The organism is Pseudomonas sp. ARP3 (assembly GCF_001029595.1).
GTDB lineage: Bacteria > Pseudomonadota > Gammaproteobacteria > Pseudomonadales > Pseudomonadaceae > Aquipseudomonas > Aquipseudomonas rhodesiae.
In genome coordinates, this window is sequence record NZ_LEKF01000012.1 from 1 (window position 1) to 113733 (window position 113733).

A 113733-nucleotide genomic window follows, 5' to 3' on the forward strand; every position below is an offset into this window, starting at 1 on the left:
TCTTTTCGGTCACTTGTTTGACCGCCTGGATTTTGAATTCTTCGGGATATCGCTGGTTGCTCATGGCACCTCCTAATGGGCCTCATTTTAAGGCTTGGAGGTGTCTACGAAACTAGGGGCGATTCAGATATGCTGGTGCGGTTGCCGCGCGGAAAATAAGAGAAATCGGTGGATTGCTCCCATATGTGGACTAATTGCGTAACCCCATACCCACTCGCTTTCGTCGAGGGCAGCGCGAGTCTCAGAGCAAACATCGGACAAAGACGCTGCACCTAAAAACCAAAAGTGATTCAGGACCGCATCCTGCTGGCCTATTCCAAGCGATAGGACAGGCTAAATGCAAACGGGTAGTCAAGTCGATACAGGTATCCGTGTACCGCGCTGAAGCCGCTGCTGAATCCTCAACAAGAATCCGGCTTCAAAAGCATCCTGGCAGTCACCGACAGGAAAGGTCTTGCGTGTTTGGGCCAGCTCCCACCACAGGGGAATCTCGCCGGGCGTATCGAGCCAAGCCTGGGCGCATTGCACGCCACGCTCGATCATTGGGGCAAATTCGTTGCCCCAAGGTGTCAGAAGACTTGGGCAACCATCCGCCGCAGGAATTGAAACGTAATTTTCGGTCATAGACACCTTAGCTTTCGATTATTTATTAACGCTGGGTCTGTTCAAGCAGCATAGAAACAAAATTGACACTCGGCTTAAGCATAAAAAAAGCCCGAATCAAAGCCAATGTAGACTATATCCCGTGGATTGAGAGTCCCTCAAGGCGCAGTTTGCGCGCATGACTCAAGACTTCGAACAGCTCCGTCTGCAACTTGCGGAAAACATCCGCTCGATGCGACGCGTGAAGAACCTTACCCAGGAGCAATTGGCGCTCATGGCCGAGGTGGATCGTACGTACGTGAGTCAAATCGAGCGAGGGGTAGGCAACCCGTCGCTATTGGTTCTCTGCAAACTCGCCAACATTTTCGAGATCAAAACGGATCAGTTGCTCATCGAATCTGACGCGCTTGCTCGTACACAGAACGCTTAATGACCATCTGCCGATTTAGAAGGTCGCTGTAAACCGACGATCCCGCGCTCGGCTTTCTCACTGACACCCCTCTCTCGATTGTTGAACCTGTCCAGGCCATACACCCAGAGCCTGGATCATGTCTGCTGCCTGCCCGCACATTTCGCCCCAGAAATTACATCCGTTGGTGCTGAGCATTCTGCTGGCATCCGGGTCAAGCGTAGCGCTGGATACCGGCAACATTACCGCCTCCGTACTTTCTCCAGACTGCCTCGAGTACAGAGTCGTCGGCATCTGCTTTTGGTTGCTCTGCACCCCCTTCGGCTGCACGGTTAAAACCTCAACCAAGGTTCGTCACTTCATTCCTGAGCTGGTGGTCTCGAGCTATGCCACCACCGGTGCCAATCCTTGGACCGAGATGGCCGCCCTATCCTCTCCTATCAGTGGTGCGGAAGGAGGCGGTAACCTGATCACGCCGAACACTCAGCGCGATAACCTGCCTCGTTTCAAAAATGTTGATGGCATTGGCCATCCCGGCGGCTGGGCCGCCACGCAACTTGCCTCGCAATCCGGCTACGCCTGCGCCAGCGGCGCCACTGCGTTCATGCCCTACTACCTGAGCACTTTGGACTCACTGGCCTGGCGTCATGGCATCCCGGAAAGCCTTTACCCCGAGTCGCTCCTGCCGGGAGTCCGTGAGATCGGACGTCAGCTCACGGGAAACATGTGGGGCAATGTCTATCCCCGGCAAGGATTTTTGGTGCAACCCGACGATTTCAAAGCCGCTGCGGTGATGGCGCAGCGAGCGGGTGACGTCATTACCCGCAACTGGCAACCGCACGTGTATGTCCCGCTCACACCCGTACCACGCGATGGTTATTGGCCGCCTGGCCCAATCGTTGAAAACGACGCTTCGACCCACAAATGGCAATTGCTCTCCCCCGGGGTTCAACCCAAATGTGCCATCTTCCCCAGTGAACCGGTGCAGAGCGTGGATGGCGGCTACTCCTGGTCGCTGTGGCGTCCCTATAGCTGCTGCAAGCGTGAGGGACAGACCTTCCTGTTCAGCATCGACTTCGAAGGTGGTACGTCATGAGTCGACTTCTCGCAGGATCATGGTTGGGCCCGATGAGTTTTTTGTTCTGCGGGCTGCTCGCCGTGGTCACGCATACCCATGCCGCCGAGGACGATTACCGTCTAGGCACTCAAGGCGAAGTGCTCGACGACCGGGTGATGTACACCATCGGTGGCGGCTCGGCAGCGGGCTCGCCGAGCTCGCTCTATCGCCCCAACGGGCTCGGCGTCGGCGGCTCATGGCAAGCCAACATGATGTGCGGAAACATGAGCCTCACCAACACCCTGCAAAACCAGCTAAACGGCGTTACCGAAGGTTTCCAGCAGATTATGGGCAGCATTGTGCAGAACGCGACCCAAGCCGTGATGTCGCTGCCAGCATTGATCATCCAGCGCGCCAATCCCGGTCTCTACGAGTTGTTGAGTAACGGGGTGATGCAAGGACGTATTGACTTCGACCGCTCCAAACTGACCTGCCAGGCCATGGCCGAGAAGATGGCTGACAAGGTCGGCCAAGCCGGCTGGGGCGCATTGGCCAAGAACCAGGAGATGCAGGGCAACCTCGAACAAACCGGCGGTGATGCGGTGGCCGCGGTGAAAAACACCGAGGCCCGTAACGGCAATAATGGGGTGTCATGGGTCGGCGGGCAGAAGGCTGGAGGTAACGGACAAACACCCATCCGGGCAACCTCCGATGTGGTGCGCGCGGGCTACAACCTGCTGCATAACCGGTCCGTGGATGACAGCGCCTCGATCAGTAGCAGTGATTGCCTGGGCGGCGCTATTTGCCAGGCATGGACCTCACCCCAAGAGGAATCCGAATGGGCTGTTCGCGTGTTGGGCGAGACCGAAGTCGCAACCTGCGACACCTGCGAGACTCTGCGGGCTACCGCTGGCAGCGGACTGACGTCGCTGATCCAGGAGGCGTACAGCGAACGTCTCAAGGCCCTGCAAGGATTGCTGTCCGGCTCTCTGCCGCCTACCCCTGACAATCTGAGCAAAGCCTCCAGCCCGATGCTGCCAGTGACCCGTGGTGTGATCGAAGCCCTGCGCGACGATCCTGATCAGGAACTCCTAGCGCGGCGCCTGGCTAGTGAGACGGCCCTGTCCAGCGTGCTCGACAAAGCGCTCCTGCTATTGCGCACGCTGCTGGCAGGCAGCCACGAACCTAACGTCGCTTCCGCCGAACCGGCCCAAACGGCCTTGACGAAAAACATCGACACACTGGAGCGCGAGATACGCCTGCTGCAGACCGAGTTGCAGGTCCGGCAGATGCTCACCACCAATACCGCCAGCCTCGTGCTCGATCGACATGCCGGAGGTGCCGATGCGTCGCGCACCGTCGAGCAAGGCGACCCTGAACCTGGCCGACTCAACGACGCTGACGCCAGGCGCAAGTGAGCCATGAAACGCTCACTGCTATTCACTTTGCTTTCAAGTCTCTGGATTGCAGCAGTGATGATCCTGACCGCCGCACTGGTCGCCTGGATCGGCCGCACTGCGCTGGGCAGTTTCGAGGTCTGGCAGCAAACCTTGGAATCGATACGGCCTTATCTGCGGTGGTGGCGCGCCCTGCTCTACTGCGTCCTCTTTGCGCTCTGGTGGGACCTGCAAAGGCGCTACCGACATCGACCGCAGGACCGACTGCGCGTGAAACGCGCCGGGACATTAGGGCTCTTACTCTTTACCTGCGTCGAGCTCACTCGATTGTGAGGTCACCACCATGCTCATGAGCACCAACAGCTACCTGGAGTTTTACCTCTCCCTGCTGGCATGGATCATCAACAACGGTATCTGGAACGTCCTATCCGATACTGGGCTGTTCGCCGCGCCCTTTGGTGCAATCATCTTGCAAGAATGGTTGTCGGCCCGTCAGCAAGGCGCGGATGAAGGCAACAAAGGATTGCTCTCTGTACCGCGGATAGAGAACCGGCTGTGGCTGGCCTACATCGTCGTCTTGTTCGGCTGCGCGCCGGTCTTTCCATTGAGCCTCACGTCAATGACGTTCGATGATGCAGCGAGCCAGCGCTGCGGTATCAGTGTGGCTAAGCCAGCAGAAACCGCCTGGGGGATCACCTTCAATACCATCGGCGAACGCTCCGCCAACGTGCCAATTTGGTGGTTTCTGGTGCACGCCTTGAGCAAAGGGGTGACGGCGGCGGCAACCGCCTCCATTCCCTGCGCACCGGATATCCGGCAGATGCGCATGGAGATCGACAGTTCGCGCATCGATAACCAGGTATTGCTGCAGGAAGTCGCCGACTTCACTCGTGACTGCTACGGCTATTCCCGCTCTCGGCTGTTCACCAATCGTCCGCAGCTGGATAAGGCGCAAAGTCATGATGCGTCCTGGATCGGCTCAAGCTATTTTCTCGACACTCCCGGCTACTACGACACCGATCGCTCACGGACACCGCGAGTCAGCTGGCCCTATGATGAAACCCGCGATATATCCTTGCCACGGCTGGAGAGTGGTGCAGGCTATCCCACCTGCAAACAGTGGTGGAGCGACAGTGGTGTCGGGTTGCGCGAGCGCTTGATCAAGCAGGTCGATCCTTCGCTGCTGACTCAGCTAAAAGATTGGTTGACTGGCCGTTCGAGTAACGAGATTGAGGATGCCACCCTGCGCGAACTGGTCAGCCCGCGCCAACAATCGATGTCTATGTCGCCCGGACAGGTGTACCAGGACTATGGCTCCAGTGCTCGCGGTGGGTCGATCAATCAGGGGCTTAATAACCTGGCCACCAACACTGGGCTGGCTCTCGGCTCCTTCAGCAATTTCCCAGCGATGAACGCGCTACGCGCCGCTCTGCCGATGGTGCAGGCTTTCCTGATCATGGGCGTCATCATCAGCTTGCCGCTGATCCTGCTGGTCAGTACCTACCAATTGAAAACCGTCATGACGGTGACGTTCGCGCTGTTCACGCTGCACATGCTGACCTTCTGGTGGGAGTTAGCCCGCTGGGTCGACTCTAGCATGCTCGATACCTTGTACAACCAAGTGTCTGCGTCCAATCAGGTGCTGCTGTCGCTGCCAACATCCGGTTTTATGGACGGAACCGTCACGGCACAGGTGATTGAGTATGTGATGGGGGCGATGTTCATCGTACTGCCGATGGTCTTTCTAGCCGCTATGAGCTGGGCTGGGTATAGCGTAGGTTCAGGTGTAGAAGGAATGCTCAGCCGTGGAACCCAGGCTGCGCAGACAGCGAGTTCTAACGGGACCTCTCAGTTGATGAGCGGAGCAAGAATGGTTTCAGGTAAATCGGGCTCAAAGTAACCAGGGAGGTTACTTCAGTGAACCCCATTTATCGTACCGCTCAGGCCAAGACGCTCTGTGAATTGGATCATCGAGATCATCAATATCTGGAGTGTCTGGACCTTGAACTGGGATAGCTGCTAATGCGACGAATGTGCACACCAGCAGAAACAACCAAAAGCTAACAAAAAGAAGTGCACCGAACAGGGCCACCTGGGCAAGCAGAAAGATCCCGCGAACAAGTAAATTCCCCGCAGGCAAACCTGCCGTCACTGCACGCTTGGCCACACGAGACTCAAACCCTTTCAACCTGCGATAACCACGTTTGGCGAACATACCGCATGCATATGCCCAGCGGTGTGCGCGGGAGATTTGAAGTGGCTGCTGAGCCGGCATGATTGCGCCCTCTTCTGAGCGTATTCCTGTAGAAATCGAGATTACAGCCTACTACTGAAAACCGCCCATGCTTAACCGTTTATCAGCTTGTTCGGTCGAAAACTCTTCACTGGAAGGCAAAAGACGCACCTCGTACAACAGCGCTTCTCTGGCCGTTGACCCATCCAAATCATCCAGCTACATAGAGGATACGGATCGCTGTTATCGACAGCACCTTCCCAGGTAGCCAGAGCCTTTGAGGCTACGTCACTCCAGTGATGGTTCCCCCCAAGTGCGATTAGCGTTCGGTAGCTCGCACGATCACCGTTTCTACGGTGGTGAACGCCTACTGCTCTTTCCGAGCGCCGTTCGAGCTCAGCTCGTCCCAAACCCTCTTGTTTTTCTTCAACCCACTGCGGGGAAACACTTTCCCCAATGGGACAGGTTTCTTCGCGCTATCAACGGAGGCACACCATGTCCGACTCACTTACAAGCGAAGCACTGAACACTCTGCGCTTGTCCGTTGTGTTCACTCCAGAGGCGTGGCAACACGCAGTACTGCTCGATGGTTCAAATCATCCTGAAAAACTGCAGCTCGACAGGCTGAGCAACATCGTACGCGCAGCCTTCAAAGCTCACCTGGCCGATCCAAACGCACCCTACGTGGTGTTTGAAGTAGCCAAGTTCGTCTCAGCGAGTGATGCAGATCATGAACCATTGCTGCGACTGAGCCTCAGCCTACTTCAGGCATCAGACCAACCTAACGCGTTACTGATAGCGCTTGCGGAAGAACAGCAACGCTAAACGCAAACGGCCATACCCGGCCACTGATCCAACTCAGGCTATACGCAGTCCTGCACCAATCCAACCAATACCCACCGGGGAACCCTCCCCGACGGGCAAGGCGTTCCTCCGGTTTTTCGAGGAAAATGCCATGCGCAATATCTACCAAGACGTGACTGACAAGATCGTTACCGCGTTAGACCAAGGCGTAGCGCCCTGGATCAAACCCTGGTCCTCAAATGGCTCAACTGACGTCGCTCATCACCAACCCTACCCGATCAACGCCATCACGCAGCGTCCCTATTCAGGCATCAATTTACCGTTGCTCTGGGCCGAGGCCAGGTTGCAGGGGTTCACTCAAGATTGTTGGCTGACCTTCAACCAAGCCAAAAAAGCCGGCGGGCACATCCGTAAGGGTGAGCACAGCACCCTGGCGGTGCTCTACAAACCGATGGAGCGCGAGGAACAGAACGAATCAGGCCAACCCGTACTCGATGAAAACGGCCAGCCCAAGGTCGCTCACTTTGGCATCCTCAGGACGCACTTTCTGTTCAACATCGAGCAAACGGAGGGGCTCGAAACGCTCAACGAAAACTCACTCGAGACGGAACCGAGCGATCCCTTCTTCCCCAACAGCGCGGCGGAAAATCTATTGTTAAGTTCGGGCGCAAACATCATTCATCGAATTGCCGACGAAGCTTTTTACCACCCGATCAGGGATCTCATCCAACTGCCAACAAAAGCGCAATTCCACGATCAAGGTGGATACTACGCCACCGCACTTCACGAGCTGACGCACTGGACCGGGCACCACTCTCGATTGCAGCGCGAAGGCGTGACCTCTCCGTGTCCATTTGGCTCGCCAGGCTATGCATTTGAAGAGTTGATCGCCGAAATGGGCGCCGCTTTTTTATGTGCCTACGCCGGTATACGGGGAGAGCTTCGGCACGAAGGCTATATCGACTCCTGGCTCGGCCTGCTCAAGGCTGACAACCGCGCGATTTTCCGCGCCAGTGGCCAGGCCCGATGCGCTTCGGAGTATGTGCTCAACCTGGAGCAGCAACGGAAGCAGACGGTAATGGATGACTCGCGATGCATGAACGATGGAGCTTGATCGTTACCTCACTGCTGCAAGCGCTTCACAGGGTCCAACACGAGTTGGACCCTTTTTCTATACCCAGGACAATCCCCACACTGCGGAGCTCTGACGCAAAGAACATGAGGTAATCCCGTAACCGCAGTACGCCGTTACGTATCCAGATTCTCAGCCAGGTAATCCACCAGCTCGAGTGGACTTCGGCTGTCGATCACCTTGTAGATCAGATCGCGTTTGCTGCGCGGCAACTTCTTGACCACGCTCTTCGCCGAGGCCCTGACGGCTTCGTCTGTTCCATGGATACGTGCCGCGAGCAGCAGTATGAGCGTGGCGTCAGTGAGGTTCATGGCAAGACCCAATAAAATTCGCACCGCAGTGTACCGACACTTTCCTTTTTCGTACCAGCATGCGCATCCAACAAAACGGCGCCAGGACAAATCGATATTCCGATTGCCGCACAAAGGGAAACGCGTCAAAAGGACCGGTAAGGGTTGGAAGGGAATGGGGAGTCAAGGGTAAGAGCCCTATCCGAAAAGGCTAAAAGGTCACTGACTCTGCCAGTTCCCGGGAGGACGATGATGCTCAGTCTGTTTCGGCACAAAAGGCAAAAGCCTCCTCCGCCACCAACCGTAAACGTCGCCGATGGGTACCTGCCCATCGAATCGTCCCAGAGCTTGTTAGCAGCCGAGCATCGCCGCCAGTTGCTTGATCGCATTTGGCAGTACACCGCCCTCTCCCATCCGCAATTCAGCCAGCTCTATTTAAATCCGATCCATCGATACGCCGAGCTGGTCCAGCAGCTTCCAGCCAGCGAGACGCACCACCATGCTTATCTTGGCGGCATGCTCGACCATGGCCTCGAGCTGGTTGCTTGCAGTTTGAAATTGCGTCAGTCGTATCTGCTTCCCACCGGCGCCGCACCCGAAGACCAAGCAGCCCAGACCGACGCTTGGTCCGCTGGCATCGCCTATGGTGCATTGCTGCATGACATCGGCAAGATCGCCGTGGACCTGCTGGTCGAACGCCAGGATGGCCGTGTCTGGCATCCCTGGCAGGGCCCCCTGGATCAGCCTTACCGTTTTCGCTACTTCAAGGATCGTGACTACCACCTGCACGGCGCAGCCGCGGGCTTGCTCTACACCCAGATTCTCGACCGCTCAATCCTCGACTGGCTCAGTGGATTTCCATCGCTCTGGGCCAACCTACTGTATGTCCTAGCAGGTCAGTATGAACGTGCCGGCGTGCTCGGTGAGCTGGTAATGCAGGCAGACCGTGTTTCCACCGCGCAGAACATCGGTGGTAACCCGAGCAAGGCACTGCAAGCACCGATTCATTCGCTGCAACATCACTTGATCAGCGGACTGCGTCATCTGGTTCAGCACGAGCTCAAACTTAACCAGCCGGGGGCCGCGGGATGGCTGACCCCGGACGCGCTCTGGCTGGTCAGCAAGACGGTCACGGACAAGCTGCGGGCCTATCTGCTGTCGCAATCGATTGAAGGCATTCCCTCGTCCAATCTCGCGGTGTTTGACGAGCTGCAGTCACATGGATTGGTTGAGTCCACGCCGGAAGGCAAAGCCATCTGGACTGCGCTTGTCGCGCAAGGCAACTGGCAGCAAAGTTTCACTTTTCTGCGCCTTCAACCGGCGTTGATTTGGAGGAACGAAAACCGGCCCGAGGTTTTCAGCGGAACGGTGAGCTTTACAGCCCATGAGCACTCAACTGACATCCCGGCACCGACACCAGCGCCCGAGACAGTCAGTGCAGGATCAGGTCAAAGCCAACCGCAGCCGGATACCTTGACAGCAGAGGATGCCGATTACCTCGGCACGCTGCTGGACATGTTCGAGTTGGACGAGCCTGAGGCCAACGATGCACTGTCAGAAAATGCTGACGATACTTCAACGCTTCAATCGGATAACCCAGGCCTGGCGTTCCTGAGTTGGGTCAAGGAAGGCATTCTGAGTCACAAGCTGATCATCAATGACAGCAGGGCCAAAATCCATACGGTGGGCGGTACTGTGTTCCTGGTCACGCCTGGCCTTTTTCAGCGCTACGTTCAGGAGTTTCCGGGCATCTCACTGGGGGCCGATTCCGCAGGTGAGGAATGGCGCTGGGTGCAGAAGCAGTTTGAAAAATTGAAGGTTCACAAAAAGCGTGATAATGGTCTAAACATATGGACTTGCCAGATCCAAGGCCCCCGCAAGAGGGCAAAACTCAAAGGTTATCTACTCGAAGATCCCGAACTAATCTTAAAATCACTCCCCCCGGACAACCCCTACCTCATGCTAGAGATAAGGTAATGGTACAAAGAAAATCGTTCCCTAGTGTTCCGTCACCCTGGAATGGCGGTTGCAGTCGTAACGATAATGATCGTCTTGACTCCACGAGTCAGAGCGACATGGAGCTCTTTGTACGACAAAGACTCCGCTTCTAATATGATCGCGTGATGATACTCAATGAATCGCCCCTAGTTCCGTGGACGTATCCCATTGACTTTGGCCGTTTTCTGCCTCTCGCGATACGCAGAAAACCGCTCGAACTAGCGCCTGTACGAGGAACGTTGGCTGGCTCACCATGACATTCACTGAATGACCCAGCCTCATCTCAGTATTTTCGATCCCTGTCAGAGTACGGAGATAATTGCAGAAGCCAGCGTGGCGATGCTTGCTAGGTTGGGCAACGCTTTCAACAAGGAGGATACGACAGCCTTACTGGGTTTCGGCGAGGCAAGCTGAACCTCAACTGCATTAACAATTTCCAGCGCATCCTGCTTTTGCTGGGCGTCAGTCAGACTCTGTATGACTTGACGTAAACCTTCGATGTACTCCCCCAGGTCAGCGCCCATATTCACTGTGTTCGTCGATTGGTCGACCGAGTGATTATTGATACGGGCGTTATGACCGCTTATGTTGTAAGTAATACTTTCAACACGTTGCTTGGCCTCCGGAAGACCTAATTTACGCACCGACATCTGATAGTGCGCCTGAAACCCCTGAAAGGCTTCGAAAAAGCCAGGGTCAATTACTTCGAAAGTTTCAACGGCGCCATTGGACATACGCCGCTCGATCAAATCCCTGGGCTCAATGAGTACATCCGAACGCTCTAGGAAAATTTTGTCGCTCTGTACGCTAGCTTTTAACCCTTCGAGCAGGTCACCGTTCTGTTTTCGAACGATGATGTTATCCGTCATAAAGTCATCAAAAGACATGCTTGCTCCTTACAGCGATGAAAGAAAGTCCGAAGTTTAGCAACCTCTCTTGAGTTCAAGATTGCACTTTTTTCCCAGTGACTCGGAAGCAGCCCTGCGAGCAGCAACTTTTAGCCGGAAGCGGTGTTTGATGGATCGCTCAATGTTCCCGTCGGAATGCCCTTTGCTCAGACAGAAGCGGCCAATCAAGGGCGTCCGACGGTAATTTTAGCTTTGAGCTACGGCCCGCTCTGCTTGCTGGATTTCGGGGTTGGGCAACGCCATTCGAAGGCTTTCGCGATACTGCTCAGCCGGCGCCTCGTGGCTAACCTCGACAGCAGCATCGTAGTTTTCTCGAATAACCGACTCGATCTCAGCAATGTCCGCACGGAAGAACTCCTTGCGACCGTTGACCTTGTTCAGGCGACCGGCCGCAAAGCGTTCATGCAATTTCGCCTCCAATGCCGGGGCATTGTTTGAGAAGACCATCGCATGGACGTCAAACCAAAACGGCACCGATGCGTCTCCCAACTCATCGACGCGGTCCATGGGTTCCAGGCGGCGTGTCATGCCAATCTTGAAGACCCCTTCCCCAAACGCACCGACGTTGGAGATCACGTACACATAGCCGGCTTTGGCATTCTGTTCGCGATAGTCAATCAGCTTTTCTTCGCTTTCCAGCTCGGCCCGGCCCGCTTCAACCTCTGCCAGTTTCGCCAAGAGGGTAGCCCGCTCTTCTTCGGACTCGGTTTTGTCCAAGCGCGCTTGAAGGTCACGCATTGCCGCTGTGAAGTGTTTGCGCTCCTTGGCGATTTTTTCCCGCGCTGCGCGAATTTCCTGCTCAAGCTTCTGTTGTTCCCGCAGCTCTTCTCGGGCGCGCTTTGCCTCTTCCTTCTCCTCCTGCTTCTTGATCTGAAACTCGTGGGCTAGGTGCAGTTCATCAAGTTTGAGGTTCATGTATCGGCGTGATATTTCCACGCTCATCACCTTGCCGAGGCGGTTGCAGGCTTCGAATGATTTGAGAATTCGTTTCTCGCCCAATTCGACGTTGTCGAACTTTACGTTGTCTACGCAGCTGTCGGCTTCGTTATTGAACGAGCGAATCACCAGCTTGATCATATCGTTGACCAGCTTGCGCCCTTGCGCCTCACTGTTGTTAACCGTCCAACCCATATTCCCGGTCGCAGCCTCTGCGCTCTTGATCATCGCCTTCTGGCGCTCTCGAACACTGTCGAGGCGGGATTTGTATTCATGGCTGGTGGTCAGCTTGAACTTGGGCTGATACAGCGCAAAGCTTTCCAGAAGCAGCACTTCTTCCCAGACAAGAATCTCACCCTTCAATTCAGAGGAACGTTGCGCGAGCGCCGCCACGTCCCGCTCAGCACTGTGAGCCTCCTGGCGCACAGCTGAAAGCTTCGCTTTCTCTTGTTCGATCAACCCTCGGACTTCCACAACTTCCATGGCGCCGAGCGCCTTGGAGAGCGCCTCCAGTTCCGCATAACGCACCTGTAAGGCTGCAAGCTGCCTTGCCAGATCATCCGCCCGCTGCCGATGCGCTGGGCCCTTCCAATAGTCACTTATAGGCATAGATTCCTTCCATATTCCCGAGTTAAGGGCTGCTAAGTGTGAATCAAACTGGATGTCTTTATAACGTAATCCGACGCAAATATGGATCCGATCCAGCACGTTGTCCTTGGCCAGAACCAGCAGGCTGGCCGTCATGCACTTGCTGGTTTCATCGAAACTGCAACCTTGCTTGGCATCCAGCTCTCACATACTCGCGGATCTGCTGGCAGAGCGCATGGTCATCGGCGTCCCTTCCAGTTAGTGGGGCGCCGTGTCCATCGACCTGCTGATGGGCGAGCCCTCCGCCCGAAACCTGATCCGCTCAGGCGGCCTGCGGCCCACCGGTACTGATGCAATCGTGACGGCCCGGCGCACTGTCACACCGTCGGGAGGGGGCACCACCACCGCCGCGCGATTAGAGGTGAAACACGCCATTGCCCGCAGCGGGGGCGGATAGTTGGTGGTTCCTCCACCGCGATGGTGTTGGGCGGCGAGAGGTAACTGCCTGCGCCACGTTGACCGCGTCCCAGGCAATCTTCTGTCGATGCTGACCTCCAGCAACCTCAGCGCCGCAGCCTGCCGCTAGAGGTCATTATCGACCCCAACGACACGCATCCGACCATGAATATCGAAAAGACCAAGCACCCCGGACATGTGGTGTTATATGTGCTTGGACGCGATACCCGACCGGGCGGTGGCCTCAGCCATCGTACTGACGCGGGTCGACCTCGCCACTGGTCGAGCTGTTCAACAAGGGTGCGAAGGGCGACATCTACTGGCATCTGCTGTTGATGCCGCAGCTGCCACTAGGGTGGGGTTTTGGGGCAGTCGGCCGTAAGGGCATCATCGGCGGGCGTAGGGCCTCCCTGAGTCATTGTTTGACGAAAGTAGGGCTGGTAAAAAAAACCGCTAATGGCATAGTGGCAAGATGCCTTTCGAAGACTAAGAATATCACCTGCAAGGAGCGCCAGCGTTGTATATAGCCAAAGTTAATATTGAGAATTTTCGTCTTTTTGGGTCCGGCGACAAAAAATTCGAGCTTTCTCTAAACCCCGGGCTAACAGCACTTGTGGGTGAGAACGATGCAGGAAAAACAGCATTTATCGATGCACTCAGATTCGTGCTGGGCACCCGGGATCAAGAGTCATTACGCCTCGAGTTCACCGACTTCCACAACTGCGCAGTCAAAGGCCATTCACGTGAAATAAAAATACAACTGACGTTTTCTGGGCTGACGAAAAGTGACCGCAGCGCCTTTGCCGAGTACCTCACTTATGAAGATGGCCCCCATACGTCACTGATCATCACTTGGATTGCACGGCGCAGCGAGTTGGGCACCTCGACGCGAAGGTACATACCGATCGAGTGGCGGACTGGCAGGGACAGCGACGGCCCACTAATGGACTCAGGGGCGCGTTTTATGCTGCAAGCCACCTACCTGAGGCCATTACGCGATGCCGAGCGCGCAATGGCTGCAGGTCGCGGCTCACGCCTCTCCCAGATACTTCAGCACACCAAGGACATAAAGGATCACGGTGACAAATTTGATGCAAACACCAACCCCACTCCGGTTCCCGAAGATCTCAGCGTACTTGGTATCGGTGACTATTCCAGCCACTTAATCGCGAATGCACATGGGGTGAAAACAACACGCGAAAAACTAAACCAGGACTATTTGCAGCCTCTCTCATTCAAAGACGATGACCTGATCGCCAGAGTACAGATCAGCGGGCACAGTGATGACAGCGTTCGGCTTAGACAGCTTCTGGAAAAGCTAGAGGTCAACCTCAGCAATGATCAGGAAGAGTCCTATCTACGCGGCCTTGGCTCAAACAACATTCTCTTTATGGCCTGTGAGTTACTGTTGATGGGAACCGAAGCAGACGGCTTCCCCCTGCTTCTTATTGAGGAACCTGAGGCGCATCTTCATCCACAGCGCCAATTACGGCTAATTTCATTCCTACAAGCACAGACTGAAAAGAAAAGAATCGACGACCAACAGATACAAATCATCGTCACAACGCACAGCCCAAATCTTGGCGCAGACGTCAAACTCAACAACCTCGTGCTCATCCGAGAGGGGCGCGCCTACCCTCTGACGGAAGGCCATACGAAGCTCACTTCATCGGACTACCGTTTTCTCCAACGCTTTCTTGACGTCACAAAAGCAAATCTATTTTTCGCACGCGGCGTAGTTATTGTAGAAGGCGATGCCGAGAACATCCTACTGCCTGTAATCGCCAAACTTATTGGTAGAGACTTTGAACATTACGGCGTCTCGGTTGTAAATGTCGGGGGCGTGGGGCTCGGGCGTTATGGGCGCATTTTTATGCGCAAAGAACCCGAATTGACGGGAGAACTTCGAATTCCTGTTTCGTGCATTACAGACCTTGATGTCATGCCAGATTGCGCCCCGCAGATCATCGGAAAAGTAGAAAAAGGCGCGCCCACACCTCCCCTGACTACTTCAACCCGCCGCTGGCGGGTAAAGTCTGACTTTACAGCTGTCGAGCTTGAAGCGAAAAAACTCACCATACGCGACAAGGCGAACGAGCAATGGGTCCGAACGTTTGTGGCAGATGAGTGGACGCTTGAGTATGACCTGGCATTCTCGGGGCTTGCACAACAATTATATCTTGCAGGACAACTCGCGAAGAATGATGACAAGCTAAACGATGCATCCACCACAAAAGCGGACGTAATCAAGACTGCAAACTTAGGATACAACGCACTGAAAGCACTTGATCTACCAAAGGATGCCCACTGCTCCAATATCTACGGACCATTCACCGGCTCAAGTGTATCAAAAGCAATCGCCGCACAATATTTGTGTGAAATACTTGAAGACTCAATCTCTGAAGGTTCTTTGACTGCAGAAGTGTTAATCGTGTCTCTGCCTGAATATGTTAAACAAGCAATCGCTCATGTTACCGAACCCCTGCCAACGGTACCTCAATCGGAAAGTAGCGCGCCACCGTCACCAAGTGCAGATGTAAACGCGGCGGCGTTAGCTTAGCCTGCCCACAAAACCTTATAGCGTAGCACTTATACATTATCGAAATGGATGACCGAAAGTGGCATATGGAATAGAACGTATAGGGACGATCTCCCAGGCTGACGTTGAGCGGGCATGTCTTAGTATGGGCCTGCCATCTGACGCATTTTCCGGACCCGACGGAGATGATCCCCGCCTGGAAGTCATCCGCTCCTTAGATACACTTGATGTCGAAGCTTGCCCAGGCAGCGGGAAGACCACTCTGCTCGTCGCGAAGCTTGGAATCCTTGCCGATCGTTGGCAGCAAAAAGGGCAGGGAATTTGCGTAATCTCCCACACTAATGCTGCTCGTGCAGAAATTGGCGCACGCCTCAGCACCAATAGCACATCTTATAGCCTCCTTCAGCACCCACACTTTATAGGCACGATTCATTCGTTCGTGAACGAATTCTTGGCGCTTCCCTGGCTTCGCTCAAACGGCAAGAACGTCAAGATCATCGATACAGAGCTTGCCGAGAAGGATCGTCGGTGGCGGCTACCGTATGGCACAAGGACGTACCTTGAGAATCAATATGAATACACACCATTAATCTATACAAAACCCGATTTTTCGGGGAATAGGCATCCACCCCATACAGCAACAGCAAAATCAATCCAGAAAGCCTGCCGGGAGTCCACAGCAGCAGGCTTCTATTGCTTTGACGAAATGTTTGTCTGGGCTTATGAGTTGATTAACAAACACCCCGAAGTGATCACTACAATCCGACAGCGATTTCCACTCGTGCTTGTAGACGAAGTGCAAGATAACAGCAGACTCCAATCTGAGTTCATCCACAAACTCTTTTGCGATGGAGACGCGCCCTCCATCTGGCAACGTTATGGCGACTCAAATCAGGCGATCTACGGTGGCACCTCGACTGATACCGGTGGTACAACACATCCATTTCCGGGCACAAACAAAATAGATCTGCCGAACAGTTTCCGATTTGGTCAGTCAATAGCCTCCATTGCAGCACCACTCGGATTAAGGCCGCAACCACTGATTGGCAGAGGTCCGACGACGAGCAAAATTAATCACCCAAGCTGTCAAAACGCCATTTTTCTTTTCGATGATCAATCCATTCTGCAAGTACTTCCCACATATGCCCAGTACCTCATAGACGCATTCACTCCAGAAGCACTGGTGCATGGCGATTTCACAGCCGTAGCAGCCGTTCACCGATCAGATAAGACCGATAAGCTTCCGCGATTCATGGGTCACTACGCACCCGACTATACTTCGCAATTGGCTGGACAACAGCCCAAGCCAAGCACACTTGGCATGTACCTCGCTTGCGCCAGAATGGAACTATCCACCGCTGGCAGCACCAGCCCCGTAGTAAATAGATTTGCTGAGGGCATTCTTCACGCGATCCACCTGAGCACGAGCGACTTTGCCACTCAGACGAGAAAATCCCCGCACAGACATGTTCTCGAGTTGCTATCCGAACATGATGCAGCCCGTCATCAGTACCAAGACGCTCTTGAATATCTGATCGCCTGCAAATCCGCACCCAAGAAATCGGAATGGCCAGAATTCACATCCGCCATAAAAGCCATCGCCGGAACCATTGCACGTGTCGAAATCGCAGAGCACGACAATTATTTTGAATGGACAGACTCAGAAGCCTTCACAGATGCAATCGCAGTCGGCCCGTTAGGCAGGGAGAATAGGTTTCTATACCCTGGAATCGATCCGAAAGTAACCATACGCCTAGGATCAATCCACGGTGTAAAGGGTGAAACTCACACGGCAACACTGGTGCTAGAAAGCTTTCAAAAGGCTCACCAATTAAAAACTCTAATTCCATGGCTAACAGGTAAAAAACCCAAGATCTCCACCGATAACACAGGCGAGAACTCAGCTTTAATGGAGCGCCTCAAACTGCACTACGTTGCAATGACGCGCCCGTCTCACTTACTGTGTCTTGCCCTGCGAAAGGATGCCCTGAAAGATAGAGAACTCGACCTCATTCGCAAGACGGGCTGGACCATCATCGATTGCACTTCATCATAGGCTCTGTTTTTTCGACATTTGCTGACGCAATCTCCCACCGGGTAATTTCAGGAGGATAACTCCAGTGCTGCGCATCGATAACCTTCCCTCAAGCACCCGCTGGATTATCCGCCAGGCGATGCCCGACGATGTTCACGCATATTGATCGAACTGGATACCTACGCAACTTCCCTCTGCACTCGTCACGTCTTTATCTATGAAGCCGTCTTTCGTCAGCAGTGCCTGATAGCAATCGATGCCGGACATTGCGTAGGCTATATGGTACTCACTCACGACTTCTTCAACCACGCTTTTGTGGCGCTGATGATCGTGTCACCGGCTCATCAGCGTCTGGGTGTGACGTCTACGGTCTGCAGCCGAAGCCATGAGCAAAACACCCAAGCTGTTTATTTCAACCAATGCCTCCAACAGCACTTCACAAGCGCTGATTGCAAAGGCCGTTTTTATGCCGAGCGGACGAATCGAAAATCTTGACGAACATGATCCTGAACCCGTGTGCGTCAAGTTCCTTCGGGATGAAGAGCTGACAAGAGAGGGCGGGAGCAAGATGCCAAAAGGATGTATTCCTGCGTAATAGACGCCTCTTGCCGACCATCTCCGCCGCACCTCAGGCAACGCGTGAAGTCCACGCATTTAGGGCAGCCCGAGCTAGATGGACCCAAGCAAGCAGCGACATCCGTTATCACAGCACGAAAACAGCACCTCAGCTTGAACCCAGCGCACTGCAAACGATTCGCACAGTCACGTCGAAATTCTCCAGAGTGAGCGCATCGATTGGCGAACGACCCTTAAATCGCTCATGAGGCTCACAGACCGTCCGATAAAGCCGCCACGCATCGACATCCGGAAACCGCTCTAATGCAGCAAGTACCAACTTGTGCCGCAATGGATCAAGCTGCCAATCGGGAATGCGCTGACCGCGATTCCCCAGGCTCAGCGACAGCAGGCGCCGAGCCTTGATATCGCGGTTGATCTGATCTCTGGATTTGCCTGCCAGTTTGGCGAAGACAAGCAGCGGCAAATTATTCAAAGCTTCATAAGTGGCTAGCATCTCGGCACGTTCGCGCTGGATGTCAGACACGTGAGATTGGTGCGGTTTTTCAGTCGGCACCGAAAGAGGTACGACAGGCGACTGGTGCGACGCGACAAGAGCCGGCTCGTTGTTAATCGACGCCTTGGACGCCGAGACGGTTGTCATTGGAGAGGTGACGTTGAACTGAATGGAATTCGCGCTCGCGTTTTCAAGCGACGGCAACGAAGGGGCCCCTTCCAAACGGATGGTAAGCGGAGAGCTTGCCGCTTTCAGCTGGCCCTGCCCCCACAGATCCAGACGGTTCGCCCAATCCTGCATCATGGTCCGGCGCTGCTCGACATATTCCGCGTGATTGTAGGCCGCACTCACCTTGTCCGGATCGGCATGAGAAAGCTGAGCATCCACCCAAACCTTCGGGTATCCGATCTCGTTCAACGCCGTCGAGATCGTCGCCCTCATCCCATGCCCGGTAAGTTGATCGGCGTACCCCATCCGACGTAACGCGCCATTCAGCGTGTTCTCACTGATACGCTTGCTCAGGTCGCTTCGATGCGCAAACAAGTAGCGCTGTGCGGGGACAACCTGGTCCAGCAAGTGACGCACGATCTCCAGCGCCTGAACTGACAGCGGCACTATATAAGGTGGTACATTTTGAGTCTGCTTACCAGGCTTCCGCATCGCTAGCTGGAGTTGTTTCACCACTTCCGCCGGTATGACCCACAAGCGCTTCTCCAGATCGAACTGGTCGGGTGTCGCCAAGCGCAATTCGCCCGTGCGGACACCGGTCAGCAACAACAACCGAAGGCCAAGCCGAGTTTGGTTGGCGCCACCGTAGTTTCGAAGAGCAGCCATCAATGCCGGAAGCTCATCCATTCGGAGAAATGGATTGTGCGTCACGGGAGGTTTGGGAAGTGCGACCACATCAAGGTCTGAAGCTGGGTTGTGTTCCAGCCCCTCGATCTTCACCAGCGCATAGCGGAACAACTGGTTGAACCAGGTCCGGCATTTTTCGGCGGTCGTTAAGGCCTTGCGCTGCTCAATCCTGCTCAGCAAATCCAACAGATCGTGACGATTGATATCGTAGATGGACCGCCCACCCAGCGTGGGCAGGACGTCTTTATTGAAGATTCTCAAGATTTGCGAGAGCGTGCTCTGGCGGCCTTCCTTCAGGCTCAGTTTGCGAAACTCCACCCACTGATTGAACACGGCCTCGAAGGTATGCTCTGCCGCAAAACGAACAGCACGACGCTGTTGTTTACGGTGCTCATAGGGATTGATGCCTTGGGCGACCAAGGCGCGCGCCTCGTCACGTCGAGTACGGGCTTCTTTGAGACTGATTTGCGGATAACTGCCGAGAGACATGCGCTTCTGCACACCCGCCCAGTAATATCTGAAACGCCAGATTTTCCCGCCGCGTGCGGTCACGTTGAGCGCGAGCCCATCCGTGTCGCCTATCGTGTAGTCATTGCCGGTGATTCGGGCTTGCCGAACGGTGGTATCTGAGAGTGCCATCGCGAGCTCCTGAACAGAGTCAGGGCCAGATGCTCGTCTCGCTATCCAAGCTGCTACAGCAAAAAACCGATTCAGTGCACATCCAAATCCAAGATCCTCATTCGGGACTTAAATCGGGACTTAAAAGCACTGGATGGAGCTGGATTTCAGTGGTTCCCGCTGGAACGAAAAAAGGGCCTAAAGGCCCTGATTTCAATCACTTACAGAATTCAGTGGAACTCTGTAGCGCAATATTTGGAGCGGGAAACGAGACTCGAACTCGCGACCCCGACCTTGGCAAGGTCGTGCTCTACCAACTGAGCTATTCCCGCAAATGGCGTCCCCTAGGGGACTCGAACCCCTGTTACCGCCGTGAAAGGGCGGTGTCCTAGGCCACTAGACGAAGGGGACACGCTACTGAAACACATGGTGTGTATTTCAGTGCCCAGAGGCCTCATCCGAAGACTTGGTCCTGGTTTCACTCAGTGCCGCCCGAGAGCAACACTGCTTAAAAATTGGAGCGGGAAACGAGACTCGAACTCGCGACCCCGACCTTGGCAAGGTCGTGCTCTACCAACTGAGCTATTCCCGCATTGGCGTCCCCTAGGGGACTCGAACCCCTGTTACCGCCGTGAAAGGGCGGTGTCCTAGGCCACTAGACGAAGGGGACACACGTACAACATTCACTCCCTACCGCGTTTCGCTGTGTGCTTTACGCTGTAAGTGGCGCGCATTCTATGGATGGATTGAAAGGTCGTCAACCCCCAAGGATAAATTTATTTAAATCAATGACTTCGCCCCCGTTTTGGGGCCTGCGAGGGCACTTTGCCCGCCCGCACCTTGACGCCTATATTCTGGCGCATGACAAGACGCTATAGTCCACCCTGACGAGTGATGGCAATATGAAGCCAACCATTTCAGCGCTCACCTATATAGATAGCAAGGGAGCCTGAGAAGAAAGAACTACGCGGCATCTGGTCGATCAGACCTATCCGCCTGATGGTCCAGTCACTACACTCTCCTGTAAACCCTATAAAGAGGTCACACCGGTGACACCACTCATGATCACCCTGCTGGTAATAGCCGGGATCGCAATACTGATCGCCATTGGCTACATGAACCATGTGGTGGAAAACAACAAGCTGGAAAAACAGCGCACCGAGATCGAACTCAACGATCGCCTGCGCCGTTGCGGTGAAATCACCGAGACGTTTCCTGGCCAGCTCATGACCCCTGCACTCAAGTTGCTGATGACCCGCCTTGAACTGAACGTCAATCAGCGCCTGTTGAACCTCAATAAGACCAACGCCGCGCTCAAGGACCGTATTACTGAGCTGAATGCACTGGTTGGCCAGGGCGAATCGATACCGGTTAACAACCCGCCCGCACCGATCCAGACCGAAGCCAAGGCCAAGGATGTACGCTTCCTCCTCGAAGCCCTGCACGGCCAGGTTACCCGCGCCGCCCAGGATGGTTTCCTGCCGGCCAACGAAGCCAAGCACTGGATCAGGGAAATTCGCCACATTCTGGTGTTGCTGCACATCGAGTTTTTCAACAATCTCGGCCAGCATGCGCTGCAACAAGGCCAGCCGGGCCAGGCGCGCCTGGCTTTCGAGCGTGGCGTGCAGTACCTGCGTAAGCAGCCGGAGCCGGTGCTCTACAGCGCCCAACTGCAAATGCTCGAATCCCAGCTGGCCCGCGCCAACTCCACCGTGCTGACCAACAGCAAGCCGGCCGAAGACGAGGTCAATGAATTGACCGAAGGCTTGAAAGTGGTGGACGCCGACGCCGAGTGGAAAAAGAAAGTCATTTACGACTGACCCCCTCCTCCGTCTCTGGCGAACCCCGGTTCGCCAGATGCCATCACTTTGCATCTATCCCCCCGCCTACGACTAGCGTAAAAAAGTGCCCCTCACTCCGTGAAGAAAGGGGCCTGCTATGCCTGTCGCCGTGATTGATGGACAACCGCTGCATTACATCGACCAGGGCTGCGGCCCGGCTGTCCTGCTGGGCTCGAGTTACCTGTGGGACCGCACTATGTGGGCGCCGCAGGTCGAGGCGCTGTCGCAAAAGTACCGCGTGATCGTGCCCGAGCTATGGGGCCACGGCGAATCGGGCCCACTGCCCCCGCGCACCCAATCTCTTGACGACCTGGCGCGCCAGTCCCTGGCCCTGCTGGACCAGTTGGCTATCCTCAGCGTAAACCTGGTGGGTCTGTCGGTCGGCGGCATGTGGGGCGCGCGCCTTGCCCTGCTCGCGCCTGAGCGCGTTAACAGCCTAGTACTGATGGACACGTACCTGGGCGCCGAGCCCGAGGCCACGCTTCAGTACTATTTCTCACTGTTCAAGATGATTGAAGAAGCCGGCGCCATCCCTGAGCCGCTGCTGGATGTGATCGCACCGATTTTCTTCCGCGCCGAAATTGACCGCGAGTCGGCGTTGTATCAGAACTTTCGCCAGTCCCTGCGAGACTTCCCCCGGGAACGCCTGCTGGACAGCATTGTGCCTCTGGGCCGGCTGATCTTCAGTCGCAAGGATGTGCTCGCGCAGCTGCCGCGCCTGGACCGCGACACCACCTTGGTAATGTGCGGCCAGCAGGACAAGCCTCGGCCACCGGCAGAATCGGCAGAAATGGCCGAGCTGATCGGTTGCAGCCTGATCCCGATTCCGGACGCGGGGCATATCTCTTCGCGGGAAAACCCGGACTTCGTCAATGAAGCCCTGCTGACGTTTCTGGCCAACCACGCTTAATTGGCCGCGCCTTTGGTCGCCGTCAGCGCGGCGATCAGAGGCGGAAGTGCCCCACCATACCCTTGAGTTCGGCGCCCAACTGCGCCAGCTCGATACTCGACGCGGCGTTCTCCTGCATGCTCAACGCCGACTGATCGGCGCTGGCTCGAATACTGGTGACACTGCGGTTGATCTCTTCGGCCACCGAGCTTTGCTCCTCGGCGGCGGCGGCAATCTGCTGATTCATCTGCTGGATCAGCGACACCGCTGACGCAATGCTGCCCAGAGCACTTTCGGTTTCCAGCGCATCGCTGACCGCCAGCTTCACCAGTTCACCACTCTGTTGAATCTGCTGCACCGACGTTTGTGCGGCGCTGCGCAAGGTGCCGACCAGCCGTTCGATCTCTTCGGTCGATTGTTGCGTACGCTTGGCCAACGCTCGCACTTCATCGGCCACGACGGCAAAGCCGCGGCCCTGTTCGCCCGCCCGTGCGGCTTCAATGGCGGCGTTCAGCGCCAGCAGGTTGGTCTGCTCGGCAACACTTTTGATCACGCTCAACACCGTACCGATATGCTGGATTTCCGCACTCAGGCTTTCGATGCTGGCACTGGCGCCTGTGCTGGACGTGGCCAACAGCTCGATGCGCTGCAAACTCTGACGCACCACCCGCTGGCCGCTGTCGACTTTCTCGTCGGCGGTCTGTGCCGCCTGCGCCGCTTCTTCGGCGTTGCGCGCCACATCGTGCACAGTGGCGGTCATCTGGTTCATGGCGGTGGCCACCTGCTCGGTCTCTTCCTTCTGGCCGCTCACCTCGACATTGGTCTGCTCGGTCACGCTGGACAGCGAATGCGCGGAGCTGGCCAATTGCTCGATACCAGCCTGCAACCCGCTGACCATATGGCTTAAACCATTACCCATCTGCTGCATGGCCTGCATCAACTGGCCGATTTCATCGCGCCGGTTGACCTCCATCCGACCGCTTAAATCACCATCGGCAATCCGCTGAGCCACGGAGATCACACTGCGCAGGGGCGCAACGATCAAGCGGGTAATCACCCAAGATGCAATCAAGCCCACCAGCAGGGCCAGTGCCGACGAGCCGATTATCAGCAACGCGCTTTTCTTCAATTGCGCCTGCATCGACTGATCTTCGGCGTTATAGGCCTGGTTGACCCGACTGACCACCTGCTCCGCTCGATCATGCAATTGTGTGTAAACCAGTTTTTCCTGAGCCAGCAGGTCCGTGTATTCGCCGAGTTTTTCGCCGAAGGCGGCAATATGTCCCGACACCTCGCCAAGTACGGTCTGGTAGCCCGCATCCTTGACTGAGGTTTTCAACTGCTCGACCTGCGCCAGGGCCTGTTCGGCCTGCTCGATCTTGCCTTGCTCGGTATTATCTTCGTCTACCTTACGGCTCTGATTCAGACGCACATGGGCTTCGTTCATGGCTTGCAGCATCAAGCGCGACACCTGGCTAACCTGACCGGCCTGCTCGATAAACTCGGCGCCCTCCTTGCCCTGGCTTTCCTTGAGCCCATAGGCACCGTCGTCCGCCAGACCGGCCTGCAACACATCAAGGTTGTTGGCCACGCTGGACACTGACCAACTGGCCATTTCCAGGGCCAGGTCCTTGGTCTGGGTCAGTTCGACAAACTCATCGAAAGCCTTGCGATAGGCGGCAAGGGCCTGCTCGACATCGGTCATGGCTGGCACATTGGCAGCGGATTGGGTCTTGAGGCTGGCCGCCTCAGCGGCCAGGGCATCGACGGCCTCATGCAGCGCGTCGACCGCCTTGGGGTCGGCTTGCAAAGCGTAGTCCTGTTCGATCAAGCGCACCTTGAGCAAACCGCTGTTGAGCGAGGACATGGCCTTGAGCCCTTCGAACCGTTGCCCGACGGTTTGCAGGGACCATACGCCGATGGCCGCCACTACCGCTGTCAACAGCAGCACCAGGGTGAAACCCAAGCCCAGTTTTTTCGCCATACCCAGGTTGGCGAAACGTCGTTGCACGGCCGAAATCATTGCACTTGATCCTCTTGCAATGGCAGATGCCATCAAGCCCGGTAGACAAGCAGCAGATTGGCAACGACAGGGGCCTCAACACAAGACACTGACGCCGGAATAATGGCAAAAAGCTACACGCCCGTCGTTTTCAGAATGGTCGAGGTCGATCTAGCGGGCCCCACGGCACGCATCAGCGCCAGAGCCCGTTGGTCTGAAGCATAGGCTACATTGATGCGCAGCCACTCACTGTATTCGCCGGTTGGGTTGAAAAGTGAGCCCGGCGAGAGCAAAACACCGAGCCGGCGGGCAAACGCCTGCACCCGCGAGAAGGCATTCGCCCCCGGTCGCGCCCATAGGAACATGCCGCCGGCGGGCACGGTAAACACCTCCCACTCTTCGTCTTCCAGCACCTGTAAGGTAGCGGCCATCTCGGTGCTCAGCCGCTTGCGCAAGCGCTGCACCCATTTGCGATAGGTGCCGTTGGCCAGCAGCGTGCTGACCACCGCTTCGGCAAACCGCGAGGTGCCGAAACCGGTGGAGATCTTGAGGGTGGCCAGCCGGGCGATAAGACTTGCTTCCGCGCAGAGGTAGCCAACGCGCAAAGCACTGCTCAAGGTCTTGGAAAAGCTGGCCACGTAAATCACCCGACCTTCATGGGGCAACGCCGCGAGCCGGGTGCAGGTGGCGTGCTGCAGGTCGCCGTAGACATCCTCCTCAATGATCAGGAAGTCATCGCGACGAGCCAGCTCCAGTAGCCGTTCGGCCACGACACGGCACAGGCTGGAGCCAGTCGGGTTGTGATACAGGCTGTGAGTGAACAAGCATTTTGGACGATGGCGCTGCAACAGCGCTTCGAGCGCCTGGATGTCCGGCCCGCCCGGTGTGCGCGGCACTTCCAGCAGGTGCACACCATGGAACGCCAGTTGCCGGTAAAGATTGCCGTATCCCGGGGTTTCCACCACCACGCAGTCACCGGCGCGCAGTAGCACACGGATCAGCAAATCCACGGCATGACTGGCGCCACCGGTGGTGAGAATGCAATCAAGACGAGTGTCGATATGAAGGTGCGTCAGGCGCTTAAGCAGTTGTTCACGCAACACGGGCAAGCCCAATGGCGTGCTGTAATTGAACAGCCCGGCGGTGTCGGTACGGCTGACTTCGCGAATCGCGTAACTGATGTCATCGCTTTCATGCCAGGCCTCCGGCAGCCAGCCGCAGCCTAGCTTCAACTCGCCCAAGGGGCTATCGGCAAAATCGCCCCAGTCGCGCTCGGCGCCTTCATACCATTGGCACTCATGGGCCACAGGCGGCTCGGCCACCATAAAGCCGGCGCCGTGCCTGTGGGCCAGCAATCCTTGGGCGACCATGCGCTCTAAAGCTTCGATCACGCTGGACTGACTGAGCAGATTATCGAGGGCCAACCGCCGCACCGACGGCAAGCGAGTGCCGGGGCTCACCTCGTTCTTGCGAATCCATTGCGTCACTGCACTGACGATTTGCTGCACCACCGGTACAAGGGCTTGTCGATCGATCCCTAAATCCATGCGCCACTCACTTCAACTGTTTGTTTTCAACCCAACGAGTTAAGCACAGAAGCGCGTGATGACCGTTCGCCAAGATTTATTAAAGTATTGATTTTATTGAGTTATTTACCTTGTGATACATATTCGATCGCGGCGTTTAGCCAGCTCCGGAAACGCCCCACATCCCTCCCAGACCTTTTCGAATGGGGCGTCACACCGCGTCCTAAATCGCTGTTGCGCCACCGTCCACCGCTAATGCCTGGCCGGTGGTGAACGCCGCGCCATCGCTGCACAGGTACAGCACCGCGCTGGCGATTTCCTCGACCTTGCCGATACGCCCCACCGGGTGCATGGCGGCGGCGAAATCGGCCTTGCGCGGGTCGGCTTCATAGGCGCGCCGAAACATATCGGTGTCAATCACCGCCGGGCATACGGCATTGACGCGGATTTTCTTTTTCGCATATTCGATGGCCGCCGACTTGGTGAGGCCGATCACCGCATGCTTGGACGCGGCATATATGCTCATCTTCGGCGCCGCCCCCAGGCCCGCCACCGAAGCGGTGTTGACGATGGCACCGCCGCCCTGGGCCAGCAGCAGCGGCAACTGGTGCTTCATGCACAGCCACACGCCTTTGACGTTGACGCCCATGATGGCATCGAACTCGTCCAGGCTGCCGTCGGCAAGTTTGCCCTTTTCGATCTCGATACCGGCGTTATTGAAGGCGTAGTCCAGACGCCCATACGCCGCCAGGGTCTGCGCCATCAATTGCTGCACCTCGGCTTCCTGAGTCACGTCGCAGCGCACGAACAACGCCTCGCCACCGGCCTGACGGATCAGCGTCACCGTCCCTTCGCCGCCGGCCACATCCAGGTCGGCCACCACCACTTTCAAACCTTCGGCGGCGAACGCCAGGGCAGTAGCGCGGCCGATACCCGCAGCGGCGCCGGTGACCAGGGCGACCTGGCCGGAAAACGTCATGCTCATGGAGGGATGTCCTATGGAGGAAATATACGTGGCGGGAGTCTAGCCAAGGTCATGATGCACACGTCAGCACTATCAAAAGGCCGGTTGGCGCTGCATGAGCGGCAGTGATAAGGCGACTGGGCCTACCATCAGCGCGGCCTATCGACGAGCATTCGCACCTCTCGCCGACCTTGCTCCCAGGCCCGCCAGGGTCTATCACTGAGCATTCATTTCTAACGAGTCCCTGCCATGACCGCCCAGACCAATCGCCAATTCCTGCTCGCCAAACGCCCGGTCGGCGCCGCTACGCGGGATACCTTCACGTACCAGGAAGTCCCAGTGGGCACCCCCAAGGACGGTGAAGTACTGGTGCGTAACGAATACCTGTCCCTCGACCCGGCCATGCGCGGATGGATGAATGAGGGCAAGTCCTACATCCCACCGGTCGGCATCGGCGAAGTAATGCGCGCGCTGGGCGTAGGCAAAGTGATTGCGTCCAACAACCCCAAGTTTGCCGTCGGCGATTACGTGAACGGCGCCCTGGGGGTGCAGGATTATTTCCTCGGCGAGCCCCGGGGTTTCTATAAGGTCGACCCAACGTTGGCACCATTGCCGCGCTATCTGTCCGCCCTGGGCATGACCGGCATGACCGCCTACTTCGCCTTGCTGGAGACTGGCGCGCCGAAGGCCGGTGAGACGGTGGTGATCTCCGGTGCCGCCGGCGCCGTGGGCAGCATTGCCGGTCAGATCGCCAAGCTCAAAGGCTGCCGCGTGGTGGGCATTGCCGGCGGAGCCGACAAATGTGCATTCCTGGTGGATGAGCTGGGCTTCGATGCGGCCATCGATTACAAGAACGAAGACGTACCCGCCGCCCTCAAGCGCGAATGCCCCAAAGGTGTGGATGTGTATTTCGATAACGTTGGCGGCGATATTCTCGACGCGGTGCTCAGCCGCCTGGCCCTCAAGGCTCGGGTCGTGATTTGCGGCGCAATCAGCCAGTACAACAACAAGGAAGCGGTCAAAGGCCCGGCCAATTACCTGTCACTGTTGGTCAATCGCGCACGGATGGAAGGCTTCGTGGTCATGGATCATGCCGCGAACTTCGCCGCCGCCGGGCAGGAAATGGCCGGCTGGATGGCGCAAGGCAAGCTCAAGAGCAAGGAAGATATTGTCGAGGGGCTGGAGACGTTCCCGGAAACCCTGATGAAACTGTTCAACGGCGAGAACTTTGGCAAGTTGGTGTTGAAGGTCTAAGCGCACTGGCCAAAAAAAACGCCTGCATCCCGTCTGTTCAGGGTGCAGGCGTTCTCGTCAGTGGCTCGCGCTTGACGTGATCAGGCGATCTCGGCAACCACTGCCGCCAGCGCCTTGGCCGGATCCGCCGCTTGGCTGATCGGACGACCGATCACCAGGTAGTCGGAGCCGGCGTCCAGTGCCTGGCGCGGGGTCAGGATGCGGCGCTGGTCGTCCTGAGCACTGCCCGCCGGGCGAATGCCGGGGGTGACCAGTTGCAGCGACGGGTGCGCGGCCTTCAGCGCCTGGGCCTCCAGGGCCGAGCACACCAGACCGTCGAGGCCGGCTTTCTGCGCCAGGGCCGCCAGGCGCAGTACCTGCTCCTGAGGCTCGATATCCAGGCCGATCGCGGCCAGGTCCTCGCGCTCCATGCTGGTCAGCACGGTCACACCGATCAACAGCGGCTTGGGGCCGCTACGCTGTTCCAGCACTTCACGGCAAGCGCTCATCATGCGCAGGCCGCCGGAGCAATGCACGTTGACCATCCACACGCCCATTTCCGCAGCCGCCTTGACAGCCATGGCGGTGGTGTTGGGGATATCGTGGAATTTCAGGTCGAGGAACACCTCGAAGCCTTTGTCACGCAGGGTGCCGACGATGTCCGCGGCGCAGCTGGTGAACAGTTCCTTGCCGACCTTGACCCGGCAGAGGCTTGGGTCCAACTGGTCAGCCAGCTTCAGTGCGGCGTCACGGGTGGGGTAATCCAGGGCGACGATGATAGGAGTCTGGCAGGCGGACATTGGAATGGGCTCTCAGGCAAGTCGAAATCGGCGCGGATTGTAGCGCAAGCGACGCCGTTGCGGGATCCGATGATCGGTAAATACTGACCAAGCGTGCGCAGGCCGGCATTTCGCGCATATATTTCAAATCCGATACATTCACGACACGCCCCCAACACGCCCCGCCGCTAGCCTCGCTCGCACGACCCACCGACCAGCACTACCAGCCATGGGGCTGGGCGCCTATGCTGACCGCAATCACCTGGCAGATGACCGCACTATGCAAACTCCTTGCGCCCCTGTGAACGACGAGCAAAAAGACCCGGCCAGCGCCGACGATAAGCGCTGGACGACCCGCGCACTGGTGGTCGACGACGATGTGCCGATCCGCGAACTGCTGATCGACTACCTGGCCCGCTTCAGTATTCTGGCCACCGGTGTCAACGATGGCGCCGAGATGCGCCAGGCCATGCACGCCGAGACTTTCGACGTGGTGGTGCTCGACCTGATGTTGCCGGGCGAGGATGGCCTGTCGCTGTGCCGCTGGCTGCGGGCCGAGTCGGATATTCCGATCCTGATGCTCACCGCGCGCTGCGAACCCACCGACCGCATCATCGGCCTGGAACTGGGGGCCGATGACTACATGTCCAAACCCTTCGAGCCCCGCGAGCTGGTGGCGCGCATCCAGACCATCCTGCGCCGCGTGCGCGACGATCGCAGCGAGCAGCGCGCCAATATCCGCTTCGACACCTGGCGCCTGAACAGCGTGCTGCGCCAGCTGGTGGCCGACGACGGCCTGGTGGTGCCGCTGTCCAATGCCGAATTTCGCCTGCTTTGGGTATTTATCGAACGCCCGCGCCGGGTGCTGAGCCGCGAGCAATTGCTGGATGCCGCGCGCGGGCGTTCCATCGAAGCGTTCGATCGCAGCATCGACCTGCTGGTCTCGCGCCTGCGGCAAAAACTCGGGGATGACCCCAAGGCACCGCAGTTGATCAAGACCGTGCGCGGCGAAGGCTACCTGTTCGACGCACGGGACATCGGCTGATGCGCGGCACCTTCAACACGCTGTTTGGGCGGCTGTTCGGCGTGTTGCTGGTGGCCATTGTGCTGGCCCATGGGCTGGCGTTTTTCTGGTTTCACCACTACGGCCCGCCCCCGCCGCCGCCCGAGGAGACCTTTATCGAGCAGTCGGACGGCACGATGAAACCCTTGCCCAAGCATCAGCGACCCTGGTTCGGCGGCCCGGTGGTGCCCCTGACGTTTCAATTTATTTCGCTGATCATTGCCGCCTGGTATGGCGCCAAGCTGCTCAGCCGGCCGATACAGCGTCTGAGCGAAGCCGCCGAACGCTTGAGCCTGGACCTCGACAGCCCGCCGCTCAACGAATCCGGCCCGCTGGAAGCGCAACAGGCCGCATCGACCTTCAACCTGATGCAACGGCGCATCCGCGAGCAGGTCAGCCAACGCGCACGCATGCTTGGCGCGGTGTCCCATGACCTGCGCACGCCGTTGTCGCGCCTCAAGTTGCGCCTGGAGCAGATCGAAGACACCCGACTCCAGGGCCAGATGCGCCAGGACCTGGACGACATGATCGGCATGCTGGACGCGACGTTGAGTTACCTGCACGAACAACGCACCAGCGAGACCCGACACTGGCTGGACGTGCAGGCGCTGGTGGAATCCCTGAGCGAAAACGCCCAGGACCAAGGCTGCGACGTGCAGTTTGCCGGCACCTGCGCACCGCTGCAGGTGCAACCCATGGCCTTGCGTTCGTGCCTGAACAATCTGATCGACAACGCCCTGCGGTACGCCGGCACGGCGCGTATCGAACTGACCGACAGCCGTGAAGCGCTGGTGATCCGGGTAATCGACCACGGCCCCGGGATTGCGGCGGACAAGCGCGAGGCGGTGTTCGAGCCGTTTTTTCGACTGGAGGGCTCACGCAACCGCAACTCTGGCGGTGTCGGCCTGGGCATGACGATTGCCAAGGAAGCCGTGGAACGCCTCGGCGGCCGCCTGTGCCTGGAAGAAACCCCGGGCGGCGGCTTGACCGCGGTGATGCGCTTGCCCAGGGCTTAAAGAGCCTGGTCGTCCCGACGGCCCTGGGCGTGAGTTGCGCTCCAATCCATCAACAGGCTATAGGCCACTGCGAGCAAGGTCGGACCGATAAACAAGCCGATAAAGCCAAAGGCAATCAAGCCGCCGAACACCCCCAGCAGCACGATCACCAGCGGCAGGTTGCCGCCACGGCTGATCAGGTAGGGTTTGAGCACGTTGTCCACGCCGCTGATGATGAAGGTGCCCCACACGCCGAGGAATATCGCGTAGGTGTAATCGCCCTTCCAGGCCAGCCACGCGGTGGCCGGGATCCACACCAGCGGCGGGCCCATGGGAATAAGGCTGAGCATAAAGGTGACGATGCCCAGCACCAGCGCCCCAGGCACGCCGGCAATAATGAACCCCACCAACGCCAGCACGGCCTGGGCCGCAGCCGTGCCGATCACGCCGTTGACCACCCGTTGCACGGTTCCGGCCACCAGTTCGATGTAGTAACCGGCGCGGTCGCCGATCAAGCGTTCCAGCAAACGATGGACGAACATCGCCAAACGCGGCCCGTCGCGGTAGAAAAAGAACACGAAGACCAGGCTCAGGGTGAGTTCCAGAATGCCCCCGCCGATCTGCGCGCTGCGCGCCAGCAGCCAGTTGCCCACCTGCCCCAGGTACGGTTTGAGGCTGACCATCAACGCAGCGCCCTGCTGATCGATGCTGTCCCACATCGCCGCCAATCGCTCGCCTACCAACGGGATCGCGCCCAGCCACGTCGGCGCCTCGGGCAGGCCATCGACCTGAATATCCTTGATCAATGCCACGACATCACGCACATGGTCGGCCAGGTTGAACCCCAGCCATACCAGCGGCACCGCCACCAGCAGCATCCAACCCAAGGTCAGGATCGCGGCAGCCAGGGACTCGCGCCCACCCAGCCAACGCGTGAGCAACACCATCAGCGGCCAACTGGCAAATGCCAGCACCGCGCCCCAGAACAGCGCCGACCAGAACGGCGCCAACACCCAGAAACTGGCACCGAACAGCACCAGCAGCAGGATTTGCACCAGCAGGCGATCGTTATTGAGCATGGGGAATCTCTGAAAAAGGAGGCTTTAGGAAGAAAGATTAGGCGAACGGCGCGGGTCCATTCGCCAGGTGGCGATCAGCGTATCAGATGCAGGTGCAGACCTTGGGTTTCACCGTTGCCGCTCTCCATACGCGCCGCGCGCACGCCCTGCTCGATCAGCGCCTGACGCCAGGCTTCGGCATTCGGACCGCTGAGGCTTACGCGCAGGGTGGTATCCAGGTTAAGGCCACGGGAAATGAGGGTCAGCCACGTGGCGTCCGGTTCACCGTTCAATGCGGGGAAGTCCAGCTCGCCGGTGCTTTTGAGCTCGCGCAACAGTGTGGCCGAGGTGGGCAACAGGTCGCCCAGCGGTGTCGCGGCGTCCAATTGCTCCACATGCAGGTAGGCGCGACGATTACCACGGGTGATGCCGTACAGCGCGACCAGCGAATTGGCCTGGGGCTCGGCCAGGCGCACTAGCAGGTATTCCTGCTGGCTATCGGCGCCCACCAGCTTGGCGTTGCCGAAAACCTCGTTGGCCCACAGGCTGCTTTCGCCGCAGTCCCGGGCCTTGCACCAGAACAGCAGTTGCGCGCCCTGGGCCTGCAACGCCTCGCGTGTGGCGGTGAACGCCGCACTGGAGCTGTGCTCGGGGGGCAGTTCATAGGTAATGGCGGTAGTCTGGCCCCGCGCGAGGGCCTGGCCTTCATAACGCAGTTGGCCGCTGATCTTGCGGATCGCGCCCAGGGGGTAGATGCGTTCTTTTTCTTCGGCGGGGCGATAATCGACAATCTGCGCGTCGACCTGACGGGCCACGGCGGGCAGGTCCTGGCTGCCCGGCACGTCGGCGGCGAACACCAACGGGCTGAATACGCATAACCCCAGAGCACGAATAGATCGGTTGCGCACGCTCATCGGATTGGTGAGCCCTGACCGAGGGTAAGCGTCGCGGTATTAAGATCGGTGTTGAATATGTGCATGGTTGACTCCCGTTCAATCCGCCCAGCCTCGGCAGTTGACCGCGCCAAGTCAAGGCGCGGAGAAGAACCGATTGAAACAGTCTGCAACAAGGACCGCGCCAGGCTCATCATTCAGGTGTAAATGATGGCCACCAGGCAGCGTGGTTACCGTAAAGGGTAGCTGGGAAAGCAATTCGGGATGTTTCGATAGCATGCCGTCGGCAGCGACCACCAATTGCGTAGGGCAGTCAACTCGCCGTATGAAGGCCATCGCCTGCTCATCGGTCAGGCGCATTGGCGAAGCCAGGGTCAAGCGACTGTCCGTGCGCCAGGTGTAACCGCCAGGCACCGGCATCAAACCGCGCTGGGCCAGCAGTTCAGCGGCCTCGCGGCTGACGGCTACCAAGCCTTTCATGCGCGCCTCGACCGCGCGCTCCAGCGTGCCGTACACCGGTTTACGTTTGCCCTGCAGGTTCAATTGCGCCTGCAATGCCATGCCTAGCCTCTCGGCCGCATTTTCGCCCGGCGCAGTGGGTGGGATCACACCGTCAATCAACCCCAGGTGGGTCACACGCTCGGGTAAGGCCCCGGCCAGCACCATGGACACAATGGCGCCGAGGGAATGCCCCAGTAATGCAAAACGTTTCCACCCCAGTTGCTCGGCCACTTGCAGCACGTCGAACACGTAATCCCACAAGGCATAGCCGGCGCCCACAGGGCGGTGCGCCGAGTGCCCGTGGCCGGCCATGTCCAGGGCCACAATGCGCAGCCCGGTCAACTTCGGCGCCAGGCGCGCGAAGCTGTTGGCATTGTCCAGCCAGCCATGCAAGGCGATCACTGGCAAACCGTCCTCGGGCCCAAACAAATGGGCGGCCAACTCGATATGGGGCAGGCTCAGGCGCACTTCTTCGACTGATGTGCTCATGCGCAGCTGCGCTCACGGGCGTCCCAACGGGCGAACAGGTTCTTGATCAAGGTCGCGGTGTCCTGCGGGCGTTCGAGGGGGAACATATGGCCGCCAGGCATGGTGAGCATTTCGCCCATGGGCAAACGCCCGACGCCGCTGGCGTGGTGACGCATTACCACGCGGCTCTGCCGACCGCGCACCACCGCCAGCGGCACCTTCATCTGGCTCACTTGGCCAGGGCTGGTGTGGGGCACGCCGCGGTAGATGCTGATTTCGGTAGCCGGGTCGAAGCGCAGGCGCAGACGATCGCCCACCGTTTGCAGGCCATGTTGCAGGTAGGCGTCGAAGCAATCCGGATCGAAGCCCCGAAACAGGGTCTTGCCGGCGAAGTAGCTGCGCGCGGCATCCAGGTCGGCGAACTCCTCGCGCCGGCCGAGGGTGCGCCCGGCCGGGGTCAGCCGGTCGATAAACCCAAAGCGCTTGGCGGCACGGATCACCCAACGGTCGGCGCGGGTCAGTACCGGGGAATCGAGCATCACCACGCCGCGATACAGCTGCGGGCATCGCAGGGCGGCGTGCAGGTGCAAAACGCCGCCCAGGGAATGACCCACACCCCACACCGGTTGCGGCTGCTGCTCCAGATGGTGGATCAGTTCATCCACCAGGTTCTGCCAGTTATCATCCACCGGAAACCGTGGGTCGTGACCGTGCTGCGGCAGGTGGGCCACCGTATATTCCGGGGCCAGGGCCGCAAAGAGCTTGCCGTAGGTGGCCGATGGGAACCCATTGGCGTGGGCGAAAAACACGTGCTGCGACATACCGGATCCATCTGCAATAACCGAACTCGATTGTCAGCATGCCCGGCAGGCACGGCAATGACTGTAACTGCCAGGAATGATGACACTCACGCCATGCCTATCGGGCCGGCGGGTTCTCGCCCAACGGCACCACGGCCATGGTCAGGCGCGAGATGCAGGTGGGCTTGCCTTCTTCGTTGCTCAAGCGGATATCCCATACCTGCGTGCTGCGGCCGATATGCACGGCCCTGGCCACCGCCGTTACCCGCCCGCTACGCACACCGCGCAGGTGGTTGGCGTTTACTTCCAGGCCCACGCAGTAGTACTTGCTGGTGTCCACGCACAGGTACGCGGCCATCGAGCCGATACTCTCGGCCAGCACCACCGACGCGCCGCCATGCAGCAGGCCAAACGGCTGGTGCGTGCGCGCATCGACCACCATGCTCGCGGTCAGGGACTCGTCGTCGAAGCTTTCGAAGCGGATATCCAGCAATTCACCGATGGTGTTTTTCTGGCTGGCATTGAGGTGTTCGATATTCGGTTGGGTGCGCCACAGGCTCATGCAGGTGTCCTTTGGTGTTTTTATGATGACCCTAATCCTGCCACACAATCGCTTCGGTGCGCTCGCTCCAAGCGTGCAAATGTGCGCCGTAAGTCGCTTCGATCACGTTGCGCTTGATTTTGAGGGTGGGCGTGAGAAAGCCGTTTTCCACGCCCCACACGCCGTTGACCACTACCAATCGGCTCAAGCGCTCATGTTTATCCAGCGTGGCGTTGATCTGTTGCAACCAACGCTCAAGGCTGCCTTGCAAAGTCGCGCGCGCTTCGCTCGGGGCCGCTTGCGACAACACGCACAGGCCCATCGGCGCCGCCAGGCCATCGCCGACCACGCACACCTGCTCGATCCGTGCATGCTCGGCCAGGCGGTTTTCGATGGGCGCTGGCGCGACGTATTTGCCCTTGCTGGTCTTGAAGATTTCCTTGAGCCGTCCGGTCAGGCGCAGGCGCCCCTCGGCATCCTGCTCGCCCTTGTCACCGGTACGCAGGAAACCGTCGGCGGTGAGGGTTTCGCGGGTTTTATCCGGGTCTTTGAAGTAACCGAGCATGGTGGCCTCGCTGCGCACTTGCACTTCACCGGCGGGGTCGATGCGCACCTCGACGTCGGGGCATGGGGTGCCGATCCAGCCGATGGTCTGCTGGCCGGGGCGGCATACGTGGGAATAGCCGCAACTTTCGGTCATCCCGTACACCTCCAGTACATCCAGCCCGAGGCGCCGATACCAGTGCAGCAGAGCTTCGGGCACTGGCGCCGCGCCGGACAGCGCAACGCGCAGCGCGTCCAGCCCCAGGCCGGCAAGGACCTTGCGGCCTATACGCGGCCCGATAAACGGCAGGCGCAATAGCCTATCCAGGCGGCGCGGCGGCACCCTGGAGTAGACACCCAGTTGGAATTTGCTCCAGATCCGCGGTACGCCGAACAAAGCGGTCGGCCTCGCCCGGCGCAGGTCGGTTAGAAATGTGTCGAGGCTCTCGGCGAAAAATACCGTTTGCCCGGTGTAGATCGCCGCCAATTCCACGAACATCCGCTCTGCCACATGGCACAGCGGTAGGTACGACAGCAACCGATCGCCCTCCCCCAGGCCGAACAGTTGCGTGCCACGGGTGGCGGCAAACCCCAAGGCGCCGAAGCTGTGCATCACGCCTTTAGGCAGGCCGGTGGTGCCGGAGGTGTAGATGATGGTTGCAAGCGCCGTGGCATCGGGCGTCGGATCGTCCTCAATCGGTGCGCAGGCTTGTAGATCGGCCCAACTGAAATCGAACACGCCAGGCGGGCACAACGGCAGACTGATGGTCGGCACGCCGTGGGGCACGCCAGGCGCCATGGCGGGCCAGTCGTCGAGCTTGCCGACCAGCACCAGCGCCGCCTCGGAATGGGTCAGCACATGGGCGACGGAATCAGCGGTGAGATTGGGGTACAGCGGCACCGAAACGTGCCCGGCCATCCAGATCGCCAGATCGGCGATGATCCAGTGGGCGCAGTTTTTCGAAATCAGGGCAATGTGCGAGCCGGGGGGCAACGCCCGCTCACGCAGCCATTGGGCGGCGCGGCGGGCCTGCTGGCCCGCGTCCGCCCAGGTAAGGCGCTGCACCTCGCCGCCGCCCAAGGGCTGCACCAGAAACGTCTTGTGTGGGTGACGGGTTTCTCGCTCGAATAACACCGGTAGCGGCAAACGAACAGCGACAGGCATGGAACGCGCTCCTCTGTGGTCCGACTATAACCAACCAAGCACTTGCTCGGCTGACTATAGAGCACCCACAAAGAAGATCCATCCCTTAAGGATTTTTTAAGCTCACCAGGCTCATCAGCCCCGCCAACGCAAATTCGCCCTCCAGCTGCGCCAGGCTGGCGGTGTACATCGGCTGCGGCTGGCGCGAATGGCCGTGTTGCAGAAAGCTGATCAGATTGCCCACCAACGGTTGATGACTGACCAGCAGTACGTTGTCCTCAGCCTCCAGATGCGCCAGCACTTGCTCTGGGCTGCCCTCGGGTGTCAACCACGGCACCGTGCGAATGTCCGGCACAAAACCCAACGCCTCGCGCACCAGTCGGGCGGTCTGCTGTGCCCGCACGTAGGGGCTGGCGATGATCGCGTTAAGGGGCTGACCGATCAGGTGCGCGGCGCTGCGCAATACTTCAGCGCGGCCACGCTCGGTAAGGTTGCGTTCGGCGTCGGTGCGCGCATGGGCCTCGGCCTCGCCGTGGCGCAGAATCCACAGCTTCACAGTTTCGGCTCTTCGTCGCGGACCGGGTGCGGCGCCGGTGGCACGCTGTGAGCCGCTTCGCCTTCGGGTACGCGCGGTGCCGGCCAATCAGCGAACGGCCAAGGCTTTTGCTCGGTATGGAAACTGCCGAAACGACCGATCTGCGCCAGGAACTGGCTGAGGCTGTCGCCGACATTCATCAAGCCGAGGTTCGGCGCGCCGTAGATCAGGCGATAAATCAATTGCACCACCACCAGCACACCGAGGAGGAACTGCGCCACTTGCCAGACCAGGGCAAACACCAGCATCCACAGGATGCGCAGGCCGATGGCTTCATACTTGGGGGCTGCTTTCGGATCGTTCATGGTGCGTTCCTCAGTTGAAACCACTGGTGGAAATAAAGTCGACGTCGGTTTTGGGCTCGGCCCGCATCAGCAGTTCGATGACCTGGTTCAAGGTGCGCCCTTCGAACAGGATCGCGTGCAACCCGGCGACCAGCGGCATATACACACCCGCCTCCTGGGCCTTGGCCTTGAGCACTTTGAGCGTGTTGACCCCTTCGGCCACTTCGCCCAGGCGCGTGACGGCCTCATCCAGGCTCAACCCCTGGCCGAGGGCGAAGCCCACTTGGTAGTTGCGGCTCTTGGGCGACGAGCAGGTGACGATCAAATCGCCCACGCCGGCCAGCCCGAGGAAGGTCATCGGATTGGCCCCCTGATTCACCGCGAAGCGGGTCATCTCCGCCAGGGCGCGGGTGATCAGCATGCTCTTGGTGTTTTCGCCCATGCCCAGTGCCACCGCCATGCCGGCGATGATCGCGTAGACGTTTTTCAACGCGCCGCCCAGCTCCACGCCAAAACGGTCGCTGCTGGCGTAGACCCGGAACGTGCGGCCATGCAACACCGCCTGGACGCGCTCGCACAGCGCTTCGTCGTCACTGGCCACCACGGTGGCGGTCAAGGCGTGCTCGGCCACTTCCCGCGCCAGGTTCGGCCCAGATAGCACGCCGATGCGGGCCTGGGGCGCGATTTCTTCGAGGATTTCGCTCATCAGCTTGAAAGTCTGCGCCTCGATGCCCTTGGTCAGGCTGACCAGCATCTTGCCCGCCAGGCGTTCGGCATGGGGCGATAGCACCGCGCGCAAGGCGCTGGAGGGCAGCGCGACGAAACACAGCTCGCAGTCTGTAAGAGTGGCCAGCAGATCGGTGACCGGCTCGACTGCCGGGTGGATCTTGATGCCTTTAAGGTAGCGCGGGTTTTCCCGGTGTACACGGATGGCCTCGGCCTGCTCGGGATCACGCATCCACTGGCGCACCGGGTGGCCGTTCTCCGCCAGCAGGTTAGCCACGGCGGTACCGAAACTTCCGCCTCCCAGGACCGCAATAGGGCGCTGTTCAGTCATATGCAATCCGTTAATCCATACCAGTGGCGATGGCGGCATTATACGGAGCGACCCGCTTGCGGCCAGCCCCCGTGTCAATTCGCGCGTTTGTCGGAAAATGCCATAGCGGCATGACGTAATTACGGGCGCGACGAATGGCAAATGGCCGCGCCTCAGTTAACATGGGCGGCTATCCGTCATTATCAAGGCCGCACCGTGTATCTGGGCCCTCCTCCGCGCTCCTCTCTCTTGCTGATGCTGTTGTGCAGCAACGCCGTGCTGGCCGACGATCTATTCCTCGACAGCCAGCCGCTGCCGCAGGTATTGACCGCCACGCGCCTCAAGCAATCGGCCGCCGCCGTACCCGGCAGCATGACGGTGATCGACAGCGAGTTGATCAAGGCCAGCGGCGCGCGGGACATCAGCGAACTGCTGCGTCTGGTGCCGGGCATGATGGTCGGCTACACCAGCGGCAATCAGGCGGCGGTCAACTACCACGGCACCAGCGCCAGCGACGCGCGGCGCATGCAGGTGTTGATCGACGGCCGTTCGGTGTATCGCGCGGGTCTGGCCACCGTGGACTGGAGCGACATCCCGGTGGCCATGGAGGATATCGAGCGCATCGAGGTGTTCCGCGGCCCCAACACCGTCAGCTATGGCGCCAATGCACTGATGGCGGTGGTCAATATCCTCACGCGCTCCCCGGCCAACAGCCACGGTTCGCGGGTCAAGGTGATTCGCGGCGAGCGCGGCATCAACGACTTCTATGCCAGCCAGGGCGTGGGTTGGGAGACCGGCGATCTGCGCCTGTCTTTGTCCGGGCAACAGGACGACGGCTTCGACAACGACGCCGCCGGCGCCGACCGCCGTGACGGCCGACGCCTCAACCGCTTCAGCCTGGCGGTCAGCCAGACGCTGAATGCGCAGCAAAGCATCGACTGGCAATTGGATGCCAAGGAAGGCACCAATCAGCGTCCATATACCTACAGCCCGGTGTTCGCCGGCATCACCGAAGGCGGTAATAATTCTGACGTTACCGCCAAGGACTACGCCGCTTCCCTGCGCTGGAATGTCGATTTCAACCCCGAACACAGCCTGTACATCCAAGGGTCGGCCCAGCAATGGGATCGTCGGCAAATCTGGAAAGCCTGCGACGCCAAGGTCTCGTTCAGCCCCGAGCTGACCCAGCTGTGGCAATTGAACCCCAACTACGCGGAAAAACTGGCCCGGCATATGGAGGTCTACAGCCAAGGCAGCGCACCACCGGGCAGTGCCGCCGAACAAGCGCTGGCCAATCAGGTGTTGGATCAATGGCGCAACGGCGCCAACCAGAGCGTCTGCGGCGATATCGACCAAAGCACCCGCGAAAGCCGCTACGACCTGGAGCTGCAGGACACGCTGAGCCTGTCCGACAGCCTGCGCCTGGTCAGCGGCATGAACTACCGCTACGACCGCGCCGACTCCGACACCTACTTCAACGGCACCCTGGACGACACCACCTGGCGCCTGTTCGGCCAATTGGAATGGCGCGCCAGCGAACATTGGCTGCTGCAGGGCGGCGCCATGTATGAAGACACCCACCTGAGCGGCAATTCACTGACACCGCGGGTGGCGGTCAACTATCTGATCAACCCGCGCCATGGCCTGCGCGCCGTGTACTCCGAGGCGATCCGCTCGCCGGACATGTTCGAGAACAACGTCAACTGGAGCTACCGCGTCACCAACCTGAGTTCCCCGGCGTTTGGCCAGACCTCCGCGCAATACTTCGTCAAAACCCGGGGGCCGGGTAACCTCGACAAAGAGCGGATGCGCTCGCGGGAACTGGGCTATAACGGCTTCTTCGCCGACATCGGGTTGAACATGGACGTAAAACTGTTCTATGACGAAATCACCGACATGATCAGTTCGCCGTTGCGCAATAACCAATACATCGCCAGCAACGCCAACAGCTCGCGCTTTACCGGCGCCGAATCTCAGTTCGACTGGCGCGTGAGTAACGCCGACCGCCTGCGGCTGACGTATGCGTATGTCGATGCCAGCGCCAGCAACCGGTTGGACAAAGCGCAAACCGCGCGCAACAGTGGCTCGGCCGGCTGGCTGCGTGAATGGGGGCATGGCTGGTCCAGCGCGCTGTTCTACTACGGCGACGATGCGCTCAACCAATACCGCTTCGAACGGGTCGACTTGCGGGTGGCCAAGCGCATCGCGTTGGGCAAAGCCAATGTGGAGCTGGCCGGCATGTTGCAACAACGCCTCGACGACCAGCCGACCACCTGGGCTGATAACACCTACGACCAGCGCCATGTGCTGTATTTCAGCGCAGAGTTAGAGTTCTAGCATGGCAGGCCCGTCACGGATGACTTCCCTTTCTATCCATAAGCTCTGGCGCCATTGTGCGCTGCTGGCGTGCCTGCTGCTGGCGTCGCCGACGTGGGCGGCCGAGATCCTGCTGACCGCCGCCGAAGACAGTGACGGTGTGCATGCTTTCACCCAGGCCCTGGCCCAGCAACGTCCCGAAGACCACGTAACGTTCACCCCGCTCAAAGACTTACCCGCCCCCGGTCGCGTGCCTGCCAGCACGCGCCTGATCCTGCTGGACTTGGCCAGCCTCGATTGGCGCCTGCAAGACAACATGGGCCCACCGACACTGGTGCTGCGTATCAGCCGGTTGCAGGCTCACCAGCGTCCTGGCGCCGCCCAGCATCCGCGCGTGAGCTTGCTGTGGAGCGATCCGCCTCTGGAACGGCAATTGCGCCTGATTGCCAGCATCCTGCCGCGAGCCCGCCGCATCGGTGTGCTTTACGGCACCGAGAGCGAGTTCCTGCTGCCGGAACTGCGCCAGCATGCGGAGCCCCTGGACATGACCATCGTGCCCCAGCGCTGGGACACCATCAGTGACAGTCGCCCGCTGCAAAACCTGTTCAGGAATAGCGACGTACTGCTCGGCCTGGATGACCCGCAGCTGTACAACCCGAAAACCGCGAAAAACCTGTTACTGAGCAGTTATGCCCAACAATTGCCATTGGTGGGCCCAAATGCAGGATTCGTGCGGGCCGGCAGCTTGGCCAGTACCTACAGCGACCAGGCCGATTGGCTGGCGGTGCTGGACCGCCTGCTCGACCACGCCCCGGCCAACTGGCCGCGCTCGCTGTATCCGGACCACTTCAAAGTCGTGGGCAACCCGCAAGTGGCGCGCTCACTGGGCATCGAACAGTTCGACGAAGCCAACGTCGCCGCCCGCCTGGCCGAAGGAGAAAAACGCCCATGAGCCTGCGCCGTCGTTGGGGCATCAACACCCGCACCCAGCTCATTACCTTGGGGCCGGCGTTGCTACTGACGTTGCTGTTGATCAGCTTCTTTACCTTCGTGCGTATCCAGGACTTGCGCCAGGAGCTGGATCACACCGGCCAATTAATCGCCAACCAACTGGCCCCGGCCACCGAATACGGAGTGATTTCCGGCAACAACGATGTGCTCGAAAGCCTGCTGCGCGCCACCCTGGCAACGCCCCATGTGCGTTTTCTGGAAATCCAGGACAGCGCCGAAAATATCTTGGTATATGTCGAACAGCCCTCGGAAAAACATGACCGCTCGCTGTCGGTGAAAGTGTTCCAGGCGCCGATTCGTCTGCAGCACATTCAGCTGGGCAATGACTTTTTCCAGGACAACCTCACCGAGCCGAAGGCCCCGCGCGCGGATTATCTGGGCCGGGTCATTGTCGGCATGTCCAACGATGCGTTCAGCCAACGCCAGCAGGAAATCCTGTTCAAGGCCGGGATTCTCGCGCTGTTCACGCTGCTGTTTACCTTCTTGCTCGCCCGACGCCTGGCCGCCAGCCTTTCCCAGCCGATCAGCGCCATGGGCAACGCCGTGAAGGCCATTCAGCAAGGCCAGTACAAGACGGCTCTGCCGATTGTGGACGACTCGGAACTGGGTGACTTGTCGCGGCATATCAACAACCTGGCCGAAGGCCTCAACCAGGCCAGCCGCGAACAGCAGCAAGCCATGGCCCAGTTGATCCAGACCCGCGAAGAAGCCGAGCGCGCCAACAATGCCAAGTCGGATTTCCTGGCGATGATGAGCCACGAATTGCGCACGCCGATGAACGGTGTACTGGGCATGCTGCAATTGCTGGAAACCACCGAGATGACTGAGGAGCAGACCGAATACGCGGCGCTAGCCTCCGAATCCACCGAGCATCTGCTCAAGGTGATCAACGATATTCTTGATTTTTCGCGCATCGAACGCGCGGCTCTGGAACTGGAACATATTCCGTTCAACCTCACCGACCTGATCAACAGTTGCGCCCAGGCCTTCCAACATAGCGCCCAGCAACGAGGGCTAGCGCTGCGCTTGCCGATCCCGCCGGGTATGGACGCACTACGGGTGCGGGGCGACCCTACGCGTATCCGCCAGATTCTGGTGAACCTGATCGGCAATGCGCTGAAGTTCACCGAACACGGCAGCGTCAGTGTCGAGCCGCACTGGCAGACCCTCGACCATGAACTGGTGTGGTTCACCTGCACGGTGCGCGACAGCGGCATCGGGATTTCCGCCGAACGCCTGGAATTGATGTTCGACGCGTTCCAGCAAGCCGACAGTTCCATTTCAAGACGTTACGGCGGCACCGGCCTCGGCCTGCCCATCGCCCGCACACTGGCCGAACGCATGGGCGGCACCCTGCGCGCCCAGAGCGAAGAAGGTCGCGGCTCGGTGTTTACCCTGGAAATCCCTCTGGCTATTGATCAGCAGAGCCTGCCGTCCATCGCCCCGGATGCCGAACGTAAAAATAGCGCTGGCGAAGGGCGCCATGTGCTGTTGGTGGAGGACAACCCGGTCAACCGCACGGTGGTCGAGGCCATGCTGCGCAGTCTGGGGTTTGAGGTGAGCCTGGCCACCGACGGCGCCGAGGCGATACGCAGCGCCGAGAGCCTGATTTTCACCGCGATCCTGATGGACTGCCGACTGCCGCTGATCGACGGCTACGAAGCCACCCGACAGATTCGCCAGTTACCCGGCTGCGCCGATTTGCCGATCATTGCGCTCACCGCCAATGCCTTGCAGGGCGACCGTGAAGCCTGTCTGGCGGCCGGAATGAACGATTACCTGGCCAAGCCGTTCAAACGTACGGATTTGCAGCATGTCCTGCAGCGTTGGGTGCAGTAATACGGCCTTATCAGCCAACTGCGACTGGCGTGAAAGGCGAAAGTGCGGCAGTCTTAGGCACCCAAACGGGCCCTTGAACGGGCCCGGTTTAAAATTTCAGTGAACAAGTGTACATTCAGTACCTTGACGCTGTGACTTTCACTACAACGCAATAGTCTATGTGTAGGCTGCCGGCCTGAGTGAGGCATGAACGCTTCAGTCGGTTCGGGAAGATTTGCCCTACCCTGCCGCATGGGATTATTGAGGAGCTCGCATGACCAAACAAAACGCCTTTACCCGGGAAGACCTGCTGCGCTGCAGTCGCGGTGAGCTGTTCGGCCCAGGTAACGCGCAACTGCCCGCCCCTAACATGCTGATGGTGGATCGCATCACCCATATCAGCGAAGAGGGTGGCAAGTACGGCAAAGGTGAATTGGTCGCCGAGCTGGATATCACCCCGGACCTGTGGTTCTTCGCGTGCCATTTCGAAGGCGACCCTGTCATGCCGGGCTGCCTGGGCCTTGACGCCATGTGGCAGCTGGTCGGTTTCTTCCTCGGCTGGCAAGGCCTGCCGGGCCGCGGCCGCGCCCTGGGTTCGGGCGAAGTGAAGTTCTTCGGCCAGGTCCTGCCGACCGCCAAGAAAGTCACCTATAACATTCAAATCAAGCGCGTCCTCAAGGGCAAGCTGAACCTGGCCATCGCCGATGGTTCGGTGAGCGTCGACGGTCGCGAGATCTATACTGCCGAAGGCCTTCGGGTCGGCGTATTCACTTCCACTGACAACTTTTAAGGGTTATCCGCATGCGCCGCGTCGTTATCACTGGTCTGGGCATCGTTTCTTGCCTGGGCAATGACAAAGAGACCGTCACCGCTAACCTGCGTGCAAGTCGCCCTGGCATCCGCTTCAACCCGGAATATGCCGAAATGGGTCTGCGTAGCCAGGTTTCCGGCTCCATCGACCTGCCCCTCGAAGAACTGATCGATCGCAAGATCTACCGCTTCGTCGGCCACGCCGCCGCCTACGCCTATCTGGCCATGAAAGACGCCATCGCCGACTCCGGCCTGAGCGACGACCAGGTTTCGAACGTGCGCACCGGCCTGATCGCCGGCTCGGGCGGTGCATCCACCCTTAACCAGATGGAAGCGCTGGATATCCTGCGCGAAAAAGGCGTGAAGCGCGTCGGCCCGTACCGTGTCACCCGCACAATGGGCAGCACCGTTTCGGCCTGCCTGGCCACGCCGTTCCAGATCAAGGGCGTGAACTACTCGATCTCCTCCGCCTGCGCCACCAGTGCACATTGCATCGGTACCGCGGTCGAGCAGATCCAGCTGGGCAAACAGGACATCGTCTTCGCCGGCGGCGGTGAAGAAGAACATTGGAGCCAGTCGTTCCTGTTCGACGCTATGGGCGCGCTGTCCACCCAGTACAACGAAACTCCGGAAAAAGCCTCCCGAGCCTACGACGCCAAGCGTGACGGTTTCGTCATCGCCGGCGGTGGCGGCATGGTGGTGGTCGAGGAGCTGGAACACGCTCTGGCCCGTGGCGCCAAGATCTACGCGGAAATCGTCGGCTACGGCGCCACTTCCGACGGCTACGACATGGTTGCGCCAAGCGGCGAAGGCGCCATCCGCTGCATGCAGATGGCCATGTCCACCGTGGATACCCCTATCGACTACCTGAACACCCACGGCACTTCGACCCCGGTCGGCGATGCCAAGGAAATGGAAGGCGTGCGTGCGGTATTCGGCGACAAGGCTCCGAAAATCAGCTCCACCAAGAGCCTATCCGGTCACTCCCTGGGCGCCGCCGGCGTTCACGAAGCGATCTACTGCCTGCTGATGATGGAAGGCAACTTCATGGCCGGCTCGGCCAACATCGAAGAGATCGACCCGGTCGTCGCCGATATGCCGATCCTGACCAAGACTGTCGAGAACGCCAAGATCGACACCGTGATGAGCAACAGCTTCGGCTTCGGTGGCACCAACGCCACCCTGGTGCTGAAGCGCTGGCAGGGCAAGTAAGCCCTGTAGGTTGTTCCCATAAAAAAGCCCCGACTGGTTCGGGGCTTTTTTATGGGCTTCGGAAAATCCTGGTGCAGGTACGGGGGCTCAAGGAGCGCCGTCATCTTGATTGCTCTTAGGCAGCACGGCCAGGAAGTTATCCCGCGCCACTTTACGGGCCACCGCTTCAGGCAGCGCGTCAAGAAAGGGGTCGAAGCGGTGCATTTCCTTACCCAGCTTATTGAAGCGTCCGACGACGTCAGAGCCCAGCATAAAGCGCTCCGGGAAACGCTCCACCAGGGCCACCCACTCAGGCCGTGGCTTGCCCGCCTCGTCCAGCAGATAAGGAGTGAGCATGCTCCAAGACAAATCCACATACAGGTTGGGGTACGACTCCAGCAGACGGCTCAAGGTGGGCAATAGAAAGTCCATCTGCACCTGATGCCGGTGAATCTCTTTGCTGGTACCGGCATGCGCCCAGATAAACCGGGTGTGCGGGTGGTTGCGCAGCGGTTCTTCCACTTCGGCCAGGTACAGCGGGTTGCGCTCGCGCTTGGAGGTGATGTTGGAATGCAGCATCACCGGCAGGTCGTTTTCGGCGGCCAGGTGATAAATGCGGGTCATGGCCTCGTTGTTAGCGCGCGGGGTGTCGCCGGACGTCAGGGCCGTCAGATCATCGTGACGTGTGAACACCTCGCCGATGCCCTGCCACAGCCCCGGATTGAGGTCGAGCATGCGCTGGATATGCGCGTCGGAGTTTTTGTCATTGGGGTTGAAGCCAGACAGAAACGGGTGAAAGTGCCGGCGCTGGGCCGGGGTCAGCTTGTTCACCGCGGCCGCCACGATCACATCGGTGGCGCTGTACCAGTAGGCATCAGCATCATCGCCAGCGTAGTAGCGTGGGCGCTTGGGTTCGTCTTCATGCCATTTCTTGGCCACGGGTATGCCAGAAATCATCACATGCTCGATGCGATTTTCCGTCATGGCCTTGAGCAGTTTGTCCATGCCCGCGCTTTCTTGAAAGAAATCCACGTAATGCAGGTGCGCATCGCTGTAGGCATAGTCGCGCGCCTCCAAGGCGGTGCTGCTGCAGGCGACCAACAGGGCAAGACTCAAGCGGGTCCAGGGCACGGTAAGCTCTCGATAGGCGTGGGATACAGGTAGACCCTGCCCTCCCTTGCCGGGTTCATACCAAAAAAAGCAGGAACACCTAAGTGCCAGCATGCTCTATAACTGCATGACCTTCATCCTGCCATCCCTGTGAGGTTTGCCATGTCTGTTATCGTCAATACGCTGAACACCGAAAACTATCGCCACAGCGTCAATATCAATCACCACGAGCTGTTTACCGACCTGCCCAAAGACCTGGGTGGCGACGACTCTGCGCCCTCCCCCCACGATTATTTCGACGCCGCGCTGGCCTCGTGCAAGGCCTTGACGGTCAGGCTCTACGCGCAAAAAAAAGATATCCCGCTGACCGGTGTCACCGTTGAAGTGACCCACGAGGCCGCCCAAGAGCAAAAAGGCCGCTATACGCTCAACGTCAAGCTGACCCTCAAGGGCGTGCTCAGCGACGCTCAGCGTGATGAGCTGCACCACGTGGCCGATCGCTGCCCGGTCCACAAACTGATGACCACCGCCGACATCAACATCGAGACCACCCTCTCCGAAGGCGCCTTCAGCCAATAGCGGCAAGCTCCTGTCGAGCGGGTTATGCTCAGCGCATTCCAACCCGCTCAGACAGGGATGCACCATGACCACCCTCACCGTGATTCGCCCGCGCCAGGAAGATGTCGAGGGCCAGCCGATTCTGCGCCCGCTACCGTCGCGAGACTGCCGCAGCGTCGGGCCATTCGTTTTCTTCGATCATATGCTGCCGACTCGCTATGCCCCCGGCACCGGCATGGATATCCGCCAGCATCCGCACATCGGGCTTTCTACCCTTACCTACCTGTTCGAGGGCGAACTGCAGCACAAAGACAGCCTGGGCTCCGATCAAGTGGTGCAGCCGGGCGATGTCAGTTGGATGACCGCCGGCAGCGCAATTGCCCACGTCGAGCGCACACCCGAGGCGCTCAAGGCCAGCGGTTTTACGCTGCATGGCCTGCAAGTGTGGCTGGCGTCCCCCAGGGACCACGAAACCGGGCCAGGCCATTACAGCCATCACCCGGCGGCGAGTTTGCCAGTCAGCGACGCACTGGGCGTGCAGATCCGCTTGATTGCCGGCACTGGCTTCTGCCTTAAGTCACCGGTGCCCGTACTGTCGCCCACGTTGTATGCCGATGTGCACATGCAAACGGCCACCACGCTGCTGATCCCCGATGAGTATGAGGAACGCGCCGTGTATGTGCTGGCAGGTGACGCGCAGCTCGATGGCGAACCGTTGCAGGCGCATAGCCTAGTGGTATTGCCGAAGGGAGAGACGATGACGTTGTCTGCCGAATCCGACTGTCATCTGGTGGTGTTGGGCGGAGCACCGCTGGATGGACCGAGGCGGATCAATTGGAATTTTGTCGCGAGTGATCCTGCGGTGATCGAGCAAGCCAGGCAGCGTTGGGCGGCTGGGGATTGGCCAACGGTTGCGGGGGAATCGGAAAGGATTGAGTTGCCTGGGAGATAGCCATCGGGGGCGAGCCCCCTCCCACACATGATCGGATTCAGATCGTCAAAGTGTTGGAGGGGGTTCGCCCCCGATAACGCCGGAACAGGCGCTGAAAACTCAGCCTTTGAACACCTCATCCAGCAAATTATGCATCGACTGGAAGGCCCGCGCGGCAGTCTTCGCGTCGTACATCATCTTGCCCGGCACATTGGCGTGCGGGTCGGTGAAGGAATGCACCGCACCGCCGTAGCTGAGCAACTGCCAATCCACACCAGCGGCGTTCATTTCATCATCGAACGCCGGCAACTGCTCCTTGGGCACCAAGGGGTCCGAGGCGCCATGCAGCACCAGGACGGAACCTTGGATGTTCTTGGCATCCGACGGGTTTGGTGTGTCGAGGGTGCCGTGGAACGACACCGCAGCCTTCAACGGCGCGCCGGTACGGGCCAGCTCAAGGGTGCAGCATCCGCCGAAACAGAAGCCGAACGAAGCGAGCTGGGAGGTATCCACTGCCGCCTCGGTCTGGGCCTGCAGTTGGTCGAGAGCAGCCTGCATGCGCTTGTTGAGCAACGGGCGATCATTCTTCAACGGCATCATCGCCGCACCGGCCTCATCGGCATTGGACGGGCGCACGGTTTGCCCATACAGGTCAGCAATCAGCACCACATAGCCCTTGCCGGCAACGGCCTTGGCAATTTCTTCGGCGCCGGCACTGACGCCCATCCAGTTGGGCGCCATCAACAGACCCGGCAGCGGGCCTTTTTGGCTGGCGTCGAACGCCAGGCGGCTTTCATACGGCAGGCCATCGATCTGATAGACCACGGAACGCACGGTGACTTGGCTCATCATTGACTCCGATTAAGGTGCACTGGAACGAAAAAACCCGCCGAAGCGGGTTTTTCCTACAACGTTGTTAAACCGACAGTTCAACCAACAGCTTGTTCAGTCGGCGCACATAGGCGGCCGGGTCTTTCAAGCTGTCGCCGGCGGCCAGGGCTGCCTGGTCGAAGAGGATATGCGACAGGTCGCCAAAACGCTCTTCGTTCTGCTCGCCGTCGAGCTTCTCGATCAACGGATGCGCAGGGTTGAATTCAAAGATCGGCTTGGAGTCCGGCACTTTCTGCCCGCTCGCCTCAAGGATCTGACGCATTTGCATGCCCAGGTCCTGCTCGCCGATGGCCAGGATCGCCGGGGAATCGGTCAGACGGTGGGAAACCCGTACTTCACTGACAGCTTCGCCCAGGGCGGTCTTGATGCGTTCAACCAGGCCTTCTTTGGACTTGGCCACTTCTTCAGCGGCTTTTTTGTCCTCTTCCGAATCCAGGTTACCCAGGTCCAGGTCGCCACGGGCCACGTCGACGAACGACTTACCGTCGAACTCGCTGAGGTAGCTCATCAGCCACTCGTCGATTCGATCGGTCAGCAGCAGCACTTCGATGCCTTTTTTACGGAAGACTTCCAGGTGTGGGCTGTTTTTGACCTGAGCGTAGGTTTCGCCGGTCAGGTAGTAGATCTTGTCCTGCCCTTCCTTGGCGCGTGCCAGGTACTCGGCCAGGGACACCACTTGCTCGCCGTCTTCGCCCTGAGTCGAAGCAAAACGCAGCAGGCCAGCGATTTTTTCCTTGTTGGCAAAATCTTCCGCCGGGCCTTCTTTCATGACCTGGCCGAAGTTTTTCCAGAAGCCTTTGTATTGCTCAGGCTCGTTCTTCGCCAGTTTTTCCAGCATGTCGAGTACGCGCTTGGTCAGCGCCGACTTCATGGAGTCGATGATCGGGTCTTTCTGCAGGATTTCCCGCGACACGTTCAGCGACAAGTCGTTGGAGTCGACCACGCCTTTGATAAAGCGCAGGTACAACGGCAGGAAGGATTCCGCCTGATCCATCACGAATACGCGCTGTACGTAGAGTTTCAGGCCTTTCGGCGCTTCACGCTGGTACAGGTCAAACGGCGCGCGGGCCGGCACGTAGAGCAGCGAGCTGTATTCCAGCTTGCCTTCAACCTTGTTGTGGCTCCAGCTCAGCGGGTTTTCGTAATCATGAGCTATGTGCTTGTAGAACTCCTGGTACTCCTCGTCCTTGATCTCGGTGCGAGGACGGGTCCACAGGGCGCTGGCGCGGTTGACCACTTCCCATTCCGGGGCCGGGGCTTCTTCGCCTTCGGCGGCAGCTTGTTCTTTAGGCAGCTCGATCGGCAGTGCGATATGGTCGGAGTACTTTTTGATGATATTGCGCAGGCGCCAGCCATCGGCGAATTCTTCTTCACCGGACTTGAGGTGCAACACGATGCGAGTACCGCGGTCTGGCTTGTCGATGGTGGCGATTTCAAATTCGCCCTCGCCTTTCGACGCCCAGTGCACGCCTTCGCTGGCGTCGAGGCCGGCACGACGGCTAAACACTTCAACCTTATCGGCGACAATAAAGGCCGAGTAGAAGCCCACGCCGAACTGGCCGATCAGGTGCGAATCCTTCTTTTGGTCACCCGACAGGTTCTTCATGAAATCGGCAGTGCCGGATTTGGCGATGGTCCCCAGGTGGGTGACCGCATCGTCACGGCTCATGCCGATACCGTTGTCTTCGAGGGTGACGGTTTTGGCGTCCTTGTCGAAGCTCACGCGGATTTTCAGTTCGGCGCCACCTTCCAGCAACTCGGGCTTGGACAGGGCTTCGAAACGTAATTTGTCGACAGCGTCAGAGGCGTTCGAGATCAATTCGCGAAGGAAGATTTCCTTGTTGGAATACAGCGAATGGATCATGAGGTGCAGCAGTTGCTTCACCTCGGTCTGGAAGCCCAGGGTTTCCTTTTGAGTTTCCACACTCATGGTCATCAAACTCCAATTGGATGGCAGTGGCCCCGACCTTTAGGGTCGGCGGCGGGTTGTCATCAAAGTTGGGGGCTAAGACCAGGATTTCAAGGGCGACTCGCCTCCTCGATCTTGAAATGCGCACGGGCCGTGGCAATCGGCTCTGCCGCCGTGCTTTGCCACGCGGTGATCGCCACATTCGCCACACGCCGCCCCTGGCGCCACACCTGACACGTGGCGTAGGTGTCGCGGAACTGACCGGCACGCAGGTAATCCAGGGAAAAGTCGATGATTTTCGGCAGCCCCGGCGCCCCGGTAAACACCAGCAAGTGCAACGCTGCGGCCAACTCCATGAACCCGGCGATCACTCCGCCGTGCAGGGCCGGCAAGATGGGGTTACCAATGTTGTCTTTGTTGGCCGGCAGGCGAAACAGCAATTCATCGCCCAACCGTGTGCATTCAATACCGATCAATTGGGCATACGGAATCCCGTCCAGCAGCGCCGTATAGTCACCGCGCGTATGGGCTTGTTCGAGGCGTGTTTTGAATCGATGACTCATGCCTGCGCTCCCTTGATCGTATCGCCCAGCCCCTGCGCGCCCTTGAGGCGCTTGCCCATGCGCATAAACGTGCCCACCACATGGGCGATGGGTTGCTGCGGGTCATCCTGATAGGCGAAGCCACGGGTGAAGATCACGTCGGTCGTGACTCGGTAGCACTGGGCGAAGCCATACACCGGCTTGTGAGGTGCGGCCGGATGCATGTAATCGATGCGTAGATCGAGGGTCGGGCACACCTCGAATTCCTCCAGCACACATAGAGTCGCCATGCCGCAGGCCGTGTCCATCAAGGAGGTCAGCGCACCGCCGTGGATCACGCCGGACTGGGGGTCACCAACAATCGCCGGGCTGTAAGGCAAGACGAGGGTCATGCCGTCCCGATTGGCCTCGTGCACGGTAATGCCCAGTACCTGGCAATGACGTAACGCCGAAACGAAGCGTCGGGCACGTTCTAACAGTGAGTTTTCGGTCATTCGGTCTAGACTCTTATTCGTGTTAATCCGCGGAGTATGTGGTGCGGGCCAAAGTTCCTTGCAGGGTGCGGTTTATATATCTGCGTAATTAAAGGAACTAATGCTGAACCCTCAGGCTCGAAAGGCCAGTAGATATCTTCAATAAGGAGAAACACCCCATGCGCAAGACTTTAGCTATTTCCATGATGCTGGCCGCTGCCCTCGGTCTGGCTGCCTGCGACAAGAAATCCGAAGACAAAGCCCAAGACGCCGCTGCACATTCTGAGCAAGCTCAGAAAGATATGGCGAAGGCTCAGGATAAAGTGAACGACGCTGCGAAAGAAAACGCCGATGCTGCCAAAGCTCAGGCCGAATCCAACGAAGCCGCCGCGAAAGAAGCAGCACCTGCCACCGGTTCTTGAGACCTGGCTTGAATTAGCAGTGCTGCAAAAAGAAAGCCCGCTTATATAGCGGGCTTTACTTTGTCCGGCATTTAACTAGATGGCTAAGACACCGCCTCCTTCGTCGGCTCCGGCAATGGCGTGTCGGTTGGGGTATACACCATCACTTCCAATACGTCGGAATGAAACTCTCGGCGATACAGCACGAACACTACGCCGGCGCTCATCAACATGAACAACCATGGGCTGACAAACCACGCCAGCATGGTCATGCCGAAGTAATAAGAACGCAGGCCGAAGTTGAACTGGTTGGCCGCCATGGAGATCACCCGCGCCGCCCTCAGTGCGAAGGCTTTACGCTCCTGTTCGGACACATGTCGCTCGCCGATCATCGGCGCCGACCCCACCAGCACCGCCGCAAAATTGTATTGGCGCATGCACCAACTGAAGGTGAAAAACGCGTAGACAAACACCAGCGCCAGGCACAGCAATTTGATTTCCGACATGCCCTGGGATGCCTGTTGTACCCAGGGGATATCCGCCAGCAACGACACGGCGCGTTCGGAGGCGCCGAGCACCGTGAGAATACCGGCGAGGATGATCAAGGTACTGGAGGCGAAGAAGGAGGCATTGCGCTCCAGATTGCCGATCACGCTGGCGTCGGCGATACGGTTGTCCCGCAGCAGCATGCGCCGCATCCAGTCTTCGCGATACAAGTGCAACACACTGGCCAGGCACGCGGTGTCTCGCGCCTTCCAAGTGGCATAACGGGTATAGCCGCCCCAACACAGCACGAACCACAGGGCGGCAAGCAAGTGGATCTGATTGGCTTCGACGAATGACATGAGGGTCCTGTTAGAAGGTGAATGGTGGCGCGATGCGCTCCAACGTTGGGAGGGAGCCAGCCCTTCCCACATTGATCCAGTTGCAACTTTAGAAGCTGCGCTCTCATAAAGCATAAAAAATGCCCCGTATCGATTGATACGGGGCATTTCAATAATCCTCAAAGCGGGCGCTTTATGCGATGGCTTCGCTGCGCTTGCCGAGCAGACGGTCAATCACCACCGCCACAACCAGGATCATCACCGACGGCACCAACCAGGCCAGGCCCTGCTCGCTCAGCGGCAGGTTAGCCAACTGCGCCGGCAGCCAATCCGCCAAGCCCGCGCCCTTGAGGGCATCGATGCAGCCGAAGATAAACGACACCAGCATCACCGGCCCAACAATACGCCCTTGCTCCTGCCAGAAGCCTTTGCAGAAGCTAAGAGCCACCAACACGATGCAGGGCGGATAGATGGCGGTGAGTACTGGGATCGAGAAAGCGATCAGCTTGGTCAGGCCCAAGTTCGACACAAACAAGGAGAACAGCGCCAGGATCACCACCAGGGTCTTGTAGGACAGCGGCAGGATGCGGCTGAAGTACTCGGCGCAGGCGCAGGTCAGGCCCACCGCCGTCACCAGGCACGCCAGGGAGATCAGCACGGCCAGGAAACCGCTGCCCAGAGAGCCGAAGGTATGCTGCACGTAAGCATGCAGTACCGCAGCGCCGTTGCTGGCCCCAGCGGCTACCGCATGGCTACCCGAACCGAGGCGGAACAGGCTTACATACACCAACGCCAAGCCCACACCCGCGATCAGGCCGGCGATGATGGCGTAACGGGTGATCAGCTTCGGCGATTCAACACCACGGGAGCGAATCGCATTGACGATGACGATGCCGAACACCAGCGCGCCCAGGGTATCCATGGTCAGGTAACCATTGATAAAACCCTGGGAAAACGGCGCAGCGACATATTCCGGGGTGGCGACACCGACGTCACCGGCCGGCAGCGCAAATGCGGCGATGCCCAGCACGGCCAGCGCTATGATCTTCAGCGGCGCGAGGAAACGCCCCACGGTATCCAGCAGGCGCCCTGGATACAGGGACACAAAGAACACCACCAGAAAGTACACGGAGCTGTAGAGAAACAGCGCTAGAGGGCTTTCGCCAGTCAAGGGCGCAAGGCCCACTTCAAAGGACACGGTCGCCGTACGCGGCGTGGCGAACAGCGGGCCTACCGCCAGATACGCCGCTGCCGCCAGCAGGCCACCGGCGATTTTGCCGATTGGGCTGCTCAGCGCGTCCATGCCGCCACCGACTTTGGCCAGCGCGATTACGGTGACCACCGGAAGGCCGACCGCAGTGATCAGAAAACCCAGTGCCGCCATCCAGACGTTAGGTCCGGACTGCAAGCCAACGATAGGCGGGAAGATGATGTTGCCGGCGCCCACGAACAGGGCAAAGGTCATAAAGCCCAACGCCAGGATATCCTGGCCTTTCAACACTTTCATTTAAGGAAATACCACACTGCTGAATCGGAATTTAGAGAGGGATTCCCTGTGGATGAGGGAAATACCGGCGGCCCTTTTGGGGACCGACCGTTCCAGCGCGAAGCGTCCTTTTGGGATGCGGGCGCATAAAGAGGCGGCCAGAGTACAGAATTAGGGCGACAAACGCACTGTTGCGGGGCGAACTGTCCGATAAGCGACATCACGATGTCGCATTTTCGTACTTAACTTGGCAATACGAACACATGTGGGAGGGGGCCTGCCCCCGACGGCGGTGTGTCAGCCAATGATTGCGTGGCGGCCCCATTGCCATCGGGGGCAAGCCCCCTCCCACATTGGTCGAAGACATCCAAGAAGCACAAAGGCCACCCGAAGGTGGCCTTTGTGGGCGGAGCGTCAGTTAAGCGCGAGGCTTACTTGACAGCCCAACCGGTCAGCTCGGCCAGGGCCTTGCCGATGTCTGCCAGCGAACGCACGGTTTTCACGCCTGCGTCTTGCAGCGCAGCGAATTTCTCGTCTGCAGTGCCTTTGCCGCCAGAGATGATTGCGCCCGCATGGCCCATGCGCTTGCCAGCAGGGGCAGTCACACCAGCGATGTAGGAAACAACTGGCTTGGTCACGTGTGCCTTGATGTAGGCAGCCGCTTCTTCTTCAGCCGAACCGCCGATCTCACCGATCATCACGATCGCTTCGGTCTTCGGGTCTTCCTGGAACAGCTTCAGGATGTCGATGAAGTTGGAGCCTGGGATCGGGTCACCGCCGATGCCGACGCAAGTCGACTGACCGAAACCGGCGTCAGTGGTCTGCTTCACAGCTTCGTAGGTCAGGGTGCCGGAACGGGAAACGATACCGACTTTACCTGGCAAGTGAATGTGACCTGGCATGATGCCGATCTTGCATTCGCCTGGGGTGATCACACCTGGGCAGTTAGGGCCGATCAGGACTACGCCCAGTTCGTCGCACTTAACTTTAGCGTCCAGCATGTCCAGGGTAGGAATGCCTTCGGTGATGCAAACGATCAGCTTGATGCCGCCGAATGCCGCTTCCAGGATCGAGTCCTTGCAGAAAGGAGCCGGAACGTAGATCACGCTGGCGGTGGCGCCAGTGGCAGCTACAGCGTCTTTCACGGTGTTGAACACCGGCAGGCCCAGGTGCTCGGTGCCGCCTTTGCCTGGCGTTACGCCGCCAACCATCTGGGTGCCGTATTCGATGGCTTGCTGGGTGTGGAAGCTACCTTGCGAACCGGTAATACCCTGGCAGATAACTTTGGTGTCTTTATTGATCAGGACGCTCATTATTTGCCCTCCGCAGCTTTGACAACTTGTTGAGCAGCGTCGGTCAGGCTGGTAGCCGCGATGATGTTCAAACCGCTTTCTGCCAGTACTTTAGCGCCCAGTTCAGCGTTGTTACCTTCAAGGCGAACAACAACCGGGATTTTAACGCCGACTTCTTTCACTGCACCGATGATGCCTTCGGCAATCATGTCGCAACGAACGATGCCGCCGAAGATGTTGACCAATACTGCAGCGACGTTGGCGTCGGACAGGATGATCTTGAAAGCTTCGGTCACGCGTTCTTTGGTAGCACCACCGCCCACGTCGAGGAAGTTGGCTGGTTTGCCGCCATGCAGGTTGACGATGTCCATGGTACCCATGGCCAGGCCGGCACCGTTGACCATGCAACCGATGTTGCCTTCCAGGGCCACGTAGTTCAATTCGAACTTGGCAGCGTGCGCTTCGCGCGGATCGTCTTGCGACGGATCGTGGAAAGTCTTCAGCTTAGGCTGACGGTACATGGCGTTGGCGTCGATGTTGATCTTGGCATCGAGGCAGTGCAGATCGCCGTCAGCCTTGATCACCAGCGGGTTCACTTCCAGCAGAGCCAGATCGTGATCCTGGAACAGTTTGGCCAGACCTACGAAGATCTTGGCGAACTGGGCAACTTGCTTGCCTTCCAGGCCCAGCTGGAAAGCCAGCTCGCGACCTTGGAACGGCTGAGCGCCAACCAGTGGATCGATGGTGGCTTTTAGAATTTTTTCTGGGGTTTCGTGAGCGATCTTTTCGATGTCCACGCCACCTTCGGTGGAAGCCATGAACACGATGCGACGGCTCGAACGGTCAACGACAGCGCCCAGGTACAGCTCTTTAGCGATATCAGTGCACGATTCAACCAGGATCTTGGTGACTGGCTGGCCATTGGCATCAGTCTGGTAAGTCACCAGACGCTTGCCCAGCCACTGCTGTGCGAAGGCCTTGGCGTCTTCTTTGTTGCGAACCAGCTTAACGCCGCCCGCTTTACCGCGACCACCCGCGTGGACCTGGGCTTTGACAACCCATTCGGTACCACCGATTTTGTCGCAAGCTTCTGCTGCTGCTTCCGGGGTGTCTACTGCGTAGCCCTTGGATACTGGCAGGCCGTATTCAGCGAACAGCTGCTTACCCTGATACTCGTGAAGATTCATGCTTTTTACCGTCTTCGTTAGGTACTGCGCATTCGGCGCTGCGCTCATTATGAGTGCCGCACCACCTGTGACTGCTGCTTGCGCAACTTGCTGGGCTTATGGCCCGTAAAGCTGCGCAAGGCTGCGTCCAGCGGATATTCCGCGGTGAGTCTTGCGCGCAAGGCTCACGACGGGCAACTCCGCCGTGGTTTCTTATTATCTCGCTTAGCGCTTCTTGCGGTTGGCGATGTGGATGGCGCCGCCATTCACTGCCAACGCGGCTTCGTGCAACGCTTCGGACAGGGTCGGATGGGAGAAGACCATCATGCCCAGGTCCTCGGCACTGGTGCCGAATTCCATACCGATTGCGCCCTGCTGAACCAGTTCTGCTGCGCTTGGGCCAATCACGTGGACGCCCAATACACGGTCAGTCTTGGCATCAGCGATGACTTTGACAAAACCACCGGTGTCGTTGGCTGCCATGGCACGGCCAGAAGCGGCGAACGGGAAGGTGCCGACGTTAACTTCAACGCCTTCAGCTTTCAACTGCTGTTCGTTCTTGCCGACCCATGCAATTTCCGGGTGGGTGTAGATAACCGATGGAATCAGGTCGTAGTTCATCTGGGTTTTGTGGCCCTTGATGCGCTCGACAACCATGATGCCTTCTTCGGAAGCCTTGTGCGCCAGCATCATGCCGCGCACCACGTCACCGATGGCGTACACGCCTGGAACGGTGGTAGCGCAGTGATCGTCAACGTGGATAAAGCCACGCTCGTCGATGTTCACGCCGCTGTCGGCCGCCAGCAGGTCGGTCGTCACTGGACGACGGCCCACGGCCACGATCAGCTTGTCGAAGGTGATGGTTTGTTCGCCATCTTTGTCGGTGTAGGTCACGACCACTTCTTCGCCATTGACCTTCGAGCCGGTCACGCGAGCGCCCAGCTTGATGTCCAGGCCCTGTTTGGTCAGGGTCTTGAACGCTTCCTTGGAGACTGCGGTATCGGCAGCCAGCAGGAACGTGTCCAGAGCTTCCAGAACAGTCACTTCAGCACCCAGACGGGACCATACCGAACCCAGCTCCAGGCCGATCACACCAGCACCGATCACACCCAGGCGCTTAGGCACAGCTTGGAATTCCAGGGCGCCGGTCGAATCAACGATCACGTTGTTGTCGACTGGAGCAGGCGGAATGTCGATTGGGCGCGAACCTGGGGCCAGGATCACGTTTTCAGCTTCGATCACTTCAACCGAACCGTCAGGCTTGGTGATTTCGACTTTCTTGCCGGCCAGCAATTTGCCGTGGCCTTGCAGGGAAGTCACGCCGTTGGCCTTGAACAAGGTGGCAACGCCGGAAGTCAGGCCTTTAACGATGTTGGCTTTACGGCCGACCATTGCTGGCACGTCCATGGTCACGCCGGCGTGGTTGATACCGTGGATCGCGAAGCCGTCTTGGGCTTCGTGGAATTTCCAGGAGCTGTCCAGCAGCGCCTTGGAAGGAATGCAGCCAACGTTCAGGCAAGTACCGCCCAACGCCAGTTTGCCTTCCTTGTCAGTGTATTTTTCGATGCAAGCAGTCGAGAGGCCCAGTTGTGCGGCCTTGATGGCGGCAACATAGCCGCCAGGGCCCGCGCCAATCACTACAACGTCAAATTTCTGCGACATGAAAAAAATTCCTCTATTCAGCGACAAGCTTCAAGCGACAAGCTGCAAGCCAAGCTGCTTTTTCCTACAGCTTGTAGCTTGCAACTTGCAGCTGCGTCTTTAGATATCCAGCAGCAGACGAGCCGGGTCTTCCAGCAGGTTCTTGATGGTCACCAGGAAAGTCACGGCTTCTTTACCATCGATCAGGCGGTGATCGTAGGACAGTGCCAGGTACATCATCGGGCGGATCACGACTTGGCCGTTGATGGCCATCGGACGCTGGATGATGTTGTGCATGCCCAGGATCGCGGCTTGTGGCGGGTTGACGATCGGCGTCGACATCATCGAACCGAAGGTACCACCGTTGGTGATGGTGAAGGTACCACCGGTCATCTCGTCGATGGTCAGCTTGCCGTCACGGGCTTTCTTGCCGAAGGTGGCGATGCCGCCTTCGATTTCAGCCAGGCTCATCAGTTCGGCGTTACGCAGGACCGGAACCACCAGGCCACGGTCGCTGGACACGGCAACGCCGATGTCTGCATAGCCATGGTAGACGATGTCGTTGCCATCGATGGAAGCGTTGACTGCCGGGAAGCGTTTCAGCGCTTCGGTGGCCGCTTTCACGAAGAACGACATGAAGCCCAGGCGCACGCCGTTGTGAGACTTCTCGAACAGGTCTTTGTACTTCGAACGCAGGGCCATGACTTCGGTCATGTCGACTTCGTTGAAGGTGGTCAGCATTGCCATGTTCGACTGGGCTTCAACCAGACGCTTGGCCACGGTGGCACGCACGCGGGTCATCGGTACGCGCTTCTCGGTGCGGTCGCCGGCGGCGAACACAGGAGCAGCGGCAGCCGGGGCAGCAGGCTTGGCAGGTGCGGCAGCTGGAGCGTTTTTCTTGGCTTCAACCGCAGCAACCACGTCTTCCTTGGTCACGCGGCCGTCTTTGCCGGTGCCTTTGATGGAAGCCAGGTTGATACCGTTTTCTTCAGCCAACTGGCGCGCAGCCGGTGCAGCGATCGGGTCTTCAGCACCAGCGGCCGGAGCGGCAGCTGGAGCCGAAGCAGCAGGTGCAGCAGCCGGAGCAGGTGCAGGTGCAGCAGCGCCGCCCTCTTCGATCGAGCCCAACACCTGGTTGGACAGGACGGTAGCGCCCTCCTCGGCAACGATTGCGCCCAGCACGCCGTCAGCTTCGGCCAGCACTTCCAGCACGACTTTGTCGGTCTCGATGTCGACGATCAGGTCGTCTCGCTTGACAGCTTCGCCTGGTTTTTTGTGCCAGGTGGCAACGGTGCCATCGGCAACCGATTCCGGGAATGACGGGGCTTTGATTTCGATAGCCATTATCTGTGGGTCCTTAAAATTCGGTTTCAGTCAGCGCGAAGGCGTTAAACAGTGAAAGCATCTTGCAGCAGTTTTTCCTGCTGTTCGGCGTGCATCGACGCATAACCACACGCAGGTGCGGCGGAAGCATCACGGCCGGCGTATTCCAGGCCCAGGGCCTTGTTATGGTTGCCAATGCTGCGACGCAGGTGATGCTGGCTGCTGTACCACGCGCCCTGGTTCATCGGTTCTTCCTGGCACCAGACCACATTCGTGAGGTTGGTGTAAGGCGCGATGACCTCCATCAGGTCGTCTTCCGGGAACGGGTAAAGCTGCTCGATACGCACGATGGCGATATCTTCGCGGCCTTCGGCACGGCGTTTTTCCAGCAGGTCATAGTAGACCTTGCCGCTGCACAGGATCAGGCGAGTGACCTTGGCCGCGTCCAGCGTGTCGATTTCTGGAATCACGGTCTGGAACGAACCGTCCGCCAGATCTTCCAGGGTCGAGACGGCCAATTTATGACGCAGCAGCGACTTCGGAGTCAGCACAACCAGCGGCTTGCGCAGAGGACGAATCACCTGGCGACGCAGCAAGTGGTAGATCTGAGCCGGGGTGGTCGGTACGCAGACCTGAATATTGTGCTCGGCGCAAAGCTGCAGGTAACGCTCCAGACGGGCCGAGGAGTGCTCCGGACCCTGACCTTCATAACCGTGCGGTAGCAGCATGGTCAGACCGCACAGACGGCCCCATTTATGCTCGCCGCTGGTGATGAACTGGTCGATCACCACCTGGGCACCGTTGGCGAAGTCGCCGAACTGGGCTTCCCAGATCACCAGCGCATTCGGCGTGGTGGTCGAGTAACCGTATTCGAAGGCCAGTACAGCCTCTTCGGACAAGAACGAATCGTACAGGTCGAAACGTGGCTGGCCTTCGTACAGGTTCTGCAACGGCACGTAGGTGCTGGCGTCTTTTTGGTTGTGCAGTACCGCGTGACGGTGCGAGAACGTACCGCGGCCGATGTCCTGGCCGGTCATGCGGATCGGGTGACCTTCGAACGCCAGGGTCGCGTACGCCATGGTTTCGGCGTAACCCCAGTTGATCGGCAGGCCGCCGACTTGCATCTTCTGACGGTCTTCGTAGATCTTCGAGACCTGACGCTGAACCACGAAGCCTTCCGGAATTTCCAGCAGCTTGGCGGACAGTTCCTGCAGGGTCTTGAGGTCGAACGAGGTATCGTGACGCGCGGTCCAGGTGTGGCCCAGGTACGGACGCCAGTCAACGAACAGCTCTTTGTTCGGCTCTTTGACCAGGCTTTTCACTACATGCAGACCGTTGTCCAGAGCGTTGCGGTATTCGTCGACTTTCGCCTGAACACGCGCTTCGTCCACCACACCTGCCTTGGTCAGGCTTTCGGCGTACAGCTCACGGGTAGTGCGCTGCTTGGTGATCTGCTGGTACATCAACGGTTGGGTGCCGCTTGGCTCGTCCGCTTCGTTGTGACCGCGACGGCGGTAGCAAACCAGGTCGATCACCACGTCACGCTTGAATTGCATGCGGTAGTCGACGGCCAGTTGGGTCACGAACAATACGGCTTCCGGATCATCACCATTCACATGGAGGATCGGCGCCTGGATCATCTTGGCAACGTCGGTGGCGTACTCGGTGGAGCGCGAGTCCAACGGGTTGCTGATGGTGAAGCCCACCTGGTTGTTGATGACGATATGAACGGTACCGCCAGTCTTGAAGCCGCGAGTCTGCGACATCTGGAAGGTTTCCAGAACCACGCCCTGACCGGCGAATGCCGCGTCACCGTGGATGGAAATCGGCAGAACCTTTTCACCAGTAGTGTCGTTACGACGGTCCTGGCGAGCACGCACCGACCCCTCGACCACTGGCGAAACGATTTCCAGGTGGGATGGGTTGAATGCCATGGCCAGGTGAACTTCACCGCCGGAGGTCATCACGTTGGACGAGAAGCCCTGGTGGTATTTAACGTCACCGGAACCCAGCTCGACCTTCTTCTTGCCTTCGAACTCGTCGAACAGCTCACGCGGGTTCTTGCCGAAGGTGTTGACCAACACGTTCAAGCGACCACGGTGGGCCATACCGATCACGACTTCCTTGGTGCCGTAGGAACCGGAACGCTGGATCAGCTCGTCGAGCATCGGGATCAGGCTTTCGCCGCCTTCCAGACCGAAACGCTTGGTGCCCGGGTATTTGGTCCCCAGGTATTTTTCCAGGCCTTCGGCAGCGGTCACGCGCTCAAGCAGGTGGCTGCGAACGTCGGCGGACAGCGCCGGACGGCCGCGCACACCTTCCAGGCGATGCTGGAACCACTGGCGCTGCTCGGAATCGGTGATGTGCGTGAACTCAGCGCCGATGGTGCGGCAATATGTCTGCTGCAACGCCTCGTGAATTTCGCGTAGGCTCGCTTCCTCTTTGCCGATGAACAGGTCGCCGGCACGGAAGGTCGTATCAAGATCGGCATTGGTCAAGCCGTAATGATTGATCGACAGGTCAGCCGGTGCAGGACGCTGCCAGAGCCCCAGCGGGTCAAGCTGGGCCGCCTGGTGGCCACGCATCCGGTAGGCCTGGATCAGTCGCAGTACTTCAACTTGCTTCTTCTCATGCTCACTGCTCACGCTGCCGGCGGAAACCGGTTGGGCGCGGCGCTGGTTCTTTGCCAGCAGCACAAACTGATCGCGAATTGTTGCATGCGATACATCGGTGGCAGCGTTGCCGTCTGAAGACAACGTCTGAAATTTGGTGCGCCATTCTTCTGGCACAGCGTTAGGGTCGTGCAGGTAGAGCTCATAAAGCTCTTCCACATAGGCAGCGTTACCACCTGAAAGATAGCCGCTGTTCCACATGCGCTGCATCACGCTTTCTTGCATGCTTGGTCACCCTCGATTTGGGGACACCACCGGCGAAAACACCGAGTTTGCTTGCAAAAGGCCAAGTGCAGCGACCAAAACAAGCCACTTAGGATCACGCTGATAGTTCGGGTACCAACCCGAATGCCCCTGCTTGTCTCATTTCTTCAAAATAAGAGCCGCGGCTTTGTAAGTCGCTGCTCAAGTTAAAACTACGGCGCCGGTTGAAGCCTGCGCCGCAGCATTTACGGGCACAACGGTCCTGCTTTGTTACAACGTCAGTTACACGCCGCTTTGCAGCAGCATGTTACGGATGTGACCAATGGCCTTAGTCGGGTTCAGGCCTTTGGGACATACGTTGACGCAGTTCATGATCCCGCGGCAGCGGAATACGCTGAACGGGTCATCCAGCGAAGCCAAACGCTCGGACGTCTTGGTGTCACGGCTGTCTGCCAGGAAGCGGTACGCTTGCAGCAGGGCAGCTGGACCCAGGAATTTGTCCGGGTTCCACCAGAAGGACGGGCAGGAGGTCGAGCAGCAGGCGCACAGAATGCACTCGTACAGACCGTCGAGCTTGTCGCGCTCTTCCGGGGACTGCAGACGCTCGATGGCCGGGGCCGGCGTGTCGTTCTGCAGGAACGGCTTAACTTTCTCGTATTGCTTGTAGAAGATGCTCATATCGACGACCAGGTCACGGATAACCGGCAAACCTGGCAGTGGACGAACGATCAGCTTGTTGCCTTTCACCACGGCGGACAGCGGCGTGATGCACGCCAGGCCGTTTTTGCCGTTGATGTTCATGCCGTCGGAGCCGCAGACACCTTCACGGCAAGAGCGACGATAGGAGAAACCTTCGTCCTGCTCTTTGATCAGGGCCAGCACGTCCAGCACCATCAGGTCTTTACCACCGGTATCGACCTGGAATTCCTGCATGAACGGCGCAGCGTCCTGATCAGGGTTGTAGCGATAAACACTGACTTTCAACATGGCAGCCACCCTTAGTAAGTCCGAATCTTCGGTTCAAACGTCGGAACCGTTTTCGGCGAGAAGTTCACGGCACGCTTGGCAACGCGCTTTTCACCCGGGAAGTACAGGGTGTGGCACAGCCAGTTCTCGTCGTCGCGGTCTTCGTAGTCTTCACGAGCGTGAGCACCACGGGATTCTTTACGAACCTCGGCGGCAATCGCGGTCGCTTCGGCCACTTCCAGCAGGTTTTGCAGCTCAAGGGCTTCGATACGAGCGGTGTTGAACGCCTGGCTCTTATCGTTGATCTTGACGTTGGCGATGCGCTTGCGCAGGTCGGCCAGCTGGGCAATACCCTTCTGCATGTATTCGCCAGTACGGAATACACCGAAGTAGTTCTGCATGCAGCTTTGCAGCTCGCGACGCAGGGTTGCCACGTCTTCGCCATCGGTACGCTCGTTCAGAGCGGACAGGCGCGCCAGGGCGGCCTCGATGTTGGCGTCGGTGGCGTCGTCGTACTCGATGCCATCGCTCAGGGCTTTTTCCAAGTGCAGGCCAGCGGCGCGACCGAATACCACCAGGTCGAGCAACGAGTTACCGCCCAGGCGGTTGGCACCGTGAACCGATACGCACGCCACTTCACCCACTGCAAACAGACCAGGGATGATCGCGTCGACGCCATCGGCGTCCTGAGTGATCGCTTGACCATGAATGTTGGTCGGCACGCCGCCCATCATATAGTGGCAAGTCGGAACAACCGGGACCGGAGCAACAACCGGGTCAACGTGCGCAAATGTCTTGGACAGTTCGCAGATACCTGGCAGACGGCTGTGCAGCACTTCTTCGCCCAGGTGATCGAGCTTGAGCATTACGTGGTCGCCATTCGGACCGCAACCGTTGCCAGCGATGATCTCTTTAACCATCGAACGGGCAACAACGTCACGACCGGCAAGGTCTTTAGCGTTCGGAGCATAGCGCTCCATGAAACGCTCGCCGTGCTTGTTGATCAAGTAACCACCTTCACCACGGCAACCTTCGGTCACCAAAACGCCGGCGCCGGCAATACCGGTCGGGTGGAACTGCCACATTTCAATATCTTGCACCGGCACGCCGGCACGCAGGGCCATGCCCACGCCGTCGCCGGTGTTGATCAGGGCGTTGGTGGTCGATGCGTAGATACGGCCTGCACCGCCGGTTGCCAGCACGGTAGCCTTGGCGCGAATGTAGGTGGTTTCACCGGTTTCGATGCAGATAGCGATTACACCGACGAACTCGCCTTGGGCGTTCTTGACCAGGTCGACAGCGTAGTACTCGTTCAGGAACGTGGTACCGGCTTTCAGGTTGCCCTGATAAAGCGTGTGCAGCAGCGCGTGACCGGTACGGTCGGAAGCGGCGCAAGTACGGGCAGCCTGCCCGCCTTTACCGTAATCCTTCGACTGGCCGCCGAACGGACGCTGGTAGATACGGCCTTGCTCGGTACGCGAGAACGGCAGACCCATGTGGTCCAGTTCGAACACCGCTGCCGGGCCTTCCTGACACATGTATTCGATAGCGTCCTGGTCACCGATGTAGTCGGAACCCTTGACGGTATCGTACATGTGCCAGCGCCAGTCATCGTTCGGGTCGGCCGAAGCGATGGCGCAGGTGATGCCACCCTGGGCGGACACGGTGTGGGAACGTGTCGGGAATACCTTGGTGATCACGGCAGTCTTGTGACCACCCTGGGCCAGCTGCAGCGCAGCGCGCATGCCGGCACCGCCGCCACCAATAATGATGGCGTCGAAGGAAATAGTTGGAATGTTAGCCATGACTCAGATACCCCAAAGAATCTGCACACCCCAGACGAAGTAAGCGAACATCGCGACGCCGCATACTGCCTGGAAGAGGAAACGTACTGCAGTCGCGGACTTGCCCAGCGCCATCGGCGTGAGGTAGTCGGTCGCGATGGTCCACATGCCGACCCAGGCGTGAGCGCCCAGGGCTACAAGGGCCAGCAGACTGAAGATTCGCATCGCATTGTGGGAAAACAGGCCATGCCATTGCTCATAGCCGATGCCCGGGTTTGCGACGAGGTATCCGATCAGGAAAATGAAATAAGCCGCGAGAACAACCGCAGACACACGCTGCGCCATCCAATCATAGAGGCCCGAACGCGATAGGTTCGTAACGCTGGTTACCATATCCAAACTCCTGCGAGAACGATCAGCACCACGGAAATGGCGATGATGATTTTCGAGCCCAGGCGGCCGCCTTCCAGCGTCTCACCGATGCCCATGTCCATGATCAAGTGGCGCACACCGGCTACCAGGTGATACAGCAGAGCGGACAGGAGGCCCCATGCTACGAACTTGGCCAGCGGGCTGGTCAAGCATGCCTTCACCTCGGCGTAACCTTCCTCGGAACCCAGGGATTTGCTCAATGCATAAAGCATGATGCCCAAGCCCAGGAACAGGATGATGCCGGAAACACGGTGCAGGAACGACGTAACGCCGGTGATGGGGAGTTTGATGGTCCTTAGGTCTAGGTTTACAGGTCGTTGGCTATTCTTCACGGCTTTTTTTCACACTGAAGAGCCCCTAACAATCAGGGCAAAGTTGTAGGGGAGTGCACTGGTCAGGTAAGCACCACCCAGGGAGTGCGACCCCCAATGAAAGCAAGCCCAAAAGCCCTTGGCGGTCGGTGGCCGAGTATAGACAGTTAGGTTACTAATGACAACGCGCGCTCCTCACCCTAATAGCGGATTGCGCTGACGGGATAAAAGGCGTAAATGGCAGGCAATTTCGACGAAAAAGTCCGGTTAAAGCCTTCTGGAGCAAGACTTTAGGCAAATTGACATCTGAATTTATCTCACTATAGTGGTGCGGGCCCTGCGTGGGGGGTCTGTCTGATGATTTGAAGCATAAATAGGAGGCCACATGGCTGACAAAAAAGCGCAGTTGATCATCGAGGGCGCAGCCCCCGTCGAGCTGCCCATTTTAACCGGCACCGTTGGTCCCGATGTTATCGACGTACGGGGCCTGACGGCCACGGGCCGTTTCACTTTCGACCCAGGCTTCATGTCGACCGCCTCTTGCGAGTCGAAGATCACCTATATCGACGGCGACAATGGCATCTTGCTGCACCGGGGCTACCCGATCGAGCAATTGGCAGAAAAGTCGGACTACCTGGAAACCTGCTACCTGCTGCTCAATGGCGAATTGCCAACAGCCGAGCAGAAAGCCCAGTTTGTCAGCACAGTCAAGAACCACACCATGGTTCACGAGCAGTTGAAGACCTTCTTCAACGGCTTCCGTCGCGACGCCCACCCGATGGCCGTCATGTGCGGCGTGGTCGGCGCCCTGTCGGCCTTCTATCACGACTCCCTCGACATCAATAACCCGCAGCATCGCGAAATCTCCGCGATCCGCCTGGTTGCCAAGATGCCGACCCTGGCCGCAATGGTTTACAAGTACTCCATGGGTCAACCCATGATGTACCCGCGCAACGACCTGACGTACGCGGAAAACTTCCTGCACATGATGTTCAACACCCCGTGCGAGATCAAACCGATCAGCCCGGTGCTCGCCAAGGCCATGGACCGGATCTTCATCCTCCACGCCGACCACGAGCAGAACGCCTCCACCTCCACCGTGCGCCTGGCGGGCTCCTCGGGTGCCAACCCGTTCGCCTGTATCGCCGCCGGCATCGCCGCACTGTGGGGCCCTGCCCACGGCGGTGCGAACGAAGCCGTGTTGACCATGCTCGATGAAATCGGCGATGTCTCGAACATCGACACCTTCATCGCCAAGGCCAAGGACAAGAACGATCCGTTCAAGCTGATGGGCTTCGGTCACCGGGTCTACAAGAACCGCGACCCACGCGCCACCGTTATGAAGCAGACCTGCGACGAAGTGTTGAAGGAACTGGGCATCAAGAACGATCCGCAACTCGAACTGGCCATGCGCCTGGAAGAGATCGCCCTGACCGACCCGTACTTCATCGAACGCTCCCTGTACCCGAACGTCGACTTCTACTCGGGGATCATCCTCAAGGCGATCGGCATTCCAACCAGCATGTTTACCGTGATCTTCGCCCTGGCGCGGACCGTGGGCTGGATCTCCCACTGGAAAGAAATGCTCTCCAGCCCGTACAAGATTGGCCGCCCGCGCCAGCTGTACACCGGCTACGAGTCGCGTGATATCACCAAGCTGGAAGATCGCAAGTAAGCATCGCTTAGTTGCACTGAAAACGGCCTCCCCCAGTGGAGGCCGTTTTTGTTTGTGGCGTCTGGTCTACCGCCATCGGGGGCAAGCCTCCTCCCACCTTTGAAAAGTGTTCACAGATCAAGTGTGGGAGGAGGCTTGCCCCCGATGAGGCCATGAGCAGCAACCCATAAACCCCAGGCAAAAAAATGCCCCAGCCTTTCGACCGGGGCACTTCCTGATCCAGTTACAAGCTTAGTGGTTAACCGCCCCACTCGCCCCCAAGCCAGTCTGCGAACGCACAAACTGCGGGAAGTACAGCGCACGCTCTTTCTCTGCCGCCGCCGACTTGTCGGTGATGGAGAAGAACCAGATGCCGATGAACGCAATGATCATCGAGAACAACGCAGGGTACTCGTACGGGAAGATGGCTTTTTCATGGTGCAGGATCGAGACCCAGATGGTCGGGCCCAGTACCATCAGGCCCACGGCGCTCACCAGACCCAGCCAGCCGCCGATCATGGCGCCACGGGTGGTGAGGTTTTTCCAGTACATGGAAAGCAGCAGCACCGGGAAGTTGCAGCTGGCGGCAATGGAGAACGCCAGGCCGACCATGAACGCGATGTTCTGGCTTTCGAACAGGATACCCAGGCCGATCGCCAATACACCCAGGGCCACGGTGGTGATCTTCGACACGCGAATCTCATCCTTCTCGTTGGCCTTGCCTTTCTTGATCACGCTGGCATACAGGTCGTGAGACACCGCCGATGCACCCGCCAGGGTCAAACCGGCCACCACGGCCAGGATGGTGGCAAACGCCACCGCTGAGATAAAGCCCAGGAAGATGCTGCCACCCACCGCATTGGCCAGGTGTACCGCCGCCATGTTGTTACCGCCCAGCAAGGCGCCTGCCGCATCCTTGAACGCCGGGTTGGTGCTGACCAGCAGGATCGCGCCGAAGCCGATAATAAAGGTCAGGATATAGAAGTAGCCGATAAAGCCCGTGGCATACAGCACGCTCTTACGCGCTTCCTTGGCATCGCTCACTGTGAAGAAGCGCATCAGGATATGCGGCAGGCCGGCGGTGCCGAACATCAGCGCCAAGCCCAGGGAGAATGCAGAGATAGGGTCTTTCACCAGGCCGCCTGGGCTCATGATCGCCTCACCTTTAGGGTGAACCTTGATCGCCTCGGAGAACAGCGTGTTGAAATCGAAGTTGACGTGCTTCATCACCATCAGCGCCATGAACGACGCACCCGACAGCAACAGCACCGCCTTGATGATCTGCACCCATGTGGTCGCCAGCATGCCGCCGAACAGCACGTACAGGCACATCAGGATGCCCACCAGAATCACCGCCACATGGTAATCCAGGCCGAACAGCAACTGGATCAGCTTGCCCGCCCCCACCATTTGCGCAATCAGGTAGAACGCCACCACCACCAGCGAACCGCAAGCCGACAGGCTGCGAATCTGGGTCTGGCCCAGGCGGTAGGACGCCACGTCGGCAAAAGTGTATTTACCCAGGTTACGCAGGCGCTCGGCGATCAGGAACAGAATGATCGGCCAGCCCACCAGAAAGCCGATCGAGTAGATCAACCCGTCATAGCCGGACGTAAACACCAGCGCGGAAATCCCCAGGAACGAGGCCGCCGACATATAGTCGCCAGCAATTGCCAGACCGTTCTGGAAACCGGTGATCTTGCCGCCCGCCGCGTAGTAGTCGGCCGCCGATTTATTGCGCTTGGAGGCCCAGTAAGTGATGCAAAGGGTTGCACCGACGAAGACGACAAACATCACGATGGCCGAGACGTTCAGCGGTTGCTTGTGCACTTCACCGGTCAATGCGTCGGCCGCCCACAGGGCGGGAGCAAAAAGCGAAGCGCCGAATACTGCCAGTAGACGACGGATCATTGCGCAGCCTCCTTGAGAATCGCATTGTTCAAATCGTCAAATTCGCCATTGGCCCGACGCACATAAATGCCGGTCAAGACGAACGCGGAGACGATCAACCCGACGCCCAGGGGGATGCCCCAGGTAATCGACGAACCAGGGCTGAGCTTGGCCCCCAGCACTTGTGGCCCGTAGGCGATCAATAGGATGAAACCGGAGTAGAGCCCTAGCATGATGGCCGAGAGAATCCAGGCAAACCGCTCCCTTTTTCTCACCAGCTCCTTGAAGCGCGGGCTGTTTTGAATCGATAGGTAAATGCTGTCGTTCATTGTTTTTATCCTCGCAGCACAGCTTTTTTATTATTGGAACGTAGCCACTGTATGCGGCTGTGGCACAGGTTCCAGACGACCTTAGTAGTAGATCGAGTGTAGCGAGGGATTGACGACGCGAATGAAGATTTGCAGGAAACAGAAATTAATGTGGGAGGGGGCTTGCTCCCGATGGCGATGAGTCAGTCAGATCATTGAAAACTGACACTCCGCTATCGGGGGCAAGCCCCCTCCCACAGGGGTTGTAACAGGATCTCGGGGGTTATTTACCGGTCCACTCGGCTACGCGCTCAGGGTGTTTGGCAACCCAATCCTTGGCTGCGGCGTCAGGCTTGGCGCCCTCTTGGATAGCGAGCATGACTTCGCCGATTTCGTCCTTGGAGGCCCACTGGAATTTTTTCAGGAAGGCCGCAACTTCCGGCGCCTTGGCTTCCAGGCCTTTGCTGCCGATGCTGTTGACGGTCTCAGCAGCGCCATAAACGCCTTTTGGATCTTCGAGGAAGCGCAGTTTCCACTTGGCGAACATCCAGTGCGGCACCCAACCGGTGACGGCGATGGATTCCTGTTTGTCTTCGGCACGGGTCAGCTCGGCAATCATCGCCGCACCCGAGCTGGCTTGCAGCTTGTAATCGAGGCCGTACTGCTTGATGGCTTCGTCGGTCTTGAGCATTACGCCCGAACCGGCGTCGATACCGACGATTTTGTTCTTGAAGGTGGTGTCAGTCTTGAGGTCTTCGATGGACTTGGCCTTGACGTACTCCGGCACGATCAAGCCAATCTTGGCATCCTTGAAGTTAGGACCGTAGTCGACAACCTTGTCTTTGTTCTTGGCCCAGTATTCACCGTGAGTCACGGGCAACCACGCCGAGAGCATGGCATCGAGCTTGCCGGTTGCTACGCCCTGCCACATGATCCCGGTGGCAACCGCCTGCAGTTTCACGTCATACCCGAGCTTTTCCTTGATCACCTCGGCCGCCACATGGGTGGTGGCTACGCTGTCGGACCAACCGTCCACGTAACCGATGCTCAGGGTTTTGCTGTCGGCGCTGGCCAGTGTAGAGCTCATCGCAACTACCAAAGTGGCAGCTGCGCCCAAGAGTCGTCGCATCTTCATCGTACTTCCCCGAAAGTGCTGCGCTCGGCGGATGCCGAGCGACGTCAACCTGTTGTTGTGTAGTGCACCGCGCCCCTTTCACGCGCATCGATCCAGCGGCTGCGACATCAGTGGAGTGCTGACCCTTGGATCATCGGCCTGCGCCGGCCTTCGACCTGCTCTGTCAGCGACCTCTTACAAGCAGGAAACGACATCACATAGCCAGCAGGGCGCTTAGCTGAACGAGCGTTCAAAAACCCGCCCGAACTTTGCATGTCAAAATCGTGCAACCACCCTTGAGCCACACAATTGCGGGTAAGATGCGCGCCTTTGCTTTCCAGATAAGCCGACCATGACCGCGACTGCCCGCTTCCCTGCCCTGCCCTATGTATTCGCCCTGATCCTTGGCCTGCTGGCCCTTGTCGGCTACTGGTACGGCCTCGGCCGACCGGTGGTGCTGCCGGACGTCGCCAGCGCCAGCCACAAGCTGCAATGTGCGTCCTACACGCCTTTCGACAAAGACCAATCCCCCTTCGACCAGCCGTTCACGCTGCGCCCGGCGCGCATGGACGCCGACCTGGCCTTGCTGGCTACCCGCTTCGAATGCATCCGCACCTACTCCATGACCGGCCTGGAAGGCTTGCCGGCCCTGGCGCGCAAGCACGGTTTGAAGCTGATGATCGGCGCGTGGGTCAGCGCCGACCCGGTAGCCACCGAAAAGGAAGTCGATCTGTTGATCGCCGCGGCCAACGCCAACCCGGATGTGGTCAGCGCTGTGATCGTCGGCAACGAGGCGCTGCTGCGCAAGGAAGTCACCGCCGGGCAACTGGTGAAGCTGATCCAGAAAGTCAAAAGCCAGATCCAGCAACCGGTCACCTACGCCGACGTCTGGGAATTCTGGCTGCAACACCCGGAAATCGCCCCAGCGGTGGATTTTCTGACCATTCACCTGCTGCCCTACTGGGAAGACGATCCGTGCGGCATCGACCAGGCGCTCAAACATGTGGGCGATGTACGACAGACCTTCGGCAACAAGTTCGCGCCCAAAGACGTGCTGATCGGCGAAACCGGCTGGCCCAGCGAAGGCCGCCAGCGCGAGACGGCGTTGCCGAGCCGGGTCAACGAAGCCAAGTTCATGCGCGGCTTCGTCGCCATGGCCGAGGCCAATGGCTGGCACTACAACCTGATTGAAGCCTTTGACCAGCCGTGGAAGCGCGCCAGCGAAGGCGCTGTGGGTGGTTATTGGGGCCTGTTTGATGCCGATCGTCAGGACAAAGGCATCCTCGCCGGCCCAGTGAGCAATGTGCCGTACTGGCCGTTGTGGCTGGGCGTCGGCGGCGTGATCCTGCTGGGCACGTTGGTGCTCGGCGGTCGCGTTCGCAGCCCCCGTGCCGCGCTGGCCCTGCCTTTACTGGGCGCTATCGCGGCATGCTCGATCGGCACCTGGGCCGAGCTGACCCGCCTGACTGCGCGCTTCAACGATGAGTGGGTGTGGGCTGGGCTGCTGCTGGCACTGAACCTGCTGGTGTTGGCCCATGCCGCGCTGGCCCTGAGCGCTCGCGAAGGGTGGCGCGGGCGCATGTTCAATTGGTTGGAACAACGCGCGGGCTGGCTGGTGGCATTCGCCGGCTTCGCGGGCGCGGTCATGATGCTGGCGCTGGTGTTCGATCCGCGCTATCGCAGTTTCCCCAGCGCCGCACTGGTATTGCCGGCGCTGGTGTACCTGGCACGCCCGGTAACCGGCCCACGTCGGGAGATTGCGCTGCTGACCTTCATCATCGGCGCCGGCATTGCGCCGCAGCTATTCCGTGAAGGCTTGCTGAACCAACAGGCGTGGGGTTGGGCAGTGGTCAGCGGGTTGATGGTGGTCGCGTTGTGGCGGTGCTTGCGGGTGCGCAGGGCTTAATACTGCCATCGGGGGCAAGCCCCCTCCCACACTTGATTGGGTTTACACATTTCCAATTGTGAATACCGGCGAATGTGGGAGAGGGCTTGCCCCCGATTGACCCGATCAAACGCCCCGAGGCTGTCTGACCAACCGCAACCCCGCAATCACCACCGCAAACACCGCAAAGGTTGTGTTGTACAACGCCAGCGCCGGCAGCCCGAACACCAGCCCCGCTACCGCGAGGCCCCACCCAGTGCGACCCGCTACAAAAAATGCGAGCACCGAGGTCACCAGCGCTGCCCAGCCCAGCACTTTGAAATGGATCATCAAACCCAGGTTCGAGCGCAGCTGGCATTCCCAGCGACTGGCCTCGTCGACGCAAATACCGACCCACCGGCCGTCCTCCATAAAGCCATAACGCGCGGCATAGCTGGCAGCCAGCCAAAGTGGCAAGGCAATAAGCAGCAGAATCAATGGCAAACGACGGGACATGGAGCACTCCGAAAGGCAAAAACGGCGCTCAGCTTAATGCGCCAACGGCCGTTAGCAAGGTGCATACACACAATTAGTGTTCAGCAGGGGCTGGCAAAGTGTATCGTCTGGCTACTATTACCCCGAATCCGACGGTTTTTTACGACTTTTCGCACCGAGTGCTGGCACTTCGGTGGTACGGCGGTGGTCATAGCCTGCGAACTTCATTCAGCACGTTTCCTCTTAGGGATTAAGTCATGCTCCGTTCCTTGCGCTGTGCTGCCTTACTGGGCAGCCTTTTTTTGAGTGCGTCAGCACTGGCCGTCGATATCGACCAAGCCAGCTATGGCTACCCTTTGACCAACCCGTTCGAAGCGACCATCGCCACGACCCCGCCAGATCTTCGGCCTAAGCTGCCGACCGACGACGAAATCAACCAGTCCGACTACACCCTGAATATGCGCCCGGAGCGCGAGTTCAGCCTGCCGGACAATTTCTGGGCGGTGAAGAAACTCACCTACCGTATCGCCAAGCAAGACCGCGCCGCGCCGTTGATCTTCCTGATCGCCGGCACCGGCGCGCGCTATGACAGCAGCCTCAACGAGTACCTGAAAAAGCTGTACTACCAGGCCGGCTACCATGTGGTGCAACTGTCGTCGCCCACCAGCTTCGACTTCATCGCCTCGGCATCGCGCTTCGCCACCCCCGGCATCAGCCAGGAAGACGCCGAGGACATGTACCGCGTAATGCAAGCCGTACGCGCCCAGAACGCCTCGTTGCCGGTCACCGACTTCTACCTCACCGGCTACAGCCTCGGCGCTCTGGATGCGGCGTTCGTGAGCAAACTGGACGAGACCCGTCGCAGCTTCAATTTCAAGAAAGTGCTGCTGCTCAACCCGCCGGTGAACCTCTACACCTCGATCACCAACCTCGACAAATTGGTCCAGACCGAGGTCAAGGGCATCAACAACACCACCACCTTCTATGAACTGGTGTTGAACAAGTTGACCCGCTACTTCCAGCAAAAGGGCTACATCGACCTCAATGACGCCCTGCTCTACGACTTCCAGCAGTCCAAGCAGCACCTGACCAACGAACAGATGGCCATGCTGATCGGCACCTCGTTCCGCTTCTCGGCGGCCGATATCGCCTTCACTTCGGACCTGATCAACCGTCGCGGCCTCATCATCCCACCGAAATACCCGATCACCGAAGGCACCAGCCTGACGCCGTTCCTCAAGCGCGCGCTGCAATGCGACTTCGATTGCTACCTCACCGAACAAGTAATTCCAATGTGGCGCGCCCGCTCCGACGGCGGCAGCCTGTTGCAACTGGTCGACCAGGTCAGCCTGTACGCGCTCAACGACTACCTGCACGCCAGCCCGAAAATCGCCGTCATGCACAACGCCGACGACGTGATCCTGGGCCCGGGCGACCTGGGCTTCCTGCGTAAAACCTTCGGCGATCGCTTGACCGTCTACCCCCTGGGCGGCCACTGCGGCAACCTCAATTACCGCGTCAACGCCGACGCCATGCTGGAGTTCTTCCGTGGCTAAATATCTTCTGCTGCTCGCTGCCCTGATGTGCGCGGGCGTGGCCAATGCCGATAACAGCAAGGCTCACGAGCCGACGCAGCTGGGTGATGACGGCTTCAAGCAACCGCTGACCAAGCTTAAATTCAACCCCGGCCTGGACCAGCGCGAGTTCGAGCGCTCCTCGCTCACCGCCCTCAATGTGTATGACCCGCTGGAGTCATGGAACCGTCGCGTGTACCACTTCAACTACCGTTTCGACCAATGGGTGTTCCTGCCCGTGGTCAACGGTTACACCTACGTGACCCCCAGTTTCCTGCGCACCGGCGTGAGTAATTTCTTCAACAACTTGGGCGACGTACCCAACCTGTTGAACAGCCTGCTGCAACTCAAGGGCCACCGTTCCCTGGAAACCACCGGGCGTCTGCTGCTCAACACCACCGTCGGCATCGCTGGGCTGTGGGACCCGGCTACCGCCATGGGCCTGCCGCGCCAGAGCGAAGACTTCGGCCAGACCCTGGGTTTCTATGGCGTGCCTGGCGGCGCATACGTGGTACTGCCGATCTTCGGCCCGTCGAACCTGCGCGACACCGCTGGCTTGCTGGTGGATTACACCGCCGAGTCGCAGATCAACTTCCTCAACGTCTCCGAAGTCAGCTCCAACCACCCGGAAATCTGGGCCCTGCGCGCGGTGGACAAGCGCTACCAGACCAGCTTCCGCTACGGTCAGATGAATTCGCCGTTTGAGTATGAAAAGGTGCGCTACATCTACACCGAATCGCGCAAGTTGCAGATTGCCGAGTAAGTGACGCGCACAAAAAGGCCATTCGATTGAATGGCCTTTTTTGTGTCCGACCGTGGCTGAAATGACATGGTTTGGAACCTTTCTTACCGATTCGCCACGCAAAGTCCGGTATCACGACCAGACAGGCCTGACAACTATCCGGCCGAGGCTCTATTACCAACCTTGAACTTTGCAGTGGACATTCCCTATGACGTTATCCGTTAACGCCCTCAACACCTTCGCGCCAACCCCCTCCTTCGCACCGGCAACCGCCCCTGAGCCAGCAGCCCACATTGACGTGGGCACCCCACGAGGGGCTTATGGCCGGCCAGCCGGCGATAACCGCAGCGCGCAAGAGATTTTCAAAGACAACCCGATTCTGAAAGATGTGCTCAAACGAGACGGATCTTTCTCAAGCGATTTTCTCAACCAGCTCAAGCAACAGACTGGCGATTGGAGCTCCGCCAACACCAACCCCGAATCACGCGCGAATGCCGCCTATAACCTGGCCGAAGTGGTTAACTACGTCGACGGCCGCGAAGGACTCAAACGGCAGGACGCTTCGCAACAGCACGATCAACACCTGCAGGGGTTTGGCCAATTCGGCAGTGTTTCGGCAGGTTCCGAAGCGCAGCTATTCAAGGCATTCAGCGTAAAGGGTTACGCAGCGTTGAAATAACCTGACTCTGCAGCAAGCGTGTGGTGGGCGCTGAACTCATGCCTTCACGACTCGCCACAGCTTGCTTGCGGTCGACACCAGCGCCAGCACAATCGCCCCGGCAATAATTCCCGCCACCGCATTAAGCAGCGTCGGCATCAACCACGCCACGGCGCCCGTGCTCTGGCTGACCGTCTCGATCCAGTGATGCACCACCGGCACGCCATGGGTCAGGATGCCGCCGCCCACCATGAACATCGCCGCCGTGCCGATCACCGACAGGCTCTTCATCATGTACGGCGCCGCGCGCAGGATGACGCCACCGACGCTGCGGGCCATCTGGCCGGGTTTCTGGCTCAGCCAAAGGCCCAGGTCGTCCAGCTTGACGATGCCCGCCACCAGCCCATAGACGCCGATGGTCATGACAATCGCAATGCCCGACAGCACGACCACCTGCTGCATCAATGGCGCAGCGGCCACGGTGCCCAGGGTGATCGCGATGATCTCGGCCGAAAGAATGAAGTCGGTACGCACCGCGCCTTTGATCTTGTCCTTTTCAAAGGCCACCAGGTCGGTGGCCGGGTCTGCAACGGCCTTCGTCAGTTGTTCGTGCTCGGCCTGGTCTCCGGCCTTGCTGTGCAGAAATTTATGCGCCAGTTTCTCGAAGCCCTCGAAACACAGAAAAGCACCGCCCAGCATCAACAAAGGGGTGACCGCCCAGGGGACGAAGGCGCTGATCAACAGCGCGGTGGGCACCAGGATCAATTTGTTGATAAACGAGCCCTTGGCCACCGCCCACACCACCGGGATTTCCCGCTCGGCGCGCACACCGGACACCTGCTGGGCATTGAGCGCCAGATCGTCGCCGAGCACGCCGGCGGTTTTCTTCGCGGCCATCTTTGTCATCAGAGCGACATCGTCGAGTACCGTGGCGATATCGTCGATCAACACCAGCAAACTGCTTCCTGCCATGAAACGCACTTCCGTAAGAGAAAAGATGACGCGAGCATAGCGCGGCGCAGGGCATTGCGGACACATTGTTGAGGCTCGCGGATAGCCGGTGCTACCATGCCCGACCGCCTGCACTGGCAAGGAAAACCCTGGTTTATGAGCACCATTCGCGAGCGCAACAAAGAAAAAATCCTGCGGGCGGCCAGCGAGGAGTTTGCCGACAAGGGCTTCGCCGCGACCAAAACCAGCGACATCGCCGCCAAGGCCGGGCTGCCCAAGCCCAACGTCTACTACTACTTCAAATCCAAGGACAACCTCTACCGCGAGGTGCTCGAAAGCATTATCGAGCCGATCCTGGCTGCGTCCACGCCGTTCAACCCCGAGGGTGAGCCGGCGGTGGTGCTGAGCAATTACATCCGCTCGAAAATCCGCATCTCCCGCGACCTGCCCTTCGCCTCCAAGGTGTTCGCCAGTGAAATCATGCACGGCGCCCCGCACCTGAGCGCCGAACAGGTCGAGCAGCTCAACGCCCAGGCCAAGCACAATATCGACTGCATCCAGAGCTGGGTTGATCGCGGCCTGATCGCGGCAATCGACCCCAACCACCTGATGTTCAGCATCTGGGCCGCGACGCAGACCTATGCCGATTTCGACTGGCAGATTTCCGCGGTGACCGGAAAAGCCAAGCTGGATGAGGCCGATTATGAAGCGGCGGCGCAGACCATTATCCGGTTGGTGCTCAAGGGCTGTGAGCCCGACTGATACACCGCAGAGCCGGTGCCCATCGTGGGCAAGGCCCCTCCCACAATCAACATTGTGGGAGGGGCCTTGCCCACGATGAGGCCCTGAAAGTCACACACTGTTCAAGCCGACACCCCCGCATCCGCCATTAACCCCACCCCCTCGATCGCCGTGATCGCACACTGCTCGTCAATATCCGACGTATCCCCACTGATCCCGATCGCCCCCAGCACCCCACCGTCTTGATCGCGAATCAACACGCCACCCGGCGCCGGCACCACGCTGCCCTGCCCCAGGCTGTTCAGCGCTGCGATAAACGCCGGACGTTGTTGCGCGTCCAGCGCCAGCAGGCGCGAACCCTTGCCCAGCGCAATCGCGCCCCAAGCCTTGCCGATGGCGATCTGCGGGCGCAGCAGGCTGGCGCCGTCTTCGCGTTGCAGGGTGATCAAATGGCCGCCGCTGTCGAGCACTGCGATGGTCAGGGGCGCGGCGCCAATCATACGGCCCGCTGTAAGGGCCTGGCTGGCGAGTTGAGTGGCGGTTTTCAAGGTTAAAGCGCTCATGGTGCCGTCCTTCTTTTGTTATTGGGAAAGCGATGGAGGTCTGATTGATCAGAAGCTCGATCGCACAAATAGAACACAATGACCTACTTTTTTGTATACAATATTTTCCAACATACCCACCACACGTCGAAAAAAGGCGTTCCGCCGAGCATGATCGGTCACGAATAAAATGCGTTGACCTGCACAGCTCGCCGTGAATACACTTTGGACAGACACCACTTGTATACAATTACAAAACGCAAGAGGCACCAAAATCATGAGCAAAATGAGAGCAATCGAAGCCGCCGTCCTGGTGATGCGCCGTGAAGGTGTGGACACTGCCTTCGGTATCCCCGGCGCCGCGATCAACCCGCTGTATTCGGCTTTGCAGAAAGTGGGCGGCATCGATCACGTCCTTGCTCGCCACGTTGAAGGCGCCTCGCACATGGCCGAGGGTTACACCCGCACCAAGGCCGGCAATATCGGTGTGTGCATCGGCACGTCGGGCCCGGCGGGCACCGACATGGTCACCGGCCTCTACAGCGCCTCGGCCGACTCGATCCCGATCCTGTGCATCACCGGCCAAGCGCCCCGTGCCCGCATGCACAAGGAAGATTTTCAGGCCGTGGACATCACCAGCATCGTCAAGCCGGTGACCAAATGGGCGACCACCGTGCTCGAACCCGGCCAGGTGCCCTACGCGTTCCAGAAAGCTTTTTATGAAATGCGCTCCGGCCGCCCCGGCCCAGTATTGATCGACCTGCCGTTCGACGTGCAAATGGCTGAGATCGAGTTCGACATTGACGCTTATCAGCCACTGCCGCTGGCCAAGCCGCTGGCCACTCGCGTACAGGTGGAGAAAGCCCTGGCCCTGCTCGACCAGGCGGAACGCCCGCTGTTAGTCAGCGGCGGCGGCGTGATCAACGCCGACGCCAGCGAGCTGCTGGTGGAGTTCGCCGAACTGACCGGCATTCCGGTGATCCCGACCCTGATGGGTTGGGGCACGATCCCCGACGATCACCCGCTGATGGTGGGCATGGTGGGTCTGCAAACCTCGCACCGTTACGGCAACGCGACCATGCTCAAGTCCGACGTGGTGCTGGGCATCGGTAACCGCTGGGCTAACCGCCACACAGGCTCGGTCGAGGTGTATACCGAAGGCCGTAAATTCATCCACGTGGACATCGAGCCGACGCAGATTGGCCGCGTTTTCACACCGGACCTGGGCATCGTGTCCGACGCCGGTTCTGCCCTGACGATGTTCATCGAAGTGGCCCGCGAATGGAAAGCCGCCGGCAAGCTCAAGGACCGCAGCGCCTGGCTGCATGATTGCCAGCAACGCAAGGCCACCCTGCAGCGCAAGACTCACTTCGATGCGGTGCCGGTCAAGCCGCAACGGGTGTACGAAGAGATGAACCAGGTGTTCGGCAAAGACACCTGCTACGTCAGCACCATCGGCCTGTCGCAGATTGCCGGCGCGCAGTTCCTGCACGTCTACAAGCCGCGCCATTGGATCAATTGCGGCCAGGCCGGCCCGCTGGGCTGGACGATTCCGGCTGCGCTGGGGGTGGTCAAGGCCGACCCGAGCCGCAAAGTAGTGGCGCTGTCCGGCGACTACGACTTCCAGTTCATGATCGAAGAACTGGCGGTGGGCGCGCAGTTCAAACTGCCGTACATCCATGTGGTGGTGAACAATTCCTACCTGGGTCTGATTCGCCAGGCCCAGCGTGGTTTTGAAATGGACTACTGCGTGCAGCTGTCTTTCGACAACCTCAACGCCCCGGAACTCAATGGCTATGGCGTGGACCACGTGGCCGTCGCCGAAGGCCTGGGTTGCAAGGCCCTGCGCGTGTTCGAACCCAGCCAGATCGCGCCGGCCTTGCGCCAGGCCGAGGCCATGATCGAAGAATTCAAGGTGCCGGTGATCGTTGAGATTATTCTGGAGCGGGTGACCAATATTTCCATGGGCACCGAGATCAACGCCGTCAACGAATTCGAAGACCTGGCCCTGGTCGGCAACGATGCGCCGACTGCCATTTCCCTGCTCGATTAAGGAGAACCCTATGCCGCGCTTTGCCGCCAACCTGTCCATGCTGTTCACCGAACAGGACTTTCTCGCTCGCTTCAAAGCGGCCGCCGATGCCGGCTTCCAGGGGGTGGAGTACCTGTTCCCTTACGAGTTCAGCTCTGCCGAGATCAAGGCGCAACTCGACGCCCATGGCCTGACTCAAGTGTTGTTCAACCTGCCGGCCGGTGACTGGGCCAACGGCGAGCGCGGCCTGGCGTGCCATCCGGACCGGGTCGAGGAATTCCGCGCCGGGGTCACGTTGGCCATCGCCTACGCCCAGGTGCTGGGCAATACGCAAATCAACTGCCTGGCCGGTATTCGCCCCGCCGGTGTCGACGACCAACAGCTGGAAGACACCTTCGTCGCCAACCTCAAGTACGCCGCCGACAAACTGAAAGCGGCGGGCATCAAACTGGTGATGGAAGCGATCAACACCCGCGACATCCCGGGCTTTTACCTGAACAACACCGCTCAGGCCCTAGCGATCCGCGAGCGGGTGGGCAGTGACAATCTGTTCCTGCAATACGACATCTACCACATGCAAATCATGGAAGGTGACCTGGCCCGCACCATGGCCGCGCACCTGGGTGAGATCAATCACATCCAACTGGCGGACAACCCTGGGCGCAACGAGCCGGGGACCGGGGAGATCAACTATCGCTTCCTGTTCGAGCACCTGGACCGGATCGGATACACGGGTTGGGTCGGTTGTGAATACAAGCCGTTGACCACCACCGAAGCGGGTCTTGGCTGGCTCAAAACCCTGTGGGCGGAGGCTTGCACCCGATAGCGGCAGCTCAGTCAACACTGTTTTGCCTGGCACACCGTCATCGGGGGCAAGCCCCCTCCCACATAACAAGAGGATTTCATCATGGCTAAAATCGGCTTTATCGGCACCGGCATCATGGGCCAACCCATGGCCGCCAACCTGCAAAAAGCAGGTCATCAACTGTTCCTCTCCGAGCACCACGGCAAGGCCCCGCAAGCACTGATCGACGCAGGCGCCGTGGCGCTGGCCAGCCCGCAGCAAGTGGCTCAGGAGGCCGAGTTCATCATTGTCATGGTGCCGGACACTCCGCAGGTCGAGGACGTGCTGTTCCGTACCGACGGCGTGGCCGCCGGGCTGTCGCCGAACAAGGTGGTGATCGACATGAGTTCGATCTCGCCCACCGCCACCAAGAGCTTCGCCGCCAAGATCAACGAGCACGGCGCGCAGTACCTCGATGCGCCAGTGTCCGGCGGTGAAGTCGGCGCCAAGGCCGGTACTTTGAGCATCATGATCGGTGGCGAGCCACAGACCTTTGAGCGCGCCCTGCCGCTGTTCCAAGCCATGGGCAAAAACATCACGTTGGTGGGCGGTAATGGCGATGGCCAGACCGCCAAGGTCGCCAATCAGATCATTGTGGCGCTGAACATCCAGGCGGTGGCCGAAGCGTTGCTGTTCGCCGCCAAAAACGGGGCCGACCCAGCCAAGGTGCGCGAAGCGCTGATGGGCGGTTTTGCCTCGTCGAAAATCCTCGAAGTACACGGCGAACGCATGATCAAGGGCACCTTCGATCCGGGCTTCCGCATCAACCTGCACCAGAAGGATTTGAACCTGGCCCTGGCCGGTGCCAAAGAACTGGGGATCAACCTGCCGAACACTGCCGGTACTCAGCAGGTGTTCAGCACCTGTAATGCGCTGGGGGGCGGGAATTGGGACCATTCGGCGCTGATCAAGGGCTTGGAGCATATGGCGAATTTCTCGATTCGCGATCAGTAATGCCTTGATCAAATGTGAGAGGGGGCTTGCTCCCGATAGCATGTCTTCTGTAGCTGATAGACCGCTATCGGGGGCAAGCCCCCTCCCACAGGTGGCTCCATTTCAAAGTAGGCCCCATTTCAAAGTAGGGCCTATTCCAAAGTAGGGCCTATTCCTAGGCCAAGGCTGAAATAGCTGCACGTCTAATAACAAAAATATCCGGGAGCCCGCTTATGTCGGTCGATCCGCAACACCTGCTTCGCGAGCTGTTTGCCACAGCCATCGACGCCGCCCACCCCCGGCAAGTCCTTGAACCCTATCTGCCCGCCGACCGTAGCGGCCGCGTGATCGTGATCGGTGCCGGCAAGGCGGCCGCCGCCATGGCGCTCGTGGTCGAAAACTGCTGGCAAGGCGAAGTCACCGGCCTGGTGGTCACCCGCTATGGCCACGGGGCTCCTTGCAAGAAAATCGAAGTGGTCGAAGCCGCGCACCCGGTGCCCGATGCCGCCGGCCTGGCGGTAGCCCAGCGCGTGCTGGCGTTGATCAGCAACCTCAGCGAAAACGATCGCGTGATCTTCCTGCTCTCCGGCGGCGGCTCAGCCTTGCTGGCTCTGCCCGCCGAAGGCATCAGCCTGGCCGACAAACAGGCCATCAACAAAGCCCTGCTCAAGTCCGGCGCGACCATCGGCGAGATGAACTGCGTGCGCAAGCACCTCTCGGCGATCAAGGGCGGGCGTCTGGCCAAGGCCGCGTGGCCGGCCACGGTGTACACCTACGCGATTTCCGATGTGCCGGGCGACCAGGCCACGGTGATCGCCTCCGGCCCCACCGTCGGCGACCCGAGCACGTCGCAACAGGCGCTGGCGATCCTCAAGCGCTACCGCATCGACGCGCCCGCCTCGGTGCGCAGCTGGTTGCAGAACCCGGCGTCGGAAACCGTCAAGCCCGGCGACCCGGTGCTTGCCCGCAGCCATTTCCAATTGATCGCCCGCCCGCAGCAATCCCTTGAAGCGGTGGCGGTGAAAGTGCGCCAGGCCGGTTTCAGCCCGCTGATCCTCGGCGATCTGGAAGGCGAAGCGCGGGACGTGGCCAAGGTGCATGCCGGTATCGCCCGGCAGATCGTGCAGCATGGCCAGCCGCTGGCGGCGCCGTGCGTGATCCTGTCCGGCGGCGAAACTACCGTGACCATTCGCGGCGAGGGCCGTGGCGGGCGCAACGCAGAGTTCCTGCTGAGCCTCACCGATAGCCTCAAGGGCCTGCCCGGCGTGTACGCACTGGCCGGTGACACCGACGGCATCGACGGCTCCGAAGACAACGCCGGCGCGATCATGACCCCGTGCAGTTACGCGCGCGCCGAAGCCCTCGGCCTGTCGGCCAGCGACGAGTTGGATAACAACAACGGTTACGGCTATTTCGCCGCCCTCGACGGGTTGATCGTCACCGAGCCCACGCGCACCAACGTCAACGACTTCCGCGCCATCCTGATCCTTGAGACTGCCCACCATGACGCCTGACAAAAAGGTCAAAATCCTCGCCACCCTGGGCCCGGCCATCGACGGTATCGATGACATCCGCGAGCTGGTGGAGGCCGGAGTAAATATCTTCCGCCTCAACTTCAGCCACGGCGAGCACGCCGATCACGCCCAGCGCTACCAGTGGATCCGTCAGGTGGAGCGCCAGCTCAATTATCCGTTGGGCATCCTCATGGACCTGCAAGGGCCGAAGCTGCGGGTCGGGCGTTTTGCCGACGGCTGCGTGCAACTGCTGCGCGGCCAGGCGCTGCGCCTGGACTTGGATGAAACCCCGGGGAATGAGCGCCGGGTCAACCTGCCCCACCCGGAAATCATCGCGGCCCTGGAACCGGGCATGGACCTGCTGCTCGACGACGGCAAACTGCGCCTGCGGGTAGTCAGCAAACACAAGGATGCCATCGACACCACGGTGCTGAACGGCGGCGAATTGTCCGATCGCAAAGGTGTGAACGTCCCACAAGCGCTGTTGGAACTGAGCCCCCTCACCGCCAAGGATCGCCGCGACCTGAGCTTCGGCCTGGAGCTGGGTGTGGACTGGGTGGCGCTGTCGTTCGTGCAGCGCCCGGAAGATATCCGTGAGGCCCGCGAGCTGATCGGTGATCGGGCGTTCTTGATGGCCAAGATCGAGAAACCCTCGGCCGTGCAGCACCTGCGGGAAATCGCCCACCTGAGCGATGCGATCATGGTGGCCCGGGGTGACTTGGGGGTGGAGGTGCCGGCCGAGAGCGTGCCGCAAATCCAGAAAACCATCATTCGCACCTGCCGCGAGTTGGGCAAACCGGTGGTGGTGGCCACGCAGATGCTCGAATCCATGCGTTTCTCCCCGGCGCCGACCCGCGCCGAAGTCACCGATGTGGCCAACGCCGTGGCCGAAGGCGCGGATGCGGTGATGCTGTCGGCGGAAACCGCGTCGGGCGACTACCCGTTGGAAGCCGTGCAGATGATGAGCAAGATCATCCGCCAAGTGGAAAACGGCCCGGACTACCAGACGCAACTGGAGGTCAACCGGCCCAAAGCGGAAGCCACGGTATCGGACGCCATCAGCTGCGCGATCCGCCGCATCAGCAACATCCTGCCGGTGGCGGTGCTGGTGAACTACAGCGAGTCCGGCAGCTCCACCCTGCGCGCGGCGCGGGAACGACCGGTGGCGCCGATCCTCAACCTGACGCCGAACCTGTCCACCGCGCGGCGCTTGAGCGTGGCATGGGGCGTGCATTCGGTGGTCAACGATCGGCTGCGTCAGGTCGATGAGGTGTGTTCGACGGCGCTGGAGATTGCCCAGGCCCAGGGTATGGCAGAGCGTGGGGATACGTTGGTGATTACTGCCGGGGTGCCGTTCGGGCAGCCGGGGTCGACCAACTCGCTGCGCATAGAGGTGTTGATCTAGCGTCTGTAGCGGCCCCATCGGGGGCAAGCCCCCTCCCACATTGGACTGCATTCACAGCTATGACTTTGTGAACCCAATCAAGTGTGGGAGGGGGCTGGCCCCCGATGGGTTTCACCCCAGCCCAACTGAATACCCACCATGCACAACCCAACCTGCCCCGACTGGGCCGAAGCGTTGCTCAACGGCTTCAGCCAGATTTTCCTGCAACGCCATCCTCTGTGCGGCCTGCTCTGCCTGCTGGCGATCCTGATCAGTGCCCCGGCGTTGTTCGGCGGTGCGTTACTCGGTGGCGTCGCCGGTTTGCTCACGGCCCAGCGCCGCGGCTATCCCAAAGCCGAGCGCCAGGCCGGTTTGTATAGCTACAACGGCGTGCTGCTGGGGTTGCTGATCAGCCAGCACTTGCCGTGGTCGGCGATGCTGCCGCCATTGATCCTGGCGGGCGGCGGCGTCAGCGCTATGCTCACGCGGCAATGGTTGAAACACGCCAGCCAGACCGATGACCTGCCGGCCTACACCGCGCCTTTTGTCGGTCTAGGTTGGCTGCTGCTGGGCCGCGCGACGCCCGGCGAGGCGGCCACGCTCAGCGCCGACGCCTTCGGCCTGTTCAGCGCGCCTTTCACCGGCCTGGCCCAGGTCATGTTGCTGGATCAGCCATTGGCCGGCGGCCTGATTGCGTTGGGCCTGTGGCTGGCCAATCGGCGCGCCGTGTTGTGGGCGTTCATCGGTGCCGGCAGCGGCGCATTGTTCGCCCTGGGGTTGGGTGAAACCACACACGCCCTGCTCGGCCTGCACAGCTACAACCCAGCGCTGGTGGCCCTGGCGTTAAGTCAGATCAGTCGTCGGGCCTGGCTGCCCCTGGCCGGTATCCTGCTGGCGATCCTGCTGACGCCGGGCTTCGCCGCCCTGCACCTGCCGGTACTGACCGCGCCGTTTATCCTCGCGTGCTGGTTGGTGCTCGCCAGCCGCAGGATGCTTCGGAAACCGCGCATGGACAGCCCCTTCGAATCCCCCTAGGCTTGCTCGAAAATCGACTCGGGCAGGATTTATGGACAGCAACAACGATTGGCGTCAGCGTCTCTACGTCATGGTTTTCCAAAGCGACACCGTGGCGGGGCGGCGGTTTGACGGGATCTTGCTGCTGATCATTCTGGCCAGCCTGGTGATCGTGATGCTCGACAGCATCGACCAGGTGCACCAGAACTACGCCGACGTGCTGGCCTATATCGAATGGGGCTTCACCCTGATCTTCGCCATCGAGTACGGCTTGCGCCTGTACTGCTCGCCCAAGCCGTTGCGCTATGCGTTCAGCTTTTATGGGTTGGTGGATTTGCTGGCCATCGTGCCTGGCATCCTTGCCCTGTATTACAGCGACGCGCAGTACCTGCTGATTATCCGCATCATCCGTATGTTGCGGATATTCCGTGTGCTCAAGCTCAGTCCCTACCTCAAGCAAGCCAATTACCTGATGTCGGCGCTGCGCGGCAGCAAGCAGAAGATCGTGGTGTTCCTGGTCAGCGTGTGCACCCTGGTGACCGTGTTCGGCACCTTGATGTATGTGATCGAAGGCCCGGAACACGGGTTTACCAGCATTCCCAAGGGCATCTACTGGGCCATCGTGACCCTGACCACTGTCGGCTTTGGCGATATCGTGCCCAAAACCCCACTGGGTCAGGTGATTTCGTCGCTGGTGATGATCACCGGTTACTCAATCATCGCCGTGCCCACCGGGATTTTCACCGCCGAACTGGCCAGTGCCATGCGCGGCGAACAGCTGCAGACCGACTGCCCGGTGTGCCAGAAAAACACCCACGAACCCAATGCGGCATTCTGTTCGCGCTGTGGCAGCAATCTGTTTAAGAAAGTGGAATAAGTAAAGTTCTTTTTAATCTTTAAGCGACTATGCGGCCCCGGCTATAGTCGCTGGCATTGTGCCTGTCCCCTCTTCTCGAACAACAAGGAATGAGCAGTGAAAAAACTCCTTAGCGCCTCCCTCCTGGCCGCCGGAATTGCCCTGGCGAGTGCAGTGCAAGCCGCCCCCGTTACGCTGCTTAACGTGTCCTACGATGTGATGCGCGATTTCTACAAGGACTACAACGCGGCGTTCCAGAAACACTGGGACGCCGTGCACCCAGACGACAAGCTGACCTTGCAGATGTCCTTTGGCGGTTCAAGCAAACAGGCACGCTCGGTGATCGACGGCCTACCGGCTGACGTGATCACCATGAACATGGCCACCGACATCAATGCCCTGGCCGACAACGGCAAACTGGTGCCGGACAACTGGGTCACGCGCTTGCCGAACAACAGCGCGCCGTTCACCTCGGCCACGGTGTTTATCGTGCGCAAAGGCAACCCCAAAGCTTTGAAAGATTGGCCCGACCTGCTCAAGGACGGCGTGCAGGTGATCGTGCCCAACCCGAAAACCTCGGGCAACGGCCGCTACACCTACCTGTCGGCCTGGGGCTATGTACTCAAGAACGGCGGGGACGAAGAGAAAGCCAAGAGCTTTGTGGGCAAGCTGTTCAAACAAGCTCCCGTGCTGGACACCGGCGGCCGCGCCGCCACCACCACGTTCATGACCAACCAGATCGGCGATGTGCTGGTGACCTTTGAAAACGAAGCGGAAATGATCGCCCGCGAATTCGGCCGCGATCAGTTCGAAGTGATCTACCCAAGCGTATCCGCCGAAGCCGAGCCGCCGGTGTCGGTGGTGGACAAAGTGGTCGAGAAAAAAGGCACCCGCGCCGCCGCCGAGGACTATCTGAAGTACCTGTGGTCGCCGCAAGGCCAAGAAATCGCCGCGAACAACTACCTGCGCCCACGTGATCCGGCGGTGCTGGCCAAGTACACCGACCGCTTCCCCAAAGTCGATTTCCTGTCGGTGGAAAAAACCTTCGGTGACTGGCGCACGGTACAGAAAACCCACTTCAATGACGGCGGCATTTTTGACCAGATCTACTCCGGTCAATAACTAAACAAACGCACTAAAACTGTGGGAGGGGGCTTGCTGTGGTGAGCGGGCTTGCCCCCATCACCATAGCAAACCCACTCCCGCAGAGTTATTTCAGCCTTTGAGACTTGTGTAGCCCCCTACCACATTGGTTTTGCGCGGGGGGCTGGGTAGATGTTTCTGAATGTATCATCAGCCGACATAAGTACTATCATTCCAAGCGGCCTACTCGTCGCTGAGCCTTGCATTTACCCTCGCAGGCCATCTTCCTTCGCTTTTATGAGAACACCATGAACGCTACCCCACACCCAACGAGCACCATGACCCGAGGCATGGTGATGCTGTTTGCGTTTTGCTGCGGCGCCATCGTCGCCAATATCTACTATGCGCAGCCGATCATCGAACTGATCGCGCCGGATATTGGCCTCACCCCCGCCATGGCCAGCCTGATTGTGTCCCTTACGCAAATCGGCTATGCCTTGGGCCTGTTCTTTTTGGTGCCCCTGGGAGACTTGCTGGAAAACCGCAAACTGATGATCGCCACCACTGTGGTGGCCATTGCCAGCCTGCTGGGCGCGGCGGTTACCGAGCAACCGAACCTGTTCTTGCTGGTGTCGCTGTTGATCGGCTTCAGCTCGGTGTCGGTGCAGATCCTGATTCCCCTGGCCGCGCACCTGGCGCCCGCGGAATCCCGTGGTCGGGTGGTCGGCAGCATCATGGGCGGGCTGCTGTTGGGCATTTTGCTGGCGCGGCCGGTGTCCAGTGTGGTCGCCGATCACTTTGGCTGGCGCGCAATGTTTATGGCCGCAGCGGCGTTGATGGTGTTTATCAGCGTGGTGCTGATGCTGACCATCCCCAAACGCCAACCCGACCACAGCGCCAGCTATGGCCAACTGCTGCGCTCGCTGGGCACCTTGTTGCGTGAACAACCGCTGTTGCGCCAACGCGCCTTTTACCAGGGTTGCCTGTTCGCCACCTTCAGTTTGTTCTGGACCGCGGCCCCGCTGGAGTTGGTGCGCAACCATGGCTTGAGCCAGACCCAGATCGCGATTTTCGCGCTGGTCGGTGCCATCGGCGCCATCGCCGCGCCCATCGCCGGGCGCCTGGCCGATGCCGGTCACACCCATCGCGCATCGTTGCTGGCAATGCTATTCGCAGCGCTGAGCTTCCTGCCGGCCTTGGTGCATCCGCTGTACAGCGTGATCGGCCTGGCGGTCACCGGTGTGGTTTTGGACTTCTGCGTGCAGATGAACATGGTCCTCGGCCAGCGGGCCATTTACGCGCTGGACGCCAACAGCCGCAGCCGCCTGAACGCGCTGTATATGACCAGCATCTTTATCGGCGGCGCTTTCGGCTCGGCGATTGCCAGCAGCGTGTACGAACACGGTGGCTGGTTGGCGGTGATGCTGGTGGGCAGCGCGTTTCCACTGGTGGCGCTGCTTCGGTTTCTCAGTGCGTCACGTCAGGCCCCGGCACGGGCTGCGGCCTGACGCGCAGCGGCTGACCCAGATTCAGATGCGCTGGCCAAGGGCGCCCGATGACTGAAGAAAGCTTTGCATCCATTGCATCAACAGCCCTTGAACTACACCCTTTGCCCATTAGCCGGGATACATCCGCTCAAACTACCGATGCGCTGCCGGCGTTCATGCACAGGCTGAATGCCCTTGCTCCAGGCAACACAGCAAACGCTCCACGGTATGTTCCAGCGGGCCGGAGTTATCCAGCAGCAAAAGCCCCGCGCCGTCACCGGCCAGCATCTGCGCCGTGAACCGGGCATTACGCGCCAGGCGCTTTTCAATATCCGCCAGTGTTTCACGTCCCCGTGCCACCAGACGCTCGCGCAACACCGCCTGATCCACGGTCAGCAATAACACCAGCAACGTTGGATAGCGCTCGCGGGTCAGCGCCAGGTGTGCGCGCGAACCATTGACCAGCACGTCCTCGCCCGCCGCCAGCCAGTCGTCGATCACCTTTGGAATGCCATAACACAATCCATTGGCCTGCCAGCTCAGCGCAAACGCCCCTTGCGCCTCCATTACGGCGAACTGTTCGGGGCTCACACCCTGCGCCGCCTCGCCCACCGCTTCCGCCGAGCGGGTAATCACGCGACGCACAATGCGGCAACCGCGCTCGGCCAGACGCGCACGCGCGGCCTCCAACAGGCTGTCCTTGCCCGAACCCGATGGGCCGATGAGATAGATCAACCTGCCTGCCATTGAAACAGCCTCTGCGTATATCTCCAGCCGTATTGAGCGGCTGGCAGCACCTGGGAAATTGTCGCGGGACAGTATAGAGGGTGCACAGAGACTCAAAGCAACGTATCAGTGTGAGGTGAGGTAGATACCTTGGGCCTCAAGCAATCGGATCCGCTGATAATCCGCAGCGATCACTGCTGGATCAGCATGTACCAGGTACACCGTACCTGGCTGGCTGAATACATCTTGCGTCGCGCCCAGGGGTTGTCCCTCCTCAACGTAGAACACCGCCTCAAAGAATGACGCCAGCTTGAGCAGTTCCTCCACAAATCGCGCCTTGTGGAAGTAGCCGTCAGTGCGATTGATCAGGCACACATTGTAAGTGCACTGCAGGCGCTGATAATCGAAGTCCCTGGCCAGCAACTGCGCGAATGCCTCGGGTTCGGTGATGGACAACACCACCGCCTCGATCTGCCCCAGCCCGGTGGTCTGGCGGGATACGCCAGGACGAAGAATGCCATCGGTACGCGCGGCGATTTCCACCAGTTTCGGCCCTTCGTCGGTGAACATGACTTCCGCGTGGCTAGGGCCGTTGCGGATGCCAAGGCACTGCACCACGGCGCGGGTGTATTCCACCAACGGCAAGTAGAGTGGCGAGTCTGGCCCGATCAGTTCATCGATGTCATAAAGAATGCCGCCTCTCGGAGCGCGCTGTTTTTGATAGCGCACCACCTCGGTGACCAGTTGCTGGCCATCGACGGAAACCATGTTCACCACATACTCCAGGCCGGCCAGATACTCCTGAATCAACACCTGCGTATTGCGGCCGTTCAACCGGTTCACCGTGCCCAGCAGCGTTTGCACCGCCGCCTCGCAGGCCGGCAAATCCTCGCAGATAAACACCCCATCTGCCCCCGCGCTGTCGAGCGGCTTGACCACCACAGGAAAACGCCCGTGGGCGTTGATCCAAGCATGTGCAAGGGCCCAACTGCCGGCCACGCACTGTCGTGCTACGGGCAGTTGCGCCTGGGCGACCGTTTCGATCATGGCGAACTTGTTTCGACGGGCATGGGTGTTGTCGAAGTCATTGCGATACGGTAACTGAAGGCGCTCGTTCAACTGATCGGCGAGCAGCACACCGGTTTCGGCACCGGCGATGATGAACTGGGGCGCGAAATGCTCAACGCTGGCGAGCGTTACCTCAATATGGGTATTTGTGATCGTTTGGTCATACAGTGTTGGATCAAAACCTCTGTAATAATAACTGTCCAGACTGCCCGAGGAGGCCACGTGCATCAACACACACCCTTCCTCTTTCAATCGCTTCACGACAAATTTCCCGGATGAGAACCCATCAACGACGGCGATTCTGATCATAGTCTCTCTCTCCTCAATTCATATAAGGTCCGCCCCAAAAGCAAAAAAACGATGATACTTACGGCCAAGACACTGGCAACGGAAAACTCTATACGAGCATCAAAGTACTGAAGCAAAAGAACAAATACCGGGAGAGTCAATAGCACAAGCGACACATGGATGGGGGTGAGATAATAGATAGTTTTCTGGATCAGGTATATCGGTAGTAAATGACCCACCCCCACTAGAATTATCATGGGAATTAAAAGTTCTCTATCCAATGTAATACTCCCCCCTATTATTGAAACAACGAGAACGCAAAAACCAACCATCGCGATATTCCTAACGGCAAGAATTTCAAAAATAGACCAGTGCCGAGCAAACATTTGCTTTGAAAAAACTGTGTATATGACCGTTCCGAGCGCGCACAGCACCACACTGGCTATGCCCAACAACCGTTGCGCCGATGTTGTCGTAGCGATTCCACTATTCCCGGAAAAGGAATTGAAAAGCATGATTCCGACCGAAATTAGCACCAGGCAGGACACAAGTGCATCTGCGAAAGCAACCCTAGCGCTGCGCCTGTCAAAGAAAGAGATAAGTAAAGTTAGCGCTGGGCCGCAGGCTACAGCTGCCACTCCCACCACTGCTGGCTCAAGATACCGCAGGGCATAAAACAAACCACCCCAATTGAACAGCACAGCAAGATTAATAACAACGACCATTCCCCACTGCTCGCGCACTTTCGTAAAAAATGATCTCGAGTTACTCCAAAGCGCGCATACAACAAAAAAAGCTGTCGATACAATAAAACAATAAAAAACGACTAAAATCGTACTAACAGCTTGTGTCACAAAAGCAACATACACATCGAACGCCGCACTAATCAGACAAAATAAAAGCCCAAATAAAAAACCTTTACCCAGCATAATTTACACCACCAAGCAATTTAAAAATCCTCCCTAATTATACTCACACCCTTCTCATGAACGGATATCTTCATAAGCGTCTTTACAGAGACGCCCGTACTTCTATGAACATTATCAAAGCCATGATTCCCAACTTTTTCAACAGCACATAGAGCATCAACCAGCTCCGCCCCGCAGGCCCTTACAGCCTCTACTAATGCAATTACAGCCCCACCAGTACTTAATGTATCGTCAATAATAGCTACCCTATCGCCCGCTTTGATTCCATTGAGATACATCTTTCCTTGAAAGTACTCAGAGCTAATATCAACCACTTGCTCATTAGCATCTCCAAGATTATACGAATACCACCTTGCCATAGCCAACGGAATGCCTGTCAACAAGGAGATAGCAGTAGCCAATGCAGCACCTTTATCTTCCTCCGTTACAATTTTTGTGACACTTAAATCCATTAGCTTTATAATTCCATGAGCCACTTCCATTAGAACCGCAGGCCGTAGCGCAGGTATTTTATCAGTAAACTCATTCACTGTCGTTAAAGATTTTCCAGAGCTCACAACTTTTGCATTTCTATAAACCTCTTCGAGCAACATCATTGCACCTCGCTGTATTCCGGATAGTTCCCATCCCATCGACTTTTGTATTTCCAAGAGCTATCAAAAAACAAAGTAACAATATTCTTATTACTAAATGCAGCAGCGATTTCTTCACAAATAAGTATATTCGCTCCGCAAGTCGGACCGACTGCAAGTCGTTCTTCTGCTATAAACCTCTTCATTCGAGCCCAAGAGGCAGGACCATCAACCACTCTTATTTCATCAATAAGCGCGGACACAGTATTCGCCGATAGAACTCCAGCTCCAAGCCCCATGAGATTATGAGAGCAGTGTTTAAAAACCAGATCATTTCTTTTTGCATACAAAGGCGCTGAACTGTCAACCTCAATCCCAACAGTTTTTATATTCTTGTATTCGCGCTTTAATATTTCAGCAATACCGGAGAATGTGCCTCCAGTCCCTATAGAACATACGAAAAAATCAGGCACCACATCAAGCCCCTTCAGCGCTGCCACTATTTCCTTTCCACAGATATTCCAAGCCTCCCTATTTAAGATATTCTCGGACTGATCGAGAAAGTAGATACCACTTGAGAGATTTGTAGCGCGATAACTTTTAGCTCTTGCGACCGCTCCGGACAAAAACTCTTCTTTTGGAGTTTCAATTATTTGCGCCCCAAACGAGCGAATTTGCGTTTTTCTTTCTTCAGTCATCCCCTCAGGCATAAATATTTTTACACCGTAACCTTTAGCTCTACCTATCCAAGCAAGTGCCGCACCGCCATTCCCCGTGGAGCAGTCTACAAGGATCATACCCGGTTCAATTTCACCGCTTCGCTCCAACTCGCTAACAATATTCAAGTACGTTCTATCTTTATGGCTTCCTGAAGGATTTAGAAACTCACATTTGGAAAAAACTCTATTCCCGTTCAGAGAAATAGTCGCCAACTCGACAAACGGAGTATTACCGATATCTAGCAGATTCATCTGAAACCCCAAGACATTTGAATATCTTGAAGCTAACTGATTACTCACAGAAAAAATAGCTAGCCAAACAGATAGGTACTCAAGTGATTTCCACTACCCCATGTATAGGAATGGTCTGTCAGACCAAATATCGATAAACCACTTTAAAAACCAAGTCAAACTCTCACGACTTTTCTTACAAACTTGTTGGCTTACAGTTGCTATGAGGCATCGTTAGCCCTTAGCAATCGCAGCTCATCAGCGATCAGGCTTGGTTGCCTGGATTAGAATGGCGCATAGTGCCGCGAACGCGGCATTATCATTTTCGTGTAATGGCGAGCTGTGCTTGGGAGGGCTCACGCCCGGCGGGACTTCCATTCCCTGGTCGACCAACCTGAATACTGCTCGCCACTCTTCTGCATGGTCGCTGACGCGGTAAGCTCCAACTGAATGGAGATGTACTGCATGAAAAAGGTCACCCCCAATCCCCCCCGCCATCCGCTTCGAACGTGATTCCACAATCCACGCCGAATATGATCTTCACCCTCCACCTCGGCCTCAGCACCGAAGCGGCATTGAACAACCCCAGCGAGATGCTGGAATCCGCGACCGCCTGTGCCTACGATTGTGCCGAGAGCCTAGATGGCGCAAGTCGCAAGCGGGTGCTGGCGTTAGTGCAGATGGCTGAGAGCGCGTAGCTGTCGGTGAATGAAACACTGGAGCGGGAATATCCTGTGACTTGATGGCTGAGAAAACCTCTAGTGGTTGGGCAAGTTGAATCTTCGCAGCGCCCCTCCCGCACATGCTCTCCATGTTTCGAGGAATGGGTTTCAGGATGAAAAAGGCAACCCGAACATACGGTGTGAACAATTAACAATCTGCGCGGCGCTCAAAGAAATGCTCCGTATCGAAAGGTACGGAGCATTTTTCGTTATGGCCGACATCCAAGGAGAGCGAATGCTGGCGCATCCAGCAATGATGACCGCTCGGAGATCCATCGTTGCGCATCCGCTCGGCAACCTTGAGCAGCGGTTGTTTGGCAATGCTCGCCTCCTGCTGCGACAGCTTGAGGGTACAAGAGCCGAAATGGCGTTGGCCTTTTTCCGCTTGCTGTCTGCACAAAAGCAAACGCCCCGAGCAAGTCGGGGCGTTTGCTTGGAACCACCATCAGTGCGTTTTCACACAGTCTGCGAAGGTCGCCTTTTGTCACTGCGCGTATTGCTTACTCAACCCCGGCGGCACGCCGTGCACGTCCGTCTCCTCCCATGGCCCGTTGGGGCTGATGGAGCGGCTCCAGCCGTTGCTCCAGCGGTAGTAGGTGCGCTGGCGGTAGAAGGTATCGGGTTGTTCGTCCAGCACATACACCTGCATCTTGCCGTCCCAGTGGCTGGCGGCGCCCGGTGGTGGGGCGAAGGTCGGGGACTTGGTTGGCAGCGGCTTTGGCGGCGGGGTTACCGGGCCGGACGGTTTGGTGCTGGGCTGCGTCGATGGGCCCGACGGCGGGATGGTCGGGCCGGTCGGCGCAGGCGGTGGCCGGTGGACCGCACAAGCGCTCAGGCCCAATACCAGGCTGAGCAAGGTGATACGTGCGAATGCGGTCATGGCGTTTCCTCGAATTACTTGTCCGGACTGTCGATGGTCAGCTGCTGCAACGCAGTGGTGGAGCTGGCCAGGGGTTGGCTGCGGCCGATCCACTCGCCGGCGGTCGGTTGACCAGCCCGGGATATGCGCGCAACCAGTTGGACTTCGGGGAAGTTGGACAGTTTCAACTGCGGCATCATCGCGTCGGCATCGCCCAGTTCGACGGTGATCGGCAACTCGGCCACGGTGACGCGCTTGGCCGCCAACGGCGCCGGCGGGCCACTCACGGCACGGGCGAAGATAAACACGCTGTCGCCTGGCAGGGCCTTGGCCTTTACGTCAGCGGACACATCCACGCGCACTTTCAAGGTTGCCGCCTTAGGCGCCTGGGCGACGGTGCCGCCACTTTCCTTGAGTTTTTGCGTGGCGCGGTCGATGCCGCCTTGCAGCGCGACGCGGGAATTGTCTTCCGGCGGCAGTTGCGCGAGTAGACGCCCCCAGTAGTCGATAGCGTCCTGATAGCGCTCGCCTTCAAACGCGGCGATGCCGAGCAAGCCGAGGCTGGTGACTTCTTTCGGGTCGAGCTTCAACGCCTCGTCCGTCAATGCCTGGATCTTCGGCGACCATTGTTTGTTGTCGGCAAAATACTGGGCCTGGGCCCACTGGCCGAGCAGTTCCGGCTGGCGACCGGCCAGGGCCACGGCGCGCTCGAAGACCTTGGCCGCATCGGCGGAGCGATCCTGGGCCATGTAGGCGCGACCGAGGAAGTACAGGCCTTCGGCCGAATCCGGCTGGGCGGCGGCGGCGCGCTCCAAACGCTGGGTCATGTCTTGCAGCGACACCGGCGGCTGGGAGAATTCGCGGGTCAGTTCCACCTTGTCGCTGGCACCAAAGTGCAGGTACAAGCCCAGGCCCAGCACCGGCACCAGAAACGCGGCCAGCAACGGCAGCGGTTTACCCAGACGCGATTCGCGGGGGGCTTCCACACCTTCGGTGTCGGCCAGCAATTCGCGGGCGGCTTCGGCGCGGCCGGTGTCAAGTTGCGCGGCGTCGAGCACGCCTTCGGCCTGCTGGGTTTGCAGTTCGGCCACGCGCTCTTGGTAGAGCGCCACATTCAGTGCGGTGCGATCCTCCTCGCGCTGGGCACGGCGGCCACGTAACACAGGGATCAACAGAAAACTCAGGGCAACCAAAAGCAGCAAGCCTGCTGCGAGCCAGAAATCAATCATCAGAGGTTTTGTCCAGCAAGTGGTCGAGACGTTGGCGCTCTTGAGGGGATAGCGCGTCGGAGCCATCGGTGGGCGCGGCGCGGCGACGGCGGACGATCACAGCCATTACCACCACACCGGTCAGCAACAGCGCGGCGGGGCCAAACCAGAGCAACGCGGTCTTGCCGGTCAGCGCCGGTTTGTAACGCACAAAGTCACCGTAGCGGTCGACCATGAAGTCGATGATCTGCTGGTTGTCCTTGCCCTCCCCCAACATGCGGAAGATCTCTTTGCGCAGGTCAGCGGCGATGGGCGCGTTGGAGTCGGCAATGTCCTGGTTCTGGCATTTAGGGCAGCGCAGTTCTTTGGTCAGGTCGCGAAAGCGCTCGCGCTCGGCGTCATTGGCGAACTCATAGGTGTCGATGGCGGCGTGGGCCACGCCGGCCAAGCCCAGTGCCAGTACGGCAGCGGCTAACAAGCGCTTCATGGCTTGGCCTCATCAACCAGCGCCTGGTACTTGGCGGCCAATTGCTCGCGCCATACCACTTCGTCGATCACCCCGACGTACTTGTCGCGGATCACGCCCTTGGCATCGATGAAGAAGGTTTCCGGAGCGCCGTAGACGCCCAGGTTCAGGCCGAGATTGCCGTCTTCGTCGCGGATGTCCAATTGGTACGGGTTGTGGAACTCGGCCAGCCATTTAAGCGCCGCCGCGTTGTCGTCCTTATAGTTGATGCCGTAGATCACCACGCCGCGCTCGGCCAGTTTGTTCAGCACCGGATGTTCCACGCGGCATGAGATGCACCAGGTGCCCCACACGTTGACCAGCGCTGGCTTACCCAGCAGGTCGGCACGGGTCAGGGTTTTATCGCCCTGCACGGTAGGCAGGGAAAATTCCGGGAACGGCTTGCCGATCATCGCCGAGGGCAGTTCGGCCGGGTCCAGGTACAAGCCGCGATACAGGAAGACCGCCACCACCAGAAACGCCGCCAGCGGCAACACCATTAACCAACGCTTCATACCGCCGCTCCTTGCAGGCCGAGCGCTTCACGCACGCGGCTTTTGACCTTGACTCGATAGCGCCGGTCCAGTGCTGCCAGCAAACCACCGAAACCGGTTAGCAGGCCGCCGAACCAGATCCAGCGCACGAATGGCTTGACGTGCACGCGCACCGCCCACGCTCCCTCGCCCAGCGGTTCACCCAGGGCCACGTAGAGGTCGCGGGTGAAACCGGCGTCGATACCGGCCTCGGTCATCATCGAACTCTGCACGGTGTAGAGGCGTTTTTCCGGGTGCAGCACGGCGATTTCCTTGCCGTTTCGGACGACGCGCACGGTGCCTTTGTCTGACGTGAAGTTCGGCCCTTCGAAGTGCTTGGCGCCTTCGAAAATAAAGTGGTAACCGGCCAGGTCCATGGACTCGCCCGGTGCCAGGCGCAAGTCGCGCTCGGCGCTGTTCTGGCTGGAAAGCACTACGCCGAGGGCGCACACGGCAATGCCCAAGTGCGCGATCTGCATGCCCCAGTAGCTGCGGGTCAACGTCGGCAACCCTTTGATCAGGCCTTTGTGGCGGGTTTTGTCGAAGATGTCGCGCACGCCGGCCAGCAGCACCCAGGCTGCCAGCAGGAACGTGGCCAGCACCGCCCAGTTGAAGTCGCCGTAGGCGATACCCGCGATCACGGCGAGGGCCACGCTGCCCAGCAACACCGGCATCAACATGCCGAGCAACCATTTCACCGGGGTGTCTTTCCAGCGCACCAGTACGCCGACCGCCATCACCACCATCAACAAGCCCATCAACGGAATAAACAAGGCGTTGAAATACGGTGGGCCCACGGACAGCTTGGCGCCGCTCAAAGCATCCAGCACCAGCGGGTACAACGTGCCGAGCAGGATCATCGACGCAGCCACCACCAGCACCAGGTTGTTGCCCAGCAGCAGGGTTTCCCGCGACCACAGGTTGAAGCCCACCTGGCTCTTGACCACCGGCGCGCGCAGGGCGAACAGGGTCAGCGAACCACCGACCACGAACAGCAGGAATATCAGTATGAAGATGCCGCGCGCCGGGTCGGAGGCAAACGCGTGCACCGAAGTCAGTACGCCCGAACGCACAAGGAAGGTGCCCAGCAGGCTGAGGGAAAAGGCCGCGATGGCCAGCAGCACGGTCCAGCTCTTGAACACACCACGTTTTTCGGTGACCGCCAGGGAGTGAATCAGCGCGGTGCCTACCAGCCATGGCATGAACGAGGCGTTTTCCACCGGGTCCCAGAACCACCAGCCGCCCCAGCCAAGTTCGTAGTAGGCCCACCACGAACCAAGGGTGATGCCAATGCCGAGGAAAGCCCAAGCGACGATGGTCCACGGCCGCGACCAGCGTGCCCACGCCGCATCCAGCCGCCCGCCGAGCAAGGCGGCGATGGCAAAGGCGAAGGCCACGGAGAACCCCACGTAGCCCATGTAGAGCATCGGTGGGTGCACGATCAAGCCGATGTCCTGCAACAACGGGTTGAGGTCATGACCGTCCGCCGGAACCTGCGGCAGGATACGGCTGAACGGGTTGGAGGTGATGATCAGGAACAGCAGGAAGCCGATGCTGATCATGCCCATCACGGCCAGCACGCGGGCCAGCATGATTTGCGGTAACTGGCGGGAAAACACCGACACCGCGAAGGTCCAGGCGCCGAGGATCAGCGCCCACAGCAGCAATGAACCTTCGTGGGCGCCCCACACGGCGCTGAACTTGTAGTACCAAGGCAGTGCGCTGTTGGAGTTATTGGCGACATAGGCGACGGAAAAATCGTCGGTCATAAAGGCGTACGTCAGGCAACCGAAGGCGAACAGCAGGAACGCAAACTGCCCCCAGGCAGCCGGCTGCGCCAGGCTCATCCACAGTCGATCACCGCGCCAGGCACCGAGCAACGGCACCACGGCCTGAACAATCGCCAGGCACAGCGCGAGGATCATCGCCAACTGGCCCAGCTCGGGAATAAACAGTGCGGACGTCATGGCTTAGCCCTCCTTCGCGGGTGCAGGGGCGGACTGGCCGCTGTCTTTCAAGGCTTTGGTGACTTCCGGCGGCATGTATTTTTCGTCGTGCTTGGCCAGCACTTCATCGGCCACCACCACGCCGTCGGCGTTGAGTTTGCCCAGGGCGACGATGCCCTGGCCTTCGCGGAACAGGTCCGGGAGGATACCGCGGTAGGTGATGGTCACGGCCTTGTTGAAGTCGGTGACCACGAAGGTGACGTCCAGGGAATCGCCGGAACGCTTCAGCGAGCCTTTCTCCACCATTCCGCCGGCACGGATGCGTGTGTCCAGCGGCGCTTCGCCATTGGCGATCTGGGTCGGCGTGTAAAACAGGTTGATGTTCTGCTGCAAGGCGCTCAAGGCCAGGCCCACGGCAATGCCGACGCCCACCAGGATGGCAAGGATGATCAACAGACGCTTTCTACGCAGCGGATTCACTTATCGGTCTCCCGGCGCAGACGACGCGCCTCTTGTTGCAGGTAACGCTTGCGCGCCAGGATCGGCGCGACGACGTTGAGGGCCAGCACCGCCAGGCAGATGCCATAGGCCGTCCAGACATACAGGCCGTGATGGCCCATGGCGAGAAAATCGCCGAAAGAACTGAAACTCATCCCCGCGCCCCCAGGCAGCTTTGCACTTCGGCCTTGACCCAACTGGCGCGGGCCTCGCGCTTGAGCACTTCAAGGCGCATGCGCATCAGCAGCACCGCGCCGAAGAAACAATAGAACCCCAGCACCATCAACAGCAGCGGCGCCCACATTTCCACGGGCATCGCCGGTTTTTCCGTGAGGGTGAAGGTGGCGCCCTGGTGCAGGGTGTTCCACCACTCCACCGAGTACTTGATGATCGGAATATTGATCACACCGACAATGGCCAGTACCGCGCAGGCCTTGGCGGCGCTGTCACGATTGCTGATCGCATTGCCCAGCGCAATCAGACCGAAGTACAGAAACAGCAGGATCAACATAGACGTCAGTCGTGCATCCCACACCCACCACGAGCCCCAGGTGGGTTTGCCCCAGATGGCGCCGGTGACCAGCGCCACGGCGGTCATCCACGCGCCGATGGGCGCGGCGCATTGTAGGGCCACGTCGGCCAGTTTCATCTTCCACACCAGCCCGACAATGCCGCACACCGCCAGCATCACGTAGCAGGACTGGGCCAGCAGCGCGGTGGGCACGTGGATATAGATGATCCGGAAGCTATCGCCTTGCTGGTAGTCCGGCGGCGCGAAGGCCAGGCCCCAGACCAGGCCGATGCCGATCAGCGCTGCGGCGAAGAGGCTCAACCACGGCAGCAATTTACCGCTGATGCCATAAAACCATTTGGGCGAGCCGAGCTTGTGAAACCAGGTCCAGTTCATTGCTGTTTCCGTCACGGTTACCGCTTGTCGTGGCAAGCAGCTTAGGGTCTTTACTGGCGAAGGCATAACGCCCGGCCAGACCTCATTATTCGCCGACGCTGATCTTCAGGCCGGCGGCTATCGCAAAAGGTGTCAGGGTTACCGCCAGGGCGGTCAGGCTGCCAAGCCACAGCAGGTAACCGGTTGCCGGCATGCCCATGAGCGCGGCTTGCAAGGCACCGCTGCCGAGGATCAATACCGGGATGTACAACGGCAGGATCAATAGCGCCAGCAACAGCCCGCCGCGCTTCAAACCTACTGTCAGCGCCGCGCCCACCGCCCCCAGCAGGCTGAGGACCGGCGTACCGAGCAACAGGCTCAGCAGCAGGATCGGCAGGCATTCGACGGGCAAACCCAGCATCATCGCCAGCAGCGGCGAGAGCAAGACTAGCGCCAAGCCGGAAAAAGCCCAGTGTGCCAGTACCTTGGCCAACACCAGAAGTGGCAGGGGGTGCGACGAAAGGACCCACTGTTCCAGAGAACCGTCCTCGAAATCACTGCGAAACAGCCCGTCCAGCGAGAGCAGGACGGACAAAAGCGCCGCTACCCACACCAGTCCCGGCGACAAGGTTTGCAACAGTTTAGTCTCGGGACCGACCGCCAGCGGGAACAACGCAATCACGATGGCAAAGAACACCAGCGGGTTGGCCAATTCAGCTGGGCGGCGGCACAGCAAGCGCGCTTCGCGGGCGACCAGCAAGGCGAACACACTCATAGCGACCACCGCCCCAGGTCCAACTCACGGTAACCGGCGGGCACCCGCGTCAAACTGTGGTGCGTGGTGAGCAGCACCAGACCGCCCTGCTCGCAATGCCGGGCCAGGTGCTCTTCCAATTGGGCCACGCCTTGCTTATCCAGGGCAGTGAAGGGTTCATCGAGAACCCACAGCGGCGCGCCCGGCAAATACAGGCGGGCCAAAGCGACACGGCGCTGCTGGCCGGCGGACAAGGTGTGGCAAGGCACGTCTTCAAAGCCTTTAAGGCCGACAGCGGCCAGCGCCTGCCAGATCGCCTCGCGGGACGCGGGGTGATGCAGGGCGGTGAGCCAGCTGAGGTTTTCTTCGGGAGTGAGCACATCTTTGATACCGGCGGCATGGCCGATCCAGATCAGATTGCGCGCCAATTCGCCGCGCTGCTCGTTAAGAGGCTTGCCGTTGAGGCGCACTTCACCGGCCGTGGGTTGCATCAACCCGGCCAACAGGCGCAGCAGGCTGGTCTTGCCACTGCCGTTGGGGCCACTGACCTGCACCATGTCGCCGGCCGCCAGCCGCAGTTCGAGGTGCTCGAACAGCAGGCGCAGGTCGCGTTCACAGGCAAGCGCTACGGCTTCAAGAAGAGGGCTGGTCAAAAGATCGCGGGCCTTTACGGTTCAAGTCGGCGGTGCAGCGGCCGTTAAAGAGAGATGCACAATAACGGCTTTGGCGACCGATTTTAGAGAGCTGGATCAAATAGTTGTGAGGTTTTTACCGCTCTCTTTGCAGACGGGCGGCATTATACATGCGATGCCCTACTCTAAAGAGGGCAATTTCCCCAGAGACGGCGCACGCAATGACCGGTGAGATCAACCTTCCTACGTTACCTGCCAGCCCGGCGAGCGGCGCTCCATCGCTGCCGGCGGCCGGCGCACTGCTTAAACTGCTGGAGCCGCAGACGGGGCTGATCGACCCGGGGAAAACCGCCAATGCGGAAGTCATCGCCCTCAAACAAGGCGGCGAGGCTTTCCAGTTGCTGCTCAAGCTGACCCTCGATGGCGGTCGCCAGACCCTGGTGCAAGCCAGCAGCCCACAGCCGTTGCCTCTGGGCAGCAATGTGGCGGTCAGTCAGACGGCTGCAGGCAACCTGACCTTGAGTCTGCAGCAAGCGTTGAGCGCCAACGTCGCCGCCCTGACGCGCATCGATACCAGCAAAATCCCCGAAGGCACGCTGCTGCAGGCCAAGGTGCTGACCACCCAGGTGTTGCCCCAGGGCACCACACAGCCGGCGATCTACCGCTCGCTGGTCACAGTGCTCAACAGCGCCATGGCCGGCGCGACGCTGACCGTGGAGAGCCCGCAGCCGTTGCGCGTCGGCAGCCTGCTCAGCGCGGTGGTGCAGAACGCGCAAACCTTGAATTTCGTGCCGTTGAGCGGGCTCAAGGATCAGTTGGCCGTCACGCAACAGCTGGCGACCCAACAAAGCCGCCAAGGTTCGCTGGATGCAGTGTTCAACGCGTTGCAGAACTTACCGCGTGAGGGCAGTACCTCGGCGGACCTACGCGCCGCCGCCGACCGTCTGCTGGCCACCCTGCCGGACCTGGCCCAGGTGAGCAACCCGAAAGTGCTGGCCCAGGTGATTCAGAACAGCGGCGCGTTTTTGGAGGCCAAACTGCTGGCCGGCCAGAACCCGCAGGTACCGCCCCTGGATATGAAAGGTGCGCTGCTGCGGTTGGTCGCCGACCTGGTCCCCGCCCTGCCCGCCAATACCAACCTCAATGCCATCCTGGCCGCCAACACCCTGGCCCAGATGCTGCCGAACTTTGTGCGCAGCCCGCTGAATACCTTGGGGCAAGTCAGCGCACGCCAGGCACCGGTGAGCTTCCCTCTGCCCGAGCGCCTGATGGGCAAGCTGGAGGGCGAAGGCGATCTGGAAAACCTGCTGCGCCTGGCCGCCGGGGCGATCTCGCGCTTGCAGAGCCATCAGTTGTCGAGCCTGGAACAAACCGGCACTACGGCCGATGGCCGCCTGCAAACCACTTGGCAGTTGGAAATCCCCATGCGCACCCTGCAGGACATCGTGCCGTTGCAGGTCAAGTTCCAGCGTGAAGAACCGGCGCCGGACAAGGATCAGCCCGAACGCAAAGCCAATAAGGACGCCAAGCAGATGCTCTGGCGCGTTGAGCTGGCCTTCGATATGGAACCCCTGGGCCCGTTGCAGGTGCAGGCGCAGTTGAGCCAGGGCAAGTTGTCGAGCCAACTGTGGGCGACCCGACCGTTTACCGCGAGCCTGATCGAAAGCCATTTGGGCAGTCTGCGCGAGCGCCTGGTGACCTCGGGCCTCAACGTCGGCGACCTCGACTGCCACCTTGGCACGCCGCCACGGGGCCCCAAGACAGGCCTGGAACAACGCTGGGTGGACGAAACCGCATGAAGACCACCGAATCATCTCGCCAGGCGATTGCCCTCAAGTACGACGGCCAGCAGGCGCCGACGCTCACCGCCAAAGGCGATGATGCCCTGGCCGAAGCCATCCTCAAGCTGGCGCGGGAAAACGAAGTACCGATCTATGAAAACGCCGAGTTGGTAAAACTGCTGGCCCGCATGGAATTGGGCGACAGTATTCCCGAGGAGTTGTATCGCACCATTGCCGAGATCATTGCGTTTGCTTGGACATTGAAAGGCAAGTTCCCGGTGGGATTTGACCCGCATGCGGGACCGGTGGAGCGGGATGTGACCGAGCGCGGAGACGATTACTGAATAGCGAGCCGTCATCGGGGGCGAGCCCCCTCCCACATTTTGAGCCGGCTTTTCAGTTGATACCGGGGGAAGCAGTATGGTTCGCGCGGTGCTGCGCCGTATGATCCAGCCCAGGCAATGATTATCAAGGGTGGGAGGGGGCTTGCCCCCGATGGCAGTGATTCAGCCAGCCATTAGGTGACTGTTACTCCGCTATCAGTGTCCTCGCTCCCACACTCAGACTTTTTATTCAGTTGATGACTTCGCTCAGCGGAATGAAGTTGACTCGATCCCCCACATTAAGCGTTGTGCCTTCCAACACCTCCACAAATCCCTCTGCCCACGCCGCGCTGCGCAGCACACCGGAACTCTGGTTGCGATAGATGACCGCGCGGCCCTGCTCGATACGCCCGCGCAGGTACTCGCGGCGGTTGCCCGGCTTGGGCCATTCGAAACCCACCGGAACCTCGAAGCGCAACGGTGTCACGTCGAGTACGCCTAGACGCCGCAGGATGTACGGGCGCGCCAAGAGCGCAAACGTCACCAGGGTAGACGCCGGGTTACCAGGCAGACCGATCACCGGCACACCGCGAAAATGGCCGACCGTCAGCGGCTTGCCTGGCTTGATCGCCAGTTTCCATAACGCCAGCTCGCCCTCTTCACGCAGGGCGACGCCGAGGAAGTCCGCCTCCCCCACCGACACGCCGCCGGTGGACAGGATCAGGTCAACGCTGCCCAACCCGGCCAGACGCCCACGGGTCTGTTCCAGGTCGTCAGGCAGAATCCCGGCATCGATCACTTCACAGCCCATCCGCGCCAGCCAACTGCACAGCACGCGGCGGTTGCTGTTGTAGATCTGCCCCGGTCCCAGGGGCTGGCCCGGCTCGATCAGTTCGTCGCCGGTGGACAGCACCGCCACCCGCAGGCGACGCACCACGGCCAGGCCATCGCAGCCCAAGGACGCGGCCAAGCCCAGCTCGATGGGCCCCAGGCGCGTGCCCGCGTCGAGCACGGTTTCGCCGACGGTGGTTTCCTGGCCCTGGGGGCGGATGTTCTGACCCGTGCGCAGGGGTTCGCTGAAACTCACCCGTTCATCGGCGTGGACCACGGCGTTTTCTTGCATCTCCACGCAATCGGCGCCGGCGGGGACCGGCGCACCGGTGAAAATCCGCGCGCAGGTTCCTGCCGCCAGGGGCTGCGGCGCCTGACCGGCGAAGATACGTTGGCTAACCACCAGCGGCTCGCCGGTCCAGTCAGAGAGGCGCACGGCGTAGCCATCCATGGCACTGTTGGGCCAGGGCGGCAGGTCGAGGGTGGAGATCAGCGCATGCGCGAGTACGCGACCGTCGCAGCCGGCCAGGGGCAACGTCTCCTGCTCGCGAATCGGCGTGGCGTCGGCCAGGTCCAGCAGCTGTTGCAGCGCCTGCTCTACCGGCATGAGGGCGCCGGCCTTGCCGGGCTTACCCACGGGATTCACAAGGTTCAGCCAGTTTGAGGTGCGGGACGAAGTTGCACGGGCGATGGCGGTTGTCCAACTGCTCGGCGAGGATGCCGTCCCAACCGGTGCGCACCGCATTGGTGGAGCCCGGCAGGCAGCACACCAGGGTGCCGTTGGCCAGACCAGCCAGCGCGCGGGATTGCACGGTGGAGGTGCCGATATCAGCCACGGATATCTGGCGGAACAGCTCACCAAAGCCGTCGACCTGCTTGTCCAGCAGACAGCTCACCGCTTCGGGGGTGCTGTCGCGGCCGGTAAAGCCAGTGCCGCCGGTGATCAACACCACTTGCACCACGTCTTCGGCGATCCAGTGGGCAACCTGGGCGCGGATCTTGTAGAGATCGTCCTTGAGCAGCACGCGCTCGGCCAGGCGATGGCCGGCGGCGGTCAGACGGTCGACGAAGACTTGGCCCGAGGTGTCGGTATCCAGGGTGCGGGTGTCACTAACGGTCAATACAGCGATATTCAGGGGTACAAAAGGCGCATCAACCTTGGCTTTCATGGCACGGTCCGGTTGTCGAAGGAACAGCCCGGTGTTATATCACAGGCCCTCCTTTGCTTGCCGCTGCGGAACCACCATGTCCTTTGATTCGTGCCCTTTGCCCTGTTCGATTCTATTGCTGTCCGGTGGCCGCGGCCAACGCATGGGCGGCCAGGACAAAGGCTTGCTAACCTGGCGCGGACAGCCGCTGATTGCGCACTTGCAGGGCTTGGTGCGCGGGCTGACCGACGACTTGATCATCTCCTGCAACCGCAACCAAGACCGTTACGCGGCATACGCCGATCACCTAGTAAACGACGACAGCGCGGACTTCCCCGGGCCGCTCGCCGGTATCCGCGCCGGCCTCGCCGCCGCGCGCCATGAGCACTTGCTGGTGTTGCCCTGCGATGTGCCGCACATCGACGCGCGCCTGCTGGCCGACCTGCGTGACACGGCCCGACGCACCCCGCAGTCGCCGGTGATGGTGCGCCATGGGGAATTCTGGGAACCCTTGATCTGCATCATCCCAACGCACCTCAGGAACGCGGTAGAACAAGCCTGGCACGCTGGCGAGCGCAGCCCGCGCAAGATCCTCCTGCAACTGGGTGGCGTGGGCCTGGAATGCCCGGCGAATGATCCACGCCTGGCCAACTTGAACACACCCGAACTGTTGCACCAGAAGTCTGACGTGTCAGAATGAACTTTCGTACAAGGAACTTTGGCGACGCCTTACGCGTCACAAGGTCAGCAATTTCAAAGAATTCTCTTGGAGACACACCCATGACTCAACGGACCATCGCCGCTTTCATGCTCGCCCTGGGCCTCGCTACCCTCGCCGGTTGCGCCTCGCCTACCGTGATCACCCTGAATGACGGTCGTGAAATCCAGGCCGTCGACACCCCGAAATACGATGAAGATTCGGGCTTCTACGAATTCGAACAGCTGGACGGCAAGCACACCCGTATCAATAAAGACCAGGTTCGCACCGTTAAAGACCTGTAAGTCTTAAGCGTTTGCCCACAAGGCCCGCCTCGCGCGGGCCTTGTCGTTTCCGGGGCTTACCAATCGAGGGTGATGCGGCTGCGAAAGTCGCGCGTCTGGCCGGTAACCGGGTCGACAAAACGCACACCCTGGGCCAGCAGTTTAAGTGGGTTGGCGTAGTCGTCCACGGCGTCCTTGAGCACGTCGGGGTAAAACGGGTCATTGCAGATACTCGCCCCCAGCGCGGTCATGTGCACGCGCAACTGGTGCTTCTTGCCGGTGACCGGGAACAGGCCGTAACGCCATAGCTCGCCATGTTTTTCGCGAACCTCCACCGCGGTTTCGGTGTTGCTGACACCGGGACCTTCCTGCATGCGAAAGAAGGGCTCACCGTCCACCAGACGACTTTTGTGTACCAAGGGAAAGGTGAGATCCGGCAGCGCGGGGGCAATGGCTTCGTAAAATTTATCGATCTTGCGCGTAGGAAACAGCTGCTGATACGCCGCGCGGCTGTGGGGGTTGGCCGAGAACAGCACCAGCCCCGCGGTGTGCCGGTCGATACGATGCAGGGGCACCAGCGACGGGTTGTCCAGGCGACGAATCAGGCGGCGCAACAGCGTCTGTTCGACGTATTCGCCGGCCGGCGTCACGGGTAGGAAGTGCGGTTTATCGGCCACCACCAAGTGTTCGTCGGCATACAGAATAGTTTCCTGCACCGGGATGACCTTTTCGTTGGGCACCTCGCGAAAATAGTAGATGCACAGGCCTTCCCTGTAGGCCAGATCTTGCTGGATGGGGTCGCCGTTGATGTCCAGCACGCGACCGCGAGCGATGCGGTCCAACCAGTGTTCGCGGCTGATCGCGGGGAAGTGCGTGCACAGACAGTCCAGCACCGTAGCCCAAGGGCCCGGTGGCAGATACAAGGTGCTGGCCTGGTGCTGGGACGCGGAAAAACCGGAAGTGGACATGAAGACGCTCGAAGCCTGGGAAAATCGGCGGGCATTATCCCGCATGGAGCGGGATCGAGCCTAGGGCGGATCTCAGGCCTTGGCTAATTCAGCGCGCAGGATCGGCGAGGCACTGGCCGCTTCGGTGAACTCCTTGAGCCAACGCAACACGTCCACCGCCTCCCAACGCCCCGGATCGTAGAGGGCGTACAGCAAGCCTTGGTAACCCACCACGTCCAACTGCTTGTGATAGCCGGCACGCTGAAACAGCGCTTCGATCTCGGCAAAGCAGGTATTGAAATGCACTTTGTTGAACGGCGTCTTACCTTCCGTGACCAGACCGTCCAGGCGCAGCTCGTTCACTGCATCGCGCACGATGTCGGCGGACATGCGATTGACGCTGCTTTTCAGTTGTTCAACATTCACCACGGGCGTTCCCTCTATTCCATCGCTGTACAAACATACAGTAGCGCAATATTTGGAAACCCGCCATCGCCATGACGTCAGAGAAGGAAGGCGACCACCTGGTCGGTGTCGAACGGCCAGTCCAGTTCCGCGCCCGTGTCTGCCCGTCGAAGCACCGGAATCCGTAGGCCGTAGACCTCGGTCAAGTCCTCGGGATCGGTGATATCCACCAACTCAACCTGCAACCCATGTTCGACGAGCGGCATGATTTCGGCTTCGGCAAACTCACACAGGTGGCAACCCAGGGTGCCGAACAGCTGGCATTCAGGAAGCATGACGAATGGGCCTGATCAGAATAAGGTGGGTCATTCTAAGCCTGCTTACCGAGGGTGGCGAGTTGTGCATGCCGCCCCAAAAAGACCTGACCCAAGTCACCATGGCCTATAACTGATTCAGCCATTCTCGCGGCTTTTTGTCCGCTGACCCTGTAACGGAGAGGTTTGTGTTCGCCAACCTGCTGATCATTCTGGCGTCATCCCTGGTGGTGATCGCCCTGTTTCGCCGGCTGCAATTGCCGCCCGTGTTGGGCTATCTGTGCGTAGGCCTGGCCGTGGGGCCCACCGCGCTGGATTGGGTGAACGATAGCGAAGAGCTGCCCGATCTCGCCGAGCTGGGGGTAGTGTTTCTGCTGTTTTCCCTGGGCCTGGAATTTTCCCTGAACAAGATGCTCGCCCTGCGCCATGTGGTGTTTGGCCTGGGCAGCTTGCAGGTACTGGGGTGCGGCGCGCTGCTGGGGGCCACATTGATGCTACTGGGGGTGGCGCCCGGAATTGCGCTGTTGCTCGGCGCGGGGTTGGCGCTGTCGTCCACGGCCATCGTCAGCAAGGAGTTGGGCAGCCTTGGCGAGATTTTCAGCAGCCATGGCCAGAATGCGATTGGCGTGTTGCTGTTTCAGGACGTGGTTGCAGTGTTACTGCTGACGCTGGTGCCGGTGTTCGCCGGCAGCAGCGATCAGGCCTGGTACCTGGCGTTGCCGCTGACCTTGGGCAAGACCGTAGTGCTGTTTATCGGCCTGCTGCTTGCCAGCCGCTGGCTGTTGCCGCGCCTGTTCCGTGAGGTCGCCGCGTCCCACTCGGCGGAGCTGTTTGTGTTGCTGGCCCTGGTGATTGTGCTACTGACCGCTTGGCTCACCCATTTGCTCGGCCTCTCCCCTGCCCTGGGCGCGTTCCTGGCCGGGATGTTGCTGGGTGAAAGCCATTACCGCCATCAGATCGAAGCGGATATCCGACCATTTCGCGACATCCTGCTGGGCTTGTTTTTCGTCAGCATCGGCATGCTGATCGACCTGCAATTGTTCCTCAGCCACAGCCTGTTGATCCTCGGCATGACCCTCACGCTGATGCTGATCAAGGGCTGCGTGGTCGCCGTGCTGGTCAAACTGCGCGGCAGCGACATGGAAACCGCCTGGCGCAGCGGCCTGGCCCTGGCTCAGGGCGGCGAGTTCTGCTTCGCCTTGATGGCACAGATGCAGCAGAGCCGGCTGATCCCGGATCAATTCAACGGCCTGCTGCTCGCCGCAACGTTTTGCTCGATGCTGCTCACCCCCCTGCTATTGCGCGCCGCGCCGGCCATCGCCCTGCGCCTGCATCGCAAACCCAATCAGCAGGTGCAACTGGAGACCATCACCGCGCTCAATGCGCAGCTGCGCAACCATGCGGTGATCTGCGGTTACGGGCGCGTGGGACAGTCCATCGGGCGCTTTCTGCGTCGCGAGCAACAAGCATTCATCGCTCTGGATGATGACCCGGAACGGGTTCAGGAAGCGGCGACCGAAGACAGCAGCGTGCATTACGGCGACTGCCGGCGCGGCGCCCTGCTCAGCGCAGTGGGCATAGAGCGCGCGCGATTGGTGGTGATTGCTGTAGATAACAGCGATGTCGCGCTGGTGGTGCTTAAAGAGGCGCGCCGTATCAACGCCCAGGTGCCGATCCTGGTGCGCACCCGCGATGATAGCCAGTGGGCCGAACTGAAAGCAGCGGGCGCCACTGAAGTGGTGCCCGAGTTATTGGAGTCGAGCCTGATGCTCGCCTCCCACGCCTTGCTCCTGCTGGGCCTGCCGGATCAACAGGTGCAGGCGCGCGTTGATGAAGTGCGGCAAAACCGCTATCGCCTGCTGCACGGCTTTCACGCACCGCCCAGCGACAACGATGAGGCGCCGATCAATCCTGACTGACCGCACCGATCTTGTGGATCGACAGGTCCGCGCCGTAGTACTCCTGCTCCTGGCTCAGACGCAGCCCGTGCACGCGCTTGATCACGCCGTACACCAACAGGCCGCCGCCGAACGCCACCGCCACACCGAGGGCGGTGCCGATCAACTGGCTGGCCAGGCTCACGCCGCCCAGCCCGCCAAGGGCCGTCTGGCCAAAGACCCCGCAGGCAATTCCACCCCACACGCCGCACAGGCCATGCAACGGCCACACACCCAGCACGTCGTCGATCTTCCAGCGATCCTGGGCCGCGATAAAACACCACACGAACAAACCGCCGGCCACCACGCCGGTGACCAATGCGCCCACCGGGTGCATCAGGTCGGAACCAGCACAGATCGCCACCAATCCGGCCAACGGCCCGTTATGCAGAAAACCAGGGTCGTTGCGACCGATCACCAGGGCAGCCACGGTGCCGCCGACCATCGCCATCAGCGAGTTGACCGCCACCAGACCGCTGACGCCGTTAAGGGTCTGCGCGCTCATCACGTTAAAGCCAAACCAGCCGACGATGAGAATCCACGAACCCAGCGCCAGGAACGGAATGCTCGACGGCGCGAACGCCACCAGCCGCCCCTCGCGATAGCGACCGTTGCGCGGGCCCAGCAGCAACACCGCCGCCAGCGCCAGCCAACCGCCCATGGCATGCACCACCACCGAGCCGGCAAAGTCATGGAAACCGGCACCGAAAGTGCTGAGCAACCAGGCCTGCAGACCGAAATTACCGTTCCACACCAACCCTTCGAAAAATGGGTAAATGAAGGCCACGATCAACGCGGTGGCGCACAACTGCGGCGCGAATTTCGCACGCTCGGCAATGCCCCCGGAGATGATCGCCGGAATTGCCGCGGCGAATGTCAGCAGGAAGAAGAACTTCACCAGACCGTAGCCATGATCGGCACTGATCACCGCCGCCGGCTGCATAAAGCTCACGCCGTAGGAGATCCAATAGCCTATAAAGAAGTAAGCCAGGGTCGAGATCGCGAAATCGCTGAGGATCTTCGACAGCGCGTTGACCTGGTTTTTCTGACGCACCGTACCGACTTCCAGAAACGCGAAGCCGGCGTGCATGGCCAGGACCATGACCGCGCCGATCAGAATAAACAGGGTGTTGGAGCTATGGACGAGGGTGTCCACCGCACTT

107 protein-coding genes, 4 tRNA genes and 2 pseudogenes (1 of these 113 only partly in view) are annotated in these 113733 nt (G+C 59.3%); 46 read left to right on the top strand and 67 right to left on the bottom strand.

What is annotated here, in order from left to right; translation table 11 throughout:
- Positions 1-351 precede the first annotated feature (351 nt).
- Entirely contained in the window at positions 352-624 is a 273-nt protein-coding gene (locus ABX75_RS15140; RefSeq protein ID WP_047882218.1) for a LasR-specific antiactivator QslA, read from the bottom strand.
- A gap of 157 nt (positions 625-781) precedes the next feature.
- On the opposite strand from ABX75_RS15140, the gene ABX75_RS15145 reads away from it, so the two are divergent.
- From ABX75_RS15145 to ABX75_RS15165, 5 genes are all read left to right on the top strand, one after another.
- Positions 782-1033 (top strand): helix-turn-helix domain-containing protein, encoded by a 252-nt coding sequence (locus ABX75_RS15145; protein WP_047882219.1) that lies wholly within the window; start codon positions 782-784, stop codon positions 1031-1033.
- A gap of 118 nt (positions 1034-1151) precedes the next feature.
- The gene (locus ABX75_RS15150; protein ID WP_047882220.1) at positions 1152-2108 is read left to right on the top strand and encodes a TIGR03756 family integrating conjugative element protein; all 957 of its coding nucleotides are present in this window, start codon (positions 1152-1154) and stop codon (positions 2106-2108) included.
- Positions 2105-3487, top strand: a complete 1383-nt coding sequence (locus ABX75_RS15155) for an integrating conjugative element protein (RefSeq protein ID WP_047882221.1) — start codon at positions 2105-2107, stop codon at positions 3485-3487. The genes ABX75_RS15150 and ABX75_RS15155 overlap by 4 nt, the downstream gene beginning before the upstream one ends.
- A 3-nt stretch (positions 3488-3490) precedes the next feature.
- Positions 3491-3799: a hypothetical protein gene (locus ABX75_RS15160; protein ID WP_047882222.1), complete on the top strand. Its 309-nt coding sequence runs from the start codon at positions 3491-3493 to the stop codon at positions 3797-3799.
- A gap of 10 nt (positions 3800-3809) precedes the next feature.
- Positions 3810-5366, top strand: coding sequence for a conjugal transfer protein TraG N-terminal domain-containing protein (locus ABX75_RS15165; protein ID WP_047882223.1), 1557 nt, complete (start codon positions 3810-3812; stop codon positions 5364-5366).
- Between the two features lie 9 nt (positions 5367-5375).
- On the opposite strand, the gene ABX75_RS28455 is transcribed toward ABX75_RS15165, so the two are convergent.
- Complete coding sequence (locus ABX75_RS28455; RefSeq protein WP_082136166.1) at positions 5376-5741, bottom strand: DUF3742 family protein; 366 nt, start codon at positions 5739-5741, stop codon at positions 5376-5378.
- 453 nt (positions 5742-6194) lie between these two features.
- Here ABX75_RS28455 and ABX75_RS15170 point away from each other — a divergent pair, with 453 nt between their 5' ends.
- Both ABX75_RS15170 and ABX75_RS15175 read left to right on the top strand, forming a co-directional pair.
- The gene (locus ABX75_RS15170; protein ID WP_047882224.1) at positions 6195-6524 is read left to right on the top strand and encodes a hypothetical protein; all 330 of its coding nucleotides are present in this window, start codon (positions 6195-6197) and stop codon (positions 6522-6524) included.
- Between the two features lie 130 nt (positions 6525-6654).
- Complete coding sequence (locus tag ABX75_RS15175; RefSeq protein ID WP_047882225.1) at positions 6655-7617, top strand: ArdC family protein; 963 nt, start codon at positions 6655-6657, stop codon at positions 7615-7617.
- Positions 7618-7751: 134 nt separating this feature from the next.
- On the opposite strand, the gene ABX75_RS15180 is transcribed toward ABX75_RS15175, so the two are convergent.
- A complete protein-coding gene (locus ABX75_RS15180; protein ID WP_027912535.1) occupies positions 7752-7946 on the bottom strand; it encodes a hypothetical protein in 195 nt (64 codons plus the stop codon).
- A 231-nt stretch (positions 7947-8177) separates the two neighbouring features.
- Between ABX75_RS15180 and mobH the strand changes: the two genes are divergently transcribed.
- Positions 8178-9902, top strand: a complete 1725-nt coding sequence (gene mobH / locus ABX75_RS15185) for a MobH family relaxase (protein WP_047882226.1) — start codon at positions 8178-8180, stop codon at positions 9900-9902.
- A 323-nt stretch (positions 9903-10225) separates the two neighbouring features.
- On the opposite strand, the gene ABX75_RS15190 is transcribed toward mobH, so the two are convergent.
- Both ABX75_RS15190 and ABX75_RS15195 read right to left on the bottom strand, forming a co-directional pair.
- Positions 10226-10810: a hypothetical protein gene (locus ABX75_RS15190; RefSeq protein ID WP_047882227.1), complete on the bottom strand. Its 585-nt coding sequence runs from the start codon at positions 10808-10810 to the stop codon at positions 10226-10228.
- A gap of 207 nt (positions 10811-11017) precedes the next feature.
- Complete coding sequence (locus tag ABX75_RS15195) at positions 11018-12511, bottom strand: DUF4041 domain-containing protein (protein ID WP_223194373.1); 1494 nt, start codon at positions 12509-12511, stop codon at positions 11018-11020.
- 817 nt (positions 12512-13328) lie between these two features.
- Here ABX75_RS15195 and ABX75_RS15200 point away from each other — a divergent pair.
- The 3 genes from ABX75_RS15200 (at position 13329) to ABX75_RS30015 (ending at position 17980) form a co-directional block, all read left to right on the top strand.
- Positions 13329-15371 carry an ATP-dependent endonuclease gene (locus ABX75_RS15200; protein WP_047882228.1) on the top strand — a complete coding sequence of 681 codons (2043 nt, stop codon included), beginning with the start codon at positions 13329-13331 and terminating at the stop codon, positions 15369-15371.
- A 124-nt stretch (positions 15372-15495) separates the two neighbouring features.
- Entirely contained in the window at positions 15496-17406 is a 1911-nt protein-coding gene (locus ABX75_RS15205; protein WP_144419303.1) for a UvrD-helicase domain-containing protein, read from the top strand.
- A gap of 364 nt (positions 17407-17770) precedes the next feature.
- A complete protein-coding gene (locus ABX75_RS30015; RefSeq protein ID WP_371263997.1) occupies positions 17771-17980 on the top strand; it encodes a hypothetical protein in 210 nt (69 codons plus the stop codon).
- Positions 17981-18109: 129 nt separating this feature from the next.
- Here ABX75_RS30015 and ABX75_RS15210 read toward each other — a convergent pair whose 3' ends face one another.
- The 5 genes from ABX75_RS15210 to ABX75_RS15230 form a co-directional block, all read right to left on the bottom strand.
- Complete coding sequence (locus ABX75_RS15210) at positions 18110-19951, bottom strand: integrase arm-type DNA-binding domain-containing protein (RefSeq protein ID WP_047882230.1); 1842 nt, start codon at positions 19949-19951, stop codon at positions 18110-18112.
- 235 nt (positions 19952-20186) lie between these two features.
- Positions 20187-20262, bottom strand: a tRNA-Gly gene (locus ABX75_RS15215).
- A gap of 3 nt (positions 20263-20265) precedes the next feature.
- Positions 20266-20341 (bottom strand) — tRNA-Glu (locus tag ABX75_RS15220).
- Between the two features lie 105 nt (positions 20342-20446).
- Positions 20447-20522: transfer RNA gene (locus tag ABX75_RS15225), tRNA-Gly, on the bottom strand.
- Between the two features lie 2 nt (positions 20523-20524).
- A tRNA-Glu gene (locus tag ABX75_RS15230) sits at positions 20525-20600 on the bottom strand.
- A gap of 379 nt (positions 20601-20979) precedes the next feature.
- Here ABX75_RS15230 and ABX75_RS15235 point away from each other — a divergent pair.
- Complete coding sequence (locus ABX75_RS15235; RefSeq protein ID WP_080758701.1) at positions 20980-21750, top strand: hypothetical protein; 771 nt, start codon at positions 20980-20982, stop codon at positions 21748-21750.
- Positions 21751-21868: 118 nt separating this feature from the next.
- Positions 21869-22681 (top strand): alpha/beta fold hydrolase, encoded by an 813-nt coding sequence (locus ABX75_RS15240; protein ID WP_047882231.1) that lies wholly within the window; start codon positions 21869-21871, stop codon positions 22679-22681.
- A 34-nt stretch (positions 22682-22715) separates the two neighbouring features.
- On the opposite strand, the gene ABX75_RS30020 is transcribed toward ABX75_RS15240, so the two are convergent.
- The 4 genes and pseudogenes from ABX75_RS30020 to ABX75_RS15255 form a co-directional block, all read right to left on the bottom strand.
- On the bottom strand, positions 22716-23633 hold the full coding sequence (locus ABX75_RS30020) for a methyl-accepting chemotaxis protein (protein WP_371263995.1): 918 nt from the start codon (positions 23631-23633) through the stop codon (positions 22716-22718).
- Positions 23625-24716: pseudogene (locus ABX75_RS30025) on the bottom strand (HAMP domain-containing protein); the annotation flags it as partial. The pseudogene ABX75_RS30025 and the gene ABX75_RS30020, both read right to left, overlap by 9 nt.
- 80 nt (positions 24717-24796) lie before the next feature.
- Positions 24797-26209 carry a PLP-dependent aminotransferase family protein gene (locus ABX75_RS15250; protein WP_034112727.1) on the bottom strand — a complete coding sequence of 471 codons (1413 nt, stop codon included), beginning with the start codon at positions 26207-26209 and terminating at the stop codon, positions 24797-24799.
- Between the two features lie 202 nt (positions 26210-26411).
- The gene (locus ABX75_RS15255; protein WP_034096693.1) at positions 26412-27173 is read right to left on the bottom strand and encodes an SDR family oxidoreductase; all 762 of its coding nucleotides are present in this window, start codon (positions 27171-27173) and stop codon (positions 26412-26414) included.
- A 228-nt stretch (positions 27174-27401) separates the two neighbouring features.
- Between ABX75_RS15255 and ABX75_RS15260 the strand changes: the two genes are divergently transcribed.
- On the top strand, positions 27402-28406 hold the full coding sequence (locus ABX75_RS15260; protein WP_034096692.1) for an NADP-dependent oxidoreductase: 1005 nt from the start codon (positions 27402-27404) through the stop codon (positions 28404-28406).
- 80 nt (positions 28407-28486) lie between these two features.
- Here the strand turns inward: ABX75_RS15260 and pyrF are convergent, their stop codons facing one another.
- The gene (pyrF, locus tag ABX75_RS15265; RefSeq protein ID WP_034096691.1) at positions 28487-29185 is read right to left on the bottom strand and encodes an orotidine-5'-phosphate decarboxylase; all 699 of its coding nucleotides are present in this window, start codon (positions 29183-29185) and stop codon (positions 28487-28489) included.
- Positions 29186-29444: 259 nt separating this feature from the next.
- Here pyrF and ABX75_RS15270 point away from each other — a divergent pair, with 259 nt between their 5' ends.
- Both ABX75_RS15270 and ABX75_RS15275 read left to right on the top strand, forming a co-directional pair.
- The gene (locus tag ABX75_RS15270) at positions 29445-30209 is read left to right on the top strand and encodes a response regulator (protein ID WP_034096795.1); all 765 of its coding nucleotides are present in this window, start codon (positions 29445-29447) and stop codon (positions 30207-30209) included.
- Entirely contained in the window at positions 30209-31243 is a 1035-nt protein-coding gene (locus ABX75_RS15275; protein WP_034096690.1) for a HAMP domain-containing sensor histidine kinase, read from the top strand. The genes ABX75_RS15270 and ABX75_RS15275 overlap by 1 nt, the downstream gene beginning before the upstream one ends.
- Here the strand turns inward: ABX75_RS15275 and ABX75_RS15280 are convergent.
- The 9 genes from ABX75_RS15280 to ABX75_RS15320 form a co-directional block, all read right to left on the bottom strand.
- Positions 31240-32301 carry an AI-2E family transporter gene (locus ABX75_RS15280; protein WP_047882233.1) on the bottom strand — a complete coding sequence of 354 codons (1062 nt, stop codon included), beginning with the start codon at positions 32299-32301 and terminating at the stop codon, positions 31240-31242. The two genes, ABX75_RS15275 and ABX75_RS15280, sit on opposite strands and share 4 nt — an antisense overlap.
- Positions 32302-32375: 74 nt before the next feature.
- The gene (locus ABX75_RS15285; RefSeq protein WP_034112723.1) at positions 32376-33194 is read right to left on the bottom strand and encodes a DUF4892 domain-containing protein; all 819 of its coding nucleotides are present in this window, start codon (positions 33192-33194) and stop codon (positions 32376-32378) included.
- A gap of 114 nt (positions 33195-33308) precedes the next feature.
- On the bottom strand, positions 33309-34163 hold the full coding sequence (locus ABX75_RS15290; RefSeq protein ID WP_040266362.1) for an alpha/beta hydrolase: 855 nt from the start codon (positions 34161-34163) through the stop codon (positions 33309-33311).
- Complete coding sequence (locus ABX75_RS15295; protein ID WP_047882234.1) at positions 34160-34963, bottom strand: alpha/beta fold hydrolase; 804 nt, start codon at positions 34961-34963, stop codon at positions 34160-34162. The genes ABX75_RS15290 and ABX75_RS15295 overlap by 4 nt, the downstream gene beginning before the upstream one ends.
- Before the next feature lie 97 nt (positions 34964-35060).
- Positions 35061-35504: a hotdog fold thioesterase gene (locus ABX75_RS15300; protein WP_034112721.1), complete on the bottom strand. Its 444-nt coding sequence runs from the start codon at positions 35502-35504 to the stop codon at positions 35061-35063.
- A gap of 31 nt (positions 35505-35535) precedes the next feature.
- A complete protein-coding gene (locus ABX75_RS15305; RefSeq protein WP_047882235.1) occupies positions 35536-37191 on the bottom strand; it encodes an AMP-binding protein in 1656 nt (551 codons plus the stop codon).
- 85 nt (positions 37192-37276) lie between these two features.
- Complete coding sequence (sixA, locus tag ABX75_RS15310) at positions 37277-37726, bottom strand: phosphohistidine phosphatase SixA (RefSeq protein WP_047882236.1); 450 nt, start codon at positions 37724-37726, stop codon at positions 37277-37279.
- Positions 37723-38070 (bottom strand): DUF4389 domain-containing protein, encoded by a 348-nt coding sequence (locus ABX75_RS15315; RefSeq protein WP_034096682.1) that lies wholly within the window; start codon positions 38068-38070, stop codon positions 37723-37725. Before ABX75_RS15315 ends, sixA begins: the two co-directional genes overlap by 4 nt.
- A 10-nt stretch (positions 38071-38080) precedes the next feature.
- Positions 38081-39106, bottom strand: coding sequence for an NAD(P)H-dependent glycerol-3-phosphate dehydrogenase (locus ABX75_RS15320; RefSeq protein ID WP_034112718.1), 1026 nt, complete (start codon positions 39104-39106; stop codon positions 38081-38083).
- 195 nt (positions 39107-39301) lie between these two features.
- Between ABX75_RS15320 and ABX75_RS15325 the strand changes: the two genes are divergently transcribed.
- The 5 genes from ABX75_RS15325 to fabB all read left to right on the top strand — a co-directional run bounded on the left by ABX75_RS15325 (position 39302) and on the right by fabB (position 46252).
- Complete coding sequence (locus ABX75_RS15325) at positions 39302-41422, top strand: TonB-dependent receptor (RefSeq protein WP_323156847.1); 2121 nt, start codon at positions 39302-39304, stop codon at positions 41420-41422.
- A gap of 1 nt (position 41423) precedes the next feature.
- Entirely contained in the window at positions 41424-42353 is a 930-nt protein-coding gene (locus ABX75_RS15330; RefSeq protein ID WP_047882238.1) for an ABC transporter substrate-binding protein, read from the top strand.
- Complete coding sequence (locus ABX75_RS15335; RefSeq protein WP_034096679.1) at positions 42350-44251, top strand: ATP-binding protein; 1902 nt, start codon at positions 42350-42352, stop codon at positions 44249-44251. The genes ABX75_RS15330 and ABX75_RS15335 overlap by 4 nt, the downstream gene beginning before the upstream one ends.
- Positions 44252-44504: 253 nt before the next feature.
- Positions 44505-45020, top strand: a complete 516-nt coding sequence (gene fabA, locus ABX75_RS15340; RefSeq protein ID WP_010211704.1) for a 3-hydroxyacyl-[acyl-carrier-protein] dehydratase FabA — start codon at positions 44505-44507, stop codon at positions 45018-45020.
- Between the two features lie 11 nt (positions 45021-45031).
- Positions 45032-46252, top strand: a complete 1221-nt coding sequence (gene fabB, locus ABX75_RS15345; RefSeq protein WP_034096678.1) for a beta-ketoacyl-ACP synthase I — start codon at positions 45032-45034, stop codon at positions 46250-46252.
- Between the two features lie 87 nt (positions 46253-46339).
- On the opposite strand, the gene ABX75_RS15350 is transcribed toward fabB, so the two are convergent.
- Positions 46340-47362, bottom strand: coding sequence for an amidohydrolase family protein (locus ABX75_RS15350; RefSeq protein ID WP_047882239.1), 1023 nt, complete (start codon positions 47360-47362; stop codon positions 46340-46342).
- Between the two features lie 141 nt (positions 47363-47503).
- Here ABX75_RS15350 and ABX75_RS15355 point away from each other — a divergent pair, with 141 nt between their 5' ends.
- Positions 47504-47920 (top strand): OsmC family protein, encoded by a 417-nt coding sequence (locus ABX75_RS15355; RefSeq protein WP_047882240.1) that lies wholly within the window; start codon positions 47504-47506, stop codon positions 47918-47920.
- A 64-nt stretch (positions 47921-47984) separates the two neighbouring features.
- On the top strand, positions 47985-48851 hold the full coding sequence (locus ABX75_RS15360) for a pirin family protein (RefSeq protein WP_047882241.1): 867 nt from the start codon (positions 47985-47987) through the stop codon (positions 48849-48851).
- 99 nt (positions 48852-48950) lie between these two features.
- Here the strand turns inward: ABX75_RS15360 and ABX75_RS15365 are convergent, their stop codons facing one another.
- The 4 genes from ABX75_RS15365 to ABX75_RS15380 all read right to left on the bottom strand — a co-directional run bounded on the left by ABX75_RS15365 (position 48951) and on the right by ABX75_RS15380 (position 52666).
- On the bottom strand, positions 48951-49679 hold the full coding sequence (locus ABX75_RS15365) for a dienelactone hydrolase family protein (RefSeq protein ID WP_034096674.1): 729 nt from the start codon (positions 49677-49679) through the stop codon (positions 48951-48953).
- Between the two features lie 67 nt (positions 49680-49746).
- On the bottom strand, positions 49747-51651 hold the full coding sequence (gene htpG, locus ABX75_RS15370; protein ID WP_047882274.1) for a molecular chaperone HtpG: 1905 nt from the start codon (positions 51649-51651) through the stop codon (positions 49747-49749).
- Positions 51652-51740: 89 nt separating this feature from the next.
- On the bottom strand, positions 51741-52193 hold the full coding sequence (locus tag ABX75_RS15375) for a PaaI family thioesterase (RefSeq protein ID WP_034096673.1): 453 nt from the start codon (positions 52191-52193) through the stop codon (positions 51741-51743).
- Complete coding sequence (locus ABX75_RS15380) at positions 52190-52666, bottom strand: PaaI family thioesterase (RefSeq protein WP_034096672.1); 477 nt, start codon at positions 52664-52666, stop codon at positions 52190-52192. The genes ABX75_RS15375 and ABX75_RS15380 overlap by 4 nt, the downstream gene beginning before the upstream one ends.
- Positions 52667-52824: 158 nt before the next feature.
- Between ABX75_RS15380 and ABX75_RS15385 the strand changes: the two genes are divergently transcribed.
- A complete protein-coding gene (locus ABX75_RS15385; RefSeq protein WP_017477534.1) occupies positions 52825-53067 on the top strand; it encodes a hypothetical protein in 243 nt (80 codons plus the stop codon).
- An 83-nt stretch (positions 53068-53150) separates the two neighbouring features.
- On the opposite strand, the gene ABX75_RS15390 is transcribed toward ABX75_RS15385, so the two are convergent.
- The 11 genes from ABX75_RS15390 to sdhC all read right to left on the bottom strand — a co-directional run bounded on the left by ABX75_RS15390 (position 53151) and on the right by sdhC (position 67168).
- Complete coding sequence (locus ABX75_RS15390; protein ID WP_047882242.1) at positions 53151-53891, bottom strand: DUF599 domain-containing protein; 741 nt, start codon at positions 53889-53891, stop codon at positions 53151-53153.
- Positions 53892-54063: 172 nt separating this feature from the next.
- Positions 54064-55377 carry a branched-chain amino acid transport system II carrier protein gene (gene brnQ / locus ABX75_RS15395; RefSeq protein ID WP_034096670.1) on the bottom strand — a complete coding sequence of 438 codons (1314 nt, stop codon included), beginning with the start codon at positions 55375-55377 and terminating at the stop codon, positions 54064-54066.
- Positions 55378-55787: 410 nt separating this feature from the next.
- Positions 55788-56669 carry a succinate--CoA ligase subunit alpha gene (gene sucD / locus ABX75_RS15400; protein WP_034096669.1) on the bottom strand — a complete coding sequence of 294 codons (882 nt, stop codon included), beginning with the start codon at positions 56667-56669 and terminating at the stop codon, positions 55788-55790.
- The gene (gene sucC, locus ABX75_RS15405; RefSeq protein ID WP_034096668.1) at positions 56669-57835 is read right to left on the bottom strand and encodes an ADP-forming succinate--CoA ligase subunit beta; all 1167 of its coding nucleotides are present in this window, start codon (positions 57833-57835) and stop codon (positions 56669-56671) included. The genes sucD and sucC overlap by 1 nt, the downstream gene beginning before the upstream one ends.
- 204 nt (positions 57836-58039) lie before the next feature.
- The gene (lpdA, locus tag ABX75_RS15410; protein ID WP_034096667.1) at positions 58040-59476 is read right to left on the bottom strand and encodes a dihydrolipoyl dehydrogenase; all 1437 of its coding nucleotides are present in this window, start codon (positions 59474-59476) and stop codon (positions 58040-58042) included.
- A 99-nt stretch (positions 59477-59575) separates the two neighbouring features.
- Positions 59576-60799 (bottom strand): 2-oxoglutarate dehydrogenase complex dihydrolipoyllysine-residue succinyltransferase, encoded by a 1224-nt coding sequence (gene odhB / locus ABX75_RS15415; RefSeq protein WP_034096666.1) that lies wholly within the window; start codon positions 60797-60799, stop codon positions 59576-59578.
- Between the two features lie 44 nt (positions 60800-60843).
- Complete coding sequence (locus tag ABX75_RS15420; protein WP_034096665.1) at positions 60844-63675, bottom strand: 2-oxoglutarate dehydrogenase E1 component; 2832 nt, start codon at positions 63673-63675, stop codon at positions 60844-60846.
- A 261-nt stretch (positions 63676-63936) separates the two neighbouring features.
- Positions 63937-64641 (bottom strand): succinate dehydrogenase iron-sulfur subunit, encoded by a 705-nt coding sequence (locus ABX75_RS15425; protein WP_034096664.1) that lies wholly within the window; start codon positions 64639-64641, stop codon positions 63937-63939.
- A gap of 11 nt (positions 64642-64652) precedes the next feature.
- On the bottom strand, positions 64653-66425 hold the full coding sequence (gene sdhA, locus ABX75_RS15430) for a succinate dehydrogenase flavoprotein subunit (protein ID WP_034096663.1): 1773 nt from the start codon (positions 66423-66425) through the stop codon (positions 64653-64655).
- Positions 66426-66428: 3 nt separating this feature from the next.
- Positions 66429-66797: a succinate dehydrogenase, hydrophobic membrane anchor protein gene (sdhD, locus tag ABX75_RS15435; RefSeq protein ID WP_003172805.1), complete on the bottom strand. Its 369-nt coding sequence runs from the start codon at positions 66795-66797 to the stop codon at positions 66429-66431.
- The gene (sdhC, locus tag ABX75_RS15440) at positions 66791-67168 is read right to left on the bottom strand and encodes a succinate dehydrogenase, cytochrome b556 subunit (protein WP_034096662.1); all 378 of its coding nucleotides are present in this window, start codon (positions 67166-67168) and stop codon (positions 66791-66793) included. Before sdhC ends, sdhD begins: the two co-directional genes overlap by 7 nt.
- A gap of 364 nt (positions 67169-67532) precedes the next feature.
- Here sdhC and gltA point away from each other — a divergent pair, with 364 nt between their 5' ends.
- On the top strand, positions 67533-68822 hold the full coding sequence (gltA, locus tag ABX75_RS15445; RefSeq protein WP_014717728.1) for a citrate synthase: 1290 nt from the start codon (positions 67533-67535) through the stop codon (positions 68820-68822).
- Between the two features lie 231 nt (positions 68823-69053).
- Here the strand turns inward: gltA and ABX75_RS15450 are convergent, their stop codons facing one another.
- From ABX75_RS15450 to ABX75_RS15460, 3 genes are all read right to left on the bottom strand, one after another.
- Entirely contained in the window at positions 69054-70712 is a 1659-nt protein-coding gene (locus tag ABX75_RS15450; RefSeq protein ID WP_034096661.1) for a cation acetate symporter, read from the bottom strand.
- A complete protein-coding gene (locus tag ABX75_RS15455) occupies positions 70709-71020 on the bottom strand; it encodes a DUF485 domain-containing protein (RefSeq protein ID WP_034096660.1) in 312 nt (103 codons plus the stop codon). The genes ABX75_RS15450 and ABX75_RS15455 overlap by 4 nt, the downstream gene beginning before the upstream one ends.
- 262 nt (positions 71021-71282) lie before the next feature.
- Positions 71283-72134, bottom strand: a complete 852-nt coding sequence (locus ABX75_RS15460) for a glycine betaine ABC transporter substrate-binding protein (protein ID WP_034096659.1) — start codon at positions 72132-72134, stop codon at positions 71283-71285.
- A gap of 331 nt (positions 72135-72465) precedes the next feature.
- On the opposite strand from ABX75_RS15460, the gene ABX75_RS15465 reads away from it, so the two are divergent.
- Complete coding sequence (locus ABX75_RS15465; protein ID WP_047882243.1) at positions 72466-74019, top strand: glycosyl hydrolase family 17 protein; 1554 nt, start codon at positions 72466-72468, stop codon at positions 74017-74019.
- A 105-nt stretch (positions 74020-74124) separates the two neighbouring features.
- Here ABX75_RS15465 and ABX75_RS15470 read toward each other — a convergent pair whose 3' ends face one another.
- Entirely contained in the window at positions 74125-74493 is a 369-nt protein-coding gene (locus ABX75_RS15470; RefSeq protein WP_034096657.1) for a hypothetical protein, read from the bottom strand.
- A gap of 236 nt (positions 74494-74729) precedes the next feature.
- Between ABX75_RS15470 and ABX75_RS15475 the strand changes: the two genes are divergently transcribed.
- The 3 genes from ABX75_RS15475 to ABX75_RS15485 all read left to right on the top strand — a co-directional run bounded on the left by ABX75_RS15475 (position 74730) and on the right by ABX75_RS15485 (position 77467).
- Positions 74730-76028: a serine/threonine protein kinase gene (locus ABX75_RS15475; RefSeq protein WP_047882244.1), complete on the top strand. Its 1299-nt coding sequence runs from the start codon at positions 74730-74732 to the stop codon at positions 76026-76028.
- Complete coding sequence (locus ABX75_RS15480) at positions 76021-76809, top strand: VacJ family lipoprotein (protein WP_034096655.1); 789 nt, start codon at positions 76021-76023, stop codon at positions 76807-76809. Before ABX75_RS15475 ends, ABX75_RS15480 begins: the two co-directional genes overlap by 8 nt.
- 187 nt (positions 76810-76996) lie before the next feature.
- Complete coding sequence (locus tag ABX75_RS15485) at positions 76997-77467, top strand: hypothetical protein (RefSeq protein ID WP_052229543.1); 471 nt, start codon at positions 76997-76999, stop codon at positions 77465-77467.
- Positions 77468-77503: 36 nt separating this feature from the next.
- Here ABX75_RS15485 and ABX75_RS15490 read toward each other — a convergent pair whose 3' ends face one another.
- Entirely contained in the window at positions 77504-78418 is a 915-nt protein-coding gene (locus ABX75_RS15490; protein WP_047882245.1) for a DUF808 domain-containing protein, read from the bottom strand.
- A 135-nt stretch (positions 78419-78553) separates the two neighbouring features.
- Here ABX75_RS15490 and ABX75_RS15495 point away from each other — a divergent pair, with 135 nt between their 5' ends.
- Entirely contained in the window at positions 78554-79159 is a 606-nt protein-coding gene (locus ABX75_RS15495) for a TetR/AcrR family transcriptional regulator (RefSeq protein WP_040266283.1), read from the top strand.
- Between the two features lie 101 nt (positions 79160-79260).
- Here ABX75_RS15495 and ABX75_RS15500 read toward each other — a convergent pair whose 3' ends face one another.
- Positions 79261-79701 carry a heme-binding protein gene (locus ABX75_RS15500; protein ID WP_034137555.1) on the bottom strand — a complete coding sequence of 147 codons (441 nt, stop codon included), beginning with the start codon at positions 79699-79701 and terminating at the stop codon, positions 79261-79263.
- Positions 79702-79957: 256 nt separating this feature from the next.
- On the opposite strand from ABX75_RS15500, the gene gcl reads away from it, so the two are divergent.
- From gcl to ABX75_RS15545, 9 genes are all read left to right on the top strand, one after another.
- Positions 79958-81733 carry a glyoxylate carboligase gene (gcl, locus tag ABX75_RS15505; protein WP_034096651.1) on the top strand — a complete coding sequence of 592 codons (1776 nt, stop codon included), beginning with the start codon at positions 79958-79960 and terminating at the stop codon, positions 81731-81733.
- Positions 81734-81743: 10 nt separating this feature from the next.
- Positions 81744-82538 (top strand): hydroxypyruvate isomerase, encoded by a 795-nt coding sequence (gene hyi / locus ABX75_RS15510; RefSeq protein WP_047882246.1) that lies wholly within the window; start codon positions 81744-81746, stop codon positions 82536-82538.
- Between the two features lie 81 nt (positions 82539-82619).
- Entirely contained in the window at positions 82620-83510 is an 891-nt protein-coding gene (locus tag ABX75_RS15515) for a 2-hydroxy-3-oxopropionate reductase (RefSeq protein WP_034096649.1), read from the top strand.
- A gap of 212 nt (positions 83511-83722) precedes the next feature.
- Entirely contained in the window at positions 83723-85003 is a 1281-nt protein-coding gene (locus ABX75_RS15520; protein ID WP_047882247.1) for a glycerate kinase, read from the top strand.
- A complete protein-coding gene (gene pyk, locus ABX75_RS15525) occupies positions 84993-86408 on the top strand; it encodes a pyruvate kinase (RefSeq protein WP_034112697.1) in 1416 nt (471 codons plus the stop codon). Before ABX75_RS15520 ends, pyk begins: the two co-directional genes overlap by 11 nt.
- A gap of 138 nt (positions 86409-86546) precedes the next feature.
- Positions 86547-87422, top strand: coding sequence for an urea transporter (locus tag ABX75_RS15530; RefSeq protein ID WP_047882248.1), 876 nt, complete (start codon positions 86547-86549; stop codon positions 87420-87422).
- 31 nt (positions 87423-87453) lie between these two features.
- The gene (locus tag ABX75_RS15535) at positions 87454-88278 is read left to right on the top strand and encodes an ion transporter (RefSeq protein WP_034096645.1); all 825 of its coding nucleotides are present in this window, start codon (positions 87454-87456) and stop codon (positions 88276-88278) included.
- A 96-nt stretch (positions 88279-88374) separates the two neighbouring features.
- Entirely contained in the window at positions 88375-89379 is a 1005-nt protein-coding gene (locus ABX75_RS15540) for a sulfate ABC transporter substrate-binding protein (protein ID WP_047882249.1), read from the top strand.
- A 269-nt stretch (positions 89380-89648) separates the two neighbouring features.
- Positions 89649-90848 (top strand): MFS transporter, encoded by a 1200-nt coding sequence (locus ABX75_RS15545; protein ID WP_034112693.1) that lies wholly within the window; start codon positions 89649-89651, stop codon positions 90846-90848.
- A gap of 153 nt (positions 90849-91001) precedes the next feature.
- On the opposite strand, the gene phnN is transcribed toward ABX75_RS15545, so the two are convergent.
- The 5 genes from phnN to ABX75_RS15570 all read right to left on the bottom strand — a co-directional run bounded on the left by phnN (position 91002) and on the right by ABX75_RS15570 (position 95381).
- Positions 91002-91574: a phosphonate metabolism protein/1,5-bisphosphokinase (PRPP-forming) PhnN gene (phnN, locus tag ABX75_RS15550; protein WP_034112692.1), complete on the bottom strand. Its 573-nt coding sequence runs from the start codon at positions 91572-91574 to the stop codon at positions 91002-91004.
- Between the two features lie 105 nt (positions 91575-91679).
- Entirely contained in the window at positions 91680-92930 is a 1251-nt protein-coding gene (locus ABX75_RS15555) for an ATP-grasp domain-containing protein (RefSeq protein WP_034112691.1), read from the bottom strand.
- A complete protein-coding gene (locus tag ABX75_RS15560) occupies positions 92927-93838 on the bottom strand; it encodes a DMT family transporter (RefSeq protein WP_034112689.1) in 912 nt (303 codons plus the stop codon). Before ABX75_RS15560 ends, ABX75_RS15555 begins: the two co-directional genes overlap by 4 nt.
- A gap of 20 nt (positions 93839-93858) precedes the next feature.
- Complete coding sequence (locus tag ABX75_RS15565; RefSeq protein WP_218187044.1) at positions 93859-94431, bottom strand: phosphoribosyltransferase family protein; 573 nt, start codon at positions 94429-94431, stop codon at positions 93859-93861.
- The gene (locus ABX75_RS15570) at positions 94431-95381 is read right to left on the bottom strand and encodes a cysteine synthase family protein (RefSeq protein WP_047882251.1); all 951 of its coding nucleotides are present in this window, start codon (positions 95379-95381) and stop codon (positions 94431-94433) included. Before ABX75_RS15570 ends, ABX75_RS15565 begins: the two co-directional genes overlap by 1 nt.
- 572 nt (positions 95382-95953) lie before the next feature.
- Here ABX75_RS15570 and ABX75_RS30030 point away from each other — a divergent pair.
- Together ABX75_RS30030 and ABX75_RS29050 are read left to right on the top strand one after the other, a co-directional pair.
- On the top strand, positions 95954-96058 hold the full coding sequence (locus ABX75_RS30030) for a DUF6124 family protein (protein WP_371263996.1): 105 nt from the start codon (positions 95954-95956) through the stop codon (positions 96056-96058).
- Positions 96059-96311: 253 nt separating this feature from the next.
- Positions 96312-96458, top strand: a pseudogene (locus tag ABX75_RS29050) (IS5/IS1182 family transposase); the annotation flags it as partial.
- Positions 96459-96566: 108 nt separating this feature from the next.
- Here the strand turns inward: ABX75_RS29050 and ABX75_RS15575 are convergent.
- The 10 genes from ABX75_RS15575 to ccmA all read right to left on the bottom strand — a co-directional run bounded on the left by ABX75_RS15575 (position 96567) and on the right by ccmA (position 103924).
- Positions 96567-96962 carry a lipoprotein gene (locus ABX75_RS15575; RefSeq protein ID WP_040266271.1) on the bottom strand — a complete coding sequence of 132 codons (396 nt, stop codon included), beginning with the start codon at positions 96960-96962 and terminating at the stop codon, positions 96567-96569.
- 14 nt (positions 96963-96976) lie between these two features.
- Positions 96977-98170: a c-type cytochrome biogenesis protein CcmI gene (ccmI, locus tag ABX75_RS15580; RefSeq protein WP_034096636.1), complete on the bottom strand. Its 1194-nt coding sequence runs from the start codon at positions 98168-98170 to the stop codon at positions 96977-96979.
- Positions 98163-98636, bottom strand: a complete 474-nt coding sequence (locus ABX75_RS15585) for a cytochrome c-type biogenesis protein (RefSeq protein WP_034096635.1) — start codon at positions 98634-98636, stop codon at positions 98163-98165. Before ABX75_RS15585 ends, ccmI begins: the two co-directional genes overlap by 8 nt.
- The gene (locus ABX75_RS15590) at positions 98633-99169 is read right to left on the bottom strand and encodes a DsbE family thiol:disulfide interchange protein (RefSeq protein ID WP_034096634.1); all 537 of its coding nucleotides are present in this window, start codon (positions 99167-99169) and stop codon (positions 98633-98635) included. Before ABX75_RS15590 ends, ABX75_RS15585 begins: the two co-directional genes overlap by 4 nt.
- Positions 99166-101154 carry a heme lyase CcmF/NrfE family subunit gene (locus tag ABX75_RS15595; RefSeq protein WP_047882252.1) on the bottom strand — a complete coding sequence of 663 codons (1989 nt, stop codon included), beginning with the start codon at positions 101152-101154 and terminating at the stop codon, positions 99166-99168. Before ABX75_RS15595 ends, ABX75_RS15590 begins: the two co-directional genes overlap by 4 nt.
- Positions 101155-101157: 3 nt before the next feature.
- Positions 101158-101613 (bottom strand): cytochrome c maturation protein CcmE, encoded by a 456-nt coding sequence (ccmE, locus tag ABX75_RS15600; protein ID WP_034096632.1) that lies wholly within the window; start codon positions 101611-101613, stop codon positions 101158-101160.
- Positions 101610-101786 (bottom strand): heme exporter protein CcmD, encoded by a 177-nt coding sequence (gene ccmD / locus ABX75_RS15605; protein ID WP_034096631.1) that lies wholly within the window; start codon positions 101784-101786, stop codon positions 101610-101612. The genes ccmE and ccmD overlap by 4 nt, the downstream gene beginning before the upstream one ends.
- Positions 101783-102538: a heme ABC transporter permease gene (locus tag ABX75_RS15610; RefSeq protein WP_034096630.1), complete on the bottom strand. Its 756-nt coding sequence runs from the start codon at positions 102536-102538 to the stop codon at positions 101783-101785. Before ABX75_RS15610 ends, ccmD begins: the two co-directional genes overlap by 4 nt.
- 85 nt (positions 102539-102623) lie before the next feature.
- Positions 102624-103292, bottom strand: a complete 669-nt coding sequence (gene ccmB, locus ABX75_RS15615; protein WP_034096629.1) for a heme exporter protein CcmB — start codon at positions 103290-103292, stop codon at positions 102624-102626.
- Positions 103289-103924 carry a cytochrome c biogenesis heme-transporting ATPase CcmA gene (ccmA, locus tag ABX75_RS15620; protein ID WP_034112678.1) on the bottom strand — a complete coding sequence of 212 codons (636 nt, stop codon included), beginning with the start codon at positions 103922-103924 and terminating at the stop codon, positions 103289-103291. The genes ccmB and ccmA overlap by 4 nt, the downstream gene beginning before the upstream one ends.
- Before the next feature lie 200 nt (positions 103925-104124).
- On the opposite strand from ccmA, the gene ABX75_RS15625 reads away from it, so the two are divergent.
- Together ABX75_RS15625 and ABX75_RS15630 are read left to right on the top strand one after the other, a co-directional pair.
- Positions 104125-105702: a flagellar hook-length control protein FliK gene (locus ABX75_RS15625; protein WP_047882253.1), complete on the top strand. Its 1578-nt coding sequence runs from the start codon at positions 104125-104127 to the stop codon at positions 105700-105702.
- The gene (locus ABX75_RS15630) at positions 105699-106028 is read left to right on the top strand and encodes an EscU/YscU/HrcU family type III secretion system export apparatus switch protein (protein ID WP_034112674.1); all 330 of its coding nucleotides are present in this window, start codon (positions 105699-105701) and stop codon (positions 106026-106028) included. The genes ABX75_RS15625 and ABX75_RS15630 overlap by 4 nt, the downstream gene beginning before the upstream one ends.
- A 229-nt stretch (positions 106029-106257) precedes the next feature.
- On the opposite strand, the gene glp is transcribed toward ABX75_RS15630, so the two are convergent.
- The gene (glp, locus tag ABX75_RS15635; protein ID WP_047882254.1) at positions 106258-107484 is read right to left on the bottom strand and encodes a gephyrin-like molybdotransferase Glp; all 1227 of its coding nucleotides are present in this window, start codon (positions 107482-107484) and stop codon (positions 106258-106260) included.
- Positions 107468-108007 (bottom strand): molybdenum cofactor biosynthesis protein B, encoded by a 540-nt coding sequence (gene moaB, locus ABX75_RS15640; RefSeq protein ID WP_034096624.1) that lies wholly within the window; start codon positions 108005-108007, stop codon positions 107468-107470. The genes glp and moaB overlap by 17 nt, the downstream gene beginning before the upstream one ends.
- A gap of 76 nt (positions 108008-108083) precedes the next feature.
- Between moaB and mobA the strand changes: the two genes are divergently transcribed.
- Together mobA and ABX75_RS15650 are read left to right on the top strand one after the other, a co-directional pair.
- On the top strand, positions 108084-108686 hold the full coding sequence (mobA, locus tag ABX75_RS15645; RefSeq protein WP_034096623.1) for a molybdenum cofactor guanylyltransferase MobA: 603 nt from the start codon (positions 108084-108086) through the stop codon (positions 108684-108686).
- Positions 108687-108766: 80 nt separating this feature from the next.
- The gene (locus ABX75_RS15650; protein WP_034096622.1) at positions 108767-108988 is read left to right on the top strand and encodes a YgdI/YgdR family lipoprotein; all 222 of its coding nucleotides are present in this window, start codon (positions 108767-108769) and stop codon (positions 108986-108988) included.
- Positions 108989-109044: 56 nt separating this feature from the next.
- Here ABX75_RS15650 and ABX75_RS15655 read toward each other — a convergent pair whose 3' ends face one another.
- The 3 genes from ABX75_RS15655 to ABX75_RS15665 all read right to left on the bottom strand — a co-directional run bounded on the left by ABX75_RS15655 (position 109045) and on the right by ABX75_RS15665 (position 110654).
- The gene (locus tag ABX75_RS15655; protein ID WP_034096621.1) at positions 109045-109935 is read right to left on the bottom strand and encodes a pseudouridine synthase; all 891 of its coding nucleotides are present in this window, start codon (positions 109933-109935) and stop codon (positions 109045-109047) included.
- Between the two features lie 72 nt (positions 109936-110007).
- Entirely contained in the window at positions 110008-110343 is a 336-nt protein-coding gene (locus ABX75_RS15660; RefSeq protein WP_034096620.1) for a hypothetical protein, read from the bottom strand.
- A 74-nt stretch (positions 110344-110417) separates the two neighbouring features.
- Entirely contained in the window at positions 110418-110654 is a 237-nt protein-coding gene (locus ABX75_RS15665) for a glutaredoxin family protein (protein WP_047882255.1), read from the bottom strand.
- 167 nt (positions 110655-110821) lie between these two features.
- On the opposite strand from ABX75_RS15665, the gene ABX75_RS15670 reads away from it, so the two are divergent.
- Positions 110822-112552, top strand: coding sequence for a monovalent cation:proton antiporter-2 (CPA2) family protein (locus ABX75_RS15670; protein ID WP_034096618.1), 1731 nt, complete (start codon positions 110822-110824; stop codon positions 112550-112552).
- Here ABX75_RS15670 and ABX75_RS15675 read toward each other — a convergent pair.
- Positions 112539-113733 carry the 3' portion of an ammonium transporter gene (locus ABX75_RS15675; RefSeq protein ID WP_040266256.1) on the bottom strand. It continues 14 nt past the right edge of the window, so 1195 of the gene's 1209 nt are visible here — the last part of the coding sequence; its start codon lies off the right edge, out of view; its stop codon occupies positions 112539-112541. The two genes, ABX75_RS15670 and ABX75_RS15675, sit on opposite strands and share 14 nt — an antisense overlap.

Bases quoted from the DNA above. Each gene is read 5' to 3' on its own strand.
- ABX75_RS15140 (WP_047882218.1), bottom strand. From the start codon at position 624: ATGACCGAAAATTACGTTTCAATTCCTGCGGCGGATGGTTGCCCAAGT.
- ABX75_RS15145 (WP_047882219.1), top strand. From the start codon at position 782: ATGACTCAAGACTTCGAACAGCTCCGTCTGCAACTTGCGGAAAACATC.
- ABX75_RS15150 (WP_047882220.1), top strand. From the start codon at position 1,152: ATGTCTGCTGCCTGCCCGCACATTTCGCCCCAGAAATTACATCCGTTG.
- ABX75_RS15155 (WP_047882221.1), top strand. From the start codon at position 2,105: ATGAGTCGACTTCTCGCAGGATCATGGTTGGGCCCGATGAGTTTTTTG.
- ABX75_RS15160 (WP_047882222.1), top strand. From the start codon at position 3,491: ATGAAACGCTCACTGCTATTCACTTTGCTTTCAAGTCTCTGGATTGCA.
- ABX75_RS15165 (WP_047882223.1), top strand. From the start codon at position 3,810: ATGCTCATGAGCACCAACAGCTACCTGGAGTTTTACCTCTCCCTGCTG.
- ABX75_RS28455 (WP_082136166.1), bottom strand. From the start codon at position 5,741: ATGCCGGCTCAGCAGCCACTTCAAATCTCCCGCGCACACCGCTGGGCA.
- ABX75_RS15170 (WP_047882224.1), top strand. From the start codon at position 6,195: ATGTCCGACTCACTTACAAGCGAAGCACTGAACACTCTGCGCTTGTCC.
- ABX75_RS15175 (WP_047882225.1), top strand. From the start codon at position 6,655: ATGCGCAATATCTACCAAGACGTGACTGACAAGATCGTTACCGCGTTA.
- ABX75_RS15180 (WP_027912535.1), bottom strand. From the start codon at position 7,946: ATGAACCTCACTGACGCCACGCTCATACTGCTGCTCGCGGCACGTATC.
- mobH (WP_047882226.1), top strand. From the start codon at position 8,178: ATGCTCAGTCTGTTTCGGCACAAAAGGCAAAAGCCTCCTCCGCCACCA.
- ABX75_RS15190 (WP_047882227.1), bottom strand. From the start codon at position 10,810: ATGTCTTTTGATGACTTTATGACGGATAACATCATCGTTCGAAAACAG.
- ABX75_RS15195 (WP_223194373.1), bottom strand. From the start codon at position 12,511: ATGACGGCCAGCCTGCTGGTTCTGGCCAAGGACAACGTGCTGGATCGG.
- ABX75_RS15205 (WP_144419303.1), top strand. From the start codon at position 15,496: ATGGGCCTGCCATCTGACGCATTTTCCGGACCCGACGGAGATGATCCC.
- ABX75_RS30015 (WP_371263997.1), top strand. From the start codon at position 17,771: ATGAGCAAAACACCCAAGCTGTTTATTTCAACCAATGCCTCCAACAGC.
- ABX75_RS15210 (WP_047882230.1), bottom strand. From the start codon at position 19,951: ATGGCACTCTCAGATACCACCGTTCGGCAAGCCCGAATCACCGGCAAT.
- ABX75_RS15240 (WP_047882231.1), top strand. From the start codon at position 21,869: ATGCCTGTCGCCGTGATTGATGGACAACCGCTGCATTACATCGACCAG.
- ABX75_RS30020 (WP_371263995.1), bottom strand. From the start codon at position 23,633: ATGGAGGTCAACCGGCGCGATGAAATCGGCCAGTTGATGCAGGCCATG.
- ABX75_RS15250 (WP_034112727.1), bottom strand. From the start codon at position 26,209: ATGGATTTAGGGATCGATCGACAAGCCCTTGTACCGGTGGTGCAGCAA.
- ABX75_RS15255 (WP_034096693.1), bottom strand. From the start codon at position 27,173: ATGAGCATGACGTTTTCCGGCCAGGTCGCCCTGGTCACCGGCGCCGCT.
- ABX75_RS15260 (WP_034096692.1), top strand. From the start codon at position 27,402: ATGACCGCCCAGACCAATCGCCAATTCCTGCTCGCCAAACGCCCGGTC.
- pyrF (WP_034096691.1), bottom strand. From the start codon at position 29,185: ATGTCCGCCTGCCAGACTCCTATCATCGTCGCCCTGGATTACCCCACC.
- ABX75_RS15270 (WP_034096795.1), top strand. From the start codon at position 29,445: ATGCAAACTCCTTGCGCCCCTGTGAACGACGAGCAAAAAGACCCGGCC.
- ABX75_RS15275 (WP_034096690.1), top strand. From the start codon at position 30,209: ATGCGCGGCACCTTCAACACGCTGTTTGGGCGGCTGTTCGGCGTGTTG.
- ABX75_RS15280 (WP_047882233.1), bottom strand. From the start codon at position 32,301: ATGCTCAATAACGATCGCCTGCTGGTGCAAATCCTGCTGCTGGTGCTG.
- ABX75_RS15285 (WP_034112723.1), bottom strand. From the start codon at position 33,194: ATGAGCGTGCGCAACCGATCTATTCGTGCTCTGGGGTTATGCGTATTC.
- ABX75_RS15290 (WP_040266362.1), bottom strand. From the start codon at position 34,163: ATGAGCACATCAGTCGAAGAAGTGCGCCTGAGCCTGCCCCATATCGAG.
- ABX75_RS15295 (WP_047882234.1), bottom strand. From the start codon at position 34,963: ATGTCGCAGCACGTGTTTTTCGCCCACGCCAATGGGTTCCCATCGGCC.
- ABX75_RS15300 (WP_034112721.1), bottom strand. From the start codon at position 35,504: ATGAGCCTGTGGCGCACCCAACCGAATATCGAACACCTCAATGCCAGC.
- ABX75_RS15305 (WP_047882235.1), bottom strand. From the start codon at position 37,191: ATGCCTGTCGCTGTTCGTTTGCCGCTACCGGTGTTATTCGAGCGAGAA.
- ABX75_RS15315 (WP_034096682.1), bottom strand. From the start codon at position 38,070: ATGAACGATCCGAAAGCAGCCCCCAAGTATGAAGCCATCGGCCTGCGC.
- ABX75_RS15320 (WP_034112718.1), bottom strand. From the start codon at position 39,106: ATGACTGAACAGCGCCCTATTGCGGTCCTGGGAGGCGGAAGTTTCGGT.
- ABX75_RS15330 (WP_047882238.1), top strand. From the start codon at position 41,424: ATGGCAGGCCCGTCACGGATGACTTCCCTTTCTATCCATAAGCTCTGG.
- ABX75_RS15335 (WP_034096679.1), top strand. From the start codon at position 42,350: ATGAGCCTGCGCCGTCGTTGGGGCATCAACACCCGCACCCAGCTCATT.
- fabA (WP_010211704.1), top strand. From the start codon at position 44,505: ATGACCAAACAAAACGCCTTTACCCGGGAAGACCTGCTGCGCTGCAGT.
- fabB (WP_034096678.1), top strand. From the start codon at position 45,032: ATGCGCCGCGTCGTTATCACTGGTCTGGGCATCGTTTCTTGCCTGGGC.
- ABX75_RS15355 (WP_047882240.1), top strand. From the start codon at position 47,504: ATGTCTGTTATCGTCAATACGCTGAACACCGAAAACTATCGCCACAGC.
- ABX75_RS15360 (WP_047882241.1), top strand. From the start codon at position 47,985: ATGACCACCCTCACCGTGATTCGCCCGCGCCAGGAAGATGTCGAGGGC.
- ABX75_RS15365 (WP_034096674.1), bottom strand. From the start codon at position 49,679: ATGAGCCAAGTCACCGTGCGTTCCGTGGTCTATCAGATCGATGGCCTG.
- htpG (WP_047882274.1), bottom strand. From the start codon at position 51,651: ATGAGTGTGGAAACTCAAAAGGAAACCCTGGGCTTCCAGACCGAGGTG.
- ABX75_RS15375 (WP_034096673.1), bottom strand. From the start codon at position 52,193: ATGAGTCATCGATTCAAAACACGCCTCGAACAAGCCCATACGCGCGGT.
- ABX75_RS15380 (WP_034096672.1), bottom strand. From the start codon at position 52,666: ATGACCGAAAACTCACTGTTAGAACGTGCCCGACGCTTCGTTTCGGCG.
- ABX75_RS15385 (WP_017477534.1), top strand. From the start codon at position 52,825: ATGCGCAAGACTTTAGCTATTTCCATGATGCTGGCCGCTGCCCTCGGT.
- ABX75_RS15390 (WP_047882242.1), bottom strand. From the start codon at position 53,891: ATGTCATTCGTCGAAGCCAATCAGATCCACTTGCTTGCCGCCCTGTGG.
- brnQ (WP_034096670.1), bottom strand. From the start codon at position 55,377: ATGAAAGTGTTGAAAGGCCAGGATATCCTGGCGTTGGGCTTTATGACC.
- sucD (WP_034096669.1), bottom strand. From the start codon at position 56,669: ATGAGCGTCCTGATCAATAAAGACACCAAAGTTATCTGCCAGGGTATT.
- sucC (WP_034096668.1), bottom strand. From the start codon at position 57,835: ATGAATCTTCACGAGTATCAGGGTAAGCAGCTGTTCGCTGAATACGGC.
- lpdA (WP_034096667.1), bottom strand. From the start codon at position 59,476: ATGTCGCAGAAATTTGACGTTGTAGTGATTGGCGCGGGCCCTGGCGGC.
- odhB (WP_034096666.1), bottom strand. From the start codon at position 60,799: ATGGCTATCGAAATCAAAGCCCCGTCATTCCCGGAATCGGTTGCCGAT.
- ABX75_RS15420 (WP_034096665.1), bottom strand. From the start codon at position 63,675: ATGCAAGAAAGCGTGATGCAGCGCATGTGGAACAGCGGCTATCTTTCA.
- ABX75_RS15425 (WP_034096664.1), bottom strand. From the start codon at position 64,641: ATGTTGAAAGTCAGTGTTTATCGCTACAACCCTGATCAGGACGCTGCG.
- sdhA (WP_034096663.1), bottom strand. From the start codon at position 66,425: ATGGCTAACATTCCAACTATTTCCTTCGACGCCATCATTATTGGTGGC.
- sdhD (WP_003172805.1), bottom strand. From the start codon at position 66,797: ATGGTAACCAGCGTTACGAACCTATCGCGTTCGGGCCTCTATGATTGG.
- gltA (WP_014717728.1), top strand. From the start codon at position 67,533: ATGGCTGACAAAAAAGCGCAGTTGATCATCGAGGGCGCAGCCCCCGTC.
- ABX75_RS15450 (WP_034096661.1), bottom strand. From the start codon at position 70,712: ATGATCCGTCGTCTACTGGCAGTATTCGGCGCTTCGCTTTTTGCTCCC.
- ABX75_RS15455 (WP_034096660.1), bottom strand. From the start codon at position 71,020: ATGAACGACAGCATTTACCTATCGATTCAAAACAGCCCGCGCTTCAAG.
- ABX75_RS15460 (WP_034096659.1), bottom strand. From the start codon at position 72,134: ATGAAGATGCGACGACTCTTGGGCGCAGCTGCCACTTTGGTAGTTGCG.
- ABX75_RS15465 (WP_047882243.1), top strand. From the start codon at position 72,466: ATGACCGCGACTGCCCGCTTCCCTGCCCTGCCCTATGTATTCGCCCTG.
- ABX75_RS15470 (WP_034096657.1), bottom strand. From the start codon at position 74,493: ATGTCCCGTCGTTTGCCATTGATTCTGCTGCTTATTGCCTTGCCACTT.
- ABX75_RS15475 (WP_047882244.1), top strand. From the start codon at position 74,730: ATGCTCCGTTCCTTGCGCTGTGCTGCCTTACTGGGCAGCCTTTTTTTG.
- ABX75_RS15485 (WP_052229543.1), top strand. From the start codon at position 76,997: ATGACGTTATCCGTTAACGCCCTCAACACCTTCGCGCCAACCCCCTCC.
- ABX75_RS15490 (WP_047882245.1), bottom strand. From the start codon at position 78,418: ATGGCAGGAAGCAGTTTGCTGGTGTTGATCGACGATATCGCCACGGTA.
- ABX75_RS15495 (WP_040266283.1), top strand. From the start codon at position 78,554: ATGAGCACCATTCGCGAGCGCAACAAAGAAAAAATCCTGCGGGCGGCC.
- ABX75_RS15500 (WP_034137555.1), bottom strand. From the start codon at position 79,701: ATGAGCGCTTTAACCTTGAAAACCGCCACTCAACTCGCCAGCCAGGCC.
- gcl (WP_034096651.1), top strand. From the start codon at position 79,958: ATGAGCAAAATGAGAGCAATCGAAGCCGCCGTCCTGGTGATGCGCCGT.
- hyi (WP_047882246.1), top strand. From the start codon at position 81,744: ATGCCGCGCTTTGCCGCCAACCTGTCCATGCTGTTCACCGAACAGGAC.
- ABX75_RS15515 (WP_034096649.1), top strand. From the start codon at position 82,620: ATGGCTAAAATCGGCTTTATCGGCACCGGCATCATGGGCCAACCCATG.
- ABX75_RS15520 (WP_047882247.1), top strand. From the start codon at position 83,723: ATGTCGGTCGATCCGCAACACCTGCTTCGCGAGCTGTTTGCCACAGCC.
- pyk (WP_034112697.1), top strand. From the start codon at position 84,993: ATGACGCCTGACAAAAAGGTCAAAATCCTCGCCACCCTGGGCCCGGCC.
- ABX75_RS15530 (WP_047882248.1), top strand. From the start codon at position 86,547: ATGCACAACCCAACCTGCCCCGACTGGGCCGAAGCGTTGCTCAACGGC.
- ABX75_RS15535 (WP_034096645.1), top strand. From the start codon at position 87,454: ATGGACAGCAACAACGATTGGCGTCAGCGTCTCTACGTCATGGTTTTC.
- ABX75_RS15545 (WP_034112693.1), top strand. From the start codon at position 89,649: ATGAACGCTACCCCACACCCAACGAGCACCATGACCCGAGGCATGGTG.
- phnN (WP_034112692.1), bottom strand. From the start codon at position 91,574: ATGGCAGGCAGGTTGATCTATCTCATCGGCCCATCGGGTTCGGGCAAG.
- ABX75_RS15555 (WP_034112691.1), bottom strand. From the start codon at position 92,930: ATGATCAGAATCGCCGTCGTTGATGGGTTCTCATCCGGGAAATTTGTC.
- ABX75_RS15560 (WP_034112689.1), bottom strand. From the start codon at position 93,838: ATGCTGGGTAAAGGTTTTTTATTTGGGCTTTTATTTTGTCTGATTAGT.
- ABX75_RS15565 (WP_218187044.1), bottom strand. From the start codon at position 94,431: ATGTTGCTCGAAGAGGTTTATAGAAATGCAAAAGTTGTGAGCTCTGGA.
- ABX75_RS15570 (WP_047882251.1), bottom strand. From the start codon at position 95,381: ATGAATCTGCTAGATATCGGTAATACTCCGTTTGTCGAGTTGGCGACT.
- ABX75_RS30030 (WP_371263996.1), top strand. From the start codon at position 95,954: ATGCTGGAATCCGCGACCGCCTGTGCCTACGATTGTGCCGAGAGCCTA.
- ABX75_RS15575 (WP_040266271.1), bottom strand. From the start codon at position 96,962: ATGACCGCATTCGCACGTATCACCTTGCTCAGCCTGGTATTGGGCCTG.
- ccmI (WP_034096636.1), bottom strand. From the start codon at position 98,170: ATGATTGATTTCTGGCTCGCAGCAGGCTTGCTGCTTTTGGTTGCCCTG.
- ABX75_RS15585 (WP_034096635.1), bottom strand. From the start codon at position 98,636: ATGAAGCGCTTGTTAGCCGCTGCCGTACTGGCACTGGGCTTGGCCGGC.
- ABX75_RS15590 (WP_034096634.1), bottom strand. From the start codon at position 99,169: ATGAAGCGTTGGTTAATGGTGTTGCCGCTGGCGGCGTTTCTGGTGGTG.
- ABX75_RS15595 (WP_047882252.1), bottom strand. From the start codon at position 101,154: ATGACGTCCGCACTGTTTATTCCCGAGCTGGGCCAGTTGGCGATGATC.
- ccmD (WP_034096631.1), bottom strand. From the start codon at position 101,786: ATGAGTTTCAGTTCTTTCGGCGATTTTCTCGCCATGGGCCATCACGGC.
- ABX75_RS15610 (WP_034096630.1), bottom strand. From the start codon at position 102,538: ATGAACTGGACCTGGTTTCACAAGCTCGGCTCGCCCAAATGGTTTTAT.
- ccmB (WP_034096629.1), bottom strand. From the start codon at position 103,292: ATGAGTGTGTTCGCCTTGCTGGTCGCCCGCGAAGCGCGCTTGCTGTGC.
- ABX75_RS15625 (WP_047882253.1), top strand. From the start codon at position 104,125: ATGACCGGTGAGATCAACCTTCCTACGTTACCTGCCAGCCCGGCGAGC.
- ABX75_RS15630 (WP_034112674.1), top strand. From the start codon at position 105,699: ATGAAGACCACCGAATCATCTCGCCAGGCGATTGCCCTCAAGTACGAC.
- moaB (WP_034096624.1), bottom strand. From the start codon at position 108,007: ATGAAAGCCAAGGTTGATGCGCCTTTTGTACCCCTGAATATCGCTGTA.
- mobA (WP_034096623.1), top strand. From the start codon at position 108,084: ATGTCCTTTGATTCGTGCCCTTTGCCCTGTTCGATTCTATTGCTGTCC.
- ABX75_RS15650 (WP_034096622.1), top strand. From the start codon at position 108,767: ATGACTCAACGGACCATCGCCGCTTTCATGCTCGCCCTGGGCCTCGCT.
- ABX75_RS15655 (WP_034096621.1), bottom strand. From the start codon at position 109,935: ATGTCCACTTCCGGTTTTTCCGCGTCCCAGCACCAGGCCAGCACCTTG.
- ABX75_RS15665 (WP_047882255.1), bottom strand. From the start codon at position 110,654: ATGCTTCCTGAATGCCAGCTGTTCGGCACCCTGGGTTGCCACCTGTGT.